Origin of the sequence: Luteibacter sp. UNC138MFCol5.1 (genome assembly GCF_900110505.1) — a bacterium.
GTDB lineage: Bacteria > Pseudomonadota > Gammaproteobacteria > Xanthomonadales > Rhodanobacteraceae > Luteibacter.
On the sequence record NZ_FODZ01000002.1, the window covers coordinates 57,992 to 173,334 of the forward strand.

The window sequence follows — 115,343 nt, forward strand, 5'->3', positions numbered from 1 at the left end:
TCGCCTCGCCGTGGGCACCGGCGTGCGCCGGTGCGACGGTTGTCGTCATACCGGCGCACGCCGGTATCCACGTCCCCGGTGCATGGTTTTCGCGACCGCGCCTCACACCCGCGCGATACGGCTCCGGTTGCGTCCCTCGTTCTTCGCCTGGTACAGCGCCTCGTCCGCACGTCCCAGCAGCGAATGCAGTGATTCGGGTGCGCGCCACATGGCGACGCCGGCGCTCACGGTGATGCGGATGCGGTAGTCGCCGTGGACGATCACCATGGCGCCGAGCGCGTGACGCGCGCGTTCGGTGATGTCGAGCGCGTGTTCGGCCAGGGCGCCCGGAAGGCAAAGGATGAATTCCTCGCCGCCGAACCGGCCCGCGAGGTCGTCGGCACGGCACATCGAGGAGATCACGCGCATCGTCTCGCGGATCACCGTGTCGCCCGCCAGATGGCCGTAGGTGTCGTTCACCGCCTTGAAATCGTCGATGTCGATGAGGACCACGCTGAACGGGATGCCGTCGTTGGCGGCCCCCTGGCGCACGCGTTCGGCCTGCTCCAGGAACCGGCGACGGTTGAGCGAGCCGGTGAGTTCGTCCGTGCCCGCCAGGTGGTCGAGGCGCTCGTTCGCGGTCTTCAGGTCGCGGGTCCGGGCATCGACCTGGGCCTGCAACAGCTCGGCGCGGCGGCGCAGGTAGAGCGTGCGCAGCGACACCAGCCCGAAGAACACGGCGACGCCGAGCGCTACGCCGAGGAGCAGCGTCCAGGGACTTTCGTACCAGCGCGGCGTGACGACGACGCGCACCGACGTCTCCACCGTGCGCGCGTCGAGGCCGCGCACCGTGGCGCGCAGGCGCAACGTGTAGGTGCCGCTGGGCAGATTCGTGTAGATGGCGCTGGGCGGGATGCCGCGCGGCACCGCGTTCCAGGCGTTGTCGGCCTCGTCCATGCGATAGGCGTAGTGCGTTTCGAGCGGCGCCCGGAAGTCGAGCAGCGCGAAGTCGACGCGCAGGTTGCGTCCGTCGCCCCCGAGCGTGACGGCATCGCCGTCTCCCGGCACCTGGTCCAGCGGCACGGGACGATCGTTGATCGAGACGTGCGTGATGGCGAGGCGCGCCGGACCGGCGACCGGCGCCTCCCAGTAAGGACGGATGACGGTCAGGCCGCCGAGGCCGCCGAACATCAGCTCGCCGCCGGGCGCTTCCGCCGCGGCGCGATGGATGTAGCTTGGAATGCGCAGGCCGTCGCGGATACCGAGATCCGCGACGCGGTGGCTCGCGGCGTCGACCATCGCCACGCCATTGGCCATCGATGCCCACACGCGGTCGTCGTGATCGACCAGGAGCGCGTTGATCTTGGTGTTGGTCAGGCCATCGCGAGCGCCGATGACCCCGAAGTGGAACGGCCCACGCGGCTTGAAGTCGTCGATGTAGGCGATGCCGCCGAAGGTGCCGAGCCACAGGCGGCCGCGCGAATCGAAGGCCATCGAACCCGTGTAATCGTGCGGAAGGCTCGACGGATTGGCCGGATCGTGGCGCAGGTTCACGAAGCCCTTCTCGCCGTCGTACGCGATGCTGATGCCGCTGATCGTGGCGAACCACCAGGCGTCGGGCATGCGCACGATGTGCCGCACCTGATCGCCGACCAGGCTCTTCGGGTCGGCGTCGTCGTGGCGCATCTGCGTCAGCTTGCCCGTGCGCGTCTCGTAGCGGAACAGACCGTCGTAGCCGCCGATGAGCAGGTCGTCGCCGTCGCGCTGCATCGACAGGATCAGCCGCCCGTCGAGGCTCGGGATCATCGAGCTGCGCATCTCGAACGTGTCCGGGTCGATGCGCGATATGCCCTGCGCGCCGGCCCAGATCGAGCCGTCGGGCGCGACCACGAAAGCCTGGACGTCGCGCTCGGCCTGCTCACCGCCCAGTTGCAGGTGGCGCATGGTCCCCTTGGCGAGGTCGAGGACGTCGACGCGGCCCATGCCGAGGCCGAGCCAGACGCGACCACGCGGATCGACGAACACCGCGTGCACGTTGGCGTTGGAGAGCGTGTGCGACTCCAGCGGCGACGGCAGCACCGAGAACACCTTGCGCCCGTTGGGATCGTAGTGCGCGGCGCCGAGTTCGGTGGCCACCCAGATGTTGCCCGAGCTGTCCTGGAAGATGTCGCGCGTGATGTCGCCCGGCAACGACGACGGCATGGCGGCGTCGTGGCTCAGCGTGCGCAACTGGCCCGTGACGGAATCGTACGTGACGACGCCCGCGCCGTCGGTCGCGGCCCAGAGCACGCCTTGCGCCGTTTCGTGGAAGGCCCGCACCGTGCGCCGGCGCGCGAGCCCGTTCTTGCCGGAGAAGCCGGGCACCAGGTGCCCCTGCCCGCTGGCGTCGATGAAGATCGCGCCCGACTGCCCGGTGCCGACCCAGAGGCGCTCGTGGCTACCCTGCAACAGCGCCCAGACCTGGTCGTGGAGAATCTCGTCGACGGCGGAATCGGTGGAGCGGACGCGGGTGAAACGGCCACCCGGCTTACGGACGAAGAGCCCGTTGTCCGTGCCGGCCCAGAGGTTGCCGGTCTTGTCCTCGCTGACCACGAAGGTACGCGCGACCATGTCCTTCGCGTCGCCGTCCTGCATCGACTCGCGGGTGATCTTTCCCGTGGCGAGCTCCAGCCGGTCGACGCCGCTTTCGGTGGCGATCCAGAAGCTGCCTGGCTGACGCGCCCGGGCGATGGCGAAGATCTTGCCGTTGGAGGTGCCGCCCGGCCCGATCGGATAGACATGGAAACGCATCGATACGGGATCGAAGCGGACGAGGCCGCCCGCGTTCGTGCCGATCAGCAGGCCGCCGTCCGGCAGCGGCATCAGCGCCCGCACGTAGGAGTCGGGGAGCACGGCGCCGGCGTAGGAGTCGGGCTCCTGGCCGAACACCTGCATGCGGTAGCCGTCGTAGCGGACGAGGCCGCCGAACGTGCCGATCCAGATCAGGCCTCGCGAGTCCTGCACGATCGCCGTGGTGGTCGAGTGCGGCAGGCCGTCCGTGACGCCGACCGTATCGAACCAGGCCGACTCGTAGACCGCCCACGGGTCGACACCGACCGGCGACGTCGCCGGCACGGCCGTCTGCGCGGACGCGGTGGCGACGAACACGCAGCACAGCCAGCCCAGAAGGGCGACCAGACATGCTCGATGACGCGGAGGACGAGCGGGCCGCGTGAGGCGGTCAGCCGGCATAGGCCACGGTCGGGTCGAGGTACCGCGTGAACGCGTCGGCGGTCATCGGACGAGCGAAGAAATAGCCCTGGCCGATGTCGCAACCGAGGTCGCGCAGCCAATCCGCCTGCGCCTCGGTTTCGACGCCCTCGGCGATGGTGCGCATGTTGAGCTTCTTGGCGAGGCCGACGATGGCCTCGGTGATCTCGCGGTCGGCAAGGTTCAGCGTGCTGCCGCGGACGAACGACTGGTCGATCTTGATCGTGCCGACGGGCAGCTCGCGCAGGTGGCTCAGGTTCCAGTAGCCGGCGCCGAAGTCGTCGATCAGGAGGTCGAAACCGTGCGAGCGCAGCTTGACCAGCTGGCGCATGGTTTCTTCCGGCTGACGCATCGCCGTGGATTCGGTGAGCTCGAAGCGGATACGGGTCGGGTCGACGCCGTAGGAGCGCACCGCGCGATGCAGCGTGTCGACGAACGCCGGCCGGCTCAGTTCGTGCATCGAAAGGTTGATGGCCACGTAGTCGACGACCGTCCCCGAAGCGTCCCATGCCAGCACCTGGTTGAGCACCGAGCGCAGCACGTATTCGCCGAGCGCGTGGATCAGGCCCGAACGCTCGGCGATCGCCACGAAGACGGACGGGGGCACGTCGCCGCGCGTGGGGTGGTGCCAGCGTGCCAGCGCTTCGACGCCGGCAAGGCTACCGTCGCGCAGGTTGCGCTTGGGCTGGTACTCGACCGAGAGCTGGCCGGCCTGCAGCGCCTCGCGCAGATCGACCGTGAGGGCGAGCCGCTCGCGCGCCAGCTCCAGCATCCCTTCTTCGTAGAACCGGAAATCGGCCTTGCCGGTTTCCTTCACCGCGTACATCGCCGCGTCGGCGTTGCGGATCAGGGTCGACGCCTGCTGGCCGTCCTTCGGGGCGACGGCGACGCCGATGCTCGGGCTGACGGCCACCAGCTGGCCGGAAACGCTTACGGGTTTCGAGACCAGATCGAGCACCTTCCGGCAGACCCGGACCAGGTTCTCGATGCCGCCGTACGCCTGCACGACCACGACGAACTCGTCGCCGCCGAAGCGGGACACGGTGTCGCGCGCCCGCACGCTGCTGCGCAGCGACGACGCGACGGCACGCAGGAAGACGTCGCCGGCCTCGTGGCCGAGCGTGTCGTTGATCGACTTGAAGCCGTCCAGATCGATGAACATCACGGCCAGCGAGTCGCCGTCGGGCGACGCCAGCGCCTGCTCGAGTTCGCGCATGATGAAGGCGCGGTTGGGCAGACCCGTCAGGGTGTCGTGGTAGGCATGGAAGGCCAGCGCGCGGCTGGCCTGCTCGCGAGGATCCTCGAGGCGGGCATGCAGGCGGCGGCGCTGCCCCAGCAGCCAGCCGATGGCGACGGCTGCGAGGGCGCAGACGGCCATCAGGGCGAGGAGCCACCCCAGCCCGGCCCCGCCCGTGCTGAAGGGCGTGCAGGCCGACCCGCCGCCGGCCCCGAACAGGGACCCGCGCGCGCAATTCGATGCGGCGATGAAGCCGCTCTCGACGCTACGATGTGTCAGCACGCCACGCTCCGGCCCGGATCACGGGACACGTTGCCGACCGGCGCGCATGGCGACCGACCCGCGGATTCTACGAAATGCCCAAGGGCGACACCGGCAGGCCTGCGATCGGCCCGGACGCTATGCCACTTGTCCCCAGGATTATCGGCCATCACCGCCCTCGACTTTAGGTCATGCGACGAATTCCGCTGGCGTCTTCACATTTCATGAGACGCCGTCTCCCGTCCCGCATGATGCTGCGTCCGAGAAAAAACGCAATGCGCCGGTCCCGGAACGGCGACCGGCCGGGCTGCGTCCTTCAGGGTGCTGGCGCCGCGAGGTAGCGATCGAACCAGGCCAGGGCCCGGGCGAGGACGTCGCGGCGGCTGGCATCGCGGGCGAATCCGTGGCCCTCGCCGGGGTAGACCACGAGCGAGGTGGGCACACCCTGGGCCCGCAGCGCGTGCCAGAACTCGAACGACTGCGGCGCCGGAGTCTCGGCGTCGCGCTCGCCGACCACGACGAGGGTCGGCGTCCTGACCTGCTTGATGAAGTTGATCGCCGAGCTCTTGGCGTAGACGGCCGGATCGTCGTAGACCGAGGCACCGAAATAAGGCTTCATCCACTGGTCGATCAGGTTCTGGCCGTAGTAGCTCTGCCAGTTGGAGATGCCGGCGCCGGCCACCGCGGCGCGGAAACGCTGCGTCTGCGTCACGCCGAACATCGTCATGAAGCCGCCGTAGCTCCAGCCGGTGAGGCCGAGACGGCGATCGTCGACCGGGTGGTTCTTTTCGATGGCGTCGACGCCGGCCAGCACGTCGCGCAGGTCGCCATAGCCGAAATCCTTGCGATTGGCCTGCACGAAGGCCTCACCCTGCCCGTAGCTGCCGCGCGGGTTGGGCATGAAGACGAAATACCCCAGCGCCGACAGCGGGGCGCCGCCGTAGCCGACGCCTGGCCAGCGCGGGGTCACCGCCGCCGCGGGGCCACCGTGGATCGAGACGATCATCCCGTAGCGCTTCTTCGGATCGTAGTTGGCGGGATACAGCAGCCAGCCCTGGACGTCCTGCCCCTCGCTCTTCCACGCGATCGACTCGGCCTTGCCCCACGAGGGCTTCAGTCCGGCGTTGAACGCCGTGACGGCGGCCGGGGCCGCCTGGCCCGACAGGTCGGCGACCTGCACCTCGTTCGCCTTATCGAATGAGCTGGCGGCGAACGCCGCCTTCGCCCCGTCGGCGCTCAACGAGAGCGACATCGACAGGCGGCCGTCACCGATCGTCATCGGCACCTCGAAGAGCGTCGTGGCGGTCGCGGCGCCGCTCGCCGGCAGGTCGTAACGCGAGACCCGGCTGGCGCCCGCCGCGTGTTCGCCGACGATCAGGCGATCCGCCGCCGTCCAGGCGAGCCACGCCGGCGTCGTCCGGATGCCCGGCGTGACGTCGACCGGCGCGGCGCCACCGGCGGCAGGTACCGTCCAGATGTCGCCACCGGTGGAGCCCTGGTCGCTCATCAGGCCGCCGATGAACGCGATGCGTGATCCATCTGGCGAGAAGCGCGGCACCGCGACCTGCAGGTTCTTCAGGGGACCGGTCAACGCCGTGGTGTCAACGATCGCCGTCGGCTTCCCATTGGCGGTCGCCGGCTGGACGTACAGCTTCGCGATCCACCAGTTGTTGTCACCGGGCGGCTCGGCGGCGACGTACGCGATCCGCCCGCCGTCGCCGGAGAAGGCGAATTCGTAGACGTGCAGCCCCGCCGGCGTCAGCGTGCGCACGGCCCCGCCGCCGACGTCGACCGTGGCCACCTGCTGAACTTCGATGCCTTCGACGCCGATCTCGCCCAGCTGCGGCTTCGCGGCTGCCGTGGCGCTCGCGCGGCGGGTCGCGTTCGGCACGTAGAGGAACCCGAGCGCCTTGCCGTCCGGACGCCACTCGACCCCGTCGACGTAGCCCGTGAGGTGCGTGATGCGTTGCGGGGGCGCCTTGCCCGCGATGTCGGCGACATGGATGTCGTTCTGCCTGCCCTCTTCCACGCCGGGCGCCTTGCCGGCGCAGTCGGAGAGGAACGCGAGGTGCCGCGAATCGGGCGCCCAGACGGCGCCGGTCTCGCTGCAGCCCTTGCTGGCGGTGACGCGACGGGCGTTGCGTCCGTCGGCATCGGCCATTTCGAGCACGGGCTTGCCGTTGGTCTTCACCGTCCAGGCGAGGTGCTTCGCGTCGGGCGAGAGGGAGACGGAGCCGATGCTGCGAACCTTGCCGAGCGATTCGAGGATCGCGGCGATCCGCGGGTCTTCCTCGGTCTTCGCCGGTGTGTCGGCCTGGGCCACGCCCGCGCATGCCAGCGCGACGGCGGCGACGATCCACTTGGTACGCATCGATGGGTCCCGGTCTCTGATGGAAACCCAAAACCTAACACGTACCTGAACGAGGATGTAGGAGCGCGCCCTGCGCGCGACATCTTTCGATGACAGACCACGAGCTGGCGCCGCAGCTTGCCGGCCGCGCGAAAAGATGTCGCGCGCAGGGCGCGCTCCTACCGCCCCGTGACGCGATCGACCATGTGCTGGCTCAGGCCAACAAGTGCGCGTACTCGGGATTGCGCCGGAACCACGTCGCGGCATAGCTGCACGCGGGCGTGATCTTCCAGTGCTTCGCCTCGGCGGTCTGCACCGCGAACTTCGTCAGCAGCGCGGCGATGCCGCGGCCCCCGACCGGCGAGGGAACGCCCGTATGGGTGATCACCATCGTCTTGTCCTGCAGCCGGTATCCCACCTCGCACTCGTAGCCATCGACGACCGCCCTGAACACCTGGTTCGCCTCGTCGTGGATGATTTCCAGCGGTTTGGCCACGTCGCTCATCGTTCTCTCCGGCATGGGGTCATGTGCCAAGCATGCGCGTCTCCGGCGGCCGACGCCATCCACGTGGCGCAAACGCCGCGGGCGTAAACTGCCGTACGTTCCGGCCCCGCGGCCGGTGATTTCCTGCGAACCGCGAGGCCACGACCGCACGTGCTGACCATCCACGAGCAAGGACAGAGCGGGCCGCCCGCGCCATGGAAGCCGGGCATGGGACGGCCCGATAAGCCGATCTGGATCGATCTGTTCGATCCGTCGCAGGACGAGCGTGCCTGCGCCGCCCAGATCACCGGCCTCCGCATCCCGGAGCGCGGCGATGTGGACAACCTGGCGCTGTCGAGCCGCATCCGCACCGACGACGACGCGATGTACCTGTCCATCCCCTATTTCGCGGACAGCGCGAACGGGCACAAGGCGGCGCCGGTCGGCATCGTGGTGACGGACCGCGTGCTGATGACGCTGCGCTTCGCGCCCTCCCCCGCCTTCGATCTCGCGAACGAAAGCTGCAACGTGCACCGCTGGGAATCCAGCGCGGACGTCCTGGCGACGCTCATCGAAGCCATCGTGAACCTCGCCGCCAAGCGGATGGAAGACGTCTCGGCCGACCTGAAGAAGCTTTCCGACCGCATCTTCACCCGCGAACGCATCGGCACGCCGGCGCTGCGCAACTGCATGCTCGAGGTCGGCCGCCTCGAGGGCGAGCAGGCGCGCAACCGCTCGTCGATGCTGGGCGTGCAGCGCATCGTCTCGTTCGTGCGCGCGAAGAAACCCGACTGGATGCCCGACGAGGTGGAGCTGCGGCTGCGCGTCGTCGACCACGACCTGCGCACGCTCGACGAGTTCGACGACCAGCTGACGAACAAGCTGCAGTTCCTGCTCGACGCCAGCCTGGGCTTCATCAGCACCGACCAGAACCACGTGATGAAGGTGCTCACCGTCACCTCGGTGGCGACGATTCCTCCCGTGATCCTCGCGGGCATCTGGGGCATGAACTTCAAGCGGATGCCCGAGCTCGACTGGACGTTCGGCTACCCGCTCGCGCTCGGCGCCATCGCGCTGAGCATCCTGCTGCCCGTGCTGTTCTTCAAATGGCGGGGCTGGCTGTCGGGCGACTGACCATGGGAGCGTTCGGCCATCTCCTTCGACCGGCCGCGGGCCCCATCCGTCGCTGGGTGCTTTCGGCGTTCCCGCGTCCGCAGACCGGCGCCATCGACTACGACCATCCCGCGGGCGATCCCGGCCTGTTCGGTCCCTCCAGCGTCACCTGGCGCGTGCATGCCGACTTCTGCGGCATGCTGGCGGGCGGCCTGTGCGCGCTCTACCTGCAGACGCTGCATCCGCGTGCACTGGCCGGCGTCTGGGATCATTCCAACTTCCGCGAGGACCTCGTCGGCCGGCTGCGACGGACCACCGCCTTCGTCGGCGGCACCACGTATGCTCCCACCGCCGCCGCGCAAGGGATGATCGAGCTCGTGCGGCGCATCCACGCGCGGGTCCGCGGGAGCGACGAAGCCGGCGTGCCCTACGCAGCCGACGACCCCGACCTGCTCACCTGGGTCCACGTCAGCGAGATGTCGAGCTTCCTCGCGGGATATCGGGCGTATGGTCCGCTAGACGTCCCCGCCCGCGTCGCCGATGCGTATCTGGACGAGACGCGCCGCGTGGCCGAGGCACTCGGCGCGCGCGACGTGCCGGGTTCCGTGGCGGCCCTGGACGCGTACATCGACCATGTCCGGCCGACGCTCGTCTACGGCGAACGCTCGCGCGTCGTGCTCGACGTCCTGGCGCGCCTCGACCTGCCGGTACCCCTGGCGGGGCTTTCCCGCGACGTCTTCCTGCACGCCGGCGCCGCGTTGTTGCCGCCCTGGGCGAACGAGCTTCTCGGCCGGTCGGAGCGCGACCTCCGCAAGGCGCGGCTGGCATCGGCGGCGCTACGCCGCATGGCGCCCCTGTTCCGCGCCGCGCTCACCGAAGGCGTCGCCTCGCGCTCGTGCCGCAGGGTCGGCGTCGATCCCGGAATTCTCGACCGCTGGCCGGCCGCCCTTTAACGCACCCGTTCACGTTTGTTAAGACCACCGACTGCGACCTCCTTCACATTTCCTTACATCCGACCCGGTTTTCCCCTAAAGTTTCCGGCTGGACCGCCGTAATTACTTGCTGGGGACATGCCAGTCGGGGTTCGGCAGACATGCACACCGGGGCGCGATCCGGCCCGACTTCGGGGGAGGTGGTAAGTGCGAATCCGTAACGTCAGTCACATCGTCAGCCTGGGAACGCTCCCGACATGAGAGCGCCCTGGCATGCCCTTGCCGGCGTGATGCCGGAGTCGCGCCTGCTCGCGTCCGTCGCGGAGTTCACGCACCACCGGGACATCGACGCGCTGGACCATAGCGTGGTCCTCTCGCTCGCCGAACTCGTCTCCGTCAACAGCGTGACGTTGTGCAAGCGCGGCGACGCCATGAACCACCCCGTCGAGTCGATCGTGGTGTGCTCGCGCAAGCCGGACGGCGCGTTCGTGGTCGAAGCGATCGATCCCATCCGCGAGGGCGATCCCATCGATACCATCGTGTGCGCGATGGAGATGCTCGAGGCGATCAGCGACGTCACCGACGACGGCATCAGCCGGCTCGTCATACCGATCCAGCGCGACAACGCGGCCATCGGCGCGCTGATGCTCGAATCCGAAGATGCGCTCGACCACGTCCGCACGATGGTCGAGGGGTTCGCGCGCATCTATGGCAACTACATCGCCCTGCTCAACGACAGCGAGCGCGACAAGCTCACCGGCCTGTACAACCGCCGCAGTTTCGAGCAGCGCCTGCAGCGGCTGCTGAAGCTCCAGCGCCAGCGCGCGCGGGGCCCATCCGACGACGGCGTGCCGGGTGACCGGGTATCGCAGCTCTACCTCGCCATCCTCGACATCGACCACTTCAAGCGCATCAACGACACCTACGGCCACGTGTATGGGGACGAGGTGATCCTGATGCTCGCGCAGCAGATGCGCGCGTGCTTCCGCTCCAGCGACGTGCTGTTCCGCTTCGGCGGCGAGGAGTTCGTCGTGCTGCTCGCCGCGCAGGACGACGCGGAGGTTCACGACGTCCTGGACCGCTTCCGGACGTTCGTCGGCGCCCACGCCTATCCGCAGGTCGGACACGTGACCGTCAGCGTGGGCTATGCCCGCATCACGGAGCACGACTACCCGGAGATCGTGCTCGATCGCGCGGACAAGGCGCTGTACTTCGCCAAGCAGCACGGTCGCGACAGCGTGCACGGATACGAAACGCTCGCGGCGCTCGGCGAACTGAGCGCTCCGGTGGCGCTGGGCAGCATCGACCTGTTCTGAGTGCGGCCTCAGGCGGGCTGGCGATGCGTCACGTAGCGGCGCCCGCCGGCCTTGCCGCCCGGGCGGACGCGGAAGGCCAGGCTGATGCGGGGCCCGACCGTCGTCCGCGTCTTCGGGATGCCGTGGTCGTAGTGGAACTGCGTGGCGTAGCTCATCGTCAGCAGGCTGCCGGCTTCCATGTCGAGGTCGAAACGCCGCTTCGGCGGCTCGCGCTCGCGCAGGGTCATGCGGCGCGTGGCGCCGAGCGACAGCAGCGCGATCGGCGCGCCCTCGACCAGCTCCTCGATGTGATCGTTGTGCGGCGCCACGCTGTCCTGTCCGTCGCGATACAGGTTCAGCCCGACCGACGTGTACGCGATGCCGCTGCGCGCGATGACGATGGCGGCGGCTTCCGCGATCGCCGAAGGAAGGCCGGCCTCGTCCAGCGCGTAGTGCTGCACCAGACGCGGCACGGCGACGTCGCGTCCGTACATGGCCCGGCGCTGCGCCTCCCAGGGAATCTCCGCCTGCAACGACGCGAACCAGTCCGCGGCCTGCCCGGGCGGGACGACGCCGGGCTCGTACGCGAACCGCCCGTGCTCGTCGTCGACGATCACGAGCGGTCCGGAGGCGAAGAGCCCATCTTGCGACATGGCTTCCTTACTTGACGACGCCGCAGGCGATGCGGGCACCGCCGCCGCCGAGGGCTTCGGGCTTGTCGGAGTAATTGTCGCCGCCCGCGTGGATCATCAGCGCGTGGCCCTTGAGCGTGGCGAGCGACTTCAGGTTCGGCGCGGTGACGGCGGTCGTATCCGTGCCGTCGGCACCCACGGTGATCTTCGGCAGGTCGCCCTCGTGGCCGGCGGTCGAGTCCGGGCCTTCGTGCTTGCCCGTCTTGTTCGGGTCGTAATGGCCGCCGGCGGCGAGCGCCGCGCCCTTCTTGCCGTCCTTCTCGCCCGGCGCGCAGCTCGGCTTCTCGTGCAGGTGGAAGCCATGCTCGCCGGGCGGCAGGCCCTTCAGGTCGGGCGTGAAGACGAGGCCACCGGCGCTCTCGGTGACCGTGACCTTGCCGACGGAGGCGCCCGCACCGTCGGCGGTGACGAGCGTCAGGGGGACGACCACGCTCTTTTCGGCGGCCTGGGCGGCGACGCAGACCACGAGCCCGGCCAGGGCAACGGCGATTCGTTTCATCTTGCACACTCCTTGGGGTCGAAAGACTTCCCGATACTGCATCGGGTGTGCACGAGGCGTCCATAACAAAAGCGGCGCACGGTGCGGAAGCGCGCGCCCTGTCGATGCGCGACTCAGCCCGGCGGCTGGAAGATGCGGGACGTGTCGTCGGCGTCGAGCAGGCGCCATTCGCCGGCCGGGAGGCCGTCGAGGGACAGACCGCCCACCGCCACGCGCTCGAGGGTCTCCACGTGGTTGCCGACCGCGGCGAACATGCGGCGGACCTGATGGTAGCGACCCTCCGTGAGCGTCAGGCGCGCGCGGCGCGGGCCGAGCACGTCGAGGCGCGCGGGCTCCAGCGGATCCGTCTCGCCGTCGAGCATCAGCGTGCCGGCGGCGAACGTCGCGCCTTCGTCGCCGCGCAGGTCGTTCGCGAGCGTCGCCTCATAGACCTTCGACACCGAGGCTTTCGGCGAGATGATCCGGTGCAGAAGCTGGCCGTCGTCGGTGAACAGCAGGAGGCCGGACGTGTCGCGATCGAGGCGTCCCACGGTCGAGAGCACCGGATTGCGCGCGGAGAAACGCGGCGGCAGGAGTTCGTACACCAGCCGGCCGGCATCCTTGCGCGAGCACGTGTAGCCCACGGGCTTGTGCAGCATCAGGAGCATGCCCTGCGGCGGATCGAGCGGCATGCCGTCGACGCGTACGTCGGCGTGCTCCCGCTTGTCGTCGGCATAAAGCACCTCGCCGGTCGCGTCGGTGACCGCTCCCTCGCGGAACATGTCCGCGACCTGACGACGGCTGCCATAGCCGAGGTTCGCGAGGAGGCGTACGAGTTTCATCGGCGGGGTTCCCTTGCTTCGACGACCTTGAAGCCGTCCTTTTCGATCACGGTGCGCACGCTGGCGAAGCACGCGTCGAGCGTCGCTTCGTAGGCGAGATGACGATTGGCCACCATCCAGAACCGGCCGCGCGCCGTCAGAGCCTTCGCGGCGGCGGCGATGAACGCGCGGCCGAGCGCCGGATCGTCGGCGCGTCCCTGGTGGAACGGTGGATTGGAGACGATCACGTCGTAGCCGGTGTCGATGCCCCGCGTCACGTCGTGCCAGCGCACGGATGTCGCGATGCCCCGGCCCGTCCTCGCGACCGACGCCGCGATGTTCGTGCGTGCCGGCCCGAGGGCACGCGCTTCGGCCTCGTAGAGATCGACCGCGGCGATGCCGGCGCAGCGTTCGACGAGCGTGCACGCGAGGTAGCCGAATCCGGCACCGAGGTCCGCCGCCCTGCCGGCGAGATCGTCCGGCAGTACGCTCGTCAGGAGCGCCGAGGCGCGATCGACCCGGTCCCAGGCGAACAGGCCGCGGCGACCGACGAAGCGACCCTCGTCAATCGGCAACGGCTCGTCCAGCGCCAGCCAGCGTTCGAGCAGCGCCGGATCGGGCGTCGCGCCGGGCCGCGTCCAGAACACGCGGCACTTGTGCTTGGAGAGATCCGTCACGTCGCCGGCCAGCAGGGCGAGGTCGGCTTCTGCCGTCTTCGCGCCTTCGGCGTTCGGCACGCTGGCGACGACGATGCCCTTCGCATCGACGTGCGCCATCGCCTGCGCGAACAGCGCGCGCGACTCCTCACGCTGCCGCGTAGGCAGGACCATCACGAGGCGGAAGCGGCCTTCGGGGATCTCCGCCGTGGTAGTAAAGCCCGAGCGCTCGAGCGCATCCGCCGCCGGCAGGAACGACTGCTGCAGCGTCCATCCCGGGCGGCGCGCTTCGCGCAAGGCGAAGCCGTCGCGCGCGCGCAGGATCAGCACGCCGCCGTCCGCCGGCCAGGCGAGATCGCCGGTGGCGAACGGTACGAACAGCGCGTCGAGCGCGTCATCGGAAGCGGTACCGGCGGACAACGCGGCGAACCTCGGGGTATCGGGAAGCCCGCTATTCTAGCGAAACCATCGCGGACGAGCCGCCGCGCCGATCAATCCTGCTCGGGCAGCACGCTGATTTCCTCGTCGCCGATCGTGACCACCTGCCCCGCGCGCACCTTGTACGTCTTGCGCAGCTCGACGGCGCCGTCGACGGAAACCAGGCCGTCGGCGACCAGATGCTTACCCTCGCCGCCGCTCGACGCGATGCCGGTGAGCTTCAGCAGCAGGTTCAGCTCGACGTAGTCGCCCTCGAGGCGGAATTCATGGAACGGCATGGGCGGGGAAACCGGAGGAGAGGAAGGGCGTCATTAGAGCGCAATTCGGCCGCCGATGTTGAGCAGCAGGAATTCGTCGCGCGACAGGCCCGCCGCGTCCAGCGCCTCGCCGAGCAGCCGCGGCGGCTCGTCCAGCGCGTCGTCGGCCAGCTCGAAGGCGCCCCAGTGGATCGCGATGGAGCGCCGTACGCCGACCTCGCGATGCAGCTGCACGGCCTCCGCCGGGTCGACATGCTGCGCGCGCATGAACCAGCGCGGCGCGTAGGCGCCGATCGGCAGCGCCGCGAGGTCAATGGGCCCCATGCGCTCGCCGATCTCGGCGAGCCGTTCCGAGTAGCCGGTGTCGCCAGCGAACCAGAAGCGGAACCCGTCCCGCGCCATCACCCACCCGCCCCACAACGAACGGTTGCGGTTCCACAGCGTGCGCGCGCTCCAGTGACGCGCCGGAACGAACGTGAACGTGGCGCCGCCGACGTCGGTGCTGTCCCACCAGTCGAGTTCCCGGACGTTCTCTATGCCACGCCGCGCGAACCAGCGCTTCAGGCCGAGCGGCACGAGGAACACCGCCTGCGGGAAGCGGCGGGCAAGCGCTCGCACGCTCGCGGCGTCGAGGTGATCGTAGTGATTGTGCGAGAGCGCCACGACGTCGATGGGCGGCAGCCCCGCCACGTCCACGGGCGCCGCGGTCCGCCGCTGGGGGCCTGCGAAAGAAAGCGGAGAGGCGCGACGGCCGAGGACGGGATCGGTCAGCACCGTGACACCGCCGTGGCTCACCAGCATCGTCGCATGGCCGAGCCACCATGCCGCGTCGGCCGCGCCGTCGAACGTGGCGCGTTGCCACCAGCGACGCGAGAACGCCTCGTAGCCTTCCTCCGGCGCACGGGGGAGGCGCTGCTCCTTGCGCTCGCGCCGCCAGCGCTGGAGATCCCCCTGCCCCCGCGTTTCCGGCTCGGGATTACGGAACCCTTCCGGGGTATGGTGCGGCTTCGACGGATCGTAGTGCGGATTGGTCCAGGCCATTCGACGCCTTTGTGGATGACGGGTCGGAATCATCAGACCTGCGGCCCGCCATCCCGGCGTTCAAGGCGTCAGTCCACTTCGACGCGACGCACCTGCGCCAGCCAGTCCTCGAGGTTGTAGTAGTTGCTGATGCGCGTGATGCGACCGCCGGCCACGTCGAAGAACGCGCCGCCCGGTAGCACGTACGACTGGCCCTGGGCGAGCGGAAGACCCTCGTCGGTGGCCTTGTACTCGCCGTGCACGACGTACTCGGCGGCGGCGCGGGTGCCGTCCGCGTTCGCCATGACGACGATGTTCCTCAGCTGCTCGCTGTAGCTCACGTTCATGCGCTGCAGGAACGCGCCGAAGCGGTCGCGACCGGTTTCCCGGCCGCCTTGGTTGATGTCGTGCGCCACGTGCTCGTCGAGCAGCGCCAGCATGCCCGCCCAGTCGCCGCGGTTGAAGGCGTCGTAGTAACGGCGGATCAGGTCGATCGTTTCGTTCATCGAAGGGCTCAATAGATGATGACGGAGCGGATGGCCTTGCCCTCGTGCATGAGGTCGAAGGCGCGGTTGATGTCGTCCAGCCCCATCGTATACGTGATCATCGGGTCGATCTTGATCTCGCCACCCATGTAGCGGTCGACGTAGCCGGGCAGCTCGCTGCGGCCCTTCACGCCGCCGAAGGCCGAACCGCGCCAGACGCGGCCCGTCACCAACTGGAACGGACGCGTGCGGATCTCCTGCCCCGCGCCGGCCACGCCGATGATGATCGACTCGCCCCAGCCCTTGTGGCAGCACTCGAGCGCGGCACGCATCACGTCCACGTTGCCGATGCACTCGAACGAGTAGTCGACGCCGCCATCCGTGAGGTCGACGATGACCTGCTGGATCGGGGTGTCCGGGTAATCGCGCGGGTTCACGAAGTCGGTCGCGCCGAGCATCTTCGCCATCTCGAACTTGGACGGGTTGGTGTCCACGACGATGATGCGGGAGGCCTTCGCCATCACGGCGCCCTGCACCACGGACAGGCCGATGCCGCCCATGCCGAAGACGGCGACCGTCGACCCCGGCTCGACCTTCGCGGTATTGAGCACGGCGCCGATGCCGGTCGTGATACCGCAGCCCAGCAGGCAGACCTTGTCCAGCGGGGCCGCCTTGTCGATCTTCGCCAGCGAAATCTCCGGAAGCACGGTGTACTCGCTGAAGGTGCTGGTGCCCATGTAGTGGAGGAGCTGCCGGCCGCCCTGCGAGAACCGGGACGTCCCGTCCGGCATCAGGCCCTTGCCCTGGGTCACGCGGATCTTCTGGCAAAGGTTGGTCTTGCCCGAGCGGCAGAAGCTGCACTCGCCGCATTCGGGCGTGTACAGGGGAATGACGTGGTCGCCCGGTTTGAGCGTGGTGACGCCCTCGCCCACCTCCTCGACGACGCCGCCGCCCTCGTGCCCGAGGATGACCGGGAACGCGCCCTCCGGGTCGGCGCCCGACAGCGTGAACAGGTCGGTATGGCACACGCCGGTCGCGACGATGCGGACCAGCACCTCGCCGGCCTTCGGTCCCTGGACGTCGATCTCTTCGATCGACAGCGGCTTTCCGGCTTCCCAGGCGACGGCGGCACGAGACTTCATGGTGGTTTTTCCTTGGACGAGAGGAGTGGCGACGCCGGTCAGAAGACCGGCCGGACCGTCGATTCTATCGACGCGCGCCGGTGGGGCGAAGGGCCCATACGGCCGCGCATTGGCGAAACCGACCCAGTTGAGTTAAACTAGGGTTAACGGATACCCCCCAAGCGGCGAACGAAAGCCCACGGTAAGGATCCGATCGAGGACACCGATCACGCCGATCGGGAATTTCTTTGAACCTTTTGCTTACAACCGCTGTCAAACCTTTTGTTCCTCGCGAGGCCTTGTAAAGCCACGGGGCGCCCATACAAAAGGGCTTAACGAAACTCGGTAGTTCAGAAATTCGGCCCTGTGACGGCGTGACGAAAGACTAACGAACCGATTGTTCACCAAACGAAACGGACCAGATCCGCGGCGCATCTTTCTTGGAAGATCCCGACGGCGTAAGGTCCACGCCACGCCAGAGACCGGCGGCGCTGGCGCCAGAGAATCGATGCAACCGGTCATTGCGACTGGGAGAAACGACCATGAACGAACTGCGTAACGAATTCGGCATCTCGACCTACGAACTGGCTACCGGCAACCGTGCCGAAGCCAACAGCGGTTTCGACCTCTTCGGCGGCGAGATGGATGGCTACGACTGGCTGGGCGAAGTCGCCAGCCGTCTGAGCGGCGACGCGGTCTGAACCAGACCGACCTCGCGCACCGAAGGCCCGCCTGACGGCGGGCCTTTCGTTGTCAGGACGCCCTGCGCGCCCTTGTTTTAGCCGCCTTCCGGGCGGCGGTCTTCCTCACCGACGCACCCTTCGTCCGTGCCGCCTTCTTCGCCGCGGCCGACCGGCTGGAGGCCGTGCGCTTCGCCGCGCTCTTCCGTCCCTGCGCCGAAAGGGCACGCTTCGAGACCGACGAACTCCCTTCCCGCTTGAGCGCGCGGGTGCTCGCCTGCGAACGCGTGGCCGACTTCTTCCCCGTGGCCCGTTTGGCCGTCGCTTTCCGTGCAGCCGTTTTCTTCGTGGCGGTCTTGCGGCCCGCGGATTTCTTCGCCGTCGCCTTCTTGCCCGTGGCCTTCTTTGTCGCGGCGCGCGAATCCTGGGTCGCCTTCTTCTTTGTGGCCTTGCTGGCCGTCTTCGACGGCTTCGCCTTCACGCCGTCGCGCCTGGCCTTCGAGAGGCCGATGGCGATCGCCTGCTTCGCCGAGCGCGCGCCATGCTTGCCTTCGCGCACATGCTCGATTTCCTCGCGCACGTACTCGCCGGCCTGCGTCGAGGCCGACTTTCCTTCGCGCTTGTCCTTGCGTGCCCTGGCGGTGGTTTTCTTCTCAGGCATGGTTTCGTTCTCCTCCGTGCCGGTGGACTCAGGGAATGCGGATCGCGAGCGCCTCGGGCGCCTCGGGCGCCTCGGCCGGCGGCGTGCCGTCGTCTTCCGGCGTATCCGGGTGGGCCGGACGGTCCTGGGGCCGGTCGATGGACGGATTCTCGCCGGGCATCTCGGGCCGCGGCCGCGTCGGGGTTTCGTCGGGAATCACCGGCGAGCGGCCGGGTGTCTCGGGTACGAGCGGGCTTTGCATCGCGTGGGTCGCCGTAGGTGTCGTCGGCGATGAGACTGCGCGGGGATGTGTGATGTATCCGTCTGTCCGGCGTCACGCCAGCCCGAACACCTGCGCCACCAGCCAGACGTTGGCGCAGGAGATCACGACGAACAGCAGCCACGCGGCGACCGACACCAGGCGCGTGTTGGCGAAATCCCCCATCAGCGTGCGGTCGTCCGTGAAACGGATGAGCGGGTACATCGCGAACGGGAGCTGGATGCTCAGCACCACCTGGCTCGCGATCAGCAGCTCGCCGATGGCGCGGTCGCCCATGGTCACCACGCCGATGAAGGCGGGAACGATCGCGAGACCGCGCGTGATCAGACGACGCTGCCAGCACGGCAGCTTCCAGTGCAGGAAGCCGTCCATGATCACCTGACCGGCGATCGTTCCCGTGAACGTCGAGCTCTGGCCCGACGCGAAGAGGCCGATCGCGAAGGCCACGGCCGCGACGGTCGTACCCGCGATGGGCGCGAGCAGCTCGTAGGCGTCGCCGATGTCCGCGACGTCGGTGCGTCCCGTGCCGTGGAACGCGGCGGCGGAGACGATCAGGATCGCCGCGTTGATCAGCAGGGCGAGGCTCAGCGAGCCGATGGTGTCGACGCGCGTCAGTCGGATCGCGTCGCGCTTGCCCCGGATACCGGTCACGGCACGCGTCTGCACGACGGACGAATGCAGGTAGAGGTTGTGCGGCATGATCGTGGCACCCAGGATGCCGATCGCGAGGTACAGCGGCTCCTGCGTGGAGACCGCATGCAGGGACGGCACGAAGCCCGCGGCGACCTGCGTCCAGTCCGGCCCCACGAGGAACAGCTGCACGACGAAGCAGATGCCGATGGTGCCGACGAGCCCGAGGATGATCGCCTCGACGCGACGGAAACCCCTGCCCTGCAGCCCGAGCACGATGAAGGTGTCCAGCGCGGTGAGCGCCACGCCGACTGGCAGCGACACGCCGAAGAGCAGCTTGAACGCGAGCGCGCTGCCGAGCACTTCCGCGAGGTCGCACGAGATGATGGATATCTCGGCGAAAACCCACTGGAGGCGCCCGACGACTTTCGGATAGCGCTCGCTCGACAGGCGCGCGAGGTCCTTCTGCGTGGCGATGCCGAGGCGCGCGGCGAGGCACTGGAGCATCATCGCCGCCAGGCTCGAGAGGAGCACGACGAAAAGCAGGCGGTAACCGAAGCGCGAGCCGGCTTCGATGTCGGTCGCCCAGTTGCCGGGATCCATGTAGCCGACGGACACGAGCAGCCCGGGCCCCGCGAACCGGAGCGCCTTCTTCCACCATGGCAGGTCGGCGGGGACGACGATGGACCCCGCCACTTCGGACGGGCAGAACGGCGCGGTGGCCGTCTTGGGGAACGGGAACATGGTGCCATCGTAGCGGGATCCGCCCATCGCGTATGCACCTTCCCGCGACGCCGGTTGCACGCCCGTGCTCTGACGATCGGTGTTTTGCCGGAGAGACCGTCATGACGCTCAAAGCCCTTGGACTCAACTGCACGCTCGCGCCGTCGCCGAAACCCTCCTCGTCGCAGAAGCTGCTCGACCAGCTGTTCGACGCCCTGAAGAAGCGTGGCGTCGAGACCGAGAGCCTTCGCCTCGTGGACCTCGACATCAAGCCGGGCGTGAGTCATGACGAAGGCGGTGGCGACGAATGGCCTAAGGTGCGCGAGCGGATCATGGCCAGCGACATCCTCGTGATGGTCACGCCGATCTGGGTCGGGCAGCCATCCAGCATCGCGAAGCGCGTGCTGGAACGGCTCGACGCGATCCTCGGCGACATCGGCGACGACGGGCGTTACCCGACCTTCGGCAAGGTGGCGATGGTCGGCGTCGTCGGCAACGAAGACGGCGCGCACCACGTCTCGGCCGAGCTCTATCAGGGTCTCGCCGACTTCGGGTTCACCATCCCGGCGGGAAGTTCCGCGTACTGGGTCGGCGAGGCGATGGGCTCGACCAATTACATCGACCTGAAGGAGACGCCGGAGAACGTCGCCAAGACGATCGAGACGCTCGCGTCGAACGCCGCCCACCTCGCGGGCCTGCTGAAGGCCTCGAACTATCCCGCGCCATTGAAAGGCGGGTGAACGACGGCGCACATGCGCTTCACGTTCCTGTAAGCCCGGAACCTCTTACATCGGCACCCTGCGAACGACGCAGAACCAGACAGGAGAACACCATGGACAAAAACCGCACCGAAGGCATGAAACACGAAGTCAAGGGCGCCGTGAAGGAAGTGGTCGGCAAGGTCACCGGCGACCACACGAAGCAGGCGGCCGGCAACATCGAAAAGAACGCCGGCAAGGTCCAGAAGGAAGTGGGCAAGGCCGCGGACAAGGCGCGCGACGCCGATCGTCGCCATTGATGAAGAAAGCCGCGGGAGCCCAGGCTCCCGCGGCTTTTTCTTGCCTGGTAGGAGCGCACCTGGGCGCGATCGGGGGTTTGCCGCAATTCCCCATCGCGCCCAGGTGCGCTCCTACGGCTTACGCATCACGTGCAACCGCGGACTAGGAAGATCAGCAGCAGCACCGGGATGGGAATGCCGAGGATCCAGAGCAGTATGTAGCCGATGGCGCCTCGCTGCTTACCGGTAACCGGGGTGTTTTCGTCGTTCATGCGATGTCCCTCCCTTGCGTGGATTTGCGCCAAGGGTCCGTGCGGGAACGTGGATCGGGCGTGACAACGGCGACACGAAGATTTTCGCAACGACATCGCCTTCGCAGGTCGTGCATTATTCCGGCACGGTCCCCGTCGAAGGAAACACCATGTCCCGACTTCGTCCCACCCTCCTCTTCCTCGCACTCACGGCGGCTGGCGGCACGCACGCCGCCACCGTGATCCGCGGCGCGACGGTGATCGACGGCACCGGCGCGGCGCCGATGCGCGACGTGACCCTCGTGATCAACGGCGACCGGATCTCCCTCATGGGCCCCGGCCTGCGCGCGAAGATGCCCGCCGATACGAAGGTTGTCGATTACACGGGCAAGACGATCATCCCGGGCATCATCTCCGATCATTCGCACGTCGGTTCGGTCGACGGCACGCGGAGCGGCCTTCCCGCGCTCTACAACCGCGACAACATCCTGCGCCAGCTGAAACAGTGGCAGGCCTATGGCGTGACCACGGTCACCTCGCTCGGCGTGAACGTGCCGGCCGTGTTCTATCCGTTGCGCGCCGAACTGCATGCCGGCAAGGCGCCGGGCTCCGATCTGTTCGGCGCCGACCGCGGCATCGGCGTGCCCAACGGCGCGCCGCCCGCGAAGATGATGAAGGCGGGACCCGACCAGCTCGACCGCCCCGGGACGCCGGATCAGGCGCGGGCCGCCGTCGACGCGGCCGCCGGCCGGGGCACCGACCTGATCAAGATCTGGCTCGACGACTTCAACGGCAGCCTGCCGGTGAAGATGAAGCCGGAGATCTGGCGCGCGGTGATCGCCGAGGCGCACGCGAAAGGATTGCGCGTCGCCGCGCACGTCTATTACCTGGAGGACGCGCGCCGCCTGGTCGACGACGGCGTCGACATCCTCGCGCACGGCGTGCGCGACCAACCCGTGGACGCGGGCTTCGTCGGGGCGATGAAGCGCCACGGCACGTGGTACGTCGCCACGCTCGACCTCAACGAGGCCGCCTACATCTATGCCCGGCATCCCGCGTGGATGGACCGCCCCTTCTTCACGCACGCCGTGCAGCCGGACCTCGCGCGCCAGTTCGCGGATCCCGCCTGGCGTGACCGTGTCCAGGGCGACGGCGCGACGAAGACGAACGAAGACGCCCTCCAGGTGAACCTGAAGAACCTCAAGACGCTCTACGACGCGGGCGTGAACATCGGCTTCGGCACCGACTCGGGCGCCATGCCCTTGCGCATTCCGGGCGTCGCGGAACATCGCGAGCTCGCGCTCATGGTCGACGCCGGCCTCACGCCGCTGCAGGCCATACAAGTGGCGACACAGCGCGCGGCCGCCCTGCTCCGCCTGGACGATCGCGGCGTCCTCGCCAACGGCAAACGCGCGGACTTCGTGGTGCTCGACGACGATCCGTCGAAAGACATCGAGGCCACCACCAGCATCCACGCGGTCTGGGAACGCGGCCAGCAGGTGTCGGGACCGGTGGCGTCGTTCAGGCCTTGAGCATGTCCACACCGACGCACTCCGATCCATTCGCGTTCCTGCCGGTCGATTCGCCGACGGCCGGCGAGATCCGCGCGTTTCCGTGGAGTGGCACGCCGCTGGGTGCTGTCGAAGGGTGGCCCGCCGCGCTGCGCAGCATGCTCGCGACGATGATGGACACTCCCCAGCCGATGTTCATCTCCGTCGAGCCCGGCCAGCTGTTCTTTTTCAACGATCCGTATCGGCCGATCCTCGGTCACCGCCTGCAGGGCGCCATCGGCCGTCGCTTCGACGAACTGTGGGGCGACGTATGGGACGCCGTGTCGGAACATGTCGACGCCGCCATGGCGGGCCGGGGCAGCATGCATCGCGACCTGCCCCTGACGATGACCCGGTATGGCTTTCCCGAGGACACCTGGTGGACCTTCTCGTACGCGCCCCTGCGCGACGAGGAGGGCCGGATCTTCGGCATGGTGGCGGTGACCAACGAGACCACGCGAGGCGTGCGGTCGGCGGTGGCGCTACGCGAGCTGAACGCGTCGCTCGAGCGCGAGATCGATGCGCGGACGCGTGAGCGCGACCAGATCTGGGCCATCTCGCGCGACCTGTACGTGGTGATGGGGCGCGACGGCCACTACCGTAACGTGAATCCGGCCTGGGCGAACGAGTTGGGTCACGACCTCGCCGATGTCGTCGGCATGGGCTTCGAGGAACTGGTCCATCCCGACGACATGGCGCGCGCGACCGACGCCGTATCCCAACTGCTCGACGGCGATGTCGTCGAGGATCTGGAAGTACGCATCCGCGCCCACGACGGCAGCTACCGCTGGTTCGCCTGGACCTGCGTACCCGACGGCGACGTCGTGTACGGCATGGGCCGCGATGTCGAGCGCCGCCGCGAAATGGAGGACCAGTGGCGACATGCGCAGAAGCTGGAAGCGCTGGGCCGGCTGACGGGCGGCATCGCGCACGATTTCAACAACATCCTGGGCGGCATCGGCGGCGCCATCGAAGTCGTCACCGAACGGTTGGCGAGTGGCCGCGCCGACAACGTCCAGCGCATGCTCGACGCCGCGGCCGGCGCGGTGAAACGCGCCGCGGGGCTGACGCACCGTCTGCTCGCGTACTCACGGCAACAGGCGCTCTCGCTGTCCGACGTGGACGCGAACCTGATCGTCCGCGGTCTCGACCTGCTGCTTCGCCCCCTGCTGGGCGAGCAGGTGTCGATCGTACTGCGCACGCAGTCCGACCTCTGGCGCACGCTGTCCGACGCGAGCCAGCTGGAGAGCGCGATCCTCAACCTCGCCATCAACGCGCGCGATGCCATGCCGCAAGGCGGCCAGCTGGGGATCGTCACGCGCAACGCCCCCTGCACGGACATCGGCGACGGTGCGGCCGATTACGTGGTCGTCTCGGTCACCGACACCGGCACAGGCATGTCCCGGGCCACCGCCGAAAAGGCCTTCGATCCCTTCTTCACGACGAAGGCGATCGGACAGGGAACAGGGCTGGGGCTCTCGATGGTGGACGGCTTCGCGCGCCAGACGGGTGGTCGCGCCATCATCGACTCCAGGCCGGGCGCGGGAACGACCGTGAGCCTCTGGCTCCCGCGACACCTCGGCGAGGCCTCCGTCGCGCACACCCATGACGTCGAACGGCAGGATGGCTCGGGCCGCCGCGTCCTGCTCGTGGAAGACGAGCAGATGCTGCGCTCGATCGCCTGCGAGGTGCTCGAGGAAAGCGGCTACGAGGTCGATGCGTGCGCGGACGCCTCCGAAGCGCTCGGAAAGCTGCACGCAGGCAGGACACCGGACATCCTGGTCACCGACATCGGCCTCCCGGGCATGGACGGACACCAGCTCGCCCGCGCCATGCGCGAGATGCATCCCCGGGTCCCGGTGCTCTACATCACCGGATACGCATGGGACGCCTTCGCGGATACGCCCCACCTGCCCGAGCGGACGGCCCTGCTCAGCAAGCCGTTCTCCTTGCAGGCGCTGACCGGCTCCATCGCCGAACTGCTCCGGACGGCGCCCTAACGCCGGTCTTCCATTCCCTTGACCCTATGCCGGGGACACTCGCGGCACGCCTGGAGGATCGAAGGATGAACCGTTCGCGCTACTACGCCGTGATCGCCCTCATCGTCGCGATGATCGCGATCTTCGTGGTGGGTGCGATCCACAAGGGCGGTCCCGCAGGCGACGAGCCGGACGACGGCGCGCGCGCACCCTCGTCGCAGCCGGCGGCGCGTTAGGCGGTTTCGGTCTCGTCCGGCGACCGGGCGGCGTCGTGTGCCACGGCCGCTCGCTGCATGGCGAGCAGGAAGCCCGTGCCGTAGCGCATCATGAAAGGCGCGACGCTCCCGGGGACGAAGCCCTCGGGCAGCACCGGGCTGACGGACTCCTCCATCGGCGCGGTCATGCGGCGCCCCCTGCCGGATGGCTCGGGTCGTGGAAAAGAACGGTCGGACGATAGAACGTGGATCGACGTGCCATGGCCTCTACGGCCCCCTGTACTGAATCCCCCAAACGCCGTAACTACGGCAATTGCATGACCGCGTCAAGACACCCACCGGGTCGGGACGGCATGCGGCATAACGGCGCATCGCGCTGACGAGCCCGGAGCGTGTCGGCCCCGGCTCCTACAATGGGCCCAACGCAGCGCGAGGAATCACCGTGCTCCCGGAACGCCCATCGACGACACCCCGTCCGCCAAGCTGCAACGACGCCTGCCGGCACGCGCACCGCTGCGATGCGACGCGAAGCGAGGAGCCCGCGCTGCTCGCGATGCGCCCCTCCGTCGAGCGCGTGGGCCCGTTCTTCGACGGCGACCGGCTCGTGCAGCCGGAAGCACCCCACCGCGCCGCGTTCGCGGTGCTTTCCGGACTCGCGATGACCGTGGCCGCCGGACGGGTGGTCGCGTTCCATCTGCCGGGGGAACTGTTCGCGCTCGACGTGGCCCGTTCCCAGACCCACGGCGCATCGGTGGTGGCCGTCGGCAAGACCTGGTTCTGCCGCTTTCCTCGCGCCGCCACCGACGCGCTGTGCGAACACGGCGGCACCGCGGCAAGGTACCTTCGGGCGCTGCGCCGCCGCGAGCGCCACGTGGAGCCCCGGTACCCCGACGGCCCCGCCGCCGAGCGCCTGCGCGGCTTCCTCGCCGACCTGGTGGAACGCCGCCGACGCATCGAGGGACCGGCGACGTTCGTCCCGCTTCCGATGTCGCGCGAGGACATCGGCTCCTACCTCGGCATGAGCGCCGCGACGGTCACCCGCATGCTGGCGAAACTGCGCGCCGCGGGCGCCATCGCGATCCGCGCGGACGGCGTCGACGTCCTCGATGCCGAGGCGATCACAGCTTCACCCTTACGCCCAGCGTGAAGAAGCGTCCGACGACGCCGTTCTGCGCGTACGTCGGGTTGTAATTCAGCGCGGCGTAGTTGAGCGGGTCGAAGGGCGCCTTCTTGTCGAACACGTTCATGACGGAGCCCGTGATCGCGACCTTGTCCGTGATGTCGTAGCGACCGGTCAGGTCGAAGTCGGTGAACGACGCCATCCGGCAGTTGGAAGGAACGTTCGCGCCGGTGTCCGTGTTGGTGGAGAAACAGCCTTCGGTGATGTCGGGCGCGGTCAGCTTGATGCCGCTGGTGTAATACAGCGTGCCGGTGATCGTCGCCTTGCCGAACTGGATGCTGTTCGCCCACGACCCGCGATAACGCGGGGTACCGGCACCCGACGAGAGACCGTACGGACCGTGCGTGCCGACGAACTGCAGCTTCGTGCCGTCCTCCAGCGTGAGCCGCCAGCTGATGATCTTCGTGAGGTTCAGTTCGCTGGTGAAGCGGACGTTCTCGCTGAAGTCGTACCCGGCCTTCAGGTTGAGGTCGAGGCCCTTGGTTTCCAGCGCGTTCTGGTTCACGTACGGCGCCGCGACGACGAGCGGCCTCGGCAGCGCGTCGGGTGCGGCCGGATCCGGCACGTCCTGCACGATCGCCGAGCCCGCGGGCAGCGGCAGGCCGGCATAGTACGCGTCGAGCACCGCGCTCGCGCTCTGCTGCGCGATCACGCCCGTCTTCTTGATCCGGTAGTAATCCAGCGACGCGCTCAGGTCGGGCGTCGGCTGGTACAGCACGCCGAAGGTCCAGCTCTTCGAACGCTCCGGCTTGATGTCCGGGTTCGCGCGCGTGAGGAACCCGAGGCCGTACGGCTGCACGTAGCCGCTGTTGCCGTGCAGCTCCTGGAACTCCGCCGGCGGTGTGTACGTGGCGAAACCCTCCGCCTCGCTCGAGCCGTTCTCGGCGAAGCTCGGCGCGCGGAAGCCCTTCGAGAACGTGCCACGTAGCGCCAGCTCCTCGATCGGCTTCCACTTCACGCCGATCTTGGGCGAGAAGTTGTTGCCAAAGTCGGAGTAGTGGTCGTAGCGGCCCGACACGTCCACTTCCAACGACTCGGTGAACGGCGCGTCCAGCTCGACGTAGACGCCGGAGACGGTGCGATCGCCCTTCACGTGCGCGATGCCCAGGCCCTGCGCCGCGAGATTCGGGTTGAGGTCGGGGTCGTCCTGCTCTTCATGGCGCACGTCGATGCCCGTCGCCAGGCCGAGCGAACCGCCGCCGAGATCCATCAGGGGACGCGTCACATGGAAGTCGATCGACTGCAGGTCGCTGGTCGAGGTCTTCTTCAGCTGCGGCGACAGCGACTGGAGCAGCGCGCGCGAATTCGCCGAAGGATCGAGGAAGTTGTACGTACCGTTCGTGACGACATCGATCAGCCGGTCGTAGTTGAGAAACCCATTGAGCCGCGTATCCAGCGACGAATGGTTCAACACCAGCGCCGTGTCCCAGCTCCACTCGCCCCACCGCCCGTTCATGCCACCGACGATGCGCAGGTTGTGGTTGTCGTTCTCGCCGCTGGCCAGCGCGCTCGGGAACGCATAGTTGATCAACGCCGCCTGCCCGCTGGCCGCGAACGGGTTGTTCGGGTTGAGCGAGCCATCGGGTAGCGTCGCGGGCAGCGCGATGGAGTTGGTGTTGCGCGGGGTTCCGGCCTGGATCTGCGCCGGCGCACCGGGGAAAGTCGTCTTGACCTCGTAGTAGCTGGCCGCGATGTACGCCTTGGTCGTGTCCGAGACCTTCAGCGTGAAGCGTCCATAGATGCCCTTGCGATCGGTCGTCGGCTGGATGGCCGCGTAGTGCGCGAAATTCTGCGAGCAGTAACTGCCGGGATTCGCGGGGTCGTCCGTCACCAGCGTGCCGAGCGAACCGCACGGACGCAGCGGCTGCGCCACGCCGTCGGGATCGGGGACGCCGGAGGTGACGTCGCCCGGACGCGACAGGGTGCCGGGCGTCACGCTGCCGTAGATGGAGCCGGAGTTTTGCGACGGCTGGCCGCCGATGAGGTTGTTGCCCCCGCTGCGACGGATGTCCGCCGTGTTGTAGGGATAGCCGCGATCCCTGGTCATGATGCGTTCGTCGCGTTGGTACTCCGCGCTCATGTAGGCGTTCCAACCATCCTTGTCGAGGTCGCCGCCGCCGAAGAGCACCGTCGCGCGCTTCGTCGTGCCGCCGCCATGTTGCGACGTACCTGCCTCCGCGGTGAACTCCGTGCCCTGGTAACCGGGCCGCAGGATGATGTTCACCACGCCCGCGATCGCATCGGCACCGTACAGCGACGACGCGCCGTCCTTGAGCACCTCGATGCGTTCGATGGCGTTCGACGGAATCGTGTTGAGGTCGACGAACGAACGCTGGCCGTCATCGGCGAGCGGGTAGCTGGCCGCGCGGCGCCCGTCGATGAGGACCAGCGTCGAATTGACCGTGAGGCCGCGCAGCGCGACGCCCGACGAACCCGCCGCGAACCCGGCGGTGAACGACGCGGGGATCGAACCGCTGTTGTCCGCCGAGATGGCACGAACGACATCGGAGACGGTGTTCAGGCCGCTCTTCTGGATCTGGTCGGCGGAGATGGTCTGCACCGGCGACGGCGTCTCGATGTCGATGCGCGGCAGCGCCGAACCGGTCACGGTGATCGCCGTGAGGTCGGTCGTCTTCTGGGCATCGGGGGTGGCCTGGGGTGCGGCCGGGGCCGGCGATGGCGGAGCATCCTGCGCGGTGGCGGGGTCGCCGCAGGCGATCGCGGCGGCGATGGACAATGCGAGCCCGTGACGCCGGAGCGCCTTGTGCGATGTCGTATTCATGGTGAGTCTCCGGAGCCTTAGGGGAGTGGGGCTGGGACTTTTCGCGTGGCTGCGGACGAACGACGCAACGCTTCATTCACAGGGACGCAAGGAAAACTTACGCCGCGTAAACGGGCCGCACCATCGGCCATTCGGAATATCTTTCGCCCGTGCACGTGGCACGCGCTATGCAGGTCGCGGCGACGTGCTCACTCGTGTGCCGCCTCGCGAACACCGTGAACCGAGGCCGTGGATACCGGCGTGCGCCGGTATGACGGCTCGTCGCCCCGGCGCACGCTGGGGTCCACGGCGAGGTGTTCGGTATTCGCGATGACGTTCCGGCGTGTGGTGCCTCGCGAACACCGTGCACCGGGGACGTGGATACCGGCGTGCGCCGGTATGACGGCTCGTCGCCCCGGCGCACGCCGGGGTCCACGGCGAGGCGTTCGGTATTCGCGATGACGTTCCGGCGTGTGGTGCCTCGCGAACACCGTGAACCGAGGCCGTGGATATCGGCATGCGCCGATATGACGGCTTGTCACGCCGCGGTCTACGGGCGGACGGTCGGCGTTCGCGAGGGTTTCCGCAGCGGGTCGAGCAGACGGCGCAGCCCGTTGTGATCGAGCTCGAGCATCAGTGCGAGCAGCCTGCCGAGTTCGCCGGGCGGGAAGCCTTCGCGCGCGAACCACGCCAGGTAGTTGCCGGGCAGATCGGCCACAGCCCTGCCCTTGAACTTGCCGAAGGGCATGGTCGCCGTGGCCAGGCGCGCGAGGTCGTCGCGGAAGCGGTCTTCGAGTTCGGTCATCCAACCGATTCTACTCTTCGCCGGGATCGAAACCCTCGCGTTCCTTCATCAGCTGGCGAGCCGCGGTGATCCCGAGGGTCAAGCCTTCCTGACACGCTTGCTCCTCATCCTCGTGCAGCGTCTTGCACAGGTGCTCGGCGACTTCCTCACCGTCCTCGCTGATGACGTACTTGCCACGCCAGCGGCCTGGCTTGGCCACGTAGCAGGTGCCTTCCACGTCGAAATAACCGATCTTGCGATGCGCCATGGGTGGGTTGATCCTCCTTACCTCACCCCATCGTATGCATCGCGCATCAACGTGGCGTGCAGCGCTACTGCATGCCTCCGACGGGACGCTTGGCGTTCGATTCGAACTCGCGCCACATGCCATCGGCACCTTCGACGGAGACCAGCGTCTGCACGCCGTTCTGGCCGCCGAGAAGCCTGGACTGCTGAACGGCGTAAGCGATGGCGGCGACGCGCGATTCGAAGTTCTCCGTCGGCACGCCGTTCATCTGCACGTGCCAGAGGCCGGCCAGATCGGGCGCGAAAGGGATGTCGTAGATCACCAGAGCCATGGAAAGGTGGGTAACCTCAGAAAGTACGCAAGCCTTCGGTCGAGCCGACAGGAAGACCACGCGGCGGTTGCCTCAAGGGCGCAAGATTATCCGTATCCCTTCGCGCCCACAACGGAATTCCGCGTTTGCCGATCCTTCACGCGGCAATCACGACATTCGTTCAGCGCGGCGCGTCATAGCTTCCCGGGCTTGCCGCCGTGGCGCGCCATGCGGGTTGTCGCTCACGTGTCGCGTCGAGCAGGCCCTGGCGGACGCCCTCCAGGTCACGATCCGCGCCGTACACCGGCGAGCCGGGCTGCTGGCGCCACGATTCGTCGAGCGTGCCCGCGTCGACGCCATCGAAGCCCAGCTGATCGACGAGCCGGAGCACCGTCGCCTTCGCGTTGGCGTCGTCGCCCGCGACCGGCAGGGCGATGCGCCCATCCGTCGTCGACGGCTTGCCCTTGCTCCCCAGGTGCGCCGCCTCGATGGTGTTGAACGCCTTGACGACCGGGCGGCCGAGCTGATCCGCGACCCAGCGGCTCTCGGTCACGCCCTCCTCGATCGCTGCGATGCGTCCGTCACGCTCGCGGGGATAGTAGTTGCCAGTGTCGACGACGACGGTCGTGTCGGGCACGCCGTCGAACAGGTCCGACGGGAGCGCAGGAATCTTCGATTCGGGGATCGTGATCACGACGACGTCGCCACCGCGAGCCGCCTCGTGCGCGGTCACCGCGACCGCGCCGGTGTCGCGCTCGATGGCCGTGAGCGTCTCCGGCCCCCGCGAATTGGCGATGAGCACCTCGTGGCCGAGCTCGCGAAACCGTCGCGCCAGCGTCCCGCCGATGTTCCCCGCGCCGATGATGCCGATCTTCATCCCATGGTTCTCCGAGTGGCCATGCCTCGATCATCCGGAACCGGCGTGAACGGGCGGCGAGCGACCGGTGATCGGGGAATTCCGCTCGCGACGCGCCGGCCCTAGACTCCGCGCATGAACCGCATCGTCCTCGCCCTCCTCGCCTGCCTCATCGTGCTGCCTGCCACGGCGTTCGCGCAGGACACGCCCCCGACCATCCCGACGCTCGACACCGTCACCGTGAGCGGCGTCCAGCCCGGGCCCGGATTGTGGCGGGCGACGCGGGGCGGGCACACGCTGCTCATCCTCGGCAGCCTCACGCCCATTCCCCGCGGGATGACCTGGAAGACGGACGAGATCGAGGACGCCCTCGCGCACTCGGGCGCGCTGCTCCTGCCGCCGCACGTGGAGATCAAGCCCAACGTCGGATTCTTCGGCAAGCTCGTCCTGCTGCCCTCGCTCATCGGCGTGCGCAACGCGCCGGACGGCGCGACGCTGCAGGAGACCGTGCCGCCGGACGTCTACGCCCGCTGGCTCGAGGTCAAGGCGCGCTACATCGGCGACGATCGTCGGGTGGAGCGCTATCGCCCGATCTTCGCCGCGCTGGAGCTCTACAAGAGCGCGGTGAAGAAGACGGGCCTCGCGAAGTCGGGCCAGATCACGCGCGCGGTCACGGATCTCGCGCAGAAGCACGGCGTGAAGCAGATTCCCGTCGAATACACCCTCCTCGTCGACGATCCACGGGCCGCCGTGAAGGCGTTCAAGAAATCCACGCTCGACGACGTCTCGTGCTTCGCCCAGAGCGTGCAGAACATCGAGCCGCAGCTCGCCGACATGACCGCCCGCGCGAACGCCTGGGCCACCGGCGACCTCGCCGCCCTCCGCGACGACCGGCGGGCGGCGCAGCTGATCACCTGCATGAACGCCGTCACCGAGGGCGGCGTGGCGCAACGCATCGGGCTCGCCGACGTGCCGAAGGCCGTGCGCGAGCGCTGGCTCGCCACCGTGGACGAGGCGATGGCGGCGAACACGCAGGTCGTCGCCATCGTGCCCATCGACGATCTGCTCAGCGCGGACGGCTACCTCGCCGCCCTGCGCGCGAAGGGCTACACGGTGGAATCGCCCGACGGCGGCGAATAGGCCGGCGGGATGCCGACGCGGATGGCGCGGGAGAAATCGTCCCCCGGGCCGGTCGCCCTCGCCCGCTCCGTGATGCGGCCGAAGCGTCGCCATTCGTCGACCGAAAAGCGTTCGTCCAGGGTGCCGTTCTCCGCGAAGTATTCCGGCAGGTAGCCGGTGAGCAGCAGGCGCAGGTCGAACGGCAGGGCGCCGTCGATGCGCCTCGCCATGCGATAGACGATGGTGGTGCAGTTCGACGTGACCGTGTTGTAGAACCGTGGCCGGCGGACCAGTCCGTTCGCCGCCTCGACGTAGGAGACGAACAGCGAGCGCATGGCCTCCGGCGGCATGCGCAACGGAAAGAGGTAATCGTCCTCGCCACGCACATTGGTTCGCACGCGCACGATGTCGTGTTCGTCCGCGGCGACGAGCACGAGTTCGAACTGGCGGAAGAACCCGCCGACCTCGGAGAACGCCTCGCCGCGCTTGCGCCGGATCTCCACCGAGAACACGACGTGCCGTCCATCGTCGAAGCCGAACGAAAGCATCGCGTGGGCGATCGCCTCGCTCGCCCAATAGGACAGGACGGCATCCACGCGCACCAGCCGGTCGAGATCGTATTCGCGCGTTTCCCAGCGGATGTCGTAGTCGGTGTCCGAGCGCCAGGTGAAGTCGCGCACGTTGCGCAGCGTCACGTGCGAACCGGTCACTTCGCCCGAGAGCAGCCGCGCCACGTCGTCGGCCCAGACGCGGTCGTTGCTCGGCCGGATCGTTCCCCACCACAGCAGCAGTGCAGCATAGGCGGCGACGAAGATCGCGGCGGCGCGGTCCTCGCCCATCCCGAGCCAGGCAGCCCAGAGCAGCACGCAACCCGCCATCCAGGCGACGGCGACCGCCAGCCTGACGCCGCGCGGCCCCGGAGCGCGGTAGGCGAGCGCGAACGCGCCCCACGCGCCCGTGGCGAAAAGCAGTGTCGCGGCGGCCGCGCCGGCCAGCCCCTGTGCCCACATGCGGCGGCGTTTCATCGGGGCCGCCCCCCGTTCGATCGATGCATCGCTACATGATGCCCGAATGACCCGCACCATTCGGGCTATGGCGCGGTGCATCAATGAGCGCTATGTTGAGCCCAGGTCCGGAAGCACCGTCCGGCACTGCTGCACGGGGGCTGGCATGGTCCGATTTCCGGCGACACCCCAGGCGATCGTCTTCGACCTGGACGGCGTCCTCTTCGACACGGAGGCGCTCTACCGCGACGCGCTGCTCGCCGCCGCCGACGAAGTCGACATCCACCTGCCCCTCTCCCTGTGCCAGCGGATGGTGGGTCTGCACGGGCACGCGGCGCGACTTCTGCTCAGGGAACACGTCGGCGACGAGGTCGATCTCGACGCCGTCTGGGAAGGGGCATCCGCCCGACACCACGCGCTCTTCGACACCGACCTGCGGCTGAAGCCCGGCGTGACCCGGCTGCTCGACACCCTCGACGAGCTTGGCATCCCGCGCGCCATCGCCACCTCGTCTCCCCATGCCACGGCGATCCACCACCTGGACGCGTTCGGCCTTCGGGATCGCTTCGACGCCCTGGTGGCGTCCGGCGACTGCGAGCGCTGCAAGCCGTATCCCGACCCTTACCTGCGAGCGGCCCGGATCCTGAACACGCCCACGGCACGCTGCCTCGCCCTGGAGGATTCGCTCGCGGGGGTGCGATCCGCGACGGCGGCGGGCGTGCCGACGATCATGGTGCCCGACCTGCAACAGCCCAGCGCGGAACTGCGCCGGCTGTGCGCGAGCGTGGCCGCCGATCTGGACGAAGTGAACCAGTGGCTGCGCGAAACGGCCCACGGCGTGGCGACCGCGCCCCCGGCCCACTGAGCCCCGACGCTTCAGAAACGTTTCCGCCGCGTTGACGCGCGCGCAACACGTATTGCATGGCACGGCGCGAACACTGGCGTGGTCCTTCACGCTGGAGCCGCTCATGAACCGTCAAGACGATCGCCACGGCACGACCCGCCATCCCGACGACGACAGCGTCTGGGCACGGCCCCTCGGACGCCGCGACGACACGCGCTATCCCGGCGATGAATTCGGAGGCACCTATGGGCACCGCGATGCGGGGCTCCATCGCGATGCCGGCGCCGGCCCCTACGATGCCCGGCGCGACGTCGCGGGCGGACGCGACTACCGCCCGGGCGACGATTTCTCGGGAGGTGGCTGGACTGGGCAGCGCGACGACGGACGCGACGGTGGCCGTCGTCCGGGCCACCGCGACTTCGGCGGTCACCATGCTTACGACACGCACGGACGGCACCCCGGTCACCGCGACTTCGGTCGCGGCGACGACGACGCCCGTCGCGCATGGAGTCCGTCGGGTTATCCGGGCGGATGGCGTGGCGTGGGACCGAAGGGGTACGAGCGCAGCGACCAGCGCATTCGCGATGACATCTGCGAGCGGCTGACGGAGCACGACGCGATCGACGCCTCGGCCATCGAAGTCACCGTCACGACAGGCGTGGTGCGCCTGACCGGCGAGGTGCCGAAGCGCTACATGAAACACCTGGCCGAAGACACCGTGGCCGAGGCCGTGGGCGTCCGCGATGTCGAGAACACGCTGAGGGTGGCCGATGCCGATCGCCGCGGCGAACGCGGCCTGTTCGACGAACCGTCGCTGGGGTGACGTTGTCGGAGGTCAGCTGACCCGCTGCGGTCGGCTGGCCTCGTGCAGCGCGTCTTCCAGCTGCTGCGCGCTGTACGGCTTGCGGATGAGCGGCGCCCGGTACTTCGCGGGAATGTCCACCTGCATCGAACCCGTCGCGAGAATGAAGGGTATGCCGCGGCGCTGGAGCTCGTCGAGCGCGGGATATACCTTGACGCCCTGGAGATCGATGTCCACGACGGCGACGTCGCAACGCTCCACGTGCGCCAGCCGCAATGCCTCTTCGATGCACGTCGCGCACGCGGCGACGTCGTAGCCAAACCGCTCCTCCAGCATGTCCGCGAGCGCGGAGGCCAGTCCGGAATGATCCTCGAAAACGATCGCGCGCGGCGCGGCTGATGTGTTCATAGGTTCTGACACGAGGGAGGGGCGTAGTCCAACCTACTCCCGTTTCCACGCGACGACCAGATGCGGATTCGCTTTTCTGGGCGTTTCCTCACGAACGGGTGTTACATCGGCGAACCACTTGCCGTATTAGCACGATCCAAACGCGATTTCGTCATTTCGATTACCAGAGCTCGTGCCGCCGCAGGGCGTCCACGAGCCGCGTCGCGGCGAAGCGGAGGAGCTTGCGCCGTGCATACGTATGCCATGCGAGCCAGGTCAGAATCTTGTCCTTCCATTTGTCGGTGGCCACGCGATACAGCGCGTCGAGACGCTTGCTGATGTCGGGCATGAGGGTCAGGGGATCGAGCGCCCCGCGCGGCCACACCGGCAGGCATTCCTCGCGCGCCGCGCATGCGCAATCGCCGACAAGTGGGATCACGGGTGCATGCGTTTCGCCGTCGCGCTGGCGCAGGAAATGCGCCAGAGCAGGATCACCGGCCCACGCCGCGACGATCGGATTGCTGGCCGGCACGAGGAAATGCTCCGAGAGGAAGCGTTGCGCGTTGCGCCGGCCAAGCAGGAAGTCGTGCCGCCGGTAGGCCTGCGCGAGGAAGCCGGCAAAACCGCCGAGCGCGCCGGCCGCGATCGCCCGTGCGCCCAGCCAGCGCGTATCGGCTTCGGCGGCGGGACGGATCGGCGCGATGAGGAACCGACTGTAGACCGCGTCGTCCATTGCCAGCGCGATTTCCCTCGGCTTGAAGCGCGCCTGCTGCTTCCATGAGGCGAACAACGCGCTCAGGGCGCCGACGACGTTGATCGATGCCGCGAACTCCGGTCCGAGGTCGTCCGGCTCCGGAAAGGGGTCGACCATCAGAACGATGCGGTTGACCTGATCGCCACGCCGCGGATTCCGGCCCAGCGTGCCGGCCAGCTCCGTGCGCGCGAGTTCGAACGGCTCGTTGTCCATCGCACCGCCGTCGACGCCGACGAACCGGTAGCTCGCCCCCATGTGCTCGCCCTCGTCCAGCTTCGGCTCGATCGGCACCACGCGCGACATGCCGTTCTCGTCGGGCACGACCACGCTGCGCTGCATGTAGTCGCTCCAGCGCCGCTCGATCTCGCGGTAGCGCAGACCGCCGGGGAACGCCGACGACGCCAGCGCGGCGTTCATCATCGCGGTCCACCCACGGTCGGGCAGGCGTTTGGGATGCGCCACGTAGAGGTCGTCGGGATAGTGCCAGCGACGGTCGTACGCCCCCTGCCCCGTATCGACGGCGAAGCGCAGGTAGTCCTCGTGCGCGACCATGCCGTGTCCGGCGTCCGATCCCGTTCCCGCGAAGGGCACCTCGTAGGGCACGCCGCGCAGATTGGTGACGGTGAAGACCAGTTTCAGCGGGTTCGCGATGTACGGCCGGGTCGCCGACGCGGCTTCGAACCGCAGGGCGCGCTCGGCGACCGCGTCCAGGCATCGCGTGTCGAGCAGCGACGCGATGGGCAGGTCCTTGTCCAGATCGTCGGTGCCCAGGAACCCCTTGATGTCGACCCGGTTGACCCACGTGTCGTAGAACGGATTCCGGGCCGCCGTCGCGTCGTCGGTCGTCGCGTGGACATGCTCGAAGGCGTAAGGAAGCGCGATGGCGGAAAGCACCCCGTTGATGCTGCCCGCCGACGCGCCGGAGATGTCGCGCAGCAGCACGTCGTGCGACGGCACCGCCTCGCCGGCCCGCTTCGCCGCGTACCAGCGCTCCAGGGCCTCGTAGATGAAATCGAGGACGCCCGCGGCGTACGCGCCGCCGGACACCGCGCCGGCCAGGGCCAGGCCGAGCTCGAAGGTTCGCGGACGCGGCGGCGGCGTGATCTCGGGATGGCCAAGGGGAAGATCCGTATCCGGCATGCGTCGCTCCGCCTCGCGTGTTCGGGCCGATTATGGACGACGACGTCGATACGGACCCCGACGTGCCGCACGCTTCAGCGGGCGAGCCATTGCGCGGCGAGTGCGAGGGCGGCGGGGAGCGCCTGCACGTACAGGATCTGGCGGCTCGCCGTCAGCGCACCCCAGAGCCCCGCCACGACCACGCATCCGAGGCCGTAGAAGACGAAGGCCGTGGCGAACGGTTCGCGCAGGACGAGGCCGAGCAGCAAGGCGACCACCAGGAACCCGTTGTAGAGGCCCTGGTTCGAGGCGAGCGCGGCGCTGTCGCTTGCGAACTGGGGCGTGATGCCGAAGACCTTCGGTCCTCGCGAGCGCCACAGGACCATCTCCAGCACGACGATGTAGAGGTGGATCAGGATGACCAGGACGGTGAGCGCGGTGGCGGCTGGGTGCACGGGAGGCCTCTAGCGAAACGGAGCTGCGCGCAGGATAGCCGACGGCGCCCGAAGGCACCTCGGCCGCAACGCGGCATACTTGAGTATGTCGGATGGCCGATTGCGTGCAGACGGCGATGGCGCATTAATCGGCGAATGCACAACGTCATGGCAGCCGAGGAGATCTCTCTGGAAGCCCTGGGACTGCTCCAGGCGCTGCTTCACCATGACTACGACGAAGCCCAGTTCCGGGCGAACCATGTCGCCCGACATGCCCTCGAGCACGATCACGTTCGCGTCGCCGATGCCGCCGAGCGAATCGAGTACCTCCTCGCCAGCGGCTGCCCGAGTTCCCTCGAACTGCGGATTGCATTACGCTCACTGGCAACCTCGGTCGACCGCATGCAGGCAGCGGCCCTAAGGCGCGCCGGTCGATTGCTCTGACCGCGCCACCGTAGGATAAACCCATGCAAGACAAACGCATCAAGGGCATCGACCCCGATGTCCCGCCGAGCGGCACCGGTTGTGTCGAATGCCTCGCCACGGGCAGCTGGTGGTTCCACCTTCGCCGTTGCGCGCAATGCGGCCACATCGGCTGCTGCGACGACTCGCTGAACAAGCACGCGACGAAGCATTACCACGAGACCGGACATCCGATCATCCAGAGCTTCGAACCCGGCGAAGCCTGGTTCTACAGCTACATCACCGAGGACATCGTCGACGGTCCTGAGCTCGCCCCGCCGCATAGCCATCCCGTCACGCAGCCGACGCCGGGGCCCGAAGGCAAGGTGCCACGGCGTTGGCAGTGGGTGCTGCAGAACGCGGGCTAGGCGCCTCGCCCTTCCGATCGCCTTGCCGTGGGCACCGGCTTTCGCCGGTGCGACGGTGAGGTAGCGTGTGGGCGCACGAAGAGGCGATCCCGCCCATATATCCTCATCGTCGCACCGGCGCACGCCGGTGCCTACGGCGAGGCGCTCGTACAAGCGACCGCGCACAAAAAAACCCGCTTTCGCGGGTTTCTTTGCGATCCGGTTGAGGTTGTCCGGATCTCTGTTGGTGCCCAAGGGGGGACTCGAACCCCCACGACCTAAGCCGCTACCACCTCAAGGTAGTGCGTCTACCAATTCCGCCACCTGGGCATAACTTTTACTGCGTGTTGCGTTATTACTTCTTGGCCGGTTCGGCGGGAGCCTGGGTGGCTTCCTGCTTCGCGGCCGGAACATCGTTGTTCGCTGCCGGGGCCGTAGCGGCGGGTGCCTGCGGCACGTCCGACGCGGCCGGGACCACCGGTGCGTTGTTGGCGGGAGCGGCCGGCGTGGTAACGCCGGACATCACACCAAGATCCGCGGCCGGCTGGGGATTGCCCGTGCGACCGAGGTAAATGCCCATGCCGAGGCTGAGCAGGAAAAACAGGGTGGCCAGGACGGCCGTGGCACGCGTCATGAAGCTCGACGAACCACGCGCACCGAACACGGTGGCGGATGCACCGCCGCCGAAACCCGAACCTGCCTCCGCACCGGCACCGCGCTGCATGAGGATCAGCACGATCATCGCCGCGGCGATCAGGATATAGAAAACGCTGAAGAGAATGAACATGTCTTCTTGGTTTGCCGTGTCGCGAATTATCGACGCGCCGCGGCGCATATATCCAGGAAATCGTTGGCGAGTAAAGCCGCGCCGCCGATCAGTCCCCCGTCCACATCCGGCTGGGCGAAAAGTTCGGCCGCATTGGCCGGCTTGACGCTTCCGCCGTAAAGCACCCGGGTCAGGAGCGAGATATTAGCATCCTTTTTTCCCAGTTGGCTACGGATGAACGCATGAATTTTCTGCGCCGTCTCCGGCGTGGCCGTCAGGCCCGTTCCGATGGCCCAGACGGGCTCGTACGCCACCACCGCGTCCCGGAACGGCTCGATGCCGTTGAGGTCCAGCACGGCGCCGAGCTGGCGGCCGATCACTTCCTCGGCGCGGCCGTCCTCGTGCTCTTCCTTCGTTTCGCCGACGCATACGATCGGGGTGAGGCCCGCCTTCAGCGCCGCCGCGAACTTGCGCGCGACGAGTTCGTCGGATTCGTGGTGGTACTGGCGCCGCTCGGAATGGCCGACGATGACCCAGCGGGCACCGACGTCACGCAGCATCTCGCCGGAGACCTCGCCGGTATAGGCGCCGGTGCCGACGTGCTCGGATACGTCCTGCGCCCCGAAACCGAGGCCGCTGTCGTGGAATTTCGCCGCGAACTCACCGAGATGCGTCGTGGGCGGAAAGAGCACCACGTCCTCGCAGGCCAGCGCGCCGGCCTTCACGCGTTCGCCCACGCTCCGGGCGATTTCGTGCACCAGCGCGCTGCCGACGATACGGGAGCCATGCATCTTCCAGTTACCGGCGACCAGCATCTTGCGCATGTGGGCTTCCAGGCGTGACGAAAGGGGCGGCAGGATAACGGGCGGCTACGCGCCGGCAAAGCTGCATTGCCGCAACACGGGCCAGCACGCGCCGTTCACCGAGGGTACCGCATACCTCCGGGCAATTGACCGGATCGGAACCGGCTTCGATCATCACGCCATGCGCATCCTACGAATCTTCTTCATCGCCCTCCTCCTCGCCGGCACCGGCGGCGCCTTCGCACAGGCGGACGACGCCAGCCCCGCCCAGCAGATCGACGACCTGCGCGGTCAGCTCGACCAGGTCGAAAAGACCATGAAGGACGAGCACATCGAAGACAGCACGATCGACGACCTGCGCGGCAAATCGACCGGCATCGCCAGCGACGCGCAGAAGCTGTCCAGCTCGCTGCAGCAGGGTCGCGACGCCGCCAAGGCCCGCCTCGACCAGCTGGGTCCCGCGCCCGCCGCCGGCACGAAGGAAGCCCCCGAACTCGCCGCCGCGCGCAAGGACGCCCAAAAGGCGTTCGACGCCGTCGACGCGCAGGTGAAGCAGGCGGACGCGATCGCGCTCGAAGCGCAGCAGACGGCGAACCAGCTGGCCGAACTGCGGCGCACGCGTTTCCAGGAAACCATTTCGCGACGCACGAACTCTCCGCTCTCGCGCCCGTTCTGGTCGGAGCCGGCCGCGGCCTTCCCGCGCGATTCCGCCAACCTGCGCGCGTTCGCCGATGGCGTGAAGCAGGACATCGCCGAGAGCTGGACCGCGGGCAACCGCGTCGCGCTGATCACCTGCGTGCTGCTCGGCCTGCTGCTGATGACCGGTGTGCGGCTTTACATCGAACACCGCGTCCGCCAGCTCACGGCGAACCGCATGCCGCCGGGGCGCCTGCGCCGCTCGGCGTTGATCCTCGGCATCGCGCTCACCTCGACGCTGACCACCGGCCTCGGCACGCAGCTCATCTATCTGGGCCTCAACTGGAACGAGACCTTCAGCTCCGACACCGACGAGGTGGTGCGCGCGCTGGTGCGCCTGGTGTTCTTCGGCGCATTCATCGCGGGCCTGGGCCGCGCGCTGCTCTCGCCGAAGCGGCCGTCGTGGCGCCTTCCCGCGATCCCCGACGAGACCGCGGACGCGCTGCGCCGCTTCCCGATGGCGATCTCGCTGTCCGTCGTCCTGTTCGTGTTCCTGCGCGAGCTCAACCGCGCCATCGGCACGAGTCTTTCTATCACCGTCGTCACGACGAGCCTGCAGGCCGTCGTGTTCACGACGCTCACCGCCTTCGCGCTGCTTCGCCTCGGCCGCACGCACCATCACGACACGGACGGCACGCCGCCGGCGCCCCGCCCCATCTGGGCGAGCCTGTTCATCGCGGCGGCATGGATCGCGATCGCCGCGTCGTGGATCGGCCTGCTCACCGGTTTCATCGCCTTCGCCGCGTTCATCGCCGGCCAGGTCGTGTGGACGGCCATCGTGATCGCCTCCACCTACCTCGCCATGCGCCTCGTCGACGATCTCTTCGAGACGCTACTCTCCGAGAAGGGTCCGATGAGCGCGCGGGCGCAGGCGGTGTTCGGCACGCATCCGAAGCTGCTCGACCAGGCCGGCGTGCTGCTTTCCGGCATCGTGCGCCTGGGCCTGTTCCTGTTCGGCCTGACGGCCGTCGTCTCGGGTTTCGGCGCGGGCGCGTCGGACATCCTCGCGCTGGGCGGCAAGCTGCAGTCGCTGAAGATCTACAACGTGGAGCTGAAGCCGAGCCAGATCCTGACCTCGATCGCGCTGTTCTTCCTCGGCCTGCTCGCCGTCCGCGTCGTCAAGAACTGGATGTCGGAGCAGTACCTGCCGCGCACGAACCTCGATCCGGGCATGCGCAGTTCGCTGACCACCCTGCTCGGCTACGTCGGCATCGTGATCGTGGTGGCCATCGCCCTGCTGGCGATGGGCCTGTCGGTGCAGAACGTGGCATGGGTCGCGTCGGCGCTGTCGGTCGGCATCGGCTTCGGTCTTCAGGCGATCGTGCAGAACTTCATCTCCGGCCTGATCCTCCTCGCCGAGCGCCCGGTAAAAGTGGGCGACTGGGTGGTGCTCGACGACGCCGAAGGCGACATCCGCCGGATCAACGTGCGCGCGACCGAAATCCAGGTATCCGACCGCTCGACGATCATCGTGCCGAACTCTTCGTTCATCACGAAGCCGGTGCGCAACATGACGATGGCCAACCCGCAGGGCCGTGTCCTGATCAAGCTGCCGATGCCGCTGGATTGCGATCCCGTGGACGTGCGCCAGCACATGCTCGACGCCATGCAGGGCCATGCGTCCGTGCAGCCCACGCCCGCGCCGTCCGTCACGCTCGACAACATCGATCGCGCCGCGATGACGTTCGCGGCGACGTGCTACGTCGGCAGCCCGCGCGATGTCGGCAACGTGAAGAGCGACCTGCTGTTCGACATCATCGCGCGCCTGCGCGCCGCCGACATTCCGCTGCTGCGTCCGCAGGACCTCGTGTTGAGGTCCGGCGGCAACATGGGCGACATGATCGGGCCGACGGGTGCGGGCGCGCCGAAGGCGTCGACGGATCCCGATCCGTCGGCGTGACGCTCGTCGCTTTCGTAGGAGCGGACCTGGCCGCGATGGGTGCTTGCGGCGAGCACCCCATCGCGCCCGGGTGCGCTCCTACGGGACCGGCGCCAGGCGCAGGTCCTGGAAGTCGAAGCTGAAGTCGGTCAGCGGCGAGACCGGCTCCATGCGGACCTCGCGCACCTTGCCATCGGGATCGAGCACGAAGTTGACGAACGCGTCGCCGTTGAGCGAGCGGTCGTCCCAGTGCGCGACGAAGGTGTCGTGCTGCCACGGTTCGAGCGTGCCGGTGAGCTGGGCGGTCTTCGTGAAGCTCATTACCAGCTTGCCGCCCTGCTTCGCCACCTTGACGTCGCCGTACCACGGATCGCGGTACGTGCCCGCGTAGCCGTCCAGCGGCAGCGACGGCTTCGCGCCCTTCATGCGCGCGGCCTCGTGCTTCTTCATGCTGTCGTCGGCGTTGCCTTCCGCCTTCTTCACGCTGGCGGCGTACGCGGCGATCCAGTCCTTCACCGGTGCGTCCATGAAGGCGTCGAGCGCCCGCATCGTCACCGCCTGGAATGCCGCGCCGGATTCCTGGTTCGTCAGCACCACCACGCCGAGCCTGAGGTCGGGCACCATCGTCAGGCGCGAGACCATGCCGGGCCAGCCACCGGTGTGCCACACGAGCTTGTGGCCCCGGTAATCGGAAACGAACCAGCCTTCGCCGTAGCCGGAGAAGTTCGGCTTCGCCGGCGCGAGTTCGGGCACGCTCGGTTCGGAGATGCGGATCGGCGTGATCAGCGACCACATCTCGGCCTGGCGCTTCTCGCTGAAGAGACGCTGCGCCTTGCCCGAGGCGTCCGTGTAGGCGCCGCCGGCCAGCTGCATCGTCATCCACTTCGAGAGGTCGTGGACGCTGGAGTAGATGCCACCCGCCGAGGGATTGTTGCTCCACGACATCGGCGGCACGGGCTTCAGGTCCTTGAAGTCGAACTTCGCGTGACCTGTGGCGATGTCGTCGCCGGCGGCGACATGGCTCGGCGCACTCGTCTGCGATTCGGTCATGCCGAGCGGCTGGAAGATGCGCTCGCGCACGAAGTCGCTCCAGGACTTACCCGAAACCTGCTCGATGACGAGGCCCGCGACCGCGAAGAGGATGTTGTCGTACGCGTACTCCGCGCGGAAGCTATTCGTCAGCGGCACGTAACGCAGTCGCTGCACCACCTCCTTCGTGGTGTACGTCGTCGCGGGCCAGTACAGGAGGTCGCCGGCGCCGAGGCTGAGGCCGCTGCGATGCGCCAGCAGGTCGCGCACGCGCATCTCGCGCGTGACGTACGGGTCGGACATCTGGAACCACGGCAACCGGTCGATCACGCGGTCGTTCATGTCGAGCTTCTTCTCGTCGGCGAGGATCGCCAGCGAGGCCGCGGTGAACGCCTTGGTGTTCGACGCGATGGCGAACTGCGTGTGCGCGTCGACCTTCGCGGGATCGCCCAGCTTGCGCACGCCCGAGCCGAGTTCGAGCACCACCTTACCGTCCTTGACGATCGCGACCGCGATGCCCGGCACGTCGAACTGCTTGCGCGTGGCGTCGAGATAGGCCTCGAAGTCGGCCAGCGCCGCGGGTCGCGCCGGGGCGGCGCCAGTCGCGGGCGCGGCGGGCGCGGGGGCGGTGTCCTGGGCGTTCGCGGCGATCGCGAAGACGAACGACGTGACGCCGAAGGCGAGGAGATGGCGAAGGCGCGGCATGGACGGTCCCGGCAACAGTGGTAGCGCCGGACTATTCCACGCCGGGCAGCCGGGTGGAAGGGCCGATCAGCCCTTGCTTTTCTGGCTGAAGATGACGCTGCCCAGGATGATGGCCCCGGCGAGCGCCATCGTCGGCGTCAGGGCCTCGCCCAGGAACATCCACGCCCAGCCCACGCCGAACAGCGGCACCAGGTAGGTCGACGTGGCCGCGCGCGGCGCGCCGATCCGCTGGATCAGGCGGAAGTAGAAAGCGTAGGCGAGACCGGTCGAGAGCACGCCGAGGGCCACGACCGCGACCCACGACTTCGCCGGAATGGCCGCCTCGGGCCAGGTCAGCGCCGCGAGCGGCGCGGTGAGGATCGTGGCGCCGAGCAGGCAGCCCGCGGCGACGGCCGTCGGTGCGATGTCGGAGAGGAAGCGCTTGATGAGGTTGCCGGCCAGTCCGTAGCAGAACGACGCCGCGGCGCCCGCCAGCGCCGCGGGGGCGACGTTTTCGCCGGCCGTGCGTCCGCTGGCGAGGATCACCACGCCGACGAAGCCCGCGACCAACGCGATGGCCTTGCGGACGCCGATCTTCTCGCCGAAGCCGACGAAGGCCACCAGCGCGGCGAAGAGGACGGTCATGCTGTTCGCGATGGCGCCGATGCCGGCGGGCGCGCGTTCCGCGCCCCACGCGAACAGCGTGAACGGGATCGCCGCGCTCAGGGCGCCGAGGGCCAGCATCTTCCACAGGTGCGAGGGCCGGATCGTCTGCCGCGCGCGCCAGAGCAGAGGGAGCAGGATCACCGAGCCGAACGCCAGGCGCGTGGCGACCAGCGGGAACGGACCGAAATCCTTCGCCGCGACGCGCATGAAGAGGAACGAGCCGCCCCAGATGGCCCCGAGGACGGTCAATTCGACGGTGGTCCGCCAGTCGCGCGCGGCGGGAGCGGCGGTGTCGACCGGGGTTTCGGCGGCGGCGTTCATCGTGTTCTTCATGGGGATCGGAGCGTCATTGTCGCCGGAACCGGCGATACCACAAGCGAACCGTTTGCAAGGCAGCCTTTCGGGGAATTCATGGCGTCGCTCCCGTTACTCCACGCCGACGAAGCCGCCCGTCTGATGCGCCCACAGGCGCGCGTAGAGGCCACCATGGGCGATCAGTTCGGCGTGCGTGCCCGTCTCCACGATCGCGCCGTGCTCCATCACCACGAGCCGGTCCATCTTCGCGATGGTGGACAGGCGGTGCGCGATCGCGATCACCGTCTTGCCCTGCATCAGCGTCTCCAGGCTTTCCTGGATCGCGGCCTCGGCTTCGGAATCGAGCGCGGAGGTCGCCTCGTCGAGCACGAGGATCGGCGCGTCCTTGAGCAGCACGCGCGCGATCGCGATGCGCTGGCGCTGGCCGCCCGAGAGTTTCACGCCCCGCTCGCCCGCGTGGGCATCGAAGCCCGTGCGGCCCTCGCCATCGGAGAGGCCCGGGATGAACTCGTCGGCGCGCGCCTGCCGCACGGCGGCGAGCAGTTCGGCCTCCGTCGCGTCCGGCCGGCCATAGAGCAGGTTGTCGCGGATCGACCGATGCAGCAGCGAGGTGTCCTGCGTCACCACGCCGATGCTCGAACGCAGGGATTCCTGCGTGACCTTCGCGATGTCCTGGCCGTCGATCGCGATGCGGCCGTCCTCGAGGTCGTAGAGGCGCAGCATGATGTTGACCATCGTCGACTTGCCCGCGCCCGACGGCCCGACGAGACCGATCTTCTCGCCCGGACGGACCAGCAGGTCGAGGCCGCCGATCACGCCGCCCGCCTTGCCGTAATGGAAATGGATGTTCTCGAAGCGCACCTCGCCGCGCGTCACGCGCAGCGGCACGGCGTCCGGACGATCGACCACGGTCCGCTCCTGCGAGATCGTGGTGATGCCGTCCTGCACGGTGCCGATGTCCTCGAAGATGCCGTTGACCACCCACATGATCCAGCCGGACATGTTGTTGATGCGGATGACCAGGCCCACGGCCAGGGCGACCTGCCCCGTCGACACCGTACCCCGCGACCACAGCCAGAGCGCCAGGCCGCTGGTCGCCGCGATGAGCACGCCGTTGAGCGAGGTGATGGCGACGTCCATGCCGGTGACCATGCGGCTGGACGAGCGGACCTTGTCCGTCTGTTCCCGCATCGCCTCCTTCGCATAGGCCTCTTCGCGATGCGTGTGCGCGAAGAGTTTCAGCGTCATCACGTTGCTGTAGCCGTCCACGATGCGACCCATCAGCTTGGAACGCGCCTCGGACGCTTTCCACGAGCGTTCCTTCACGCGCGGCACGAAGTACACCAGCATGCCGACGTACCCCGCGATCCAGAGCACGAGCGGCAGGGCCAGCCAGACGTCCGCCTTCGCGAACAGATAGACCGAGGTGCCGGCGTAGACGGTGACGTACCAGAGCGCGTCGACGACCTGTACCGCCGATTGCCGTAGCGACGGCGCCGTCTGCATGATCCGGTTCGCGATGCGGCCCGCGAAGTCGTTCTGGAAGAACGAGAGGCTCTGCTTGAGCACGTAGCGATGGTGCTGCCAGCGCACCATCGTGGTCATGCCCGGGTTGAGCGTCTGGTTGACCAGCAGGTCGTGGATGCCGATCGACAGCGGCCGCAGGATCACGACGACGAACGCCATCCACGTCAGCGTGCGCCAGTGGGTCTGGAAGAACACGGCGGCCGGCGTCTTCTGCGCCATGTCGACCACCCGCCCCAGGAAGTCGAACAGCGCGACCTCGATGAGGGCGACGGCGAGCCCGACGACCAGGGCGGCCACGAAGACCTTCCACACCTGGCCGAGGTAATACGCGTAGAAGCGGACGACGCCCTTCGGCGGCGCCCGGTCGGGCGCGTCGCGGAAGATGTCGATGAGGGATTCGAACCAGCGGAAGATCATTCCGCCATTGTAGCCCCTCGACGTTACCGATTCCGGAGTGCCCGGTCGATCGCGACCAGGCCCGCGCCCAGGACGAGGAACAACGCCCCGACGATGCACGAGTTCAGCAGCACGGCCGGGTAACCGAGCCTGTCGACGTCCATGAACGGGTACGGATACTCGTGCACGACGCTGCCGCGCGCGAACGTCCAGAGACAGAACGCGAAGGGGAATAGCAGCCATCGCGCCGCGTCTCGCCACGCCAGCTCGCCGTGCGGCAGCAGGAACACCCACCAGGCCAGGTACAGCACCGGTACGACGTAATGCAGGACACGATCGGCCACCAGCTGCGGCCCGAGCGGATGCCACTGCCCCTGCAGCACGGTGGCGTAGACCAGGCAGGTCACCGCGATGCAGAGCGCCGCGAGCCCCCGGACCGCCGGACGGCGCAGGCCGCGCAACGGCTTCCAGTTGCCGCCCGTGGCGGCCGCCGCCGCGACCAGCGCGACGAGCACGTTGGAGAGGATCGTGAAGTAGCTGAAGAAGCGCACCGTCACGACGCCGGGAGACGCCGACCAGAACATGAGCCAGTACTGCAGCAGCAGCGCCGGCCACGCCACCGCCGCGACGACGATGGCGAACAGGTCCGAGATGGCTGCCTTGCGCGGCGACATGACGCTCCTCAGCGCGGCCAGAGGTTGTTGGACCGGTCCCGGTCCGGGATCCGGTGGTCGGGGTCGATCTCGGCGCGGACGATCCGGCGACCGCCGGGCACGCTCACGCCGAAGCTCGTGTGCTGCTGCCAGGTCTCCACCGGCACGCGGATATCGCGCGTGGTCCGGTCGTCGAAGGTCACCCGCAGCGTCGCGGGCATGACCAGGCGATCGCGATTCTCCACCGTCACGGTCCCGCCGTCGATCGCCGTCACGGCCATGTCGAGCTGCCAGTTGTTGGCGAACCAGCCGCGCCAGAACCAGGACAGGTCCTCGCCCGCCTGGCTTTCCATCAGCCGGAAGAAGTCCGAGGGCGTCGGGTGGCGGTAGGCCCAGGTCGCGATGTACTTGCGGAACGCCGGGTCGAAACGCTCCGGCCCGATGATCTCCTCGCGCAGCAGCACGAGGCCCAGTGCCGCCTTGAAATACGTGGCCGGGTGGCGGTACTTCTCCTTGACCATGTCGGCGCCGATCAGCAGCGGCGGCGCGTCGGCGTCGGCCAGCAGGGGCAGGATCTCGTCGACGGGGTTGCCGCCCTTCGGCGCGTATTCGCCGTCGCGCTTGGGCGCGAACTCGCCGTGGTTGAAGGCGTCCGCCTCGTACACGTCGATGAAGGTGTTGAACCCTTCGTCCATCCACGCGTTGCGGCGCTCGTCGCTGCCCACGATCATCGGGAACCACGTGTGCCCGATCTCGTGCGCGGTCACCATGTGCAGCGCCTTGGCCGGCGCCTTCATGGGATCGAACACGATGCCCGGGTATTCCATGCCGCTCGCGGCGGAACCCGCTTCGTTGATCGCCACCGGGTAGGGATAGGGGTACCACTTCGTCGAGAAGTGCTCGACCGACGATTTCAGGTACTCCGTCGAACGACCCCAGCCCTTCTCGCCGACGCTCTCCACCGGATATACGGACATCGCGAGCGCCTTGCGGCCTTCCGGCAGGTTGATGCGCGCCGCGTCCCACACGTACGCCTTCGACGCGCCGAAGGCGACGTCGCGCGTGTTCCGCATGCGGAACTTCCACGTCAGCGTGCCGCCCTGCTTCGGCCGGCTCGACGCCTGCGTGACCTCCTCGGGCGTGCGGATCATGACGGTCGCGTCGCTCTCGCGCGCCTTCGCCAGGCGCTCGCGCTGCGTCGCGGTGAGCACGTCCTCCGGATTCACCAGCTCGCCGGAACCGGCGACGATCATGTCCGAGGGCACGGTGATCGCATAATCGAAGTCGCCGTACTCGAGGTAGAACTCGCTGTTGAGGTAGGGCGCCGTGTCCCAGCCGCGCAGGTCGTCGTAGACGCACATGCGTGGGTACCACTGCGCCATCTCGTAGATGTCGCCGTTCTTCGACGGCGCGAAACCGGTGCGTCCACCGAAGTCGCCGGGCAGATCGTAGGAATACGCGATCGTGACGCTCACCTTGCCGCCGCGCGCCGCGACCGCCTCGGGAAGGCGCACCTGCATGCGCGTGTCGCTGACCACATAGGTCGCCGCTTTCCCGCCCACGGTCACCGAGGCGATACGGAACCCGTCGGTGTGCCGCTTCTCGGTCTTGCCGGCCGTGAAGTTCCCGCGCGCGTCCGCGGTGAAGCGGTTCTCGTCCAGCTGCAGCCAGAGCACGTCGAGCGCGTCCGGGCTGTCGTTCGTGTAATGGATCGTCGCCCTGCCCGTCATCGTGTTGGCGACCGGGTCCAGCGTCGCGGCCAGGTCGTAGTCGGCACGGTTCTGCCAGAACAGCGGGCCGGGCATGCCGCTGCCGGAGCGGTAGGCGTTGACGGGCTGCGGATAGACGAACGGTGCGAAGACCTCGCGGGGATCGAACGTGGCGGCCGAGGCGCCGAGCGTCCCGATCAGGGCGATGGCGGCGAGCGACAGGCGGACGGCGGATGTTTTCATCGGGCGCACTTGAAGGGACGACCGCTGAGGATACCCGCGCGGCGAAGCCCCGCTCCAGCCTGCCGTAAGTCATCGAAGGTCGACTTCGCGGCCTCCAGGACGCACTATGACGGGGTTAACCCCCGCGGCCGGAGCATGCGTGGATGGGTCCGGCGGACGCGGTGCCGCGCCGGACATCCCTATGTATACCTTGCATCCACGGCGGGTATCCGCATATTCCCCACGTTGCACACATCGAGGAACCCACGCATGAAAATCGGTTTGATCGGACTGGGCCGCATGGGCGGCAATATCGCCCGCCGCCTGATGAGGGACGGTCATCAGACCGTGGTCTATGACAACGCCGAGGGCGCCCGCGCGGCGCTGGCGAAGGACGGCGGCGAAGCCGTCACTTCGGTCGAGGCGCTGGTAGCGGCCCTGCCGTCGCCGAAGGTCGTGTGGGTGATGCTGCCCGCCGGCGAGATCACCGAGAACACGATCCAGAACCTGTCCGGCCTGCTCGGCAAGGACGACGTCATCATCGACGGCGGCAACACGTTCTACAAGGACGACGCCCGCCGCGCCGAGGAACTCGCCACCAAGGGCATCCACTACGTGGACGTCGGCACCTCCGGCGGCGTGTGGGGCCTCGATCGCGGCTACTGCATGATGATCGGCGGTGACAAGCCGACCGTCGACTACCTCGATCCCATCTTCAAGACGCTCGCACCGGGCGCCGGCGACATCCCGCGCACCGAAGGCCGCGATGGCCGCGATCCGCGCGTCGAGAACGGCTACATGCACGCCGGTCCGGCCGGCGCGGGTCACTTCGTCAAGATGATCCACAACGGCATCGAGTACGGCATGATGCAGTCGTTCGCGGAAGGCTTCGACATCCTGAAGAACCGCAACGCCGCGCACCTGCCGGAGCGCGAGCGCTACGAGCTCGACATGGCCGACATCGCCGAAGTCTGGCGTCGCGGCAGCGTGGTCTCGTCGTGGCTGCTCGACCTCACCGCCAGCGCGCTCGCGAAGGGTCCGGAGCTCGACAACTACTCCGGTTACGTCGACGACTCCGGCGAAGGCCGCTGGACCGTCAACGCGGCCATCGAGCAGGCCGTGCCGGCCGAAGTGCTGACCTCCGCCCTGTTCGCCCGCTTCCGTTCGCGCCAGGACCACACCTACGCCGAGCGCCTGCTGTCCGCGATGCGCATGGGCTTCGGTGGTCACATCGAAGGCCGTGGCAAGCCGCCGAAGGAAGGCGAGCACTCCTGATACGGCATGCGCCGCCGCTCGCACCCGCGACGGCGGCGCACCGCTCATCGCCGATACGATCGGCTCCCGCCCCTCGCCGGCACCTCAACGCCCGTCGAGTTCGCGCAACCGGGCCCGCCAGCCTTCCGGCGTCTGCGGCTTGATGAACAGCGCGACGATCGGCAGGTTCGCCTCCTTGGTACGCGCTTCGATGGTGCGCACGCGCTCCTCGATCTCCACCGTGGTCAGGTGATCGTCGAACGCCATCGACAGCGCCACCAGCACCTGGTCCGGGCCGACCTGCACGGTCAGCACGCCGTTGACCGCCTCCACCCCCTGCACCTGCCCCGCGATGCCGCACACCTTCGCGAGCAGGTTCGGCTGCGCCGGTTCGCCGATGAGCAGCGCCTTGCTCTCGCGCGCCAGCATCGCCGATGCCAGCGCCAGCACGACGGCGATGCCGATCGACGCCCAGCCATCGATGCGCGGGTCGCCGAGCGCGTGGGATAGATACACGCCGATGGCGGCGATGCCGAGGCCAAGCAGCGCGGCACTGTCCTCGAACAGCACCGAATAGGTCGTCGGGTCCTTCGTATTACGGAACGCCTCGAAGTAGCCGAGGCTGCCCTTCTTCCGCTGCACGCTCTTCAGCGACAGCCACCACGAGCTTCCTTCGAACAGCGCACCCACCGCCAGCACGACGTAGTTGACCGTCGGGTCGCCGAGCGGCTCGGGCACCAGGATATGGTTGACGCCTTCGTAGAGGGAGAACCCCGCGCCCAGCGCCAGCACCAGCAGCGCGACGATGAAACTCCAGAAGTACAGCTCGCGCCCGAAGCCGAGCGGATTCTGCCGGTTGGGTCGCTGGCGCGAGCGGCGCAGCCCGTAGAGCAGCAGGATCTCGTTCACGCTGTCGACCAGCGAATGCACGCCCTCCGACAGCATGCTGGAACTGCCGCTGATGGCCGCGGCGATGAACTTCGCGATCGCGATGCCGATGTTGGCGGCGAGCGCGACGTAGACGACGAGTTTCGAGCTATGGGCCATGTCGGGAGCATTCCGCAACGAGCGTATCGGTGGAGTAAACCGGGCGAGCGCTGGTGAAAAGCGCGCCGGCTCGCGAACCAGCTTGCGGCAAGAACCGTTCGCGCGCCAGCGCGCTTCCCACCAGGTCGATCACGAAAAAGGCCGCGCCTCGCGGCGCGGCCTTTCGCTTCGCATCGCACGCTCGCGGCTTACTTCGCGAACAGGTGCTCCACGCCCGCGCGCTCCTCGCGCAGTTCCTTCTCGGTCGCGTCGATGCGCGCCTGCGAGAACGCGTTGATCGCCAGGCCCTGCACGATCGCGTACTTGCCGTCCTTGACGGTCACCGGGTAACCGAAGATCACGCCCGGCTCGACGCCGTACGAGCCGTCGGAGGGGATCGCCATCGAGACCCAGTCGCCTTCGGCCGTGCCGAGCGTCCAGTCGCGCATGTGGTCGATCGCGGCCGAGGCGGCCGAGGCGGCCGACGACGCGCCGCGCGCCTTGATGATCGCCGCGCCGCGCTGCTGCACGGTCGGGATGAACTCGCTCTCGTACCAGGCCTGGTCGACCTGCTCGAGCGCGGCCTTGCCCTTCACGGTGGTCTCGTGGAGGTCCGGGTACTGCGTCGAGCTGTGGTTGCCCCAGATCGTCAGCTTCTTGATGTCCGTCGAATGCGTGCCGGTCTTCTCGGCGAGCTGCGACAGCGCGCGGTTGTGGTCGAGGCGGACCATCGCGGTGAAGCACTTCGGATCGAGGTCCGGAGCGTTCTGCTGCGCGATCAGCGCGTTGGTGTTGGCCGGGTTACCGACGACCAGCACGCGCACGTCGCGCTTGGCGTGATCGTTCAGGGCCTTGCCCTGCGGGCCGAAGATGGCGCCGTTGGCTTCGAGCAGGTCCTTGCGCTCCATGCCCGGACCGCGCGGACGCGCGCCGACGAGCAGCGCGTAATCGACGTCCTTGAAGGCGACGTTCACGTCGTCCGTGGCGACGACGCCCGCGAGCGTCGGGAAGGCGCAGTCGTTGAGTTCCATCACGACACCCTGCAGCGCGGGCAGCGCCGGGGTGATCTCGAGCAGGTGGAGGATCACCGGCTGGTCCGGGCCCAGCATGTCGCCGGCGGCGATACGGAACAGGAGGGCATAGCCGATCTGGCCGGCAGCGCCGGTGACGGCAACGCGAACGGGTGCTTTCATCTTACGACTCCTCAGGTATATCGCGTGGGACTTCGATCAGTTGAGCTCGGCGAAGAACTCGACGATGCGGGCCATGCCCTTGTCGAGCGCCTCGTCGGGGCAGGAATAGGAAATGCGCAGCGCGCGCGGCTCACCGAAGGCCGAACCCGGAACGCAGGCGACGCCCTTGGCATCGAGCAGCGCGGCGCAGAAGTCGACGTCGGACGTGATCTCGACGCCGCCGTGCTTCTTGCCGAAGGCCGCCGAGATGTCGGGGAACGCGTAGAACGCGCCCTGCGGACGCGGGCAGACGACACCGGGAATCGACACGAGCGCGTCGTAGACGCGATCGCGCTTGGCCGCGAACTCGACGCACTTCGCCGCCGGGATGTCCTGCGGACCGGCCAGCGCGGCGACCGCCGCGGCGGTGACGACTTCCGGCAGGCTCGTGATGTGGTTCGAATTGAGCGTGGTCACCGCGAGCGCCACGGCTTCCGGCGCGGCGATGAAGCCCACGCGCCAGCCGGGCATGCCGTAGGTCTTCGACAGCGAGTCGACGAAGATCACGCGGTCCTTCAGTTCGGGGCGCACGTGCACGAAGTTGTGATAGCCGACACCGTCGAAGACCATCGTGTTGTAGATGTCGTCGGTGATGATCCAGGTATCGGGATACTTCGCGATCACGTCGGCCAGCGCGGCGATCTCGTCGCGCGTGTACACCATGCCGGTGGGGTTCGACGGGTTGTTGAAGAGGAACACGCGCGGCTTGCGCTTCAGCGCGTCCTCGAGCTGCGCCGGCGTGAGCTTGTAGTGCTGCTCCGGCGGACACGGCAGGATGTTGATCTTCGCGCCGACGATCTCGGCGATGTCGAGGTAGCTCGTCCAGTACGGCGCCGGGAAGGCGATCTCGTCGCCCTCGTCGAGCAGGGCCTCGGCGAGGTTGTAGAGGATCTGCTTGGCGCCCACGCCGGTGCTGACGTTCGCGCGGCTGTAGCCCGTGAGGCCCAGCGCTTCGATGTGCGCGAGGAAGGCGTCGACCAGCGCGTCGGGGCCGCGGTTGCTGCCGTACTGGCCGGAATCCTTCGCCAGCGCCTCCCGGGCGGCGGCATACACGTGCTCGCCGGGGAGGAAGTTGGGCACGCCGATCGAGAAACTGACGATGTCGCGTCCTTCGGCCTTCAGGCGCTTGGCCTTCTCGGCGATGACCATGATCGCGCTGGGCTTGGCACGACCGATACGCTTGGCGAGCTGCGGCATCGTTTCCTCTGACGGGGACAGGGCAAAGGCCGCCATTTTAACACGGCGAGCGAGGTACCTGCCGTGCCCAGGCAAGAGGGTGGGAGCCGATCGTATCGGCGATCCCGCGGCAGCGGGCCCGGACACGAAAACGCCGCCCGGAGGCGGCGTTTTCGGATCGGGCCCGGACGGCTCAGCGCGCGTCCAGCACCGTGTTCCATTCCTTCACCTTCGCGGCCTGCTTCTCGAGCAGCGCGTCGACGTCGCCGGAGACTTCCACCTTCTCGATGGTGTCGTCCTGGCGGATCTTGTCGACGACCTTCTGGTCGTCCGGACCGACCACTTCACCGAAGACGCTGTGCTTGCCGTCGAGCCACGGCGTGGCGCCGTGCGTGATGAAGAACTGCGAGCCGTTGGTGCCCGGGCCCGCGTTGGCCATCGACAGGATGCCCGGCTTGTCGTGCTTGAGGCTGCTGTCGAACTCGTCGCCGAAGCGGTAGCCCGGACCGCCGCGGCCCGAACCCTCGGGGCAGCCGCCCTGGATCATGAAGTCGGCGATGACGCGGTGGAACGACAGGCCGTCGTAGTAGCCACGCTTGGCCAGGTTGACGAAGTTGGCGACCGTCAGCGGGGTCTTGTCGTCGTGGAGGCGAAGGTGAATGTCGCCCTTGCTCGTCTTCATGGTGACGTTGATGGTCATCGCGATTCCTGTAACTCGTTGAAATGCGGAACGATCGCACGGCGCGACCGGTCCGGAGGGGCTGCAAGGCTACCGAAGATGGCGCCCGTTCCCCAAGAGTTCAAGCGAGAAGACGTGACGACCGTCAACGCACGGGCAACCCGAGCGCCGCCGGTGTGAGCGCGCCCGGGCCACGCGGGCGGGCATCCCGCACCGCGGCGTCCTCGGGCAGCGGCCGGCCTTCCGCGAGATGCGCCCAGGCCCGATCCAGCGCCGCATAGCCGAAAGGCAGCAGCGGCGTGTGCCGGTCGCCGAAATCGGGAAACGCGAGGAAGGCGTCGAAGTGCTGCGCGTACGGCACCTTCCAGTACACGGGCGAGCGGCCCGAGGCGCGCAGCCACGCCACATACGGATCGGAGCTGAAGGCCACCGGGATCAGGCCGTCCTGGGCGCCGTGCACCACGAACACCGGCAGCCCCGCGCGCGGCAACGCCGCGGCCGTGGCAGCCACCCCCGCGTGGAGCGCGCGGACCTCGTCGCCCTGCCCCGTCCACAGCGCGCCGAGGCACAGGTTGCCCGGCAGCGTCGGATCGAGCGAGACGTCGGTGCCGCCCGCCAGGAGTACGCCGGCCCCGGGCGGCACGCCCGAACCGTCCGCCCACCAGGCGGCCCGGACCACGGCGTCCGCGGGGGCCGCGACGCCCGCCGTGTGCTGGGCCCGATAGGAAAAACCGCAGGGCATGCCGTCGGCCGGCCGCCGCAGGTAGGCGCTGGCATAGGCCGCGGTGACCGCGCGCCAGAGATCGAGCGACGTCGACGACGCGCCGACCTTCAGCGCGTCGTCCTGCCAGCCGGAGGCCCGCAGCATCGCGAGCGCCTCGGAGGCCTGAGCGGCGGGGGTATTCCCAATGAGCCGGCCATGCGCTCGCAGCGACGCGCAGCGGATCGCCCAGGCGGGCGGCGCGGCGTGCGCGACGCGGGCGAACGGCAGGCCGTCGAATTCGGGGGCCGCCAGCGCGCACGGCAGGAGGAGCGCGGCCTCGGTGGCGTAGTCGTAGAACGGACGGCCGCGGCCCTCGACGTGGATGTTCGGCTCGAGCGCGACCACCGCGGCGAGGATGCCGTCCTCGTCGTCGCCGGCCGCGCGCAGTACCGCGCCGCCGCCGTTCGACAGGCCGGTCGCGATGATGCGGGTGTTGTTCGCCGTGAACGGCGCTTCGGCGGGAAACGCGCGATCGAGCATCGCGAGGCCGAAGCGCGCCGCCTGCAGGACATGCCGGCCCCAGTCGGCTTCCGGGTTGTCGCCCGAATGCGCGTGCTTCACCGCGATGCCGGCGTCCGGGGCGAGCCCCTTCGGCTCGAATTCCAGGGGCGCGGTTCCCGCCTTCGCGCGCGTGCCGTCGAGCGCCACGCCACTGCCGTCCACCGGATCGAAATAACCCGCGCCGGTGCCCTTGTCGGTGTATGCCACCGCGCAGCCGCGCGGCAGGCCCCATGCACCCGCGAGGGCGATCGGCCCATAGATGCCACGCGAACCCGACGACGCGGTGACGACGAGGCAGCGCTTCGCCCGGTCGAAATCGTCGGGCACCTGGAGCAGCACGCGATGCGGCGCATGGGCGCCCGGCAACGTCGCGAACGCGGTGAATTCGCGGCCGGGGACGTCGGGTACGCCGCCATAGACCGTGCCGAAGCCGCCGAGCGGGCCGAGGTCCGCGATGCCCTTCCAGCTCGCCTGGATCGCGCGGCGCCGCAGTTCCGCCGGCGTCGGCGACGCCGGCTGCGCGAACGCCGTGGTGGTGCCGGCCAGACCGCGCAATCCGAGGCCCGCGCTCAGCAGGTCGTCGCCGTGGCGATGCTCGGTGATGCGGACGTCGCCGAAGCGATCGGGTGCGGACATGGAGCCTTTCCTCGTGGCGGGCGCCGTCGCGCAGGAGAGGACACCGAGGGAAGCGGCGGCGATGACGGCCAGGGGGAAGATGCGTGACATCGGGCCACGATAGCAAGCGCGCGGCGTCGCGCCATCGTACGAAAGGGCAGGCGCACTCGACGCGGACGCGTTACGCCGTTACCGTCTCGCCCGATGACCCGCATCCTCGTCGCCGACGACCATCCCCTGTTCCGTGCCGCGCTTCGCCAGGCCGCCTCCGCCGCCGTGCCCGATGCGTCGGTCGCCGACGTCGCCGATCTCGACGCGATGCTCGCCTTCCTCGCGGCGGAACCGGATACCGACCTCGTGCTGCTCGACCTGCGCATGCCGGGCAGCCGTGGCCTTTCCGGCCTCGCCGCCCTGCGCGGGCAGTATCCGGGTGTCGCGGTACTGGTCGTGTCCGCGCACGACGAGCCCTCCGTCGTGAAGCGCGTGATCGCGCACGGCGCCGCCGGTTTCCTGCCCAAGAGCGCCGATCCCGCGACCATCGCCGACGCGGTGCGCGCCGTGCTCACGGATGGCGAGTGGCTTCCGCCCGAGCTGGCCCGCGCGGTCGCCGCGCTGCCCGCGGATGCCGGCGATACCGCGCTCGCCGCGCGACTGGCGCGCCTCACCGAACAGCAGTTCCGCGTGCTGTCGATGCTCGCCGAAGGGCTGCTCAACAAGCAGATCGCCGACCGGCTGAACGTGCAGGAGCGCACCGTGAAAGCGCACGTCACCGCGATATTCGAGAAGCTCGAGGTGCGCAACCGCACCCAGGCCGGCGTGCTGCTGCGCTCGCTCGATCTGGCCGACAGCGGCCCCTGACGTCAGCCGGATGCCGCGACGGGCCGTGGCGCAAGGCGCTGCATGGCCTGGCGCATCGCCAGTGGCTTGAGCGGCTTGTAGAGCACCGTGCCGCCGGCGTCCTGCAGCCGCGTGCGCAGATCGACGTCGCGGTCCGCCGTGACGAACACCGTGGCCACGTCGCCGAAGCGCTCGCGCAGGACGCGCAACGCGTCGAGCCCCGTGCGTCCCGCGTCGAGGTGGTAGTCGAGCACGAGCAGGTCGGGCGGCGACGCGTCGTCCTCGGGAGCGCGCAGCGCGTCCACGGTCCAGCCGAAGCCGCGCAACAGGCTGGCCGTGGCGGCCAGTGCCACGGGATCGTTGTCGACGACGACCGCGTGCCCGGCAGGCAACGCGCCGGCCGCCGCGACCGCCGCCGGTTCGCTCGCGCCGCGGGGCGCGAGCGGTGCCGAGACCTCGAACACGCTGCCCGTGCCCGGCCAGGAGCGCAGGCCCAGCCGGTGATCGAGCAGCGTCGCGGTGCGCTCCGCGATCGCGAGGCCGAGACCCAGCCCCTGCCCCACCGCGGCCTCGCCACGACGGAAGGCCTCGAAGATGGATGCGCGGTCGTTCTCCGCGATGCCCGGCCCGGTATCCCACACTTCGATGCGCACGGCGCCGCCCACCCGTCGGCAACCGAGCACGACGCGACCGCCGCCGGCGTAGCGCAGCGCGTTGGCGAGGAAGTTCTGCACGATGCGGCGAAGCAGCTGCGGATCGGTGCGGACCCATGCGCGCGTCGGCACGCAGTCGAAGCGGATGCCGCGCTCCGCGGCGAGCGCGCGGCTTTCCGCCGCGAGCGGCCCGACGATGTCCGCGAGCGCCACGTCGACGACGCGCGGCGTCAGGCGGCCGCCCTCCAGTCGCGCGATGTCGAGCAGCCCGGCGAGCAGGTCTTCCGTCGCGGCCAGCGCGCCATCGAGGTGACGCGCCGTCTCCGCATCGCCATGGCCCGTGCGCAGCGCGTGCGCGAACAGCTGGGCCGCGTGCAGTGGCTGCAGCAGGTCGTGCGACACGGCGGTGAGGAAGTGGCTCTTCGCCTCGTTCGCCTGGCGCAGTTCCACCGTGCGCTCCGTCACGCGAAGTTCGAGCGTCTCGTTGGCGCGGATCAGCTCGTCCTCGGTCTCCCGAAACGACGTGACGTCGGTGAACGTGGCCACGTAGCCGCCGCCGGGCATCGGGTTGCCGCGGATCTCCACGACGGTGCCGTCCGGAAAACGCCGCTCCGCGAGGTGTGGCGACCCCGCGCGCATCAGCGCGAGGCGGCGCTCCACGCGCGAAGCGATCTCGCCCGGCCCGATCAGGCCCGCCGCCACGTTGTGACGGATGAGGTCGGCCGCCGGCCGGCCCACGCGCAGCATGTCCGGCGGATAGCCGAAGAGTTCCGCGTACGGCCGGTTCCACGCCACGAGCCGCAGCTCGGCGTCGACGACGCAGATGCCCTGGCTCATCGTCTCCAGGGCCGCCTCGAGCACGCGCTGGTTGAAGCGAAGGTCTTCGGTGGCCTCGTCGACGATGGCGGCCACGGTATCGAGTTCGTCCTGGCGCTGGCGATGCACCACCTGCAGGAGGAGCCGCGCGGAGCCCGCGCCGATCACGCCCGCCAGTTCGTGTTCCACCAGCGCGGCGAGCGCGCCGCCCGCGGCGCCCGTCGGCACCGCGTCGGCGAACAGCGCCGCCACGCGATCGGAGGGAAGGAAGCGCGCGGCGAGTGCCCGCAGGTCGCCCACGTCCACGCGCCCGAGCTCCGTCGCGGGCATCGCGACGCGGCCGTAACGCGACGGCGCGACCAGCGCGATCGTCGCGAGGTTCGCTCCGATGCCCAGCACCACGGCCCGCCCGAGGCGGCTCCAGTCGTCCAGTCCGAACAGGCGGTCGGGTGCCAGCCACGCGATGCCGAAGGGTCCCGCTTCCACCCATCCTGGCTCCGGTGTCACCAGCGCGGGCAGCACCACGTAAAGCCACACGAGCGTGCCCACCGCGAGCCCCGCGCCCACCGCGCGCGCACCCGTCCGCGGCCGGTACACCGCGAACAGCAATGTCGGCGCGAGGCCGGCGAGGGCCGAAAACGAGATCGCGCCGATGTCGGCCAGCGCGTCGTTGCCGGCGAGCATCCGGCTATAGGCCCAGGCCAGGAGGATGACGCCGAGAATCGCGACGCGACGCTGCGTGATGACCTCGCCGCGCAGGTCGCCCCGCTCGCCCCTGCCCCATCCGCCGCGCACGCGCACCGGCGCGATGAAATGGTTGACGACCATCAGGCTCAGCGCGAGCGTGGCGACGACGACCATGCTCGTCGCGGCCGAGAGGCCGCCGAGGAACGCGAACAGCGCGAGGCCGCCCTGCTCGCGCGACAGCGGCAACGCCAGCACGTAAAGATCGGACGGCACGCCCAGCGGCGCCAGCGTCGCGTCGCCGAGCCGCGCCAGCGGCAGGATCGGCAGCGAGATGAGCAGCATGTAGAGCGGGAACAGCCAGCGGGCCGTGGACACATGGCGCACGTCGCGGCATTCCACCATGCCGGCGTGGAACTGGTGCGGCAGCGTGAACATGGCGAGCGCGCCGAGCAGGATCAGCGCGGGGAAGCCGCCGGCGTCGTGCGGCATCGCGGCCGCGCGCGCCACGGCCGCCGGATCCGGCGCCGCGCCGACGAGGAGGCTGCCGAGCGCGAGCATCGCCGCCAGCTTGAACAGCGACTCGAACGCCATCGCGAGCACGAGTCCACGGTTGTGCGCCATGGCGGAGGCACGACGCGTGCCGAACAGCATCGCGAACGCGGCCATGAGCAGCGCGATGTACAGCGCGCTGTCCTGCCAGGCGGGCGCCTCGGCGTCGCGGCCCTGCGCGAGCAGACCGTAGCTCATCGCCACCGCCTTCAGCTGCAGCGCGATGTACGGCACGATGCCGATGAGCATCACCACGGTGACCAGCGCAGCGAGGCCGCGGTGACGGCCGAGGCGCGCCGATATCAGGTCCGCGACGGAGCCGGCGTTGTAGTCGCGCGCCATGACGACGAGGCGACGCAGGACACCGACCGCGAACACGTACATCAGGATCGCGCCGACGAACGTCGGCGGCAGCCACCAGCCCGAGCGGGACGCCTGGGTCACCGTGCCGTAGAACGTCCACGAGGTGCAGTGGATCGCGAGCGAAAGCGCGTAGACGATCGCCCAGCGACGCTCCAGGAACGCGGGCCGCCGCTCGCCGAACAGCGCCACGCCGAACAGCATGCACAGCCACAGCGCCGCGGCGAGGGTGACGAGCCAGGGATTCACGGCGAAACCGGCTCACGTAGGAGCGCGCCTTGCGCGCGACAGCTTCTCGCGATGGGGGAACAGATCCTGTCGCTTCTCGCGAAAAGCTGTCGCGCGCAGGGCGCGCTCCTACGGGGTGGCATCAACGAATGGGAGGGAGGCCAAGACCATGCAACGCGTCGACCAGCCAGCGCAGCTGGACGCCGGCGCGCGTGTCGTAGTTCTCCCCCGAGTAGCCCCACCAGTCCCAGCATGCCTGCGGATTCAATGGCGCGAAGACCGCGCGGGTCTGAGGATACAGGACGGCCACGTCGTAGACGTCCGCCCAGCGGTTGAAACCGGCGTCTTCCACGAAGGCCTTGCCGACGAGGTCGACGTTCTGCTTGCAGCCATGCAGGGCCACCATCACGCCGCAGGGCTTGCCGGCGAGGCAGTCCGGCGGCAGGTAGACGAATCCCTTCGCGCCGAGGAACGCGTCCTTGCCGTCCGCCTTGTACGCGTCCTGGTCGAACTCGCGCAGCTCGCCCTTCGCCGTGCCCGCGACCTTCGCCGGTTTGCCGTAGAGCTGCGCGAAGATCTCCCCTGCCGCGTCGATGCCGCAATGGCCGAGGAACGGCGAGACCGACTTGCCGCAATCGTCACCGCTCGCGGCGATCGGCAGGTTGTGTGCGAACGCGCGCTTGCCGTCGTTCACCACCCGCATTCCCGCCAGCGCGGGCTCGACGGCCTTCAACGCGTCGTAGAAACCGGCCGACGCGTCGCCCACGACCGGCGCGACGAGCGCGTCCTGCGCGCCGTGCAGCGCGTATATCTTCGCCCCCGCCAGCTGCGCGAGCGGACCGATGTCGCCCCTGGCGGCCTTCGTCTTCGCCGCGGCGGCGAGCGCCTTCACGTCCGGCGGCGGCGTGCCCTTCATGCACGAACCGAGCGCGGTTTCGAGCTTGCCCGCCGCGCACCCGTAGGGGCCACCGGCAATCAGCGCCGCGCCGTGGAACACCTCCGGATACGCGACCTGCGCCTGCGTCGCCATATAGGCGCCCGAGGACAATCCCGCCACCGTGACGCGCGCGGGATCGAGCTTCAGGGCGGGCAGGCGCGCGGGAGCGTCGGCCGCCGACGCGGCACCGGCGCCGAGCGCGACGAGGAGCAGCAAGCGTTTCATCGGATTCCCCTCTTAGAAGTTGTAGCGCACGGAGCCGTAGTAGTTGCGCGGCATCCCGTAGTAGGCCGTGCGGATGTTACCCACGCTCGAGAACTCCTGGCCATCGGTCTTGTAGACCTTGTTGGTGGCGTTGCGCACGCCGGCGCGGAACTGCCAGTGGCCGTCGCCGGAATCGAAGATGCCGAACGCGCCGACCACCGTATACGCCTTCTGCGACAGCGCGTCGTAGTTGTCGACGCTGAGCCAGGTCTCCGTGCGGTACGAGGCGTCGGCGCCGATCGTCAGCGCGCCCCCGCCCACGTTGAACGTCTGCGTCGCGGCGATGCGCGCGGTCCACTTCGGCGAGAACGGCACGTGCGCGTGGATCTGCGGGTTGTACGCCGGATTGGTCGGGTCGAGGCGCGCATCGTCGAAGCGGTCGTACTTCGCCTTGAGGTAGCCGATCTGCGTGCTCAGGCGCGTGCCCTCGCCGAGCAGCGCGACGCCTTCGGCCTCGAAGCCGTCCATCTTCAGCTTCGCCGCGTTGATCACGGGGAATGCGAACGTCGGCGTCACCGAACCGGGATTCTGGATCTCCGACACGCGGGCCTGGAAATCCTTGTAGTCGCTGTGGAACGCCGCGAGGTTCGCCTGCAGGCGATTGTCGACGCTGCGCATCTTCAGGCCGGTCTCGAACGTCCACACGTATTCGGGATCGAACTCCGCCGAGCGGGTTTCCGCCACCGAATTGGCGCGACCGTTGAAACCGCCGGACTTGAAGCCGCGGCTGGCCGAGACGTACCACATGGTCTGCGGATCGAACTGCTTCTGCAGGCTGACGGTCGGCGTCCAGGCCTTCCAGTCCTTGTCGCGCGCGAAGGCGACGGTCTCATTCAGCGCGGTGAGCGGCGCGCCCCAGAACGTGCTGGTGGAGCGGTCGTAATCCTTGCTCTCCTTGCTGTAGCGGATACCGGCGGCCAGCGTCCAGCTCGGCACGAACTCCCAGTTCACGTGTGCGAAACCGGCCCAGCTCTTGGTGGTGAGGTCGTCGCCGATCGTGCGCAGGAACGGCACGGTGCGTCCGGCCACGGCGAAGAGATCGTCCGCGAACGCGTACTGCGTCGAGGGCACGTTCTCGCGAAGGAAGTATGCGCCGAACACCGACTGCACGTTGCTGCCGTTGTCGAACGCGAGCTGCAGCTCCTGGCTCGCCTGCTTCTGGTGGAAGCCGACGAAGACGTCGCCCAGTTCGAACTGCGAAGCGTCGATGTCGATGTACGAATCGCTGTCGAGCTTGCGGTAGGCCGTGATGCTCTTCAGGTTCCACTGGTCGGAGAGCTTCCAGTTCATGTTCAGCGCCACGCCCTTGTGGGTGAGGTGCTGGCCGTCGCCCGGCGGGAACGACGTGCGGCTATGGAAGTCGTACTTCTCGTCGAGGTTCGGGCGCAGCAACGTGACCGTGCCGCGCACGAGGTCGGTGCGGGTGAGCGGCGACACCGGCTGGCCCAGCGTGAGCGCCGTGTCCATCTTCGTGTAGTCGAGCGTGAGCACGCCGTCGAACGTCTCGGACGGATGGAAGCGCAGCTTGCCGCGCACCGACTTCGTGTCGTCGTTGTTGAAGTCGCGGCCGCTGTAGTCGTGCACGTAGCCGTCGTTGCGCGTGACCGCGCCCGCCAGCGACGCCGACCAGGCGCCGTCCTTGCTCAGCGGCGTGGAGCCGTAGAAGCGGCCCTCGCGGCGGCCGAAGTTGCCGAAGGTGGCCTCGACGGAGCCTTCCGGCGTCGCGCCCGGGTTCTTCGTCACGATCTTCACGGCGCCGCCGGTGGAGTTCTTGCCGTACAGCGTTCCCTGCGGGCCGCGCAGCACCTCCACGTGGTCGACGTCGAACAGGCTGATCAGCGCGCCCTGGATGCGCGAGTAGTACACGTCGTCGACGTACATGCCGACGCCGGGATCGAACGTCTGCAGCGCGTCCGGCTGACCGATGCCGCGGATGAAGATGTTCACCGACGACGACGATCCACGACCCTGCACGATGTTCATGTTGGGCACGGCGCCCTGAAGGCCGTCGATGCTCGTGGCCTGCAGGTCCTTCATGTCCTCTTCCGAGAACGCGCTCACCGCGACGGGCACCTTCTCCAGCGATTCCTCGCGGCGGCGGGCGCTCACGGTGACCTCGTTCAGCTGCGTGGCCTCCTGCTGCTTCTTCTTCGCTTCCGTCGTCGGCGCGTTCGCCTGTCCGGCGTCCTGCGCCATGGCGGGAAGCGTGGCGGCGAAACCGATGGCAAGGCCGATCGCCAGCGTCAGCGGTGCGTGCTTCATGGACGTCCCCCGAGTAACCGATGAGCGACGCCCCCTCGGCGCCGAATGACACGAAGCATAGGAAGCCGCCGTGAGGGCCACACTTGTACCTTGGTACAGTGCCGCGCCGCATGGCACCTGCGGATACTCGCCGTCCGACGGCCACTCGCGCCGCACCCGGGGACGAACGTTTCGATGGCATTGCTGATCGTGCTGGCCGCGCTGGCTTTCCTGATGCTGGTCGCTTATCGCGGCTACAGCGTGATCCTGTTCGCCCCCGTCGCGGCGCTGGGCGCGGTGCTGCTCAGCGACCCGGGACTGGTCGCGCCGATGTTCACCGGCCTGTTCATGGACAAGATGGTCGGCTTCCTTAAACTGTATTTCCCGGTGTTCATGCTGGGCGCGGTCTTCGGCAAGCTGATCGAGCTGTCCGGCTTCTCCCGCGCGATCGTCGCCGGCACGATCGGATTGCTCGGCGAGAAGCGCGCCATGCTCTCGATCGTACTGGTGTGCGCGTTGCTCACCTACGGCGGTGTGTCCCTGTTCGTCGTGGTGTTCGCCGTCTACCCCTTCGCCGCGGAACTCTTCCGCCAGGCACGCATCCCGAAACGGTTGATCCCGGGCACCATCGCGCTGGGCGCGTTCACCTTCACGATGGATTCGCTGCCGGGCACGCCGCAGATCCAGAACATCATCCCCACGGCGTTCTTCGGCACCGACACCTGGGCCGCGCCCTGGCTCGGCACGCTCGGCTCGGTGTTCATCCTCGGCGCCGGGCTGCTCTATCTCGAACGGCGCCGTCGGGCAGCGGCGCTGGCCGGCGAAGGCTACGGCGGCGACCTCGCCGACGAGCCGGCGACGTACGCGGGCGACCGCCTCGCGCATCCGCTCGTCGCGCTGCTCCCTCTCCTGGTCGTCGGCGTCGCGAACAAGCTGCTCACGCTCGCCATCCCGCGCGTCTATGGCGCCACGCAGTCCTTCGTGCCGACCGTGGTCGGCGCCGCGCCGCCGGTCGTCCAGGAGGTGTCGAAGGTCGCCGCGATCTGGGCCGTCGAGGGCGCGCTGCTGCTCGGCATCCTCACGGTGTTCGCGTTCGCCTGGCGCCCCGTGGTCGCGCGCTTCGCCGAGGGCAGCAAGGCGGCCGTGGGTGGCGCGCTGCTCGCATCGATGAACACCGCGTCGGAGTACGGCTTCGGCGCCGTGATCGCCGCCCTGCCCGGCTTTCGTGTGGTGGCGGATGGGCTGCACGCCATCCCGAACCCGCTGGTCAACGAGGCGGTGTCGGTGACCGCGCTGGCGGGCATCACCGGTTCGGCCTCGGGCGGCCTGAGCATCGCGCTGGCCGCGATGGGCGAGAGCTTCGTCCGCAACGCGGAAGCCGCGGGCATCCCGATGGAGGTGCTCCACCGCATCGCCGCGATGGCCTCCGGCGGCATGGACACGCTGCCGCACAACGGCGCCGTGATCACGCTGCTCGCCGTGACCGGCCTGACCCATCGCCAGTCGTACCGGGACATCTTCGCGATCACCGTCATCAAGACCCTCGCGGTCTTCGTGGCGATCGTCGCCTACTACGCGCTGGGAGTGGTCTAGGCGCGTCACACCACGGAGGCAAGCCATGCGTTCCCTGCTGTCGCTCATCGCCCTGTCGTTGCTCGTCTGCGGCCCCGTCCGCGCCGCCTGCGTCGATTCCGTCGTGCTCGTGCACGGCAACACCGGCAGTCCCTCGGACTTCCAGGCCACCCACGACCTGCTCCGGCAGCGCGGCTACACGGAGTCGCAGATCCTCGCCCCGAGCTGGGGCAACGGCCTTTGCGCCGCCTGCAACGACCACAACGGCAGCGAAGAGGTGCCGGTCGAGAACGCCATCGTCGATGCCCTCGCATCGTCCTGCACGGGCAAGATCGACGTCATCGGGCATTCGATGGGCGCCACCCTCGCCGCCCATGTGATCGACCGCATCGGCGCCTCGGGCTCGGTGAACACGTTCATCGGCATCGCGGGGGCCTTCCGCGGCCTCTATACCTGCGGCATCTACCCGTACAACGTGGCGAACAGCACCTGCGGCAGCTGGGGCCTGTCGATCGGCAGTCCCCTGCTGAACGGCCTCGCCGGCCGGCGGTTCGGCGCGAGGATGTACTCATTCAAGTCGTACTCGGACGAGATCAACTGCGCCACGGGCGTCTGCATCGTCTACGGGGTGCACACCTCGCAGATCCAGGGCGAGACGGCCAGCTACACGTTCCCGTACGGCCACTACGGCCTGCTCTGGTACACGGCGAGCCAGCAGGTCGGGCTGCTCTGACGGTCCTGGGCGCGGCCCACGGCTCCGGGCCGCGCCGCGCCGGGTTCCGCCCGGCCTTTCCGTGCCGCGGGGGGCCCGGCGGACCTCCGCCGGGGCCGTCATGCCAAAGTCTTTCTTTTCCTTTATAATCGGCGGCTTCCCACACCAAAGAGGTGCACCGGCTGAACGCCGGCGCATGACGCATGTCGATCGAAAACCTGCGCAATATCGCCATCGTGGCTCACGTCGACCACGGCAAGACCACCCTCGTCGATCAGCTCCTCAAGCAGTCGGGCACGCTCAATGAGCGCACCGTCCTTGCGGAACGCGTGATGGATTCGAACGACCAGGAAAAGGAGCGTGGCATCACGATCCTGGCCAAGAACACGGCCATCACCTGGGAAGACAAGAAGAAGGGCGTCAAGAACCGCATCAACATCGTCGACACCCCGGGACACGCCGACTTCGGCGGCGAGGTCGAGCGCGTGCTGTCGATGGTCGACACCGTGCTGATCCTGGTCGACGCGATGGACGGCCCGATGCCGCAGACGCGCTTCGTCACCCAGAAGGCGTTCGCGATGGGCTTCAAGCCGATCGTCGTCGTCAACAAGGTCGATCGTCCGGGCGCCCGTCCGGAGTGGGTCGTCGAGCAGGTGTGGGACCTCTTCGCCAAGCTCGGCGCCACCGACGAGCAGATGGATTTCCCGATCGTCTACGCCTCGGCGCTGAACGGTTACGCCTCGCTGGACGAGAACGCCCGCGAAGGCGACATGACCCCGCTGTACGAAGCGATCATGCAGCACGCCCCGAAGCCGGACGTCGATCCGGAAGGCGCGTTCCAGATGCGCATCAGCCAGCTCGACTACAACAACTTCGTCGGCGTCATCGGCATCGGCCGCATCCAGCGCGGCACCCTGAAGAAGGGCATGCCGGTCGCCGTGATCGATCGCGAAGGCAAGAAGCGCCAGGGCAAGATCGTCCAGGTACTGGGCTTCCTCGGCCTCGAGCGCATCGAGCAGGATTCCGCGGAAGCCGGCGACATCGTCGCCATCTCGGGCATCCCCGACCTGACCATCTCGGACACCGTGACGGCGCTGGATACCCCGGAAGCGCTGCCGGCGCTGAGCGTCGACGAGCCGATGATCAGCATGACCTTCCAGGTCAACAACTCGCCGTTCGTCGGCAACAAGGATCTCTCGGGCGGCAAGTTCCTCACCAGCCGCCAGCTGCGTGAGCGCCTGGATCGCGAGAAGGTGCACAACGTCGCGCTGCGCGTCGAGGACGGCTCCGACGCCGACAAGTTCCTGGTCTCGGGCCGCGGCGAACTGCACCTGTCGGTGCTGATCGAGAACATGCGTCGCGAAGGCTACGAGCTGGCCGTGTCGCGTCCGGAAGTCATCATCAAGGAAATCGACGGCCAGAAGATGGAGCCGATCGAGGAGCTGGTGATCGACATCGAGGAGATCCACCAGGGCGGCGTCATGGAGCGCCTGGGCATCCGCAAGGGCGACCTGAAGAACATGGTCTCGGACGGCCAGGGCCGCGTGCGCCTCGAGTACGAAATCCCGGCGCGTGGCCTGATCGGCTTCCAGAACCAGTTCAAGACCCTCACCCAGGGTTCGGGCCTGCTGTTCCACGTGTTCAAGCATTACGGTCCGTACACCCCGGCGCCGATCGCCAAGCGCCAGAACGGCGTCATGATCGCGAACGCCGCGGGCACCACCCCGGCCTACTCGCTCGGACCCCTGCAGGAGCGCGGCAAGCTGTTCGCCGCCGAAGGCGACTCCGTGTACGAAGGCCAGCTGATCGGCATCCATGCGAAGGACAACGACCTCACGGTCAACGCGATCAAGCCGAAGCCGCTGACCAACATGCGCGCCTCGGGCAAGGACGATGCGATCCAGCTGACGCCGGCGACCAAGTTCACGCTGGAACAGGCGCTGGACTTCATCGACGACGACGAGCTGGTCGAAGTCACGCCGAAGGAAATCCGCATGCGCAAGAAGCACCTGACGGAAAACGATCGCAAGAAGGCCTCGCGCGGCCAGCCCTGATCATCGGGATCGGCGACGTGAAACGAAAAGCCCGGCGAAAGCCGGGCTTTTTTTTGGTCAATCGCCCTGCTTCCGCGCGTCGTCGTCGGCGACCAGCTTCATCAGCAGGTCGATCTGCTCCTGCTGCTTCATCAGGAGCGCCGCCAGCTGGTCGGTGCGGATCTGGTCGAGCTTGTCGTGCAGGCCCATGATCTCGATCTCGGCCTTGAGGTTCACCTTGTAATCGTTCGCGGCGTCGAGCCGGTCCATCGCGGCCTGCCGGTTCTGGCTCATCATGATGACCGGCGCCTGCACGGCCGCCAGCATCGAGAGCATCAGGTTGAGGAAGATGTACGGATACGGATCGAACGGATGCTTCAGCACGAACGAATTGACGCCGGTCCACAGCATGAGGATCACGGCGAAGACTATGATGAAGGTCCACGAGCCGCCGAAGCGCGACACGTTGTCCGCCAGCCGTTCGCCGAAGGTGAGATCGGAGCGGAACACCGCGTTGACGTCCTCGGAGACGAGTTTGCGCTTCGCGAGGCGATCGAGCAGGCGCTGTTCGGCGTGGCCGAGTTCATGCAGGCCCTTCGAGAACCAGTGGCGTGCGACGTGTTCGGGATCGGTCATGGACATGGTGGCGTACCGGCATCGGGAAACTGGCGCAGACGCTAGCACGACCGGCTGTCGTCGGCCTTGCGGGGGATGGCTTCCGCTTGCAGGCCCGCTTCGGACCGGTCAGCGCCCGCCCATGGACAGGCGGCCGACGGACGGGGCGTCCGGCACGCGCACTTCGCTCTCGATGTCGCCGCGCAGGCGCGGCAGGTACTGCGGGCACTCGCGGCGAACGAACGCGATCAGGCCTTCGCGCACCTTGCAACGCAGGTCGAAGGATCGTCCGGAATCCGCCGAGCTGACGAGGGCGCGCAGCTGCATCGCCTTGTCGTTGCTGTCGACCACCTGGAGCACGCACACGCGCCCGTCCCATTCCGGCGCACCCTTGCACAGGCGTTCGAGCTCGGCGCGGACCGGATCCAGCGGCATGCCGTAATCGAACCACAGGAGTACCGTGCCGAGGATCTGCGAACTCGTGCGCGTCCAGTTCTGGAACGGCTGCTCGATGAAGTACTGCAGCGGCACGATCATCCGTCGCTCGTCCCAGATCTTCACGACGACGTAGGTGCTGGTGATCTCCTCCACCCTGCCCCATTCGCCTTCGACGATCACGACGTCGTCGATGCGAATGGGCTGGGTCAAGGCGATCTGGATGCCCGCGATGAGGTTACCGAGCACCGGCTTCGCGGCGAGGCCCACGGCAAGGCCCGCCAGACCGGCCGACGCCAGGAGGCTGGCGCCGAACTGGCGGACGGCGGGAAACGTCATGAGTCCGACACCGATGCCCAGCACGATCGCCACGACCATGGCGGTGCGGCTCAACACGCGCACCTGCGTCTGCAGGCGCCGCGCGTGGAGGTTGTCCTCGAGATCGATGGGATTGAAGCGCGACACGGTGGCTTCCAGCGCACCCACGCAGCGCACGACGAACCAGGTACACGCCGCGATCAGCCCGAGAGCGATCGTGTGCTCGATGAAGGCGAGAAGCCTGGCCGGCTCCTCGGGCGCGGCGCGACAGGCGATCAGGAGCATCGCGAGCGGCACGATGGCCTCGAGCGGCGCGTTCGCCCGGGCGACGATGCTCGCGCCCATCGGATGACGCAGGGCGAAGCGGCGCAGCAGGAAGTGCACGACGCGGCGCGCGAGCCCCGCGACCACGAGCGCGATGACGACGATCAACGCGAACCGGGTCCACGGCTGTGCGGTGTCTGGCAGCCAGTCCAATACAGTCATGGCTCCTTACCCTAGCGCCGGGGATGTCCACGTTTTGTTGTGACGCAGCACGGGCCGGGTAAAGTGCACGCCATGCCCACGCCTGCCGCCGCCGATGGTTTCGTGCTCCCCGATCTCCTGGAACCGGGGCTGCGCCTCGTGTTCTGCGGCACCGCGGCGGGTACGCGCTCGGCGCGCGAGGGCGCCTACTACGCCCATCCCGGCAACATGTTCTGGCGAACGCTGTTCGCCACAGGACTGACACCGCGTCTCCTCGACCCCGCCGAATATCCGCTGCTGACCTCCTTCGGCATCGGACTCACTGATCTTTCGAAATTCCACTACGGCAACGACGCCGAGCTTCCCGTCGACGCCTTCGATGTCGCGGCGCTCGAGGCGAGGATCCGCCGCGTCGCGCCCGGCGCGATCGCCTTCACCAGCAAGCACGGTGGCGTCGCCGCGCTCGGCAAGGGCATCGGTTACGGCGCGCAGCCCGCCACGTTCGCGGGCGTTCCCGCCTATGTCCTGCCATCGCCTTCGGGGCAGGCCAGGCGATCGTGGGACGTCGGCATCTGGCAGGCACTGGCCGATGCCGTGCGCGCTCAGCTTCCGGGCGTGGACCGGTAGGCGCGCACGTCGCCGGGCGACACGGCGGCCGCTTTGTTCGACCAGGCCTGGCGGATGTACGTGACCACCGCGGCCGCGTCGTCGTCGCCGAGCGTCTGGGAGAACGGCGGCATCGAATAGGGCCGCGGATTCGCGGCGGTCGCCGGCGCGAACCCACCCGAGAGCACGATGCGGATCGCGTTGATGCCCGTGGGATCGGTCACCGAGCCGTTGCCGTCCAGCGGTGGGTACGCGTCGCCCTTGCCGCGACCGTCGGCGCCATGACACGTCGCGCAGCGTTCCGTGTAGACCGTCCCCCCACGCAAGGCGAGCTCGCGGGCGCCGGCGGCGGATTCGCGCTGCCGTGGCGCCGGGCGTTCCGGCAGCGACGCGAGGTACGTCGCCATCGCCGCGAGGTCCGTGTCGGAGAGGTGCTGCGTGCTGCGCAGGACGACCTCCGCCATCGGGCCGAAGGCGGTGCCCTTCCGCGAGCGTCCCGTCTTCAGCAGGGCGACGACGTCGGCTTCCGTCCAGCCGGCGAGACCGCCGTGCCGGCCCATCGACAGGTCGGGCGCGTACCAGTTCTGCACGGGCACGATGCCGCCGGCGAGGAATGGATCGTCGATCGGCGCACCGAAGCTGTCGCGACGCGTGTGGCATTCGTTGCAGTGGCCGAGGCCCTGCACCAGGTAGGCGCCGCGATTCCACGCGGCCGACCGTTTCGGGTCGGCCCGGTATTCGCCTTCGTCGAAGTAGACGGCGCGCCAGGCGGCCATCAACGGGCGCACGCGGTACGGCCAGCGCAGCGTGTTCTCGATCGACGGCCGCCGCACCGCGGGCAGGCTCTTCAGGTACGCGAAGATCGCATCGGTATCGGCGCGCGTGACCTTCGTGTACGACGTGAACGGGAACGCGGGATACAGCGAGGTGCCATCGTGGCTCTTTCCCTCGTGCATCGCGCGGTAGAAATCGTCCGCGCTCCAGCCGCCGAGGCCCGTGTCGCGGTCCGGCGTGAGGTTGGGCGACGGGATCGCGCCGAAGGGCGTGGCGACGACGCGGCCGCCGGAATACGGCGCGCCATCGCGCGGCGTGTGGCACGCGGCGCAATCGCCGGCCGTGGCGAGGTAGCGGCCGCGTTCGACGGCATCGTCGGCGAGCGCCGCATGCGTGACGAACGACAGCGCGAGGAAAGCGAGGAGCCGCGAGGCGCGTGTCATCGGTCAGCCTCCCAGCACGCCGCAGCGCAGCGGCGGTTGCACGCTGCCGGCCGCCGCCGCGTGCGCGTCGGCCGGCACTGGCCGCTGCGCGAGGTATGCCGCGACGGCGCTGATGTCCGCGTCGCTCAGCCGCCCGACGATCGTCGCCATGCAATCCGGCTCGACCGTCCCGCGCGTGTTCGTGCGCCAGGCACCCAGCTGCGCGCTGATGTAGTCGTACGGCAGCCCGACCAGCCCGGGGATGTCGGGCTCCACCCCCGTCAGCCCCGGTCCGTGGCAGGCCGTGCACGCCGGGACGCCGCGGGCGGTGTCGCCGCGTGTCACCAGCTGCTCGCCACGCGCCATGGCGGCCGGCGTCGTCGACGGCACCGGATGCGTCCGGTACGGAATCTCCTGCGCGGCGAAGTACGCCGCGATTTCGCGCATGTAGTCGTCGGTCAGCGGCGCGACCATGTATTCCATGATCTCGTAGTGGCGCAGGCCGCGGCGGAAATCCTGCATCTGGCGCACGAGGTATCCGGCGGGTTTGCCGGCCAGCCGTGGATTGAACGCGTTGTCCCCACCCTCGCCGTGCTCGCCATGGCAGCTCGTGCACGCGGCGATGCGCTGGACCAGGGTATCGGGAACCGTCGGCGGGTCGGCCGCCCAGGCGGGCGCGGCACCGAGCGCGGCGGCGATGACCAGCCGGCGGACAAGACATCGCATAAAGCACTCCCTGGCGTCACGTTGGCGTGGCCCGCGACGCGCTGCGACCGGGCTTGGCATCGGTCGAGTATATGTCCCCGCGCCTTGGGTAAGATGCGGTGCGACGCTTCGTTCCGCTCCCGGGGGAAAGACCATGCCGCACCGCTGGACCCGCTCGCTCGCGCTCGTCGCGGGTATCGCCTCCTCGTTTTCCGTTGCCGCCGCGACCACGCGCCAGCCCGGAGAAGACGACGCGTTCGCCTCCATCGCCGTGCTGCGCGCCGCCTACGCCTCGGGCGAGCTGACGCCCGAGGGCATGACGCGCCTCTTCCTCCAGCGCATCGCGACGATCGACCAGTCGGGCCCCACGGTGAACTCGGTGCTCGAAACGAATCCCGACGCGCTGTCCATCGCGCGCAAGCCCGCGGAGGGCCCGCTCAAGGGCATCGTCGTCCTGCTCAAGGACAACATCGACACGGGCGACCGCATGATGACCAGCGCCGGGTCGCTCGCGCTCACGGTGAAGCCGGCGCCGCACGACTCGGCGGTGGCCGCGCGACTGCGCAAGGCCGGTGCCGTCATCCTCGGCAAGACCAACCTGAGCGAATGGGCGAACATGCGCTCCACGCACGCGACCAGTGGCTGGACCGGGCGCGGCGGCCTCACGTTGAATCCGTACGTGCTCGACCGCAACGCGTGCGGGTCGAGCGCCGGCTCGGGCGCCGCCATCGCGGCGGGCCTGGCGACCGTGTCCATCGGCAGCGAGACCGACGGCTCCATCATCTGCCCGGCCTCCATGACCGGCCTGGTCGGGATCAAGCCCACGGTCGGGCTCGTCAGCCGCGCCGGCATCGTGCCCATCTCGGCGAGCCAGGACACCGCCGGCCCGATGGCGCGCAGCGTCGCGGACGCGGCGGCCGTGCTCGCGGCGATCGCGGGCAGCGATCCGCGCGACCCGGCCACGGCGGAAGCCGACCGGCACGTCTCCGATTACGCGTCCGTGCTCGTCCCGGGCACGCTGCGCGGCAAGCGCATCGGCGTCGTGCGGCAGCTCGCGGGCATCGAGCCGAACGCCGACCGCGCGCTGGAGACGACGATCGCGCTGCTGAAGTCGGAGGGTGCGACCGTCGTCGACAACGTGGAGATCCCGCACCTGAAGGAACTCGGCGAGCACGAACTCGACGTGCTGCTGTACGAGTTCAGGCACGGCATCGAGGCGTACCTCGCCACCCGCCCCGACCAGCCCATGAAGACGCTGGCCGACCTGATCGCCTTCAACACGCGCGAAGCGGCCAGGGAAATGCCGTGGTTCGGACAGGAGCTCTTCCTGCAGGCGCAGGCGAAGGGCGGCATCGACGATCCCGCGTACATCGCGATGCGCGATCGCAACAAGCGCCTCGCCGGCCCCGAAGGCATCGACGCCGCGCTGGCGAAGGACCGGCTGGACGCCCTGCTCGCTCCGAGCTGGGGACCCGCCTTCGTCAACGACCTCGTGCTGGGCGACCATGTCGTGAGCGGCGACCCGACCGTCGGCGGTGTTTCCGCGCCCGCGGCGATCGCGGGTTACCCCTCGATCACCTTGCCGGTCGCGTTCGCGCACGAGCTGCCCGTGGGCGTGGTGTTCTTCGGCGCGAAGTGGAGCGAGCCGACGCTGATCGGCATCGCGTACGGCGTGGAACGGAAGGCGCAGGCGTTCCGACGGCCGACGTACCTGAAGACGCTGCCGGTGCGTTGATACCGCTACGGGGCGCGCGTTGCTGCGATCTCCAGGACGACGGCCGATGCGGTGGACGTTGCGGCCGTTCCGCGAACGACGGCAAGGCGCCGTAGGAGCGCGCCCTGCGCGCGACAGCTCTTCGCATGATGCCGCAGGCCCTGTTGCGTTTCGCAAAAAGCTGTCGCGCGCAGGGCGCGCTCCTACGGCAGGGGAACCGGGGCCATGATGGCCCCGGCTGGATCAGGCCTTGTTCGCGAACTCGCGGACGATGGGTGCGAGCTTCGGATCTTCCAGCGCCATGGCCATGGTGGCCTGCACGAGGCCGGCCTTGTTGCCGCAGTCGAAGCGCGTGCCCTCGAAGCGGTACGCCAGCACCTTGCCCTGGTCCTTGAGCAGGTTCTCGATGGCGTCGGTCAACTGGATCTCGCCACCGGCACCGGGGGTCGTCTTGTGCAGGTAACCGAAGATGCTCCCCGGCAACACGTAACGGCCCACGACGGCGAGGTTGGACGGCGCATCGGCCGGCTTCGGCTTCTCGACCATGTGACGGATCACCGTGGCACGGTCGCTGAGCGCTTCCGTGGCGTCGACGATGCCGTACTTGTCGGTGTCCTTCTCGGGCACTTCTTCCACGGCGATCACGCCGGCGTCGTTCGCGAACGCGACATCGGCCATCTGCCGCAGGGCGCCCTTGCCCTTGGTCCAGATCAGATCGTCCGGGAGCATGATGCCGAACGGCTCGTCGCCGACGACGGCTTCGGCGCGAAGCACCGCGTCACCGAGGCCCAGGGCTTCCGGCTGCGTGACGAACACGCATCGGACGTGGCGCGGAAGGATGCCGCGCAGGATCGAGAGCAACTCGTCCTTGTTCTTCTCGGCGAGCTTTTCTTCGAGCTCGTAGGCCTTGTCGAAGTAGTCGGCGATCGCATGCTTGTATCGGTTGGTGACGAACACCAGCGTATCGGCGCCCGCATCCACGGCTTCGTCGACCGCGTACTGGATCAGCGGACGATCGAGCACCGGCAGCATTTCCTTGGCCACCACCTTGGTCGCGGGAAGGAATCGCGTACCGAGGCCGGCAACCGGAAATACGACCTTGCGCAGGGGTTGGGTCATGCAATGTCTCCACTTTCGTTTCGGCGTAGCGGCAGAACGTTGTCGCTCTGCGGCTCGCTCCAACGGAAGGAAGGCAGCAGCTGCGACACGCACCGGCGCAGGGTTTCTTCATCGAACGCGGCCACGGCCTCTTCGGCGCGTGCCAGCTGGGTCTGCAGCAGTTCCCACGACACCTGTCGGTGCTGGGCCTGGAAGATCTTCGCGTGGGTCGTGCTCGTGTAGTTCTCCAGCGGGTGGAACAGTTCCTCGAACAGCTTCTCGCCCGAACGGAGTCCCGTGTAGACGATCTGGATGTCCGAGCCCGGCCGCTTGCCCGCCAGGCGGATCATCTGCTCGGCGAGGTCGCGGATCTTCACCGGATCGCCCATGTCGAGCGCGAAGATCTCGCCACCCTTGCCGAGACTGGCCGCCTGCAGGATCAGCTGGCAGGCCTCGGGAATGGTCATGAAGTAACGCGAGATCTCCGGATGGGTGATGGTCACCGGGCCGCCCTGCCGGATCTGCCGGCGGAACAGCGGGACCACCGAACCGGCGGAGTCCAGTACGTTACCGAATCGAACCGTAATGAAACGTGTCGAGGTATGCGCTGCGAGGTTCTGGCACCAGATTTCCGCCATGCGCTTGCAGGCGCCCATCACCGAGGTCGGATTGACGGCCTTGTCGGTGGAGATGAGCACGAAGGATTCGGCACGGCAGCGCACGGCTGCGTCGGCCACGATGCGGGTGCCGAGCACGTTGTTGCGGAACGCCTCGCGCAGCTGGCCCTGGAGCATCGGCACGTGCTTGTACGCCGATGCGTGGAACACGATCTGCGGCTGGGTGTCCTCGAACAGGCGGTTGATCGCCGTGGCGTCGCGCGCGTCGGCGAGCACGCCGTTGAAGATGAGCTCGGGATAGGCCGAGGTGAGCTCCTGACCGATGCGGTACAGGTTGTACTCGGACATCTCGACGACGGTCAGCGAGCTGGCGCCGAGGCGCGCGACCTGGCGGCACAGCTCCGAACCGATCGAGCCGCCACCGCCCGTCACGAGGACGCGGCGGCCACTGACGTTCTCGCGGATCGCGGTCCAGTCGAGCTCCACGGCGTCGCGGCCCAGGAGATCCTCGATCGCGACTTCCTTGATCTCGTTGAACTGCGCCCTGCCCGCCACGACGTCTTCCAGGCGGGGCACCGTGCGGAACGGCAGGCCCGTCGTTTCGCAGAACGCCACGATGCGGCGCATCTGCGCGGTCGTCGCGCCGGGCACGGCGATCAGCAGCATCTGCACCGCGACGGCCTTCGACAGCTCCGCGAGCTGGTCGACGGTGCCGAGCACCGGTATGCCGCCGATCTGCGCGCCGCGCAGCGCCAGGTTGTCGTCGACGAAGCCGATCACGCTGTAACGACTGTCGCGGCGCAGATCGCGCGACAGGGCTTCGCCGGCGCGATCCGCGCCCACGATCAGCACGCGCTTGGTCGGCGCCGACTGGAACAGGTCGATGCGGCTGTCCTTCCAGAACCGGTAGCTCAGGCGTGGCAGGCCGAGGAGCACGACCAGCACGACCGGGTAGACCAGAAGCACCGACCGGGGCACGCCGTCGAGGCGCGCGTACATGACCATGGCCAGGCCGATGATCAACGCGCCGATCACCGTCGCGCGGATGATGTTCCACAGGTCGGGAAGACTGGCGAATCGCCAGACGCCCTTGTACAGCCCCGTCCAGTTGAACACGGCGCCCTGCACGAGCAGCACGATGGGGAACTCCATCGGCAGGTACGTGACCGGCGCGAGGTCGGGCATCAGCGCGTAGCGCAACGACTTGGCGATCCACCATGCGAACGCCGCCATGGCCAGGTCGTGCGCGACGACCGCCGTGCGGGGGTGGATGATGCCTATGAACCTACGCAGAAACATGTCGCTCCCTTCGACGCAAGCAACCACGCTTGCCAGTACGCCAGACCGCTGCTCCAACCAGATACACGAGCCCGAAGCACAAGGGCGCCACCGCCGGAAGGCGGAACGCGATCCATGCGACGGGAACGCAGACGAGGACGTTCCATGCGAAATAGCCGGCGGCCACCTTCCGGTGCGACGACCCTCGTCTCACGAGCCATTGGTACAGGTGCTCGCGGTGCGGAGTGTACCAGCGCGCACCGCGCAGCATTCGCACGAGCAGCGTCAAAGTGGCGTCGATGACGAAGGCCGACGAAAAAATCAACGACGGCCAGAGTAAGTTCGTGCGAAAAGCCCAGAACATCGCCGAAATTGCGAAAACCATGAGACCTAACGTGCCGCTGCCCACGTCCCCCATGAAGATCCGCGCCGGCGAGCGGTTGAACCACCAGAACCCGAGCGCCGCCGCGGCCATCGCCAGGCCAGCCCCCGCGATCGCAGGGCTGCCCGCGGCCCAGGCCAGCGCCGCCGAGGCGGCGCCGAAGAACATCGCCTGCTGCGCGGCGAGTCCGTCGATGCCGTCCATGAAGTTATGCAGGTTGATGCACCAGACGCCGGCGACGAGCAGCGGGAGGGCCCACCAGAGGCTCGTCGTGAGGGACGCGATGGCGACACACAGCAGCAGCGTCGCGGCCAGCTGGATCACCAGCCGTGGGCGGATCGGCAGCGAACCGTGGTCGTCCAGCCAGCCGATGGCGGCGACCGCGATCGTCGCCACCGTGAACGCGCCGACCGTCGCGGGCCCGGGGGACACGGGAAGGAGCAGCAGCGCGGCGGGCATGCCCACCAGCGCACCGAGGACGATCCCGATGCCTCCGCCACGTGGCGTGGGCAGGGTGTGCGAGCGCCGGCGCCCCGGCGCGTCGAGCATGCCGCGGCGATGCGCATAGGCGATCGCCGCGCGAACGCAGGCGAACGAGACGAGGAACGCGACGAGCGTGCAGCCGGCGAGCGTGGCGGCGGGCGAGACCGGGAGCGTCATTCGTTGGCGACGCCGTGGATGGGGCGGACGGTGCCCCAGCTCTTGCAACTCGGGCACTGCCAGTGGTGCGCCTTCGCTCCGAACCCGCAACGGCTGCAGCGATACATCGCCTGCCCTTCGAGCAGCTTGCGCGTGAGGTCGCGCAGGATCAGGTAATTTTCGCGCGCCTCGCCGGACACCTTGTCCATCGTCGCGTCGATCAGCGCCATCAGGCCACGGACCGACGGCCGCTTGCGCAGCTGGCCCGTGAGGAAGTCGATCGCGGTGCGCTCGCCGTCCCTGCCCTCGTAGAGCCGCGTCAACGCGAGCACGGGCGAGATGCCGTGGTAGCGCTCCATGATCTCGCGCAGGAAGGACTCGGCGCGGTCCATCTGCTGCGAGCGCGCGTAGCAGTTGAGCAGCGGCGGGAGGATCTCCGGCACGAACGCGATGTCGGCGGCGATCGCGGCCTCGTACGAGGCGATCGCCTGCTCGATTTCGCCGTCTTCCGACGAGAGGCGACCCGCGATCATGTGCGCGCGCACGCAGTCGCGCTGGCACACGAAGGCCTCGCGGATGTAGTCGCGGGCCTCGGTACGCGCGCCGTGCTGGCGCGACTGCTCCGCCAGCTCGCAATAGAACTGGGCGATCATCGGCGACTCGTCCTCGCCCGTCATCGCCTCCAGGCGGCGCGCGTGATCGATCGCCTTGTGCCATTCGCGCTCGTGCTGGTAGATCGCGATCAGGTGACGCAGCGCCGACGGCGCCAGCGCGTCCATCGCGACGAGATCGGAGAACAGCGTTTCCGCGCGATCCAGCAGGCCCGCGCGCATGTAATCCTCGCCGAGCTCCAGCAGGGCCACGGTCTTCATTTCATCGGACAGCCCCTGCCGGGACACGAGGTGCTGGTGGAGCCGGATCGCGCGGTCCACTTCGCCGCGCTTGCGGAACAGGTTGCCCAGCGCAAGATGCGTCTCGACGGTGTCCCGGTTGTACTCGGCCAGGCGCAGGAACACCTCCAGCGCCTTGTCCTGCTCTTCGTTGAGCAGATAGTTCAGGCCACGGAAGTAGTCGGACGAAAGTTCGTTGACGCGATCGCCCGAACGACGCGCGATATTCCGGCGGGCGAGCCACCAGCCGCAGGCGAAGGCAAGCGGGGGAACGAGCGCCAGCAGCCAGATCGGATTCATGCGGTGGTCGCGTTGCCTACCTTGCTTCCGTCACGCTCGCGCCGACGTCGCCGCCGATGACTCAGCGACGTGCCCAGCCAGGCCGTGATGCCGCCGAGGATCCAGCCGACCAGCACCGCGGCGAGCATGGCGCCGCCCCTGGGGAGCGAAAGTCGGGCGAAGCCCAGGTCGAACGGCACCAGATCGGCGTTCAGCGCGCCGAAGACGATGCCCGCGGCGACGAAGAGCAAGAGGAAAAGGATGGCTATGAGACGCATCCGGCGACTGTACCCGAAAGCTGAACACGGTGGTGCCCACCGGTTCGCTTTTCGTACAGGTTTCGGGCGCTTGGGACGGCAGACGACCGTCGGCCGCGCCAAAAAAAACGCCGCGTCAGAGCGCGGCGTTCGCTTCCTCGACGAGGTTCACGCGTTCGCGTAATTCCTTGCCAGGTTTGAAATGCGGGACGTGCTTGCCCGGCAGGGCGACGGCCTCGCCGGTCTTGGGGTTACGCCCCATGCGCGGCGGACGGAAATGGAGCGCGAAGCTGCCGAAGCCGCGGATCTCGATGCGCTCGCCCGTGGAGAGGGCGTGGCTCATCTGTTCGAGCACGCTCTTGACGGCTAGTTCCACGTCGCTGAACGCAAGGTGGGTCTGGCGCCGCGCCAGCGCCTCGATCAGTTCCGACTTTGTCATGGGTCCCCTGGTGATTCTCGAACTGACGCAAATACGGTGGAACAACAGCGAGGGGCGGTGTTGGCCGCCCCTCGCCCGACGGTTAGTCGGCCTTGTTCATCTGCTCCTTGAGGAGCGCGCCGAGCTTGGTCGTGCCGCCGGCGGCGGACTGGTAGTCGGCCATCGTATCGGCCAGCTCTTCCTCGTCCTTCGCGCGGATCGACAGCTGCAGCTGACGGCCCTTGCGATCCATGCCGGTGAACTTCGCCTCGACGGCGTCGCCAACCTTCAGGTACTGCGTGGCGTCTTCCACGCGTTCCTTGGCGATGTCGTTCGCGCGGATGTAGCCCTCGACGCCTTCGCCGAGGTCGATCGTCGCGCCCTTGGCGTCGACTTCGCGGACCGTGCCGGTCAGGACCGTGCCGCGCGGATTCGTGGCCATGAACTGACCGAACGGATCCTGCTCCATCTGCTTGATGCCGAGGGAGATGCGCTCACGCTCCGGATCGACCGCGAGAACCACGGCCTCGACTTCGTCGCCCTTCTTGAAGTTGCGGACGAGGTCTTCACCCGATGCCTGCCACGAGATGTCGGACAGGTGGACGAGACCGTCGATGCCGCCTTCCAGACCGATGAAGATACCGAAATCGGTGATCGACTTGATCTGACCGGAGACCTTGTCGCCCTTCTTGTGCATGGCGGCGAAGGCTTCCCACGGGTTCGAGCGGGTCTGCTTGATACCGAGGGAGATGCGACGACGCTCTTCATCCACGTCGAGGACCATGACTTCCGTCTCGTCACCGACCTGCACGACCTTGGCCGGGTTGACGTTCTTGTTGGTCCAGTCCATCTCGGAGACGTGCACGAGGCCTTCGACGCCCGGCTCGATCTCGACGAAGCAGCCGTAATCGGTGACGTTGGAGACCTTGCCGAACAGGCGGCTGCCGACCGGGTAGCGGCGGGCGATGGCGACCCACGGGTCGTCGCCGAGCTGCTTGAGGCCGAGCGACACGCGGTTGCGCTCGCGGTCGTACTTGAGCACGCGGACATCCAGCTCGTCGCCGACGTTGACGACTTCGGACGGGTGACGCACGCGCTTCCACGCCATGTCGGTGATGTGCAGCAGGCCGTCGATACCGCCGAGGTCGACGAACGCGCCGTAATCGGTGAGGTTCTTCACCACACCCTTCACGACCGCGCCTTCCGTCAGGCGCTCGAGCAGCTTCTCGCGCTCTTCCGAGAACTCGGTCTCGACGACCGCGCGGCGGCTGACGACGACGTTGTTGCGCTTGCGATCGAGCTTGATGATCTTGAACTCGAGGTCCTTGCCCTCGAGGTAGACCGGGTCACGGACCGGACGCACGTCGACGAGGGAGCCCGGCAGGAACGCGCGGACATCCTTGATGTCGACCGTGAAGCCGCCCTTGACCTTGCCGGAGATCTTGCCGGTGATGGTCTCTTCCTTGTCGAACGCCTGCTCGAGGTCGTCCCACACCATCGAACGCTTGGCCTTCTCACGGGAGAGCTTGGTCTCGCCGAAGCCGTCTTCGAGCGCGTCGAGCGCGACCTTGACCTCGTCGCCCACTTCCACTTCCAGCGCGCCGGACTCGTCCTTGAACTGCTCGATGGGGACGATGCCTTCGCTCTTCAGGCCGGCGTTGATCACCACCACGTCGTTGCGGATTTCCACAACGATACCGGTGACGATGGAGCCGGGCTTCAGCTTGGAAATGGCCTGCTGGCTCTGTTCAAACAGTTCGGCAAAACTTTCAGTCATGTTGATTCCAGGGTTATGAAAGGCCGTACCCGCGTTCGCGTACCTTCGTGATCGCAAACGGACGGGGGACCCACCGGTTGTGGGTGCGGGAATGCCTGAAAAGGGACGCCCTGCACCGTTGCCAAGAGCCCGCGCGCACTGCGCGGACACCAATGCCGGATGCGCCTTACGGACGCACCACGGCGAATACTTTCGCCACCACCGCATCGATGGGCATGCCCGTGGTATCGATCACCACGGCGCCCTCGGCGGGCTTCAACGGGGCGACCGGCCGCGACGCATCACGCTCGTCGCGCGCCTCGATCTCTCGTTGCAGGACCGCAAGTGTAACGCTGAGCCCCTTATCCTTCAACTGCTTATAGCGCCTTTTCGCGCGCTCGGCCGCGCTGGCCGTCAGGAAGAACTTATGGGCGGCATCGGGGAAAATCACCGTCCCCATGTCCCGGCCGTCGGCGACGAGGCCCGGCGCCTTGCGGAAGCCGTGCTGGAGGTCCACCAGGGCCTGGCGCACCGACGGGATCACGGCGATCGCGGAGGCGGCGGCACCGGCCGTCTCCGTGCGCAGTTCGTCGGTGGCGTCGTGCCCGTTGACCAGCACCCGGGTCTCGCCGCCGTCGGCGCTGGCCCGGAAGCGGATCTTCACCGTTTCGGCGCAGCGGGTGACCGCCTCGGCGTCCGAAAGATCGATCCCCTCCTCGCCCGCCGCGTAGCCCACGGCGCGGTAGAGCGCGCCGGAATCGAGCAGGTGCCAGCCCAGTCGCTCGGCGACGAGGCGGCTGATCGTGCCCTTGCCCGAACCGGAGGGGCCGTCGATGGTCAGGACGGGGACGGCAGCCGGATGGGCCATGGGAACAACCTCTCGCGCGAAACCGCCATGATATCGCGTCGGCGGCCGGATTCCGGCCATGGACAGCCTCCGGGGGCCGTGCTACAAGCCCGGAACCTTCCCCTGTGCCGGTGGCGATCGCCGCATGTCCGATGAGCTCCAGCGCCGGTTCGAGGCGGCCGCCCACGCGGTCATGGGCCTGGAAGACCGCCCGGACAACGACACGCTCCTGCGGCTGTACGCGCTTTACAAGCAGGGGTCGGAGGGCGACGTCCACGGCGGCAAACCCGGCTTCTTCGACTTCGTGGGCACGGCCAAGTACGAGGCCTGGGGCAAGCTGAAGGGCACCACGCGCGAGCAGGCCATGCGGGATTACGTCGCACTGGTTGAGTCTCTCCGGGCCTGAATCGCCGCGTCCCCGGCACCCGGCCCGCTGACGCGGGATCGCCGATGCGATCGGCTCCCACCCCTTCGGTCGCGGCCTGTCGCGAGGTGCCCGCTTCGCGGGATCGCCGATGCGATCGGCTCCCACCTCCGGGGGTGGCTACCGGAGGGTGGGAGCCGATCGTATCGGCGATGGGTTCGCGACGAGGATCAACCGTGCCGGGACAGCCAGGCAGCGCACGGCAGCCCGCCGAAGAGGTCGGCCGCGGCGACGGTCCCGCCCTCGACGGTCGCCTCACCCAGCACCGACGTCCAGTCCCCGTCGGGAAGCTGCAACGTCGTTCCTTCCCAGCACGCCGCCGGGATCGCGGGGCCGTCGGCACCGCCCAGCCAGCGGGCCGTGTGCCGGGCGACGGCGACCACGAGACGCTCGCCGCGGCGCTCCCGGACGAACGCGAGCACATGGTCCGCCGCGGGTCCCGTCGCGTCGAGCGCCCGGTACCCGCCCTGGGCGAACAGGTCAGGATGCTTCGCGCGCAGCCGCAGGAGCCGCGCGATGACGGCCTGCTTGATCCCTCCCCCGCGCCACGTCGGCAGCAGCTCCGCGGGAGCCAGGTCCCGTTCGAGCGACGCCCGGCGCGCCGCGAAATCGACCGGCCGCCGGTTGTCCGGGTCGACCAGGCTGAAGTCCCAGTAGTCGGTGCCCTGATACAGGTCCGGCACGCCGGGCGTGGTCAGGCGGAGCACCGTCTGGGCCAGGCCGTTCGCCGCGCCGGGCGCCGCGATGTAGCCGGCGAACGCCGCCAGTTCGCCTGCCGCGTCGCCCGACAGCAGCGCGCGCAGGAAATCCTCGCAGGCGTCCTCGTAGGGTTCGTTGGGCGAGGTCCAGCGCGTCCAGCGCTTGGCCTCGCGCAGCGCCTTGCGCTGCCACGCGGCGATCCGGGAGGCGAAGCGCTCGACGCCTTCCTGATCGTCGGGCGCCAGATCGAGCGGCCAGGCGCCCACCAGCATCTGGTAGAGCATCAGTTCCTCGGACGCCGACGGCGCCATGCGGCCCTCGGCCCGCTGGCGCAGGTCGGCGTGACGCGCCCGCCATCTCTCGACCGTCACCACCCACCGACCGGCCTCCTCGGAAAGCACTGCGAGCCGCGCCCTGAGGTCCTCGCCCCGCTTGTGGTCGTGCGTGGCCGTGGCGAGCAGGTTGTGCGGCACGGTGTCGGCGCGCTCGATGCAACGCGCGTGGAATTCCGCAGGGGGCATCGCGAGGTGCGCGGCGTCCACGCCCACCTCGTTACGCGACAGCAGGCGGCCGTATCGGTAGCCCGCCGTGTCTTCCACGGCTTTCGCGGCGACCGGCGACGTGGCCTGCTGGAAGACGGCGATGGCCCGTTCGCGCGCACGTCGCACCGGGCCCGGCGGCAGCGCGCGCGGCGCCTCGCCGCCCAGCCAACGGGCCACCAGGTGCAGCAGGTCGACGTCTTCCACGCGGATGGTGCGCAGCGCGCCCTCGACCGCGCGGGCGAACACCGCTTCGTCGTACGCGTCGCGCCCCGTGCCGCCCGCGTACGTGCGATAGACGGGGAAATGCACGAGCAGCTCGACGAGCACACGGCGGATGGCGGCCAGCGACACGTCCCGCGTCGCCACGTCGGCGCGCGCCGCGGCGAACAGCGCGCGCGCGGTGCGATCGAGTTCCGCTTCGAAGCTGTCGACGAGGATCTGCCGCCGCGCGCGCACCGCCTGCGTACCGAAGTCGGCGGCGTCGCCCGTGAGGCTGCGCCACAGACCGGTCAACGACGACTCGCCGGCTTCGTCGTGGAGCACGGCCGACACCTGGTCCATGAACTCGTAGCCCGTCGTGCCGTCCGTGCGCCAGTCGAGGCGCAGCGCCTCGTCGTGCGCGAGGATCTTCTCGACGACGAGGTACGCGGCGTCGCGCGGCGCACCCTCAGGCCGTGTCGGACGAAGGCGTTCCAGCCGATGCCGCAGCTGGCGGCAGTAGCGGCGCGGATCGGCGAGGCCGTCCACGTGGTCGCAGCGCACGCCGTCGATCAGCCCCTCGGCGTAAAGCCGGAAGATCGTCTTGTGCGTGTCCTCGAACACGGCCGTGCGTTCGATACGCAGGCCGGCGAGTTCGTTGATGTCGAAGAAGCGGCGGTAGTTGACCATGTCGCTCGCGAGCTTCCAGAACGCGAGGCGGTAATGCTGTTTCTCGATGAGCGCATGCAGCGCCGCCCTGCCCTCGTCGGTCGACGCGTCGTGCGTGGCCGCGGCATCGTCGGCGAGGCCGGCCACCGTCGCCGGCGCGAGCGGCAGGCGATCGTCGTAGACCCGGAGCACCCATTCGCCGCGCCGGTGTTCCAGTTTCAGGTGCCCGCCGCGCAGCGTCTCGTCGTAGCCCGCCCCGAGGATCGGCAGCAGCAGCCTTCCCCGCAGCAGCGGATCGGGGGCTTGCCAGTCGATGTCGAAGTAGCCGGCGTAGCGGCTCTCGCGGCCGTGCCTGAGCACGTCCATCCACCATGCGTTCCCCACACCCACGCCCATGTGGTTGGGCACGATGTCGACCACAAGGCCCATGCGATGGTCGCGCAACGCCTTGACGAGACGACGCAGCGCGTCCTCGCCGCCGATCTCGGGATTGACCTCATGACAATCGACCACGTCGTAGCCATGCGTCGAACCGGCGCGCGCGCGCAGGATCGGCGAGGCGTAGAGATGGCTGACGCCGAGGCTAGCGTAGTAAGGAACGACGCCCGCGGCGTCGTCGAGCGTGAAGCCCGCATGGAACTGCAGGCGCGCCAGTGCGCGCGGAGGACTCATGAACGGTTCCGGGTCTGGTCGATGGCGGAGCAGACCGCATGGGCGATGGGGCCGTCGAACAGGCGCGCCGAGGAATCGGGCATGCGCCGCCGCCAGTTGGGATGCACGGCGTCGGTCGGGCCCGGCAGGTTCGGCTGCTCGTGCAGTCCGAGCACGTCCTCCACCGGGAAGATCGCCAAAGGTGCGGGCGCGAGGGACACGTGACGCGCGGCCGCCACGACGACCGGTGAGATGTCGTCCTGAGCGGGAAGCGGCTCCTCGTTCCACGCGGAGCCGGAGGCGTAGAGCGCGCGCCAGAGCATGTGCCGGTCCGTCTCGCGTTCGGCCGCCTCATCGACGTCGGGATTGTCGAGGCCGGTCCGGCGTCGCCATTCGACATCGCGACCGCTCCACCAGCCGGCGACCGTCGGCACATCGTGCGTGCTCGTCGTCGCCATCGCCTCGCGCGACCACTCCGTCGGTGCGATGAAGCCGCCGTCCGCGGCGCGTTCGAACCAGAGCACGCGGATGCCGAGCAGCCCTTTCTCACCGATCGTCCCGCGGAAATCGGACGGCACCGTGCCGAGATCCTCGCCGATGACGATCGCGCGATGCAGGTGCGACTCCAGCGCGATGAGGCGCAGCATGTCCGTCAGCGGGTAACGCACGTACGCGCCTTCGGTCGCGCCGGCACCGTGCGGCACCATCCAGAGGCGCTTCAGCCCGAGCACGTGATCGATGCGGACGCCACCCGCATGCGCGAGGGCCGCGCGCAGCATGCCGATGAATCCACGGAACCCCGACTCGCGCAGGCCGCGCGGGGAGAACGTCGTCAGGCCCCAGTCCTGTCCGAGCCGGTTCAGCGCATCGGGCGGCGCGCCGACGGACAGGCCGCTGAGGACCTCGCCCTGGTGCGCCCAGGCGTGGCTGCCGCCCGAATCCGCGCCCACGGCGAGGTCGGCGATCAGGCCGATCTTCATGCCGGCGTCGCGCGCGGCCTGCTGCGCGCCGGCCAGGCCTTGCGACGCGAGCCATTGCAGCCAGGCGTGGAACGCCACCTCGCGCGAGTGCTCGCGCGCGAACGCCGCCACGGCCGGGCCCGCCGGATCGTGGAACTCCGCCGGCCATCCCTGCCAGCCGCCCGGACGCCCATGCGCGGTGAAGTCCGCATGCAACGCTTCGAAGCGCGCATGCCGTTCGAGCGGCTCGCCCTGTTCGCGGCGGAACGCCATGAAACGTTCGGAGCCCGCGAGGTCGACGGAGGCCCACTCGTAAACCGAACGCAGGATCGTCATGCGCGCACGCGCCGCGCGCGGCCAGTCGATCAGCTCCAGCCACTCGAGCTCGGCCAGCTCCTGGCGCAGGTTGTGCGTGTCGATCACGGCGCGCACCGTCTGCTCGCCACTCGTGCGCGTCGGGTCGATGTAGAGGCCGTTGAGGAAGAGGCGGCTCGACGGCGCATACGGGCTGTACCGCTCGGGCGCCGCCGCGAACAGCGCGTGCAGCGGGCTGATCGCGAGGGCGTCGGCGCCCTTCTCCGCCGCCGCGCGCGCGCACAGCTCCAGCGCGGTGAAGTCGCCAATGCCGCCATCGGACGGCCGGCGCAGGCCGGACATCTGCACGGCGATGCCCCAGGGACGATGCGCGTCGCGCACGTCCGCGACGCCGAAGCAACGCGACGGCGCCACGGCGAGCGTGACCTCGTCGTCGCCCAGGGCGAGCGTGTAATAGCCCGGCTCGGAAGGCGCCGCGATCTCGCGCTCGCTCGACGGCAGTTCGCCCTCGGAGACGATGCCGCCGTCTTCGCGCAGGATCTTCCAGGCCCGTCCGCGTGGCGAGGCCGGCAGCGCGAGCCGGCCCGCGGCGTCGGCGGTCAGCAACCGCGGGATCTCGCGACCGCTGCGCTCGTCCTCGATGCGCCGCAGGCTGGCCTCGATGTCGTCGGCGTTGTCCGCCGCGAGCCCGAGGGCACGCAGCACGGCGCGCAAGGTGTCGGGAGGCGTCACCTGCGGCCGGTCGAGCGCGTCCCGCCAGTGCACGTCGATGCCTGCCTGTTCGGCCAGTACGGCAAGGCGATCGTCGAGAGAGGCGTTCACGGGATCAGGACTCCAGGCTGGCAAGGGTGCGGCGCGCGGGGAGCACGCCGCGGGAAAGGGTCGCGATGTCGGCGGCATCGCCGTGGAGCCATGCCGATGTCGGAGAAGGTGGCGGGTCGACCGTGACGTCCTCGTCTCCGAGGTTGACGAAGAGCGTCAGCGTCGACGATCCGATCGTCCACGACGCGCGCAGCGCGCGCGCACCGAGCGCTACCGCGCCCGCTCCGCGCGCGCTCTCGATATGCGGCGCGACGTGCTTCTGGCGCAGGGCGATCAACTCGCGGAGCAGCACGCGTCGTGCCTCGCCCACGTCGGGGTCGCGCGACGGAATCGACGAGCGGAAGGTGTCGCCGTCGTTCGGATCGGGAATCTCCTCGCCGCCGAAGCTGGTGAACGCCTCGAATTCCCTGCGCCGGCCGTCACGAACCGCCCTGCGGAGATCCTCGTCGGGGAAGTCGGTGAAGAACAGGAACGGCGTGCGACTCGCCCACTCCTCGCCCATGAACAGGAGCGGCACGAAGGGCGCGAGGAGCAACAGCGCCAGCGCGGCCTCCATCGTCTCGGGTGCGATGAGCGTCGTCAGCCGATCGCCGAACGCGCGATTACCGACCTGGTCGTGGTTCTGCACGAAATTGACGAAGCGCGCGGCGGGCAGGTGACCGCTCGGTTCGCCGCGCCGACGGTTTCCCATCGCCTCGCCCTGGAACGCGAAGCCTTCCTGCAGGCTGCGCAGCAACTTCTCCATCGCCGCGGGATGGTAGTGCGCGTAGTAGCCCTCGTTCTCGTCCGTGACCAGCGCATGCAGCGCGTTGTGGAAGTCGTCGTTCCACTGCGCGTCGAAACGTCCCGGGCCGAGCAGGTTCGCCTGGTTCGCCTCGTTCTCGAGCACCAGGTGGACGTAGCGGTCGGGGCCCGTCGCCGCGCGCACGCGCGCGGCCAGCGACGAGAGCCAGCCCGGATTGCCGATGGCGTGGACGGCATCGAAGCGCAGGCCGTCGAAGCGGAACTCCTCGAGCCAGTACAGCGCGTTGTGCACAAAGAAATCGCCGACCTGCGGCGTGGCGACACCGATCGCCGCGCCCCACGGCGTGTGCGCCGACTCGTCGAAGAACGGCGACGCGTAGGCGCCGAGGTAATTTCCCTCGGGACCGAAATGGTTGTAGACCACGTCGAGGAATACCATGAGCCCGAGGTCGTGCGCCGTGTCGACCAGCGATTTGAGATCCTCCGGCGAGCCATAAGCCGCCGCCGGCGCGAAGGGCAGCACGCCGTCGTAGCCCCAGTTGCGCTCGCCCGGAAACTGCGCGATCGGCATCAGCTCCACCGCCGTGATGCCGAGCGACGCGAGGTGTGGCAGCACCATCTCCACGCCGTGGAACCCGCCGAGTGCGCCGACGTGCAGCTCGTAGATCACCGTCTCGCGCCACGGCCGGCCACGCCATTCCTGATTCCGCCATCGATAGGCGGCGAGATCGGTCACGACGCTGTAGCCATGGACGTCGCCGTCGAGCTGGCGACGGGAGGCCGGATCGGGCACCCCGTCGCGGCCGTCGATGCGGAACCGGTAGCCCGCGCCTTCCTCCACGGGACAGATGCACTCGAACCACCCATCGTCGAGCGCACGCATCGTCGTCGGTTCCGCCTCGTCGAATTCGATGACGACCTTCTCGGCGTCGGGCGCCCAGAGGCGAAAGCGCGTGCGTCCGTCGCCCAGGGGTTTGAAGCCATAAGGCATCGCATGGAACGACGCGGCGGTCATGCGCTCTCCAGCTTCACTGTCGCGGCGAGCAACACGACGCTACGACCCTGCACCTCGATCGACGGTTCGCTCCAGGGGATCTCCTGCGCGCCAGGCTCCGCCGTGTTGCAGCGCAGGCGCCAGTTCGCCCCGGGCTGCGGCAGGTGGAACACGTGGGTTTCCGGCGTCGCGTTGAGCATCACCAGCGTGACGTCCGCCCGCTTCTCGCCGTGCAGCTGCGCGCGGCGAACCGCGAGCAGGCGCCCCTCCGTGTAGCCCCAGGTTTCCTGGCTCATCTCGGTGCCGCTCTCGTCGAACCAGGCGACCTCCTTCATGCCGGGCACCACGTCGGTGTCGCCACGCAGGAAGTGCTTGGCCCGCAGCGTCGGGTGCTGCTCGCGCAGCCGCGTCAGCAGGCCGACGAAGTCGGTGAGTTGCCTGCCCGCGTCCGAGGTCGCCAGCTTCCAGTCGTACCAGGAGATGTCGTTGTCCTGGCAGTACGCGTTGTTGTTGCCCTGTTGCGTGCGGCCAAACTCGTCGCCGCCCAGCAGCATCGGCGTGCCGTGCGAGAAGAACAGCGTCGCCAGGATCGCGCGCTTGACGCGGTCGCGTTGGGTGCGGATGGCCGGATCATCGGTCGGACCTTCCACGCCGTAGTTGTAGCTCTCGTTGTCGTTGCCGCCGTCGCGATTGTCCTCGCCGTTGGCTTCGTTGTGCTTCTCGTTGTAGCTGACCAGATCCTCGAGCGTGAATCCGTCGTGCGCGGTGACGAAGTTGACCGAGGCCCAGGGCTTACGGCGCTGGTGGTCGAACAGGTCGCCGGAGGCCTGCAGGCGACCCGCGAGCGCGCCGCGCATGTTGGCGTCGCCCTTCCAGAACTTGCGGATGTCGTCGCGGTACTTGCCGTTCCACTCGGCGAAGCCCGGCGGGTGATTGCCGAGCTGGTAGCCGCCGGGCCCGATGTCCCATGGCTCCGAGATCAGTTTCACGTTGGCCAGCACGGGATCCTGGCGCATCGCGTCGAACATGCCGCAGTTCGGGTCGAAGCCCCGATCCCCCTCGCGCCCCAGGCTCACGCCCAGGTCGAAACGAAATCCGTCGACATGGAACGTCTGTACCCAGTAACGCAGGGAATCCATCACCAGCTGGAGCACGCGCGGATGCGCGGTGTTGACCGTGTTGCCGGTACCCGTGTCGTTGATGCAATAACGCGGGTTGTCCTCCATGAGCCGGTAATAACTCTTGTTGTCCAGGCCGCGGAACGACATCGTCGTGCCCAGCTCGCTGCCCTCGCAGGTGTGGTTGTAGACCACGTCGAGGATCACCTCGATGCCCGCCGCGTGCAGCGCCTGCACGGCGGCGCGGATCTCGTTGAGCGCCCCCTCCGCAAGATAGGCCGGCTCGGGGGCGAAGAACGCGAGCGTGTTGTAGCCCCAGTAGTTGCGCAGCTTCATCTCCGTCAGGCGACGGTCCTGAAGGTACGCGTGCACGGGCAGCAGCTCCACCGCTGTCACGCCGAGCTTGACGAGGTAGTCGATGACATACGGATCGGCCAGGGCGATGAACGTGCCGCGCTCGTGCTGACGGATGCGCTTGAGGTTCCTCGTGAAGCCTTTCAGGTGCGTTTCGTAGATGACCGTCTCGTTCCACGGCGTGTGCGGACGGTTGCCCTGCGTCCAGTGCATGGGTTCGTCGACCACCACGGCCTTCGGCATCGCCGCCGCGCTGTCGCGCCGGTCGAACGACAGGTCGGCGCGCGGCGAGGCCACGCGATACCCGTGCAGCGCGTCCGACCAGCGGACCTGGCCCTGCAGCAGACGCGCGTAAGGGTCCAGCAGGAGCTTGTTGGGGTTGAAACGGTGTCCTTCCTCCGGTGCGTACGGGCCGTGCGCGCGGAACCCGTACAACGTTCCCCCACGTACACGCGGCAGGTAGCCGTGGAACACTTCGTCCGTGCACTCGGGCAGGTCGTAACGCGCGATCTCGCGCTTGCCCGAGGGGTCGAAGAGACAGAGCTCGATTCGCTCGGCGTGGGCGGAGAAAACGGCGAAGTTGGTGCCCATGCCGTCGCAGGTCGCGCCCAGGGGATAGGGCGTGCCTGATTGCATGCGTTCGGGTAAGGCGGGCATCGTGATCCTGGTCAGTCGGCGACGAATAGAACGGTGGAAAGAGGTGGTAGGCTGACGACCAGCGACTGGTCGAAGCCATGCGAGGGCACGGACTGCGCGTGACGCTCGCCTTCGTTGCCCACGCCGGACCCGCCGTAGTCGGCGGCGTCCGAGTTGATCGCCTCCCGCCAGCGCCCACCTTCGGGCACGCCGATACGGAAACCGTGGCGAGGCGTCGGGGTCATGTTGCTGATTACCAGCACCGGCCGCGCGCCCTCGGCGAAGCGGAGCCACGCGAAAACGCTCTGCGCGGCGTCGTCGCCGATGACCCAGCGGAAACCGCGCGGATCGCTGTCCCACGCGTGCAGGGCGGGCGTCGCGGCATAGACGGCGTTCAGATCGCGGACGAGCTTCTGCACGCCGAGGTGCGCGGGATGGTCAAGCAGATCCCACGCGATCTGCGCATCGTGGTTCCACTCGTGCGGCTGGGCGATCTCGCCGCCGGTGAACAGCAGCTTCTTGCCCGGATGGGCCCACATGAATCCGTAATAGGCGCGAAGGTTGGCGAAGCGCTGCCACTCGTCGCCGGGCATGCGGCCCAGCAACGAGCGCTTGCCGTGGACGACCTCGTCGTGGGAAAGCGGAAGCACGAACTTCTCGGAATACGCGTAGACCATGCTGAAGGTCATCTCGCCGTGGTGGTATCGGCGATGGATCGGGTCGCGTGACATGTACTCCAGCGAGTCGTGCATCCAGCCCATGTTCCATTTGAACGTGAAGCCGAGGCCACCCTGCTCCACCGGCTGCGTCACGCCCGGCCACGCGGTCGACTCCTCGGCGATCGTCATGCAGTCCGGATGCCGCTCGGCGACGAGCTGGTTCACGCGGCGCAGGAAGGCGATCGACTCGAGGTTCTCGCGGCCGCCGTGGATGTTAGGCACCCACTCGCCATGCTTGCGCGAATAGTCGCGGTAGAGCATCGACGCGACGGCGTCGACACGCAGGCCGTCGACATGGAACCGCTCCAGCCACGCGAGCGCGCTGGCGACGAGGAACGCCGAGACCTCGTTGCGGCCGAGGTTGAAGATCAGCGTGTTCCAGTCCTGGTGGAAACCCTCGCGCGGGTCGGCGTGCTCGTAGAGCGGCGTGCCATCGAAGTGCGCGAGGCCATGGATGTCCGTCGGGAAGTGCGCGGGCACCCAGTCGACGATCACGCCGATGCCCGCCTCGTGGCAGCGATCGACGAAGCGCGCGAACGCTTCGGGCGTCCCGAAGCGCGACGTCGGTGCGAACTGGCCCAGCGGCTGGTAACCCCACGAGCCGCCGAAGGGATGCTCGGAGATCGGGAGCAACTCGATATGCGTGAAGCCCATCCCGGCGACGTAAGGGATCAGGCGTTCCCCGATCTCGTCCCAATGCAGGTCCTGGCCGTCCCTCCCGCGCAGCCACGAGCCGGCGTGCAGTTCGTAGATGGAGATCGGCGACCCGGCGTGATGCAGCGCGCCGCGTCGGCGCAGCCACTCGTCGTCGGTCCAGCGGAAGGCTGTCGGATCCGCGACGATGGATGCCGTCGCCGGTGGCAGCTCGGCGGCGAGCGCGACGGGATCCGCCCGCTGGGTCAGCGATCCGTCGGCACCCCAGATCTCGTACTTGTAGCGCGCGCCCGGCAGCAGCCCGGGGACGAAAAGCTCCCAGACGCCGGCCGGCACGCGCTTGCGCATCGGATGGCGACGGCCGTCCCAGCTGTCGAAGTCGCCGACCACGCTGACCCGCTGCGCGTTCGGCGCCCACACAGCGAAACGCACGCCGTGCACCCCATCGACCGTGACCGGATGGGCGCCAAGGCAGCGGAACAGTTCGATGTGCTGGCCATCGGAAAGCTGCCGCAGGTCGTCGTCGCCGAGCAGCGTGCCGAAGGCATAAGGGTCGTGCGTTTCGTGGGTGGCGGCCGGCCAGTGCACGCGCAGGCGATAGCCCACGTCGCCATCGACGAAGCCGGCGAAGAGGCCGTCGGCGTGGACGCGCTCGAGCTCGCCGAGCACGCCGCCCGAGGCGTCGATCGCTTCCACCGCCGTCGCGCCGGGCTGCAGGCTGCGCACGACGCGCCGCCCGTCCACCGTGTGCGGCCCGAGGATCGCGAACGGGTCGCCATGCCGGCCTTCGACCAGCGCGTCGATCGCGGCCCCGTCGCCGAGACCGTAAGTGCGGGGATCGGTCACGTGTCCTCCTTCAGTTCGTTCGCGGTATCGCCCCGCGCGACGCTGAGCAGTCCACGCAGCGGGACGTCCAGCCAGCCCGGGCGATTCGCCGCCTCGTACACGACCTCGTAGGCCGCCTTCTCGATGACGAAGAGCTCGAGCACGGGCGCGAGCGCGTCCGCGTCGATCCAGCGGACGGGTGCCGCGTCGAGCACGTCGCGGTAAGCCGCGAGGAACACGCGCGTCGAGCGCTCGCGGAAGCGTGCGAGGTAATCGACGAACCCTTCGTCCTCGACGGGCGCGAGCCCGTCCTCGCCACGGCGAGCCATCGCCGCCGCGTAGTCGAGCGAGCGCAGGAAGCCCGCCACGTCGCGCAGCGGCGACGTCTTCGCGCGCCGCTCCTCGAGCGACCGCGCCGGCTCGCCCTCGAAGTCGATGATGTACGCGTCGTCCTGCACGACCAGGATCTGGCCGAGGTGGAAATCGCCGTGGGTGCGCGTCGTCGGCGCACCGACGCCCGCACGGGCGAGCGTGGCGATGCGATCGCCCAAGGCGCCGGCGTAGCCGCGCAGCGCCTCCGCTTCGGCGGCGAGGCTTTCCGACAGCTCGTGCGTGGCATCGACCGATGCCAGCGCGCGCTCGACCTGGGCGCGGATGGCATCCCGCCACGCGTCGGCGGTCTTCGCGTCCGCCTTCTCCGGCGAGAACGCAGGGAGCTCGGACGGCTTCGCGAGCAACGCATGGAGTTCGGCCAGACGCGTGCCCACGGCGGCCGCGAAAGCGTCGTAACCGGCCTCGATCTCCGCCCTGCGCTCGTCGTCGGCCGAGTGGCCGTACTCGTCGTAGCTGCGGCGCAGGAAATCCAGCGTCCAGCGCCAGGCATCGCCCTGGTTGCGCAGGAAGCCCTGCAACACCGCGAGCGTGGTGCGCTCGCCGTGCTCGCCGACCCGCACGACCTCGCCCAGCAACGGTGCCGTATTGGCGTAGCCGTGCTCCGTGAGGAACCGGCCCATCTCGACCTCGGGATTCACTCCGGCGGACGTACGCCGGAACAGCTTCACGACGCCCGCGTCGTGCAGGATCATCGAACTGTTCGACTGCTCACCCGCCAGCCAGCGGTTCTCGATCGCCGGATCGAAGTCGACCGCGCCGAACGCATCGGTGGTCTCGAAACGCACCGATCCATCGTGCAGCGGCAGCTCCGTGCCGTTGCGCAGGCCGACCAACAGGCCGCTGGCGAAGGCGTCGAGGGCGAAACCATCGGTAAGCAGGCCGATACGGCGACCGCGGCGCACGCGTGCCAATGCAAGCTGCTGTGCACGCGCGCTCGGGTTCTCGTCTTCCCAAACGATGCCCGCCGGCAGGCTGTAGCGCTCGGTGCCGCCGTCGGAGAGCGTCGCCTCGACCTCGGTGAGGATGAGGTCGTCACCGCGATCGGGCCAGGGCACCGCGTAAAGGATCTTCACTCCCTCGATGCCACGATCCTTCGAGGCGAACCAGCGGCGCACCGCGAGGTAGCCCGGCAGCACCTGTTTCTCGATGACGCCACGGTGGTGCGCCATGACCGGACCTTCGACCAGCGCGCCGCGCAGCACCAGCGTCTCGTAATCGGGCATCGGCTCGGCCGGCACCTCGTGCCACGAGGGCATCTGCGCGTTCGGGCAGATCTGGAACGCGTAGAAGCCGTAAGGCGGCACGGTGAGCAGGTACGGCAGCTGACCGATCGGCGGGAACGACGACCCGCCGACGATGTCGATCGGCACGCTGCCGTCGAACGCCGCCAGGTCGAGCTCGACCGCCTGAAGCGCGCGCGACATGTTCGCCACGCACAGCACGTGTTCGCCGCCGAACTCGCGCAGGTACGCCAGAACCTTGCGGTTACCGGGGTAGAGGAATTTCAGCGTGCCGCGACCGAACGCCTTGTAGCGCTTGCGCACCGCGAGCATGCGGCGCGTCCAGTTCAGCAGCGAATGCGGATCGCGCGACTGCGCCTCGACGTTGATCGCCTGATAACCGTAGAGCGGATCCATGATCGGCGGCAGCACGAGGCTGGCGGGGTCGGCGCGCGAGAAGCCGCCGTTGCGGTCGACCGACCACTGCATCGGCGTGCGCACGCCGTCGCGGTCGCCGAGGTGGATGTTGTCGCCCATGCCGATCTCGTCGCCGTAGTACAGCACCGGCGTGCCGGGCATCGTCAGGAGCAGCGAGTTCATCAGTTCCACGCGGCGGCGATCGCGTTCCAGCAGCGGCGCGAGTCGACGGCGGATACCGAGGTTGATGCGCGCGCGGCGATCCGCGGCATAGGTCTGCCACAGGTAATCGCGCTCGCTGTCCGTCACCATCTCGAGCGTCAGCTCGTCATGGTTGCGCAGGAAGATGGCCCACTGGCAGTTCTCCGGGATCGCCGGGGTCTGGCGCATGATGTCCGTGATCGGAAAACGGTCCTCGCGGGCGATCGCCATGTACATGCGCGGCATCAGCGGGAAATGGAACGCCATGTGGCATTCGTCGCCTTCGCCGAAGTAATCCTGCGTGTCCTCCGGCCACTGGTTGGCCTCGGCCAGCAGCATGCGGTCGGGGTAATGCTGGTCGATCTCCGCGCGCATCATCTTGAGGATCTGATGCGTCTCGGGAAGGTTCTCGTTGTTCGTGCCCTCGCGTTCGATGAGGTACGGCACGGCGTCCAGCCGGAGCCCGTCGACACCCATGTCGAGCCAGAAGCGCATCACGTCCATCACGGCCTTGAGCACCGCGGGATTGTCGAAGTTCAGGTCGGGCTGGTGCGAAAAGAAGCGATGCCAGAAGTACTGGCCCGCGACCGGGTCCCAGGTCCAGTTGGACTTCTCGGTATCGAGGAAGATGATGCGCGTGCCGTCGTAGGCCTGGTCGGTGTCCGACCAGACGTAGAAATTGCGTGCCGCGGAGCCCTTCTTCGCGTGGCGAGCGCGCTGGAACCAGGGATGCTGGTCCGACGTATGGTTGATGACCAGCTCGGTGATCACGCGCAGGCCACGCGCATGCGCCTCGGCGATGAAGCGGCGGGCGTCGGCCAGCTTGCCGTAATCGGGATGCACCGCCTTGTACTCGGCGATGTCGTAACCGTCGTCGCGACGCGGACTCGGGTAGAACGGCAGCAGCCAGAGCGTGTTCACGCCGAGCTCCGCGATGTAGTCGAGCTTGTCGATGAGGCCCTGGAAGTCGCCCACGCCGTCGTCGTTGGCGTCGAAGTACGACTTCAGGTGCACCTGGTAGATGATCGCGTCCTTGTACCAGAGCGGATCGCTCGAGAAATCGGGAGCGACGGCCTTCTTCTTTCCTTTGCCGCGTGTTGCCATGGATCAGACTCCGGGAAGGCGGACGTGCCAGACGGCGTAAGGCTGGCCGAGGCCGAGCCATACGTGTTGAGTGGAGCCGCGCCAGATGAGGGGTTGGTCGTGGAGGAGGTCGTGCATGTCGAGCGCCGCGTCGGTGGCGATACCCCAGTCGCCAAGCGGCAACGTGAGATCCGCCGCCTGCGCGTTGTGCGGGTCCATGCTGATCGCGACGAGGACGAGGTCGTCGCCCGCGCGCTTTTCGAAGAACAGCACCTGGTCGTTGTTCGCGGGCAGGAAGCGCACGCCGAGGTGCGTCTGCAGTGCGGGGTGGGCGCGGCGGATGCGATTAAGGCGGGTGATCTCGGGCACGATGTTGCCCGGGGCGTCGAAGTCGCGGACGCGGATTTCGTACTTCTCGGAATCGAGGTACTCCTCCTTGCCCGGCATCGGCGCGGACTCGCAGATCTCGAAGCCCGAGTACATGCCCCACAGACCCGACAGCGTGGTCGCCAGCGCGGCGCGGATCAGGAAGCCGGGGCGGCCCGAGGTCTGCAGGAAGTACGGATTGATGTCCGGCGTGTTGACGAAGAAGTTGGGCCGGAAGAAATCCTTCGGCGGCGTGGTCGTCAGCTCGGTGAGGTAGTCGATGAATTCCTGTTTCGAGTTACGCCACGTGAAATAGGTGTACGACTGGCTGAAGCCGACCTTGGCGAGCCGGTACATCGGCTTCGGCCGCGTGAACGCCTCGGAGAGGAACAGCGCGTCGGGATACTTCGCGCGGACCCGGGCGATCATCCACTCCCAGAACGGGAACGGCTTCGTGTGCGGGTTGTCGACGCGGAACGTGCGGACGCCTTCCGCGGCCCAGAACAGCACCGCGTCGCAGAGCGCCTGCCAGAGCGAGGGGATCGCGCCGTCGGCGTAGAAGTCGACGTTGACGATGTCCTGGTACTTCTTCGGCGGGTTCTCGGCGTACTTGATGCTGCCGTCCGGCCGCCAGTCGAACCACTCGGGATGTTCCTTCAGCCACGGGTGATCCGGCGAGCACTGGATCGCGAAATCGAGCGCCAGCTCGAGGCCGTGTTCGTGCGCCGCGTCGCGCAGCGCGCGGAAATCCTCGAGCGTGCCGAGCTGCGGATGGATGTCCGTGTGGCCGCCGTCCGGCGAACCGATCGCGTACGGACTGCCCGGGTCGTCGGGCCCCGGCGTCAGCGTGTTGTTCGGCCCCTTGCGGAACGCCTTGCCGATCGGATGGATCGGCGGGAAGTACAGCACGTCGAATCCCATGTCGCGGATCGCCGGCAGGCGCGCGATCGTGTTGCGGAACGTGCCGTGCTTCGCCTTGTCGTCGGTCATCGAACGGGGGAACAGCTCGTACCAGCTGGCGAACTCGGCCTCGCGACGGTCGACCTCGATCACGAACGCCTGCGTCGTGCTCGCCCGTTCGCGCGGATCCGTCACGCTCATCAGCTCGACGGCGGCGTCGGACATCAGCAGAGCGAAGCGCTCGGCACCTTCCGTTTTGGCCGCGGCGGCCGCGAGGTTGCGCAAGGCCTTGGCCTTCGGACCCGAGGCGTCCTTCGCCCGCGCCTCGACGAGCAGCCTGCCCTCCTCCAGTTCGAGCGCGATGTCCACGCCGGCGGCATGCTTGACCTCCACCTCGTGGTGCCAGGTCGCGTAGCGGTCGTGCCATGCCTCGACCTGGAACTCGTGGCGCCCGATGCGCGTCGGCGTGAAGCTGCCGACATGCATGTCGTTGTTCTCCAGGACCATCGGCGCCTCGCGCCAGCCTTTTTCGTCCTGCGCGCGGTGGCGCAGCCGCGCCGCGAGCACGTCGTGCCCGTCCATGAAGATGTCGGCGGTGACACGAATCGCCTTGCCGACGACGCGTTTCGCCGGGAACCGGCCGCCATCGACCGTGGGCTGCACGGCTTCGACGATGACACGCGGCGCCGACGTGGCACCCTGCAGCACCTCCTTCTGCGCCGACGCGCCGAGCTTGCGCTTGATCGGCGCGGACGGCGTGCCCGTCAGCGTCACGACCGCGCCGGGCTCCAGCACGAGGCTGTCGCCCTGATCGAACACCTTGCGGCCGTCCGCGGCCGTCCAGGGAGCGAAATGGCTCGCGGCCCCGGCCAGCGCGTCGGCCGCGGTCACGACGACGTCGCGGTCGAGCGATGCGTTCACCACGGTCAACGTCGCCCTTGCCGCCGTGCGAGGATCCGCGCCGTCGACGCCGAGGAACGTGGCCACGCCGGCATGCAGCGTGATCGCGGGAAGCGTCGCCACCTGATCGGCGACCGCCGCGTTGGCGGTCTTGACGCATGCGGTGAGGTCGACGGCCGCGTTCGCGGCGAGTTGCCCCGGCGTGACAGGTGCACCGCGCCGCGGATCGAGCGCGTCGTGCACGGCGAACTCGAAGCCCATCGGCATCATCCAGCCCGCCGGCGATGTCGCGCAGAACGCGATGGCGCGCCGGTACGCGTGATCGAGCTGATTCTCTTCGCCCAGTTCGTCGCCCAGCCGTGGCGCGAAGGGCTCTTCCACGCAGGCCAACGCGGGCGCGACCGTCGCGAGACGCTCCGCCTCGTCGATGAACCACGGCGCACGGAAATCCCACCACGCCGCCGAGGACACCACCGCCTCGAAACCCGCGCCACGCAGACCGTCGAGTTCGTCAGGCGTGATGCCGGGAGTCCAGGCGAGGAAGGCGGCGCGAGCGGTGCCCCCGTTGACGGTATCGATCAGCGTCTTCCATACGGCGGCACGCAGGCGCTGCGGATGCATGAGGCGGAAACCCGAGACGCCGGCGTCGACCCAGCGTCGCAGGCGATCCGTCCACCAGCCGGTCGCTTCGTCCACGACCTCCGGGTCGTTGAGACGCCAGCGCGCGCTGTCGCTCTCGCTAGGCGTCCAGCGCGGGTCCGGCGTGCCATGCTGCGCCGCCACCGCGCGGAACCACTCCGGATGCTCGGCCCGGACGGTCGCGTCAGACGCGATCTCGTCCAGCGGCAGGTCGAGCCAGAGTTCGAGTCCCCGCGCGCGGCAGGCCTTCGCGATCTGGGCGAGGCGCGTCGTGGCGTCGCCGTCGGCGGCGATCGCCGCGTTGAGCCGGTCGAAGTCCCTCGTGACGAAGATATCGCCGCAGGGCGAGGCGTCGAACGGCGGAGCGACGAGAAGCTGGCGAAACCCCAGCGAGGCGGCGTGATCGATCCACGCGTTCCATGCGGTCATGGGCCCCGCGAGCAGCGGATGCAGATAGTAGATGCGAAAGGGCGCACTCGGGCTGGCCGACATCGGACTCGTGTTCCTTGGGCAATGGACACAAGCATGCCGGGCCGGATGTGTGCATCGTGCCAATGACCCGGGCACGCGAAGGCCTCCACAGTGACGCATCCGGGTGTTGCGGGTTCGTGAATCCGCGGCGGTCTCTCGGAAGAAACGTGAGCGGCCGGGGCGCGGTCGCTCGTGTCATCGCCCCGCCGTGGGCACCGGCGTGCGCCGGTGCGACGGTGAGGGGCTTGTCGCGTGCGAGGCGACGGATGAAGCACGAACGGCCAAGGGCGGTCGCTCGTGTCATCGCCTCGCCGTGGACACCGGCGTGCGCCGGTGCGACGGTGAGGGACACTGAAGCGCACCTCCGTCCTCCTCACCGTCGCACCGGCGCACGCCGGTGCCCACGGCGGGGCGCCCGGGCAGGCGAGATCGCGTCCCGAGTGCGCTTGGAAACCCGCCCGAAGCCGGCCGTGCGGATGGTCTCCCGCTTACTGCCCGAACTTGATCTCTTCGCCCTCGTGACCGCGGTCCCAGCCGCGCAGTTCGTCGCGGATGTGCGCGATGCGCTGGCGACCCAGCGCGTTGCGCTCCTCGTCGAGTACGAGGCCGTCGAGGAGTTCGGCGAGGCGCTGGGCCGTGGGGAGCATGGCGTCCCAGGCGTCCAGCGCCGGGATCGGGCCCGGGAGGGCCATGAAGAAGGACAGGCCCGGCGTCTGCAGGGTCGCGATGCGGGCCATGTCGAAGTTGCCTGGCTTGACCAGGTTGGCGACGCTGAAGATCGGGCCCTTCTCGGGGTGACCGTCGACCAGGCGATGGTAGATACCCATGTCGCCGAACTCGAGGCCGGCCTTCTCGGCCGCGACGACAAGATCGGAACCGTTGAACCGGCTGCCCTCGCGCGACACGACATACAGACTGACGATGCGCTCGACGGGCGCGCTGGGCGGCCGGCGACCAAGGTCGGAACGCGGCGGCGCCTTCGGCGGCGGTGCAGGCGCGGGCGCCGGTGCCGGAATCGGTGCGGGTGCCGGCGTCACGGCGTCGTCGACGTCGAACGGCAGGTCGAGGCGGGGATCGACGCGGGCCCCGCGTTGCGCCGGGTTCTCGCGCAGCACGGGCGCGGCGGACTCGGTCTGCTCGCCCGCGAGCGACGCACCGAGACGCTCCAGTTCGGCGCGGAGGTCGACGTCGAGTTCGCCCTGCGCGGGACGCGGCGCGAAAAGCGGATCGTTCGCGTCCTCGTCGCGTGCGCTGAAGGAGGCGACCGGTTCCACATCATCCCCGCCCTCTTCGCCGAAGACCGGCTCGCGGCGCTCACGCGCGCGCTCCGGCTGCTCCTGCACCGGCTTGCGCCTGCCCTGCTCCTTGCGCGGCTGGCCGAAGAGCCAGAGCAGCACGAGGACGACGATGCCGACGAAGAGCATCGGGATGCCAACCGCGGGATTCCAGGCGAGGCCGATGGCGGGGGTCATGGTTTTTCGTTCCTTAAAGTAATGCTCAGGCGACGCCGGCGAGCTTCGACGCTTCGGCCAGGTCGACCTGGACGAGGCGCGACACGCCCGGCTCGCGCATGGTAACGCCGCAGAGCTGGTGCGCGGCTTCCATGGTGGCCTTGTTGTGGCTCACGAAGATGAACTGAACCTTCTCGCTCATCTCGCGGACCATCGCCGAGAAGCGGCCGACGTTGGCCTCGTCGAGCGGCGCGTCCACCTCGTCGAGCAGGCAGAACGGCGCCGGATTGAGGCCGAAGATCGCGAACACGAGCGACACGGCCGTGAGCGCCTTCTCGCCGCCGGAAAGCAGCGTGATGTTGGAAACGCGCTTGCCAGGGGGCCGGGCCATGATGGCGACGCCGGTGTCGAGAAGGTCTTCGCCCGTGAGTTCGAGGTAGGCGTGGCCGCCGCCGAACAGGCGCGGGAAGAGTTCCTGCACGCCGGCGTTGACGCGGTCGAAGGTCTCCTTGAAGCGCTGGCGCGTCTCGCGATCGATCTTCTTGATCGCGCCTTCCAGCGTTTCGAGGGCGCCGGCCAGATCGGTCAGCTGCGCGTCGAGGTATTCCTTGCGCTGCGACTGCTCGGCGTGCTCCTGGATCGCGGCGAGGTTCACGGGCTCCAGGCGGGCGATCTTCTGCGCGAGGTCGACGAGCTGCTGCTGCCAGCGCTCGGGCTCGGCGTCCTCCGCCAGTTCGGCGAGCAACGCCTCGAGTTCGAGGCCGGACGCCTGGATGGCCTGCGCGAGCTGGTCGGCGCGCAACTGCAGCGCCTGCGCCGCGAGGCGTTTCTCGGAGACGTTCTCGCGCACCTTGTTGAGCACCTGCTCGATGCGGTGGCGCTCCTGCTCCAGGCGGCGGAACTCGGCGTCGCAATCCTCCAGCGCACGGCGCGCCTCGACGAGCTGCCGGTCCACCAGCAGGCGCTGGTCGAGGTAGGTCTGGCGTTCGGATTCCAGTTCGGCGATCGGATCGGACCCGGCCGCGAGCTGCTGGTCGATCTCGTCACGGCGAGCCGTGACCTGGCGCAGCTGCGTGTCGAGGCGTCCCATCGCCTGCTCGAGCGACGTCAGCGCCGCGCGCTTCGACTCCATGCCGAGCGCGAGCTGGTGTGCCTGATCGGCGGCTTCGCGCGCGTTGATGCGCGCCTCTTCGCGTGCTTCGAGCAGTTCCCGGCGCTCGTTCTCGAGGCCGCGGCGTTCGTCCTCTCGATCGCCCATCAGGCCGACCGCCTCGTCGAGGCGCGAACGCGCGTCGCGGGCCTGGCCTTCGAGTTCGTCGAGCTGGTCGACGATGGCCGAAATCTCGCCGCCGACCTTCTCGGCGCGCGCGCGTGCCGTTTCCATCTTGCCGCGGTGGCTCTGCAACTGGCCGGCGAGCTCCGACAGACGCCGATGCGCGGCATACAGCTCGCGCTGCGCGTCGTCGCGCTGGCGTTCGGTTTCGAACTTGGTCGTACGCAGCGTTTCGAGCTGCTCGGTGCGCTCCTCGATGGAGGCTTCGAGCGTCTCGATCTGTTCGGCGAGCTGGCGGATCTCGCGCTCGCGGGCGAGCACGCCGACCTGGTTGCCCTGGGCGCGCAGGACGCGAGCCCAGCCCGGACCCATCCACGCGCCATCACGCGTGATCACCGACTGGTGCGCCGCGAGCGAGCCGACGCGCGCGGCGGCCGCCTCGACCGAGTCGGCGACGAACACGTTCGAGAGGAGGTTCACCGCGGATAGCGGACCGCGCACGTGCGCGGCGAGGGTGCCCTCGGGCCCCGGGCCGCCCTTCGCGCCGGCGAAGAGCGCGACGTCGGCCTGACCCAGCGCGTCGAATTCGGCGGTGAGCGCTTCGGGCGCGTCCACGAGCACGCCATCGAGCACGCCGGCGAGCACGGTCTCGACGGCGGACTCGTAGCCCGTGTCCACCTGCAGCGATTCGCCGAGGCGGCGCGACCGGTCGAGGCCCAGCCGGGCGAGCCAGCCGCTCGCGGCCGATTCGTCCTGGCCGAGGGCCGCCGTCTGCAACGCTTCCAGCGAGGCCTGGCGGCCGCGTGCGGTCTGCAGTTGCTGGCGCGCATCGTTCAGCGACGACTGCACCTGGCGCTCGTCGTCGAGCACGCGTTCGTAGGCGACCTTGTGCTGGTCGAGCACGCCGCCGAGCTGCTCCACGCGCTCGCGCTGCGTTTCGTGTTCGGTGTCGAGCTGCTCGGACGCCGCGTCGAGCGCCGCGACGTCGGTCGCGCGCTGCTCGGCTTCGAGGACTTCGCGGCGTTTGGCGAGATCGACGAGCTGACGATCGAGGTAGGCCAGCTTGGTGCGTTCGACTTCCGCGGCACGGCTGGATTCGGACGCGCCGCGGGTATGCGTGTCCCAGCGCTGCTGCCAGTCGGCCAGGCGGGATTCGGTCGCGCGCTGCGCGTCGCCGGTCTCGTCCTGGATCTGCTGCAGCGCCTCGAGTTTCGGCTCACCCTCCGCCAGCGCGAGGCGCAGCGTCTCGATCTGCTCGCGGTCGGTGTCGATGTGCCCCTGCAGTTCCTCGAGCTCGCGTTCCGCGTCGGCGCGGGAGCGGGTCAGGCGTTCGGTGAGGTCGCGGTTGTGCCGCACCTGTTGCTCGACGCGCGCGATCTCGGCGCCGACCTTGTAGACCTCGGCCTGCACCTGGTTCAGATGTTCGCTCGCGCCCTGATGCCGCTCGCGCACGGTTTCCAGCTGCGCCTCGACCTGGCGCTGCCCGGCCAGTTGCTTCTCGATCTCGAGCTCGGCCTCGCGCAGACCGGAACCCTCGCCCTCGTGGCGACGCTGCAGCGAGCGGTACTCGAGCGCGCGCAGTTCGGCTTCGCTGCGGGTATGTTCTTCCTTGAACGCCTTCCAGCGTTCCGCGGCGCGGGCCTGGCGGTTCAGGTGGTCGAGCTGCTTCTCGACCTCGTCGCGCACGTCGCGCACGCGGTCGAGGTTCTCGCGCGTGGACTTGATGCGGCTCTCGGTTTCCTTGCGGCGCTCCTTGTACTTGGAGATGCCGGCGGCCTCCTCGAGGTGCGTGCGCAGGTCTTCCGGCGCCGCCTCGATGATCTGGCTGATCATGCCCTGCTCGATGATCGAGTAGGAACGCGGACCGAGGCCGGTGCCGAGGAAGAGGTCGGTGATGTCGCGGCGGCGGCAGCGGCCGCCGTTGAGGAAATACGCGGACTGCCCGTCGCGGCTGACGACGCGCTTGACCGAGATCTCGGCGAAGCTGGCGTATTCGCCCTGGATGGTGCCGTCCGCGTTGTCGAAGATCAGTTCCACCGCCGCCTGGCCCACCGGCTTGCGCGCGCTGGAGCCGGAGAAGATGACGTCGGTGAGCGAGTCGCCGCGCAGGCGGCTGGCGGCGGATTCACCCATCACCCAGCGGATGGCGTCGATGATGTTCGATTTGCCACAGCCGTTCGGACCGACGACGCCGGTCATGTTGGTGGGCAAATGCAGCGTGGTGGGGTCGACGAACGACTTGAATCCCGCCAGCTTGATCGTGGTCAGACGCATGATGGTTTCCGTTGAGACGCGGCCGTGGGCCCCGTTCGGGAGCCTCCCCCTGGCAGATCGGTCACTTTGCCAAAGGGGTCCGCCCGGCGCAATACGCGAAATGACACGAAGACAGTAGCCTAACCCATTGATTGTAGGAGCGCACCTGGGCGCGACGGCATTCCGCCTCGGTAGGCGAGCCTACGCGCCAGCTCCCGGAGGCCGGCGAAGAGCATTCGCGCCCGGGTGCGCTCCCACGGCAGCACCGGTTATTCCCCGGGCGCCTTCGCCTCGATGGACAGCGCGTGGATGCCGTCGGGCATCATCTCGCCAAGCGCGTCATAGACCATGCGGTGGCGCTGGATCGGGTTCTTCCCCGCGAACGCCGGACTGACGATGCGCGCGAAGAAGTGGCCCTTGCCCTCCCCCGCGTGGCCCGCGTGCTTGTGGCCCTCGTCGATCACGTCCAGCTGGACCGGGGCGAGCGCCGCGGTCAGCAGCCGGCGGATGCGCTCGACCTTCTCGACCGTCACGGCAGCACCGCGAGGAACGGCCGCACGGCGACGTCCCGGTACACGCCCGCGGCGACGTAGGGATCGGCGTCCGCCCAGGTCTTCGCGGCTTCCAGGCTCTCGAACTCGGCGACGATCATGCTGCCCTGGAACCCCGCCTCGCCCGGCGTGGGCGAATCGATGGCCGGAAACGGGCCGGCGAGCTTCAGACGACCCTCGTCCTTCAGCGCGTTGAGGCGCGCCAGGTGCGCGGGACGCGCTTCGAGACGCTTCGCGAGCGTGCCGGGATGATCGAGCGCGACGATGGCGTAGAACATGGGATCAGACCTCGGGGCGCATGGTCGGGAAGAGGAGCACGTCGCGGATCGACGACGACCCGGTGAGGAGCATCACGAGGCGGTCGATGCCCACGCCGAGGCCGCCCGTGGGTGGCAGGCCCACTTCGAGCGCGCGGATGTAGTCGGCATCGAAATGCATGGCCTCGTCGTCGCCGGCGTCCTTCGCGTCCACCTGCGCCTGGAAGCGCGCGGCCTGGTCCTCGGAGTCGTTGAGCTCGGAGAAGCCGTTGGCGAGCTCCTTGCCGTTGATGAACAGCTCGAAGCGGTCGGTGATGCCCTTGTCGGTGTCGTTCTCGCGCGCCAGCGGCGAGACCTCGACCGGGTGATCGATGATGAAGGTCGGCTGGATCAGCGTGTGCTCGACCGTCGCCTCGAAGATCTCCAGGAGCAGCTTGCCCCAGCCGTAGCCGGGCTTGACGTGGATGCCGAGACGGGCGGCGTGCGCGGCCATCGCCTCGCGGTCGCGCAGCTCGGACGCCTTGATCTCGGGGTTGAGCTCGAGCACGGCGTCTTCCATCCGCCAGCGACGGAACGCCGGGCCCAGGTCGACGGTGGCGCCGTCCCATTCGATCTGCGTGCTGCCTACGACATCGGTGGCGGCCGAGCGGATCATGCCCTCCGTGATGTCCATGATCTCGTGGTACGTGGCGTAGGCCTGGTACAGCTCGAGCATCGTGAACTCGGGGTTGTGCCGCGTGGACACGCCCTCGTTGCGGAAATTGCGGTTGATCTCGTAGACGCGGTCGAAGCCGCCGACCACGAGACGCTTGAGGTAGAGCTCGGGCGCCACGCGCAGGAACAGCGGGATGTCGAGCGCGTTGTGGTGCGTGGTGAACGGGCGCGCGGTCGCTCCGCCCGGGATCACGTGCATCATCGGCGTCTCGACTTCCATGAAGCGGCGCGGCTCCGCCTCGAGCCAGCGGCGCACGTGGCTGATGATCTTCGAGCGCAGCGCGAACGTGCGGCGCGATTCCTCGGTGACGATGAGGTCGACGTAGCGCTGGCGGTAACGCTGCTCCACGTCCGCCAGACCATGGTGTTTGTCCGGCAGGCCGCGGAGCGACTTGGTCAGGAGGCGGATGGCCTCGACCTTGACCGACAGCTCGCCGGTCTTCGTGCGCATGAGCACGCCCGTGGCGCCGACGATGTCGCCGAGGTCCCAGCGCTTGAACGCGTCGTAGTCCTCCTCGCCCAGCGTGCCCTGGTGGACGAACAGCTGGATGCGACCCGTGCCGTCCTGCATCTGCACGAAGCTGACCTTGCCCTGCCCGCGCATGAGAATGATGCGGCCCGCGACGGCCACGCGACGCGGCGCGGCCTCGATGGCCTCGGCGGTCCAGGTGTCCTTGTCGGCGAACTCGGCCTGCAGGTCGCCCGCGAAGCTGTCGACCCGGAAGTCGTTCGGATAGGCGATGCCCTGCGCGCGCAGCGCTTTCAGTTTCTCGCGGCGCTCGGCAATGAGACGATTTTCATCGGCGGCAGTCGGGGCTTCGTTCGGCGAAGAGGCGTTGATGGAGGGCTCTTGGGTCATCGGGATGGCGGCTTGGGGATGGGAGATGGGAAGTGGGGGCGCGACTGTCATCGTTGCGCGAGATTTCGTTCCAGCGACTTTCGCAATCCTCTCAAGATTCTTCCGAGTTTGTCACAGCCGGCCATGACAGAAGACTCGTCCGTGAGATCGATGTAGCCCAGGCGGCCTGCTATTTCGACCTGGGTCTGGACTTCGGCGAGCGAACCACGCGCCATTCCGATGAACCGGATGAAATCGCGCGTGGCTCCTCGCGCGTGCCCTTCGGCAAGGTTCGACGGGATCGAGACCGCGGCTCGCCTTAACTGAGAGCACAAGCCGAATCGTTCCGAAGAGGGAAAGCGTTCCGACAATGCGTACACGCGAACCGTCAGTGCCATCGCTTCCTGCCACGCTTCCAGATCCCGGAAACTGACGAACGGCGCGCCCCCGTTTCCCATCTCCCACCTCCTTGTGTGTCCTCGACCAGGCGAAGGCGGCACCGTCCAACGTGCCGCCAACCATCAGGCATCGACGCGCTTGGAGCCGGCTTCGAGGCCGGCCTTCAGGCTGGCTTCGACGAATTCGTCGAGGTCGCCGTCGAGCACCTTCTGGGTATCGGAGCGTTCCACGCCCGTGCGCAGGTCCTTGATGCGCGACTGGTCGAGCACGTAGTTGCGGATCTGGCTGCCCCAGCCGATGTCGGACTTCGACGCTTCCAGCGCGTCCTTCTCGGCATTGCGCTTCTGCAGCTCGAGCTCGTACAGCTTCGCCTTCAGCATCTTCATCGCGCGGTCGCGGTTGGCGTGCTGGCTGCGTTCGGTCTGGCACGCGACGACCGTGTTGGTCGGGATGTGCGTGATGCGCACGGCCGACTCGGTCTTGTTCACGTGCTGGCCGCCCGCGCCGGACGAACGGTAGACGTCCGTCTTGAGGTCGGCCGGGTTGATGTCGATCTCGATGTTGTCGTCGACTTCCGGGGAGACGAACACCGAGGTGAAGCTGGTGTGCCGGCGGTTGTCGGAGTCGAACGGGCTCTTGCGGACCAGGCGGTGCACGCCGATCTCGGTCTTCAGCCAGCCGTAGGCGTAATCGCCCTCGACGCGGAACGTGGCGGACTTGATGCCCGCGACTTCGCCGCCGGAGACCTCCATCAGCTCGGCCTTCCAGCCGCGCGACTCGGCCCAGCGCAGGTACATGCGCAGCAGGATCTCGGCCCAGTCCTGGGCTTCGGTACCGCCGGCGCCGGCCTGGATGTCGACGAACGCGGCCGCCGAATCGAGCTCACCGGAGAACATGCGCTGGAATTCGAGCTTGCCGACGCGGGCGTCGACCTTGTTCAGGTCGTCGACGATCGACTGCACGGTGGCCTCGTCGCCATCGGCGGCCGCCATCTCCAGCAGTTCCTTCGCGTCGTCGAGCGAGGAGGTCATCTCCTCGACGCCCGTCACGATGGTGTCGAGCTGCGCGCGTTCGCGGCCCAGCTCCTGCGCGCGCTTCGGATCGTCCCAGACATTGGGGCTCTCGAGCTCGCGGTTGACTTCCTCTAGCCGTTCTTTCTTGACGGCATAGTCAAAGATACCCCCTAAGCGACTCGACGCGGCCCTTGAGGTCCGCGATCTGCGCAAGGATCGGATTGGTCTCGATCATGGTCGGTTCGCCTGCTGTGCGGCGCGGAGGGCGCCGGCTAAAGAGCGAAATCTTAGCAAAGTCGCCGGTACGCCGCACTGCGCGGCCTCTTGCCGTAGGAGCGCGCCGCGCGCGCGACATCTTCTGAGGCCGTGACCCGGAGCTGGCGCGCCAGCTTGGGTAACGGGGCGAAAAGATGTCGCGCGCAGGGCGCGCTCCTACGCCGGGAGGGCCTCCTGATGAACACCTCGCACCGCCCGCCCCGACGGGTCGGCCGCGGCGGCGAACGCGGGATCCCACGCCAGCGCGGCCGGCGAGGAGCAGGCGATCGACTTGCCGCCCGGGACCGTCGCGGCGCAGGCCTCGCCCGGGAAATGCTTCTCGAAGATCGTCCGGTAGAAGAACGCCTCCTTGGTGGCGGGGGTGTTCAGCGGGAACCGCGAGGCCGCGGCGGCGAATTCCCGGTCGGAAACCATGGCCTCGGCGTGGGCCTTGAGCCCGTCGATCCAGCCGTAGCCGACGCCGTCGCTGAACTGCTCCTTCTGCCGCCAGAGGATCTCGTCGGGCAGCACACCCTCGAACGCCTCGCGGAGGATCCCCTTCTCGATGCCCTTGCGGGACACCAACTTCGCCTCGGCGTCGAACGCCATCGCGGTGTCCAGGAAATCGACGTCCAGGAACGGCACGCGGGCCTCGACGCCCCAGGCCGACATGGATTTGTTGGCGCGCAGGCAGTCGTAGTAATGCAGGGCGTCCAGCTTGCGGATCGTCTCCTCGTGGAACGCCCGGGCCGACGGCGCCTTGTGGAAGTACAGGTAACCGCCGAACACCTCGTCGGAACCCTCGCCGGAGAGCACCATCTTCACGCCCATCGCCTTGATGCGCCGCGCGAGCAGGAACATCGGCGTGGAGGCGCGGATCGTCGTGACGTCGTAGGTCTCGATGTGGCGGATCACTTCCGGCAACGCGTCGAGGCCTTCCTCGAACGTGTAGCGGAACCCGTGGTGCACGGTGCCCAGCGCCTCGGCCGCGACCTCCGCCGCCTTCAGGTCCGGCGAGCCTTCGAGGCCGATCGCGAACGAATGCAGCCGTGGCCACCACGCCTCGTCGCGGTCGTCGTCCTCGATACGCTTGCGCGCGAAGCTCGCGGCCACCGCGGCGACCAGCGAGGAATCCAGCCCGCCGGAAAGCAGCACGCCATACGGGACGTCCGTCATCATCTGCCGGTGGACCGCCGCCTCGAACGCGGCGCGCAATGCGGCCGGCTCGATGGATCTGCCCTGGGTGGCGTCGTAGTCGCGCCATGCCGGCGTCCAGTACGGCACAGCCTCGCCGCGCTCGCTGTCGTAGACGTGGCCCGGCGGGAAGGGTGCGACGTCGGCGCAGACGCCGACCAGCGACTTCATCTCGGAGGCGACGCAGAGGCGCCCTTCGCGATCGTGGCCCCAATACAGCGGACACACGCCGAGCGCGTCGCGCGCGATGAGGTACCGACGCCGCTTCGCGTCCCACAGCGCGAAGGCGAAGATGCCGTTGAGCCGGCCCAGGAATCCCGCGCCTTCCTCGCGATACAGCGCGTTGATCACCTCGCAGTCGGACCCGGTGGTGAAGGCGTAGCCGCTGGCGGCGCGCAGCTCGCGATGGTTGTAGATCTCGCCGTTCACCGCCAGCGCCAGCTCGCCGTCGACCGAGCGCAACGGCTGCGCGCCGCTCGCCGGATCGACGATGGCGAGGCGCTCGTGGACGAGGATCGCGCCCTGGTCGACGTAGACACCGCTCCAGTCGGGCCCGCGGTGGCGCTGGCGTTGCGACAGTTCCATGGCCTGGCGACGCAGGGCGACGAGATCGTCGCCCTGCGTCAGACCGAACATCCCGAAGATCGAACACATGATCGTGGCTCCCGAAGGGTGAAACGCGCAAAGAAAAAGGCCCGCCTGTGAGGGCGGGCCTTTCGTGTATTCCGGTGGTTTCGCTTGCAACCGCCTACACGCCGACCCTCCCGAGGTTCCGGGCATTATTGGTATTGGCGTTATTGGCGGCGATGCGGATCATGGATCGACTAGAACACGATCGGGACCCTCGCGCAAGCAACCGTTAACCGAAGGACGTCTATCATCGCGGGCATGAACACCCTGCTCGCCCTCGCCCTCCTTTCTTCCACGCCGGCCACGCCCGACTGGCTCGCCGGCGACTGGGATCCGTACAGCAACGCCTTTCTCGGCCTGCGCACGCTGAGCATCGGCAAGGACACGCTGAGCTGGAAAGGCTGCGCGAACGCGCGCTTCGAGGTGCTCGCCAGCGACGGCGACAGCGTCACGCTGCGCCTCGCGCCGGGCACCACCTGTTCGCTCGACGACGTCGCGCGGACCCGCATGGATACCGTGCGCCTGACGCTCCGGCCCAACCGTTGCGACCTGGGCGTGTCGATCTACGCGTCCGCCGAGGCCGCGAAGCGCAACGAGCCGTCGGCCGAGGGTCTCTACGGCAAGCCGAAGTGTCCGTCGGGGCCCGCGGCTCACGCGGCGGCCAGCTTCTCCACCACGCCCCGATAAGCCCGGGCGATCGCCTCCTCCCCGGCGTGCGCGAAGTCGCGAACGCGCCACTGCCCGCCGACCATCACGTCGCGCACCAGCGGCGTGTTGCCCGCGAAGAGGAAGCTGTCGATCACGTCGGCTTCGTCGCGTGCCGCCAGCAGCGGCGACGCGTCGTCGAGCACGAGCAGGTCGGCGCGCGCCCCCTCGAGCAGGCGACCGATGTCCGCCCCCGCCGCGCGCGTGCCGCCGTCGAGCGCACGTTGCCATAGCGCGGTACCGACGCTTTCCTCGGGCACGCGGGCCGCGACGTTGCGATGGCGCGTGACGAGGCGCTGCCCGTATTCGAGCCAGCGCAGCTCTTCGACGGGCGATACCGAGATGTGCGAGTCCGATCCGATACCGAAGGTGCCACCTGCGTCGAGGAACGGCGCCAGCGGGAACAGGCCGTCGCCGAGGTTCGCTTCCGTGGTCGGGCAAAGGCCCGCCACCGCCCCGCTCTTCGCCAGCCGGTCCGTCTCGTGCGCGGTCAGGTGCGTGGCATGGACGAGCGTCCAGCGCGCGTCGACGTCCGCGTGGTCGAGCAGCCATTCCACCGGCCGCGCGCCGCGGACCGAGAGGCAGTCCTGCACCTCGCCGATCTGCTCGGCGATGTGGATGTGCACCGGAAGATCCTTCGCGATGCCCGTGGCCAGCAACGCGCGCATCGCCTCCTCGGGCACGGCGCGCAACGAGTGCAGCGCGATGCCGAGGGTGAACATGTCGTCCTGTAACGGCGCCAGCCGCTCCAGCAGCCGGACGAATCCGCCCACGTCATGGCGGAAGCGCTGTTGCCGCTCCGTCAGTGGGCGGCCGTCGAACCCGCCCGTCATGTAGAGCACCGGGAGCAGCGTCAGGCCGATACCCGCCTCCTTCGCGGCCTCGATCAGGGCCAGCGACATCGTCGCGGGATCGGCGTACGGCACGCCGCGCGGGCCATGATGCAGGTAATGGAACTCGCAGACCTGCGTGTAACCCGCCTTGACCATCTCGACGTAGAGCTGCGTGGCGATGGCCTTCAGGTCGTCGGGGTCCACGGCCTCGGCGAAGGCGTACATGGTTTCGCGCCAGGTCCAGAAGCTGTCCTCGCCCGGACCGCGGCGTTCGGCCAGGCCTGCCATCGCCCGCTGGAACGCGTGCGAATGCAGGTTCGGCATGCCCGGAAGCACGAAGCGGCCGATGCGTTCGCCTCGCGTCGCCGTGGCGAAGCGCCCGGCGGTCACCCCGAGCGCGGCTTCCCCGGCCCGCCAGGCACCGTCCTGCCAGAAGAAGTCGGCGTTGAAGGCGGCGTGCGGCATGGGTGCGATCCGTCGATGAATTCGTCGCATGGTACCGCGCATAATCGGGGCATGACCGAATCCCCGAACACGCATCCGCCCAAACTCCTGCTGCGCCAGGCGCGGCCCGTCGACGTTCCCGAGCTGGTCGCCCTTACGGCGCGGGTCTACACGCCCGAATGGGGCCACTCCGCGGAAATGCTGCAGGGCCAGCAGACGCACTTCCCCGAAGGCCAGTTCGTCGTCGAATACGAGGGCCGGATCGTCGGCTTCTGCGCCACCTTCCGCATCGGCGAATCCCTGGCACTGGCTCCGCACACCTGGATGCAGATCACGGGCGGCGGCTTCGCCTCGCGCCACGATCCCAAGGGCGACTGGCTCTACGGCATGGAGGTCGTGGTCCATCCCGACTACCGGGGCATGCGTATCGGGCAGCGGCTCTACCAGGCGCGCAAGCGGCTCTGCACCGATCTGAAGCTCCGCGGCATCGTGTTCGGCGGCCGCATGCCGGGCCTGGCGCGCGCGATCGGCCGCTACGGCAGCGCGGAGGCGTACGCGCAGGCCGTGGTGGACGGCAGCCGCCGCGATCCGACGCTGAGCTTCCAGCTGCGCAACGGCTTCGAGATGGTCGGCCTGCTGCGCGAGTACGTGCCGTCCGACCACGAATCGCTCGGCTACGCGGCGCTGCTGGTCTGGCGCAACCCGCAGCGACACGACCAGCCCGATGTGCCGCGCGTTTCGCAGAGCCACCGGCTGCCGGATTCCGTGCGCGTCGCCTCGGTGCAGTACCAGCAGCGACGCATCGGATCCTTCGACGAATTCGCGAAGCAGGTCGAGTACTTCGTCGACATCGCGGCGGATTACGACGCCGACTTCGTCGCGTTCCCGGAACTGATCACGCTGCAGCTGCTGTCCATCGAGAACGCCGAACTGTCGCCGGTGGACTCCATCCGTCGGCTCTCGGAGTACACGGACGAGGTCAAGGCGCTCTTCCACCGTCTGGCCGTGCACTACAACATCAACATCATCGGCGGCTCGCATCCCACGCGCCAGCCGAACGGCGACATCCACAACGTCTGCTACGTCTGCCTGCGCGACGGATCGATCCACGAGCGCGAGAAGCTGCATCCGACGCCGAGCGAGCGCAACGTCTGGAACATCACGGGCGGCGACGCCGCGGCGACCATCCCCACCGACTGCGGCCCGATCGGCGTGATGATCTGCTACGACTCGGAGTTCCCCGAGGTGGCACGCCACCTCACGGACCAGGGCGCGCTGATCCTCTTCGTACCCTTCTGCACCGACGTGCGCGAAGGCTACCTGCGCGTGCGTTACTGCTCGCAGGCGCGCGCGATCGAGAACCAGTGCTATGTGGTGCTCTCGGGCAACGTGGGCAACCTGC

At 68.4% G+C, this 115,343-nt stretch carries 94 protein-coding genes, 1 tRNA gene and 1 pseudogene (1 of these 96 cut by a window edge); 26 read left to right on the plus strand and 70 right to left on the minus strand.

Annotated features, from left to right (window positions below; translation table 11 throughout):
- Positions 1-102: 102 nt before the first annotated feature.
- From BMY69_RS04690 to BMY69_RS04705, 4 genes are all read right to left on the minus strand, one after another.
- Positions 103-3,126, minus strand: coding sequence for a ligand-binding sensor domain-containing protein (locus BMY69_RS04690; protein WP_255364463.1), 3,024 nt, complete (start codon positions 3,124-3,126; stop codon positions 103-105).
- Between the two features lie 73 nt (positions 3,127-3,199).
- The gene (locus BMY69_RS04695; protein ID WP_090175693.1) at positions 3,200-4,747 is read right to left on the minus strand and encodes a putative bifunctional diguanylate cyclase/phosphodiesterase; all 1,548 of its coding nucleotides are present in this window, start codon (positions 4,745-4,747) and stop codon (positions 3,200-3,202) included.
- A gap of 295 nt (positions 4,748-5,042) precedes the next feature.
- Positions 5,043-7,097, minus strand: a complete 2,055-nt coding sequence (locus tag BMY69_RS04700) for an alpha/beta hydrolase family protein (RefSeq protein WP_090175695.1) — start codon at positions 7,095-7,097, stop codon at positions 5,043-5,045.
- Positions 7,098-7,290: 193 nt separating this feature from the next.
- Positions 7,291-7,581, minus strand: coding sequence for a GNAT family N-acetyltransferase (locus tag BMY69_RS04705; protein ID WP_090175697.1), 291 nt, complete (start codon positions 7,579-7,581; stop codon positions 7,291-7,293).
- 207 nt (positions 7,582-7,788) lie between these two features.
- Here BMY69_RS04705 and BMY69_RS04710 point away from each other — a divergent pair, with 207 nt between their 5' ends.
- The 3 genes from BMY69_RS04710 to BMY69_RS04720 all read left to right on the plus strand — a co-directional run bounded on the left by BMY69_RS04710 (position 7,789) and on the right by BMY69_RS04720 (position 10,921).
- On the plus strand, positions 7,789-8,694 hold the full coding sequence (locus tag BMY69_RS04710) for a CorA family divalent cation transporter (protein ID WP_090175699.1): 906 nt from the start codon (positions 7,789-7,791) through the stop codon (positions 8,692-8,694).
- 2 nt (positions 8,695-8,696) lie between these two features.
- A complete protein-coding gene (locus BMY69_RS04715) occupies positions 8,697-9,626 on the plus strand; it encodes an oxygenase MpaB family protein (RefSeq protein ID WP_090175701.1) in 930 nt (309 codons plus the stop codon).
- A 236-nt stretch (positions 9,627-9,862) separates the two neighbouring features.
- Positions 9,863-10,921 carry a GGDEF domain-containing protein gene (locus tag BMY69_RS04720; RefSeq protein ID WP_090175702.1) on the plus strand — a complete coding sequence of 353 codons (1,059 nt, stop codon included), beginning with the start codon at positions 9,863-9,865 and terminating at the stop codon, positions 10,919-10,921.
- An 8-nt stretch (positions 10,922-10,929) separates the two neighbouring features.
- Here BMY69_RS04720 and BMY69_RS04725 read toward each other — a convergent pair whose 3' ends face one another.
- The 8 genes from BMY69_RS04725 to BMY69_RS04760 form a co-directional block, all read right to left on the minus strand.
- Positions 10,930-11,553: an alpha-ketoglutarate-dependent dioxygenase AlkB gene (locus BMY69_RS04725; protein WP_090175704.1), complete on the minus strand. Its 624-nt coding sequence runs from the start codon at positions 11,551-11,553 to the stop codon at positions 10,930-10,932.
- 7 nt (positions 11,554-11,560) lie between these two features.
- Positions 11,561-12,091, minus strand: coding sequence for a superoxide dismutase family protein (gene sodC / locus BMY69_RS04730; RefSeq protein ID WP_090052979.1), 531 nt, complete (start codon positions 12,089-12,091; stop codon positions 11,561-11,563).
- A gap of 113 nt (positions 12,092-12,204) precedes the next feature.
- Positions 12,205-12,912, minus strand: coding sequence for a pseudouridine synthase (locus tag BMY69_RS04735; protein ID WP_090175705.1), 708 nt, complete (start codon positions 12,910-12,912; stop codon positions 12,205-12,207).
- A complete protein-coding gene (locus BMY69_RS04740; protein ID WP_090175707.1) occupies positions 12,909-13,967 on the minus strand; it encodes a class I SAM-dependent methyltransferase in 1,059 nt (352 codons plus the stop codon). Before BMY69_RS04740 ends, BMY69_RS04735 begins: the two co-directional genes overlap by 4 nt.
- A 71-nt stretch (positions 13,968-14,038) precedes the next feature.
- Positions 14,039-14,263 (minus strand): RNA-binding S4 domain-containing protein, encoded by a 225-nt coding sequence (locus BMY69_RS04745; protein WP_090052974.1) that lies wholly within the window; start codon positions 14,261-14,263, stop codon positions 14,039-14,041.
- Positions 14,264-14,296: 33 nt separating this feature from the next.
- Positions 14,297-15,283 (minus strand): MBL fold metallo-hydrolase, encoded by a 987-nt coding sequence (locus tag BMY69_RS04750; RefSeq protein WP_090175708.1) that lies wholly within the window; start codon positions 15,281-15,283, stop codon positions 14,297-14,299.
- Positions 15,284-15,351: 68 nt separating this feature from the next.
- Entirely contained in the window at positions 15,352-15,768 is a 417-nt protein-coding gene (locus tag BMY69_RS04755; protein WP_090052971.1) for a ketosteroid isomerase-related protein, read from the minus strand.
- An 8-nt stretch (positions 15,769-15,776) separates the two neighbouring features.
- Positions 15,777-16,889, minus strand: a complete 1,113-nt coding sequence (locus BMY69_RS04760) for an S-(hydroxymethyl)glutathione dehydrogenase/class III alcohol dehydrogenase (protein ID WP_090175710.1) — start codon at positions 16,887-16,889, stop codon at positions 15,777-15,779.
- A 521-nt stretch (positions 16,890-17,410) separates the two neighbouring features.
- Here BMY69_RS04760 and BMY69_RS19540 point away from each other — a divergent pair.
- Positions 17,411-17,569, plus strand: a complete 159-nt coding sequence (locus BMY69_RS19540; protein WP_177191077.1) for a hypothetical protein — start codon at positions 17,411-17,413, stop codon at positions 17,567-17,569.
- A gap of 52 nt (positions 17,570-17,621) precedes the next feature.
- Here the strand turns inward: BMY69_RS19540 and BMY69_RS04765 are convergent, their stop codons facing one another.
- The 3 genes from BMY69_RS04765 to BMY69_RS04770 form a co-directional block, all read right to left on the minus strand.
- On the minus strand, positions 17,622-18,209 hold the full coding sequence (locus BMY69_RS04765; protein ID WP_090175711.1) for a DNA-binding protein: 588 nt from the start codon (positions 18,207-18,209) through the stop codon (positions 17,622-17,624).
- Between the two features lie 28 nt (positions 18,210-18,237).
- Positions 18,238-18,450, minus strand: a complete 213-nt coding sequence (locus BMY69_RS19240) for a hypothetical protein (RefSeq protein WP_143070386.1) — start codon at positions 18,448-18,450, stop codon at positions 18,238-18,240.
- Positions 18,451-18,522: 72 nt separating this feature from the next.
- The gene (locus BMY69_RS04770; protein ID WP_090176885.1) at positions 18,523-19,842 is read right to left on the minus strand and encodes an Nramp family divalent metal transporter; all 1,320 of its coding nucleotides are present in this window, start codon (positions 19,840-19,842) and stop codon (positions 18,523-18,525) included.
- Between the two features lie 101 nt (positions 19,843-19,943).
- On the opposite strand from BMY69_RS04770, the gene BMY69_RS04775 reads away from it, so the two are divergent.
- Positions 19,944-20,561 carry a flavodoxin family protein gene (locus BMY69_RS04775; RefSeq protein ID WP_090175713.1) on the plus strand — a complete coding sequence of 206 codons (618 nt, stop codon included), beginning with the start codon at positions 19,944-19,946 and terminating at the stop codon, positions 20,559-20,561.
- A gap of 92 nt (positions 20,562-20,653) precedes the next feature.
- Positions 20,654-20,839 (plus strand): CsbD family protein, encoded by a 186-nt coding sequence (locus BMY69_RS04780; protein WP_090175714.1) that lies wholly within the window; start codon positions 20,654-20,656, stop codon positions 20,837-20,839.
- 125 nt (positions 20,840-20,964) lie between these two features.
- On the opposite strand, the gene BMY69_RS19835 is transcribed toward BMY69_RS04780, so the two are convergent.
- Positions 20,965-21,090, minus strand: a complete 126-nt coding sequence (locus BMY69_RS19835) for a hypothetical protein (RefSeq protein WP_255364464.1) — start codon at positions 21,088-21,090, stop codon at positions 20,965-20,967.
- A gap of 149 nt (positions 21,091-21,239) precedes the next feature.
- Between BMY69_RS19835 and BMY69_RS04785 the strand changes: the two genes are divergently transcribed.
- From BMY69_RS04785 to BMY69_RS19545, 3 genes are all read left to right on the plus strand, one after another.
- Positions 21,240-22,601, plus strand: a complete 1,362-nt coding sequence (locus BMY69_RS04785) for an amidohydrolase family protein (RefSeq protein ID WP_090175716.1) — start codon at positions 21,240-21,242, stop codon at positions 22,599-22,601.
- Between the two features lie 2 nt (positions 22,602-22,603).
- Positions 22,604-24,619, plus strand: a complete 2,016-nt coding sequence (locus tag BMY69_RS04790) for a hybrid sensor histidine kinase/response regulator (protein ID WP_090175718.1) — start codon at positions 22,604-22,606, stop codon at positions 24,617-24,619.
- A 65-nt stretch (positions 24,620-24,684) separates the two neighbouring features.
- Positions 24,685-24,834: a hypothetical protein gene (locus BMY69_RS19545; RefSeq protein ID WP_175472744.1), complete on the plus strand. Its 150-nt coding sequence runs from the start codon at positions 24,685-24,687 to the stop codon at positions 24,832-24,834.
- Here the strand turns inward: BMY69_RS19545 and BMY69_RS19550 are convergent.
- On the minus strand, positions 24,831-25,001 hold the full coding sequence (locus tag BMY69_RS19550; protein WP_177191078.1) for a hypothetical protein: 171 nt from the start codon (positions 24,999-25,001) through the stop codon (positions 24,831-24,833). The genes BMY69_RS19545 and BMY69_RS19550 overlap by 4 nt on opposite strands.
- A 254-nt stretch (positions 25,002-25,255) precedes the next feature.
- On the opposite strand from BMY69_RS19550, the gene BMY69_RS04795 reads away from it, so the two are divergent.
- On the plus strand, positions 25,256-25,960 hold the full coding sequence (locus BMY69_RS04795; RefSeq protein WP_143070387.1) for a Crp/Fnr family transcriptional regulator: 705 nt from the start codon (positions 25,256-25,258) through the stop codon (positions 25,958-25,960).
- Here the strand turns inward: BMY69_RS04795 and BMY69_RS04800 are convergent.
- The 5 genes and pseudogenes from BMY69_RS04800 to BMY69_RS04820 all read right to left on the minus strand — a co-directional run.
- The gene (locus BMY69_RS04800; RefSeq protein ID WP_090175721.1) at positions 25,932-28,775 is read right to left on the minus strand and encodes a TonB-dependent receptor; all 2,844 of its coding nucleotides are present in this window, start codon (positions 28,773-28,775) and stop codon (positions 25,932-25,934) included. The two genes, BMY69_RS04795 and BMY69_RS04800, sit on opposite strands and share 29 nt — an antisense overlap.
- Before the next feature lie 529 nt (positions 28,776-29,304).
- Positions 29,305-29,559 (minus strand): DUF3820 family protein, encoded by a 255-nt coding sequence (locus BMY69_RS04805; protein WP_090052957.1) that lies wholly within the window; start codon positions 29,557-29,559, stop codon positions 29,305-29,307.
- Positions 29,560-29,569: 10 nt separating this feature from the next.
- Complete coding sequence (locus tag BMY69_RS04810; RefSeq protein ID WP_090052955.1) at positions 29,570-29,806, minus strand: hypothetical protein; 237 nt, start codon at positions 29,804-29,806, stop codon at positions 29,570-29,572.
- Between the two features lie 64 nt (positions 29,807-29,870).
- Positions 29,871-30,116 (minus strand): DUF2188 domain-containing protein, encoded by a 246-nt coding sequence (locus BMY69_RS04815; protein WP_090175723.1) that lies wholly within the window; start codon positions 30,114-30,116, stop codon positions 29,871-29,873.
- Positions 30,117-30,276: 160 nt separating this feature from the next.
- Positions 30,277-30,978: pseudogene (locus BMY69_RS04820) on the minus strand (NAD(P)-binding domain-containing protein); the annotation flags it as partial.
- Positions 30,979-31,086: 108 nt separating this feature from the next.
- On the opposite strand from BMY69_RS04820, the gene BMY69_RS04825 reads away from it, so the two are divergent.
- Positions 31,087-32,091: a TraB/GumN family protein gene (locus BMY69_RS04825; RefSeq protein ID WP_090175726.1), complete on the plus strand. Its 1,005-nt coding sequence runs from the start codon at positions 31,087-31,089 to the stop codon at positions 32,089-32,091.
- On the opposite strand, the gene BMY69_RS04830 is transcribed toward BMY69_RS04825, so the two are convergent.
- Positions 32,058-33,095, minus strand: a complete 1,038-nt coding sequence (locus BMY69_RS04830; protein ID WP_255364465.1) for an Lnb N-terminal periplasmic domain-containing protein — start codon at positions 33,093-33,095, stop codon at positions 32,058-32,060. The genes BMY69_RS04825 and BMY69_RS04830 overlap by 34 nt on opposite strands.
- Positions 33,096-33,240: 145 nt before the next feature.
- On the opposite strand from BMY69_RS04830, the gene BMY69_RS04835 reads away from it, so the two are divergent.
- Positions 33,241-33,939 (plus strand): HAD family hydrolase, encoded by a 699-nt coding sequence (locus tag BMY69_RS04835; RefSeq protein ID WP_090175728.1) that lies wholly within the window; start codon positions 33,241-33,243, stop codon positions 33,937-33,939.
- A gap of 103 nt (positions 33,940-34,042) precedes the next feature.
- Positions 34,043-34,741, plus strand: coding sequence for a BON domain-containing protein (locus BMY69_RS04840; protein WP_090175730.1), 699 nt, complete (start codon positions 34,043-34,045; stop codon positions 34,739-34,741).
- A 12-nt stretch (positions 34,742-34,753) separates the two neighbouring features.
- Here BMY69_RS04840 and BMY69_RS04845 read toward each other — a convergent pair whose 3' ends face one another.
- The 3 genes from BMY69_RS04845 to BMY69_RS04855 all read right to left on the minus strand — a co-directional run bounded on the left by BMY69_RS04845 (position 34,754) and on the right by BMY69_RS04855 (position 37,435).
- Positions 34,754-35,128 (minus strand): response regulator, encoded by a 375-nt coding sequence (locus tag BMY69_RS04845; RefSeq protein WP_090175732.1) that lies wholly within the window; start codon positions 35,126-35,128, stop codon positions 34,754-34,756.
- Positions 35,129-35,288: 160 nt separating this feature from the next.
- Positions 35,289-37,001, minus strand: coding sequence for a patatin-like phospholipase family protein (locus BMY69_RS04850; RefSeq protein ID WP_090175733.1), 1,713 nt, complete (start codon positions 36,999-37,001; stop codon positions 35,289-35,291).
- A 74-nt stretch (positions 37,002-37,075) separates the two neighbouring features.
- Positions 37,076-37,435: a DUF1304 domain-containing protein gene (locus BMY69_RS04855; RefSeq protein WP_090175735.1), complete on the minus strand. Its 360-nt coding sequence runs from the start codon at positions 37,433-37,435 to the stop codon at positions 37,076-37,078.
- Between the two features lie 135 nt (positions 37,436-37,570).
- Between BMY69_RS04855 and BMY69_RS04860 the strand changes: the two genes are divergently transcribed.
- Both BMY69_RS04860 and BMY69_RS04865 read left to right on the plus strand, forming a co-directional pair.
- Positions 37,571-37,858, plus strand: a complete 288-nt coding sequence (locus tag BMY69_RS04860) for a hypothetical protein (RefSeq protein WP_090175736.1) — start codon at positions 37,571-37,573, stop codon at positions 37,856-37,858.
- A 23-nt stretch (positions 37,859-37,881) separates the two neighbouring features.
- Positions 37,882-38,244 (plus strand): UBP-type zinc finger domain-containing protein, encoded by a 363-nt coding sequence (locus BMY69_RS04865; RefSeq protein WP_090175738.1) that lies wholly within the window; start codon positions 37,882-37,884, stop codon positions 38,242-38,244.
- Between the two features lie 224 nt (positions 38,245-38,468).
- Here BMY69_RS04865 and BMY69_RS04870 read toward each other — a convergent pair.
- From BMY69_RS04870 to tpiA, 3 genes are all read right to left on the minus strand, one after another.
- A tRNA-Leu gene (locus tag BMY69_RS04870) sits at positions 38,469-38,553 on the minus strand.
- A gap of 25 nt (positions 38,554-38,578) precedes the next feature.
- Positions 38,579-39,010 (minus strand): preprotein translocase subunit SecG, encoded by a 432-nt coding sequence (gene secG / locus BMY69_RS04875; protein ID WP_090176892.1) that lies wholly within the window; start codon positions 39,008-39,010, stop codon positions 38,579-38,581.
- Positions 39,011-39,036: 26 nt separating this feature from the next.
- Positions 39,037-39,813 (minus strand): triose-phosphate isomerase, encoded by a 777-nt coding sequence (tpiA, locus tag BMY69_RS04880; RefSeq protein WP_090175739.1) that lies wholly within the window; start codon positions 39,811-39,813, stop codon positions 39,037-39,039.
- Between the two features lie 160 nt (positions 39,814-39,973).
- Here tpiA and BMY69_RS04885 point away from each other — a divergent pair, with 160 nt between their 5' ends.
- Positions 39,974-42,388, plus strand: a complete 2,415-nt coding sequence (locus BMY69_RS04885; RefSeq protein WP_177191079.1) for a DUF3772 domain-containing protein — start codon at positions 39,974-39,976, stop codon at positions 42,386-42,388.
- Positions 42,389-42,466: 78 nt separating this feature from the next.
- On the opposite strand, the gene BMY69_RS04890 is transcribed toward BMY69_RS04885, so the two are convergent.
- The 5 genes from BMY69_RS04890 to BMY69_RS04910 form a co-directional block, all read right to left on the minus strand.
- Positions 42,467-44,101 (minus strand): serine hydrolase, encoded by a 1,635-nt coding sequence (locus BMY69_RS04890; RefSeq protein ID WP_090175742.1) that lies wholly within the window; start codon positions 44,099-44,101, stop codon positions 42,467-42,469.
- Between the two features lie 66 nt (positions 44,102-44,167).
- Positions 44,168-45,079 (minus strand): DMT family transporter, encoded by a 912-nt coding sequence (locus tag BMY69_RS04895; RefSeq protein ID WP_255364466.1) that lies wholly within the window; start codon positions 45,077-45,079, stop codon positions 44,168-44,170.
- Positions 45,080-45,172: 93 nt separating this feature from the next.
- Entirely contained in the window at positions 45,173-47,005 is a 1,833-nt protein-coding gene (locus BMY69_RS04900) for an ABC transporter ATP-binding protein (protein ID WP_090052934.1), read from the minus strand.
- A gap of 23 nt (positions 47,006-47,028) precedes the next feature.
- Positions 47,029-47,658, minus strand: a complete 630-nt coding sequence (locus BMY69_RS04905; protein WP_090175744.1) for a Pr6Pr family membrane protein — start codon at positions 47,656-47,658, stop codon at positions 47,029-47,031.
- Between the two features lie 8 nt (positions 47,659-47,666).
- Positions 47,667-49,589, minus strand: a complete 1,923-nt coding sequence (locus tag BMY69_RS04910) for a M1 family metallopeptidase (protein ID WP_090175746.1) — start codon at positions 49,587-49,589, stop codon at positions 47,667-47,669.
- A 249-nt stretch (positions 49,590-49,838) separates the two neighbouring features.
- Between BMY69_RS04910 and gnd the strand changes: the two genes are divergently transcribed.
- Positions 49,839-50,843, plus strand: a complete 1,005-nt coding sequence (gene gnd, locus BMY69_RS04915; RefSeq protein ID WP_090175747.1) for a phosphogluconate dehydrogenase (NAD(+)-dependent, decarboxylating) — start codon at positions 49,839-49,841, stop codon at positions 50,841-50,843.
- An 84-nt stretch (positions 50,844-50,927) separates the two neighbouring features.
- Here gnd and BMY69_RS04920 read toward each other — a convergent pair whose 3' ends face one another.
- From BMY69_RS04920 to BMY69_RS04940, 5 genes are all read right to left on the minus strand, one after another.
- Entirely contained in the window at positions 50,928-51,869 is a 942-nt protein-coding gene (locus BMY69_RS04920) for a cation diffusion facilitator family transporter (protein WP_090175749.1), read from the minus strand.
- A gap of 188 nt (positions 51,870-52,057) precedes the next feature.
- Entirely contained in the window at positions 52,058-53,041 is a 984-nt protein-coding gene (locus BMY69_RS04925; RefSeq protein WP_090052927.1) for a malate dehydrogenase, read from the minus strand.
- Between the two features lie 36 nt (positions 53,042-53,077).
- Complete coding sequence (locus BMY69_RS04930) at positions 53,078-54,277, minus strand: aminotransferase class I/II-fold pyridoxal phosphate-dependent enzyme (protein ID WP_090175751.1); 1,200 nt, start codon at positions 54,275-54,277, stop codon at positions 53,078-53,080.
- 172 nt (positions 54,278-54,449) lie between these two features.
- Positions 54,450-54,956, minus strand: coding sequence for a peptidylprolyl isomerase (locus BMY69_RS04935; protein WP_090175753.1), 507 nt, complete (start codon positions 54,954-54,956; stop codon positions 54,450-54,452).
- Between the two features lie 124 nt (positions 54,957-55,080).
- Positions 55,081-56,925, minus strand: a complete 1,845-nt coding sequence (locus BMY69_RS04940) for a 3-hydroxybutyrate oligomer hydrolase family protein (protein ID WP_090175754.1) — start codon at positions 56,923-56,925, stop codon at positions 55,081-55,083.
- A gap of 93 nt (positions 56,926-57,018) precedes the next feature.
- Between BMY69_RS04940 and BMY69_RS04945 the strand changes: the two genes are divergently transcribed.
- Positions 57,019-57,672: a response regulator transcription factor gene (locus tag BMY69_RS04945; protein WP_090052921.1), complete on the plus strand. Its 654-nt coding sequence runs from the start codon at positions 57,019-57,021 to the stop codon at positions 57,670-57,672.
- Positions 57,673-57,674: 2 nt separating this feature from the next.
- Here the strand turns inward: BMY69_RS04945 and BMY69_RS04950 are convergent, their stop codons facing one another.
- From BMY69_RS04950 to BMY69_RS04960, 3 genes are all read right to left on the minus strand, one after another.
- Positions 57,675-60,920 carry a hybrid sensor histidine kinase/response regulator gene (locus BMY69_RS04950; RefSeq protein ID WP_090176898.1) on the minus strand — a complete coding sequence of 1,082 codons (3,246 nt, stop codon included), beginning with the start codon at positions 60,918-60,920 and terminating at the stop codon, positions 57,675-57,677.
- A gap of 166 nt (positions 60,921-61,086) precedes the next feature.
- Entirely contained in the window at positions 61,087-62,106 is a 1,020-nt protein-coding gene (locus BMY69_RS04955; protein ID WP_090175756.1) for an extracellular catalytic domain type 2 short-chain-length polyhydroxyalkanoate depolymerase, read from the minus strand.
- Between the two features lie 12 nt (positions 62,107-62,118).
- Complete coding sequence (locus BMY69_RS04960) at positions 62,119-64,407, minus strand: TonB-dependent receptor (protein WP_090175757.1); 2,289 nt, start codon at positions 64,405-64,407, stop codon at positions 62,119-62,121.
- Positions 64,408-64,581: 174 nt separating this feature from the next.
- Here BMY69_RS04960 and BMY69_RS04965 point away from each other — a divergent pair, with 174 nt between their 5' ends.
- The 3 genes from BMY69_RS04965 to typA all read left to right on the plus strand — a co-directional run bounded on the left by BMY69_RS04965 (position 64,582) and on the right by typA (position 68,724).
- Entirely contained in the window at positions 64,582-65,979 is a 1,398-nt protein-coding gene (locus BMY69_RS04965; RefSeq protein WP_090175759.1) for a GntP family permease, read from the plus strand.
- Positions 65,980-66,004: 25 nt separating this feature from the next.
- Positions 66,005-66,691, plus strand: coding sequence for an esterase/lipase family protein (locus BMY69_RS04970; protein WP_090175761.1), 687 nt, complete (start codon positions 66,005-66,007; stop codon positions 66,689-66,691).
- Positions 66,692-66,873: 182 nt separating this feature from the next.
- Positions 66,874-68,724, plus strand: coding sequence for a translational GTPase TypA (gene typA, locus BMY69_RS04975; RefSeq protein WP_090175762.1), 1,851 nt, complete (start codon positions 66,874-66,876; stop codon positions 68,722-68,724).
- Positions 68,725-68,781: 57 nt separating this feature from the next.
- Here typA and BMY69_RS04980 read toward each other — a convergent pair whose 3' ends face one another.
- Both BMY69_RS04980 and BMY69_RS04985 read right to left on the minus strand, forming a co-directional pair.
- Positions 68,782-69,345: a DUF1003 domain-containing protein gene (locus BMY69_RS04980; protein WP_090175764.1), complete on the minus strand. Its 564-nt coding sequence runs from the start codon at positions 69,343-69,345 to the stop codon at positions 68,782-68,784.
- Between the two features lie 102 nt (positions 69,346-69,447).
- The gene (locus BMY69_RS04985) at positions 69,448-70,557 is read right to left on the minus strand and encodes a mechanosensitive ion channel family protein (RefSeq protein ID WP_090052908.1); all 1,110 of its coding nucleotides are present in this window, start codon (positions 70,555-70,557) and stop codon (positions 69,448-69,450) included.
- A 72-nt stretch (positions 70,558-70,629) separates the two neighbouring features.
- On the opposite strand from BMY69_RS04985, the gene BMY69_RS04990 reads away from it, so the two are divergent.
- A complete protein-coding gene (locus BMY69_RS04990; protein ID WP_090175766.1) occupies positions 70,630-71,163 on the plus strand; it encodes a mismatch-specific DNA-glycosylase in 534 nt (177 codons plus the stop codon).
- Here BMY69_RS04990 and BMY69_RS04995 read toward each other — a convergent pair.
- Positions 71,139-72,359, minus strand: a complete 1,221-nt coding sequence (locus BMY69_RS04995) for a cytochrome c (RefSeq protein WP_090175767.1) — start codon at positions 72,357-72,359, stop codon at positions 71,139-71,141. The genes BMY69_RS04990 and BMY69_RS04995 overlap by 25 nt on opposite strands.
- Positions 72,360-72,362: 3 nt before the next feature.
- On the minus strand, positions 72,363-73,064 hold the full coding sequence (locus BMY69_RS05000; protein ID WP_090175769.1) for a c-type cytochrome: 702 nt from the start codon (positions 73,062-73,064) through the stop codon (positions 72,363-72,365).
- A 133-nt stretch (positions 73,065-73,197) separates the two neighbouring features.
- Between BMY69_RS05000 and BMY69_RS05005 the strand changes: the two genes are divergently transcribed.
- Complete coding sequence (locus BMY69_RS05005; RefSeq protein WP_090175771.1) at positions 73,198-74,778, plus strand: amidase; 1,581 nt, start codon at positions 73,198-73,200, stop codon at positions 74,776-74,778.
- Positions 74,779-75,000: 222 nt separating this feature from the next.
- Here the strand turns inward: BMY69_RS05005 and galU are convergent, their stop codons facing one another.
- From galU to cmk, 8 genes are all read right to left on the minus strand, one after another.
- Positions 75,001-75,876: a UTP--glucose-1-phosphate uridylyltransferase GalU gene (gene galU, locus BMY69_RS05010; protein WP_090175772.1), complete on the minus strand. Its 876-nt coding sequence runs from the start codon at positions 75,874-75,876 to the stop codon at positions 75,001-75,003.
- Positions 75,873-77,771 (minus strand): polysaccharide biosynthesis protein, encoded by a 1,899-nt coding sequence (locus BMY69_RS05015; RefSeq protein ID WP_090175774.1) that lies wholly within the window; start codon positions 77,769-77,771, stop codon positions 75,873-75,875. The genes galU and BMY69_RS05015 overlap by 4 nt, the downstream gene beginning before the upstream one ends.
- A complete protein-coding gene (locus BMY69_RS05020; protein WP_090175775.1) occupies positions 77,758-78,792 on the minus strand; it encodes an MraY family glycosyltransferase in 1,035 nt (344 codons plus the stop codon). Before BMY69_RS05020 ends, BMY69_RS05015 begins: the two co-directional genes overlap by 14 nt.
- On the minus strand, positions 78,789-79,961 hold the full coding sequence (lapB, locus tag BMY69_RS05025; protein ID WP_090175777.1) for a lipopolysaccharide assembly protein LapB: 1,173 nt from the start codon (positions 79,959-79,961) through the stop codon (positions 78,789-78,791). The genes BMY69_RS05020 and lapB overlap by 4 nt, the downstream gene beginning before the upstream one ends.
- Complete coding sequence (locus tag BMY69_RS05030) at positions 79,958-80,218, minus strand: LapA family protein (protein WP_090175778.1); 261 nt, start codon at positions 80,216-80,218, stop codon at positions 79,958-79,960. The genes lapB and BMY69_RS05030 overlap by 4 nt, the downstream gene beginning before the upstream one ends.
- Before the next feature lie 115 nt (positions 80,219-80,333).
- Complete coding sequence (locus tag BMY69_RS05035) at positions 80,334-80,636, minus strand: integration host factor subunit beta (protein ID WP_090175780.1); 303 nt, start codon at positions 80,634-80,636, stop codon at positions 80,334-80,336.
- An 82-nt stretch (positions 80,637-80,718) separates the two neighbouring features.
- The gene (rpsA, locus tag BMY69_RS05040) at positions 80,719-82,392 is read right to left on the minus strand and encodes a 30S ribosomal protein S1 (RefSeq protein WP_090052888.1); all 1,674 of its coding nucleotides are present in this window, start codon (positions 82,390-82,392) and stop codon (positions 80,719-80,721) included.
- Between the two features lie 166 nt (positions 82,393-82,558).
- The gene (gene cmk / locus BMY69_RS05045; protein ID WP_090052886.1) at positions 82,559-83,239 is read right to left on the minus strand and encodes a (d)CMP kinase; all 681 of its coding nucleotides are present in this window, start codon (positions 83,237-83,239) and stop codon (positions 82,559-82,561) included.
- A 124-nt stretch (positions 83,240-83,363) separates the two neighbouring features.
- On the opposite strand from cmk, the gene BMY69_RS05050 reads away from it, so the two are divergent.
- The gene (locus tag BMY69_RS05050; protein ID WP_090176901.1) at positions 83,364-83,624 is read left to right on the plus strand and encodes an acyl-CoA-binding protein; all 261 of its coding nucleotides are present in this window, start codon (positions 83,364-83,366) and stop codon (positions 83,622-83,624) included.
- Between the two features lie 188 nt (positions 83,625-83,812).
- On the opposite strand, the gene treY is transcribed toward BMY69_RS05050, so the two are convergent.
- The 15 genes from treY to asnB form a co-directional block, all read right to left on the minus strand.
- The gene (treY, locus tag BMY69_RS05055) at positions 83,813-86,422 is read right to left on the minus strand and encodes a malto-oligosyltrehalose synthase (protein WP_090175781.1); all 2,610 of its coding nucleotides are present in this window, start codon (positions 86,420-86,422) and stop codon (positions 83,813-83,815) included.
- On the minus strand, positions 86,419-88,497 hold the full coding sequence (malQ, locus tag BMY69_RS05060) for a 4-alpha-glucanotransferase (protein ID WP_218143125.1): 2,079 nt from the start codon (positions 88,495-88,497) through the stop codon (positions 86,419-86,421). Before malQ ends, treY begins: the two co-directional genes overlap by 4 nt.
- A gap of 4 nt (positions 88,498-88,501) precedes the next feature.
- A complete protein-coding gene (treZ, locus tag BMY69_RS05065) occupies positions 88,502-90,256 on the minus strand; it encodes a malto-oligosyltrehalose trehalohydrolase (RefSeq protein WP_090175785.1) in 1,755 nt (584 codons plus the stop codon).
- The gene (gene glgX, locus BMY69_RS05070; RefSeq protein WP_090052877.1) at positions 90,253-92,364 is read right to left on the minus strand and encodes a glycogen debranching protein GlgX; all 2,112 of its coding nucleotides are present in this window, start codon (positions 92,362-92,364) and stop codon (positions 90,253-90,255) included. Before glgX ends, treZ begins: the two co-directional genes overlap by 4 nt.
- An 11-nt stretch (positions 92,365-92,375) precedes the next feature.
- Positions 92,376-94,520, minus strand: a complete 2,145-nt coding sequence (glgB, locus tag BMY69_RS05075) for a 1,4-alpha-glucan branching protein GlgB (RefSeq protein WP_218143141.1) — start codon at positions 94,518-94,520, stop codon at positions 92,376-92,378.
- A 38-nt stretch (positions 94,521-94,558) separates the two neighbouring features.
- Positions 94,559-97,876: a maltose alpha-D-glucosyltransferase gene (treS, locus tag BMY69_RS05080; RefSeq protein WP_090175789.1), complete on the minus strand. Its 3,318-nt coding sequence runs from the start codon at positions 97,874-97,876 to the stop codon at positions 94,559-94,561.
- A gap of 3 nt (positions 97,877-97,879) precedes the next feature.
- A complete protein-coding gene (locus tag BMY69_RS05085) occupies positions 97,880-101,152 on the minus strand; it encodes a maltotransferase domain-containing protein (RefSeq protein ID WP_255364467.1) in 3,273 nt (1,090 codons plus the stop codon).
- A 467-nt stretch (positions 101,153-101,619) separates the two neighbouring features.
- Positions 101,620-102,603: a cell division protein ZipA gene (zipA, locus tag BMY69_RS05090; RefSeq protein WP_090175793.1), complete on the minus strand. Its 984-nt coding sequence runs from the start codon at positions 102,601-102,603 to the stop codon at positions 101,620-101,622.
- A gap of 25 nt (positions 102,604-102,628) precedes the next feature.
- Positions 102,629-106,129 carry a chromosome segregation protein SMC gene (smc, locus tag BMY69_RS05095; RefSeq protein WP_090175795.1) on the minus strand — a complete coding sequence of 1,167 codons (3,501 nt, stop codon included), beginning with the start codon at positions 106,127-106,129 and terminating at the stop codon, positions 102,629-102,631.
- Between the two features lie 248 nt (positions 106,130-106,377).
- Positions 106,378-106,641 (minus strand): BolA family protein, encoded by a 264-nt coding sequence (locus BMY69_RS05100; RefSeq protein ID WP_090052869.1) that lies wholly within the window; start codon positions 106,639-106,641, stop codon positions 106,378-106,380.
- On the minus strand, positions 106,638-106,937 hold the full coding sequence (locus BMY69_RS05105) for a YciI family protein (RefSeq protein WP_090175797.1): 300 nt from the start codon (positions 106,935-106,937) through the stop codon (positions 106,638-106,640). Before BMY69_RS05105 ends, BMY69_RS05100 begins: the two co-directional genes overlap by 4 nt.
- A gap of 4 nt (positions 106,938-106,941) precedes the next feature.
- Positions 106,942-108,489 (minus strand): lysine--tRNA ligase, encoded by a 1,548-nt coding sequence (gene lysS, locus BMY69_RS05110; protein ID WP_090176904.1) that lies wholly within the window; start codon positions 108,487-108,489, stop codon positions 106,942-106,944.
- Between the two features lie 47 nt (positions 108,490-108,536).
- Positions 108,537-108,926 (minus strand): four helix bundle protein, encoded by a 390-nt coding sequence (locus BMY69_RS05115; RefSeq protein ID WP_090175798.1) that lies wholly within the window; start codon positions 108,924-108,926, stop codon positions 108,537-108,539.
- A gap of 63 nt (positions 108,927-108,989) precedes the next feature.
- Positions 108,990-110,115 (minus strand): peptide chain release factor 2 gene (prfB, locus tag BMY69_RS05120; protein WP_139206020.1). Its coding sequence is split into 2 segments (ribosomal slippage): positions 108,990-110,039 and positions 110,041-110,115, totalling 1,125 coding nucleotides; the frame shifts between segments, so codons are not numbered across the junction.
- 197 nt (positions 110,116-110,312) lie between these two features.
- Positions 110,313-111,983, minus strand: a complete 1,671-nt coding sequence (asnB, locus tag BMY69_RS05125; RefSeq protein WP_090175800.1) for an asparagine synthase B — start codon at positions 111,981-111,983, stop codon at positions 110,313-110,315.
- Positions 111,984-112,217: 234 nt separating this feature from the next.
- On the opposite strand from asnB, the gene BMY69_RS05130 reads away from it, so the two are divergent.
- Positions 112,218-112,646 (plus strand): hypothetical protein, encoded by a 429-nt coding sequence (locus BMY69_RS05130; RefSeq protein WP_090175801.1) that lies wholly within the window; start codon positions 112,218-112,220, stop codon positions 112,644-112,646.
- Here BMY69_RS05130 and BMY69_RS05135 read toward each other — a convergent pair.
- Positions 112,610-113,962 (minus strand): formimidoylglutamate deiminase, encoded by a 1,353-nt coding sequence (locus BMY69_RS05135; RefSeq protein ID WP_090175803.1) that lies wholly within the window; start codon positions 113,960-113,962, stop codon positions 112,610-112,612. The two genes, BMY69_RS05130 and BMY69_RS05135, sit on opposite strands and share 37 nt — an antisense overlap.
- 51 nt (positions 113,963-114,013) lie before the next feature.
- Between BMY69_RS05135 and BMY69_RS05140 the strand changes: the two genes are divergently transcribed.
- Positions 114,014-115,343 carry the 5' portion of a GNAT family N-acetyltransferase gene (locus BMY69_RS05140; protein ID WP_090055631.1) on the plus strand. It continues 251 nt past the right edge of the window, so the window shows 1,330 of its 1,581 coding nt (coding positions 1-1,330); its start codon is at positions 114,014-114,016; its stop codon lies beyond the right edge, outside the window.

Bases quoted from the DNA above. Each gene is read 5' to 3' on its own strand.
- BMY69_RS04700 (WP_090175695.1), bottom strand. From the start codon at position 7,097: ATGCGTACCAAGTGGATCGTCGCCGCCGTCGCGCTGGCATGCGCGGGC.
- BMY69_RS04705 (WP_090175697.1), bottom strand. From the start codon at position 7,581: ATGAGCGACGTGGCCAAACCGCTGGAAATCATCCACGACGAGGCGAAC.
- BMY69_RS04710 (WP_090175699.1), top strand. From the start codon at position 7,789: ATGGGACGGCCCGATAAGCCGATCTGGATCGATCTGTTCGATCCGTCG.
- BMY69_RS04715 (WP_090175701.1), top strand. From the start codon at position 8,697: ATGGGAGCGTTCGGCCATCTCCTTCGACCGGCCGCGGGCCCCATCCGT.
- BMY69_RS04720 (WP_090175702.1), top strand. From the start codon at position 9,863: ATGAGAGCGCCCTGGCATGCCCTTGCCGGCGTGATGCCGGAGTCGCGC.
- BMY69_RS04725 (WP_090175704.1), bottom strand. From the start codon at position 11,553: ATGTCGCAAGATGGGCTCTTCGCCTCCGGACCGCTCGTGATCGTCGAC.
- sodC (WP_090052979.1), bottom strand. From the start codon at position 12,091: ATGAAACGAATCGCCGTTGCCCTGGCCGGGCTCGTGGTCTGCGTCGCC.
- BMY69_RS04735 (WP_090175705.1), bottom strand. From the start codon at position 12,912: ATGAAACTCGTACGCCTCCTCGCGAACCTCGGCTATGGCAGCCGTCGT.
- BMY69_RS04745 (WP_090052974.1), bottom strand. From the start codon at position 14,263: ATGCCGTTCCATGAATTCCGCCTCGAGGGCGACTACGTCGAGCTGAAC.
- BMY69_RS04750 (WP_090175708.1), bottom strand. From the start codon at position 15,283: ATGGCCTGGACCAATCCGCACTACGATCCGTCGAAGCCGCACCATACC.
- BMY69_RS04755 (WP_090052971.1), bottom strand. From the start codon at position 15,768: ATGAACGAAACGATCGACCTGATCCGCCGTTACTACGACGCCTTCAAC.
- BMY69_RS04760 (WP_090175710.1), bottom strand. From the start codon at position 16,889: ATGAAGTCTCGTGCCGCCGTCGCCTGGGAAGCCGGAAAGCCGCTGTCG.
- BMY69_RS19540 (WP_177191077.1), top strand. From the start codon at position 17,411: ATGAACGAACTGCGTAACGAATTCGGCATCTCGACCTACGAACTGGCT.
- BMY69_RS04765 (WP_090175711.1), bottom strand. From the start codon at position 18,209: ATGCCTGAGAAGAAAACCACCGCCAGGGCACGCAAGGACAAGCGCGAA.
- BMY69_RS19240 (WP_143070386.1), bottom strand. From the start codon at position 18,450: ATGCAAAGCCCGCTCGTACCCGAGACACCCGGCCGCTCGCCGGTGATT.
- BMY69_RS04770 (WP_090176885.1), bottom strand. From the start codon at position 19,842: ATGTTCCCGTTCCCCAAGACGGCCACCGCGCCGTTCTGCCCGTCCGAA.
- BMY69_RS04775 (WP_090175713.1), top strand. From the start codon at position 19,944: ATGACGCTCAAAGCCCTTGGACTCAACTGCACGCTCGCGCCGTCGCCG.
- BMY69_RS04780 (WP_090175714.1), top strand. From the start codon at position 20,654: ATGGACAAAAACCGCACCGAAGGCATGAAACACGAAGTCAAGGGCGCC.
- BMY69_RS19835 (WP_255364464.1), bottom strand. From the start codon at position 21,090: ATGAACGACGAAAACACCCCGGTTACCGGTAAGCAGCGAGGCGCCATC.
- BMY69_RS04785 (WP_090175716.1), top strand. From the start codon at position 21,240: ATGTCCCGACTTCGTCCCACCCTCCTCTTCCTCGCACTCACGGCGGCT.
- BMY69_RS04790 (WP_090175718.1), top strand. From the start codon at position 22,604: ATGTCCACACCGACGCACTCCGATCCATTCGCGTTCCTGCCGGTCGAT.
- BMY69_RS19545 (WP_175472744.1), top strand. From the start codon at position 24,685: ATGAACCGTTCGCGCTACTACGCCGTGATCGCCCTCATCGTCGCGATG.
- BMY69_RS19550 (WP_177191078.1), bottom strand. From the start codon at position 25,001: ATGACCGCGCCGATGGAGGAGTCCGTCAGCCCGGTGCTGCCCGAGGGC.
- BMY69_RS04800 (WP_090175721.1), bottom strand. From the start codon at position 28,775: ATGAATACGACATCGCACAAGGCGCTCCGGCGTCACGGGCTCGCATTG.
- BMY69_RS04805 (WP_090052957.1), bottom strand. From the start codon at position 29,559: ATGACCGAACTCGAAGACCGCTTCCGCGACGACCTCGCGCGCCTGGCC.
- BMY69_RS04810 (WP_090052955.1), bottom strand. From the start codon at position 29,806: ATGGCGCATCGCAAGATCGGTTATTTCGACGTGGAAGGCACCTGCTAC.
- BMY69_RS04815 (WP_090175723.1), bottom strand. From the start codon at position 30,116: ATGGCTCTGGTGATCTACGACATCCCTTTCGCGCCCGATCTGGCCGGC.
- BMY69_RS04825 (WP_090175726.1), top strand. From the start codon at position 31,087: ATGAACCGCATCGTCCTCGCCCTCCTCGCCTGCCTCATCGTGCTGCCT.
- BMY69_RS04830 (WP_255364465.1), bottom strand. From the start codon at position 33,095: ATGAAACGCCGCCGCATGTGGGCACAGGGGCTGGCCGGCGCGGCCGCC.
- BMY69_RS04835 (WP_090175728.1), top strand. From the start codon at position 33,241: ATGGTCCGATTTCCGGCGACACCCCAGGCGATCGTCTTCGACCTGGAC.
- BMY69_RS04840 (WP_090175730.1), top strand. From the start codon at position 34,043: ATGAACCGTCAAGACGATCGCCACGGCACGACCCGCCATCCCGACGAC.
- BMY69_RS04845 (WP_090175732.1), bottom strand. From the start codon at position 35,128: ATGAACACATCAGCCGCGCCGCGCGCGATCGTTTTCGAGGATCATTCC.
- BMY69_RS04850 (WP_090175733.1), bottom strand. From the start codon at position 37,001: ATGCCGGATACGGATCTTCCCCTTGGCCATCCCGAGATCACGCCGCCG.
- BMY69_RS04860 (WP_090175736.1), top strand. From the start codon at position 37,571: ATGCACAACGTCATGGCAGCCGAGGAGATCTCTCTGGAAGCCCTGGGA.
- BMY69_RS04865 (WP_090175738.1), top strand. From the start codon at position 37,882: ATGCAAGACAAACGCATCAAGGGCATCGACCCCGATGTCCCGCCGAGC.
- secG (WP_090176892.1), bottom strand. From the start codon at position 39,010: ATGTTCATTCTCTTCAGCGTTTTCTATATCCTGATCGCCGCGGCGATG.
- tpiA (WP_090175739.1), bottom strand. From the start codon at position 39,813: ATGCGCAAGATGCTGGTCGCCGGTAACTGGAAGATGCATGGCTCCCGT.
- BMY69_RS04885 (WP_177191079.1), top strand. From the start codon at position 39,974: ATGCGCATCCTACGAATCTTCTTCATCGCCCTCCTCCTCGCCGGCACC.
- BMY69_RS04890 (WP_090175742.1), bottom strand. From the start codon at position 44,101: ATGCCGCGCCTTCGCCATCTCCTCGCCTTCGGCGTCACGTCGTTCGTC.
- BMY69_RS04895 (WP_255364466.1), bottom strand. From the start codon at position 45,079: ATGAAGAACACGATGAACGCCGCCGCCGAAACCCCGGTCGACACCGCC.
- BMY69_RS04900 (WP_090052934.1), bottom strand. From the start codon at position 47,005: ATGATCTTCCGCTGGTTCGAATCCCTCATCGACATCTTCCGCGACGCG.
- BMY69_RS04905 (WP_090175744.1), bottom strand. From the start codon at position 47,658: ATGTCGCCGCGCAAGGCAGCCATCTCGGACCTGTTCGCCATCGTCGTC.
- BMY69_RS04910 (WP_090175746.1), bottom strand. From the start codon at position 49,589: ATGAAAACATCCGCCGTCCGCCTGTCGCTCGCCGCCATCGCCCTGATC.
- gnd (WP_090175747.1), top strand. From the start codon at position 49,839: ATGAAAATCGGTTTGATCGGACTGGGCCGCATGGGCGGCAATATCGCC.
- BMY69_RS04920 (WP_090175749.1), bottom strand. From the start codon at position 51,869: ATGGCCCATAGCTCGAAACTCGTCGTCTACGTCGCGCTCGCCGCCAAC.
- BMY69_RS04925 (WP_090052927.1), bottom strand. From the start codon at position 53,041: ATGAAAGCACCCGTTCGCGTTGCCGTCACCGGCGCTGCCGGCCAGATC.
- BMY69_RS04930 (WP_090175751.1), bottom strand. From the start codon at position 54,277: ATGCCGCAGCTCGCCAAGCGTATCGGTCGTGCCAAGCCCAGCGCGATC.
- BMY69_RS04935 (WP_090175753.1), bottom strand. From the start codon at position 54,956: ATGACCATCAACGTCACCATGAAGACGAGCAAGGGCGACATTCACCTT.
- BMY69_RS04940 (WP_090175754.1), bottom strand. From the start codon at position 56,925: ATGTCACGCATCTTCCCCCTGGCCGTCATCGCCGCCGCTTCCCTCGGT.
- BMY69_RS04945 (WP_090052921.1), top strand. From the start codon at position 57,019: ATGACCCGCATCCTCGTCGCCGACGACCATCCCCTGTTCCGTGCCGCG.
- BMY69_RS04950 (WP_090176898.1), bottom strand. From the start codon at position 60,920: ATGCTGTTCGGCGTGGCGCTGTTCGGCGAGCGGCGGCCCGCGTTCCTG.
- BMY69_RS04955 (WP_090175756.1), bottom strand. From the start codon at position 62,106: ATGAAACGCTTGCTGCTCCTCGTCGCGCTCGGCGCCGGTGCCGCGTCG.
- BMY69_RS04960 (WP_090175757.1), bottom strand. From the start codon at position 64,407: ATGAAGCACGCACCGCTGACGCTGGCGATCGGCCTTGCCATCGGTTTC.
- BMY69_RS04965 (WP_090175759.1), top strand. From the start codon at position 64,582: ATGGCATTGCTGATCGTGCTGGCCGCGCTGGCTTTCCTGATGCTGGTC.
- BMY69_RS04970 (WP_090175761.1), top strand. From the start codon at position 66,005: ATGCGTTCCCTGCTGTCGCTCATCGCCCTGTCGTTGCTCGTCTGCGGC.
- typA (WP_090175762.1), top strand. From the start codon at position 66,874: ATGTCGATCGAAAACCTGCGCAATATCGCCATCGTGGCTCACGTCGAC.
- BMY69_RS04980 (WP_090175764.1), bottom strand. From the start codon at position 69,345: ATGTCCATGACCGATCCCGAACACGTCGCACGCCACTGGTTCTCGAAG.
- BMY69_RS04985 (WP_090052908.1), bottom strand. From the start codon at position 70,557: ATGACTGTATTGGACTGGCTGCCAGACACCGCACAGCCGTGGACCCGG.
- BMY69_RS04990 (WP_090175766.1), top strand. From the start codon at position 70,630: ATGCCCACGCCTGCCGCCGCCGATGGTTTCGTGCTCCCCGATCTCCTG.
- BMY69_RS04995 (WP_090175767.1), bottom strand. From the start codon at position 72,359: ATGACACGCGCCTCGCGGCTCCTCGCTTTCCTCGCGCTGTCGTTCGTC.
- BMY69_RS05000 (WP_090175769.1), bottom strand. From the start codon at position 73,064: ATGCGATGTCTTGTCCGCCGGCTGGTCATCGCCGCCGCGCTCGGTGCC.
- BMY69_RS05005 (WP_090175771.1), top strand. From the start codon at position 73,198: ATGCCGCACCGCTGGACCCGCTCGCTCGCGCTCGTCGCGGGTATCGCC.
- galU (WP_090175772.1), bottom strand. From the start codon at position 75,876: ATGACCCAACCCCTGCGCAAGGTCGTATTTCCGGTTGCCGGCCTCGGT.
- BMY69_RS05015 (WP_090175774.1), bottom strand. From the start codon at position 77,771: ATGTTTCTGCGTAGGTTCATAGGCATCATCCACCCCCGCACGGCGGTC.
- BMY69_RS05020 (WP_090175775.1), bottom strand. From the start codon at position 78,792: ATGACGCTCCCGGTCTCGCCCGCCGCCACGCTCGCCGGCTGCACGCTC.
- lapB (WP_090175777.1), bottom strand. From the start codon at position 79,961: ATGAATCCGATCTGGCTGCTGGCGCTCGTTCCCCCGCTTGCCTTCGCC.
- BMY69_RS05030 (WP_090175778.1), bottom strand. From the start codon at position 80,218: ATGCGTCTCATAGCCATCCTTTTCCTCTTGCTCTTCGTCGCCGCGGGC.
- BMY69_RS05035 (WP_090175780.1), bottom strand. From the start codon at position 80,636: ATGACAAAGTCGGAACTGATCGAGGCGCTGGCGCGGCGCCAGACCCAC.
- rpsA (WP_090052888.1), bottom strand. From the start codon at position 82,392: ATGACTGAAAGTTTTGCCGAACTGTTTGAACAGAGCCAGCAGGCCATT.
- cmk (WP_090052886.1), bottom strand. From the start codon at position 83,239: ATGGCCCATCCGGCTGCCGTCCCCGTCCTGACCATCGACGGCCCCTCC.
- BMY69_RS05050 (WP_090176901.1), top strand. From the start codon at position 83,364: ATGTCCGATGAGCTCCAGCGCCGGTTCGAGGCGGCCGCCCACGCGGTC.
- treY (WP_090175781.1), bottom strand. From the start codon at position 86,422: ATGAGTCCTCCGCGCGCACTGGCGCGCCTGCAGTTCCATGCGGGCTTC.
- treZ (WP_090175785.1), bottom strand. From the start codon at position 90,256: ATGACCGCCGCGTCGTTCCATGCGATGCCTTATGGCTTCAAACCCCTG.
- glgX (WP_090052877.1), bottom strand. From the start codon at position 92,364: ATGCCCGCCTTACCCGAACGCATGCAATCAGGCACGCCCTATCCCCTG.
- treS (WP_090175789.1), bottom strand. From the start codon at position 97,876: ATGGCAACACGCGGCAAAGGAAAGAAGAAGGCCGTCGCTCCCGATTTC.
- BMY69_RS05085 (WP_255364467.1), bottom strand. From the start codon at position 101,152: ATGTCGGCCAGCCCGAGTGCGCCCTTTCGCATCTACTATCTGCATCCG.
- zipA (WP_090175793.1), bottom strand. From the start codon at position 102,603: ATGACCCCCGCCATCGGCCTCGCCTGGAATCCCGCGGTTGGCATCCCG.
- smc (WP_090175795.1), bottom strand. From the start codon at position 106,129: ATGCGTCTGACCACGATCAAGCTGGCGGGATTCAAGTCGTTCGTCGAC.
- BMY69_RS05105 (WP_090175797.1), bottom strand. From the start codon at position 106,937: ATGTTCTACGCCATCGTCGCGCTCGATCATCCCGGCACGCTCGCGAAG.
- lysS (WP_090176904.1), bottom strand. From the start codon at position 108,489: ATGACCCAAGAGCCCTCCATCAACGCCTCTTCGCCGAACGAAGCCCCG.
- BMY69_RS05115 (WP_090175798.1), bottom strand. From the start codon at position 108,926: ATGGGAAACGGGGGCGCGCCGTTCGTCAGTTTCCGGGATCTGGAAGCG.
- asnB (WP_090175800.1), bottom strand. From the start codon at position 111,983: ATGTGTTCGATCTTCGGGATGTTCGGTCTGACGCAGGGCGACGATCTC.
- BMY69_RS05130 (WP_090175801.1), top strand. From the start codon at position 112,218: ATGAACACCCTGCTCGCCCTCGCCCTCCTTTCTTCCACGCCGGCCACG.
- BMY69_RS05135 (WP_090175803.1), bottom strand. From the start codon at position 113,962: ATGCCGCACGCCGCCTTCAACGCCGACTTCTTCTGGCAGGACGGTGCC.